Origin of the sequence: Marinomonas sp. MED121 (genome assembly GCF_000153025.1) — a bacterium.
In the GTDB taxonomy this organism is placed as follows: domain Bacteria; phylum Pseudomonadota; class Gammaproteobacteria; order Pseudomonadales; family Marinomonadaceae; genus Marinomonas.
The window spans coordinates 119164-234506 of sequence record NZ_CH672429.1 but is presented as its reverse complement, the minus strand read 5'-3'; the positions used below and the strand labels follow the sequence as shown (position 1 = coordinate 234506).

Genomic DNA, 115343 nt, shown 5'->3' with positions numbered 1-115343 from the left:
GAGAATTCCAAGATTGTGATGTTTTTAAAATAGAAAAATCAGAGTTTGTCTTGAATAATGAGGGAGTCAAAAGTTGTGAATTCGTCTGGCACGACAATGAGAAGCAGTTGATTTGGTTTTTGGAAGCAAAAAGTAGTGTTCCTAATCCACAAAACTCCAAAGAGAAGTTTGACGATTATTTTCAAGAAATATTTGAAAAATTGGAAAATTCAGTAGTTGCAACTTCAATGGGGAAGTTAGGGAAATTAAATCAGGTTAATGAAGAACTTAGCGAGCCTTTGTTGCAGCTTGATTGGTCTACTATTGGATTTAAACTAGTGTTGGTTATACCTACTGCCCCTAATCATGTTTTACCGCCTTTATCGGAAAAATTACGTTCGTTGTTTATTAGACAGGTTAAGTTGTGGGGGATTTCTATATCTGATATAGCGGTTATTAACGAAGGAATGGCGAGAAATTCTGGGTTGCTTGTTTAGAAAATTACCATGGACACCCAACGTAATTTGATCTGCATCTAATCCCCGACAAATATTATTAGATTCACTCAAGGGTGAGGAATCTAATAAGGCTTCTCTTTCAGCTCTCTTTTAGGGATGCATAATTCCTCGATTTTAGATTGGATGTCTTTAGAGATTAAGGAATGTTTAAAAAGACGCGTTTATGGGGTCAATATCCCGTTAACTCCATATAGCCAGTCCCTGAGTGTGTCCCTTCTATTAGGATTGGCCCTTCCCAATATGGAACCGACAGGGGCATTTTTGCCTTTGGATTCAGTGCCGAGACTGTCACTTTAATTTGCTGTGTTGGAATGGATAATTGCCACGTTGTTGGGTAATCGCGTCCGTCGATTTCTGTTTGTTTGACGGCGGTTAAGCTGATGTCCTGCTGTGAAATGGCGATGCCAGAGCCATCTTGTTGCATTAACCTTGCGTGAGAGTAACTGGCTTTGCCTGTTGTTGCGTTTCGAAGTTGGAACACGACTAAGCTGGTTTCATCATTGAGCCTGAGTGCAAACCAATCCCAGCCTTGTTGTGAGTCGAGTAAGAACTGAGAGCTCCATTCTCTGTCTATCCAACCTTTGCCAGAAACCTGATGTGTCACGCCATCAATCGTCACTTTGCCTGAGACATGGATGAATGGCTGGCTGTAGTAAGAAATTACCATGGACACCCTTCGTAATTTGACCTGCTTACTTTATATTTCAGGTAAGCCAGACTAACTTTATTAGATTCACTCAAGGATGAGGAATCTAATAATGCCAAAGCCACGCAAGTCCTTAATAAGTCTTCAGCTCTTTTCTAGATAAGCTCTTACTATCATTGTGTTTCCCGATGCGTTCGTCGTGCTTTTCTATGCGGTGAAGATAAGTTCACAGGCCAAAGTTATGAGCACAGAAGAGGGTGGGTAGAAGATAAAATGCTAGCCCTAGCTAATGTGTTTGCTATCGATGTTTGTGCTTATGCGGTGATAATTACCATGGACACCCTTCGTAATTTAAAATTACCATAGACACCCTTCGTAATTTGACCTGCTTACTTTATATTTCAGGTAAGTCGAACTAACTTTATTGGATTCACTCAAGGATGAGGAATCTAATAATGCCAAAGCCACGCAAGTCCTTAATAAGTCTTCAAGACACGTCTTACTACCATTGTGTTTCCCGATGCGTTCGCCGCGCTTTTCTATGCGGTGAAGATAAGTTCACAGGCCAAAGTTATGAGCACAGAAGAGGGTGGGTAGAAGATAAAATGCTAGCCCTAGCTAAGGTGTTTGCTATCGATGTTTGTGCTTATGCTGTGATGAGCAATCACACTCACTTAGTACTTCATGTTAATGAAGATGAGGCAATAAATTGGGATGTGAAGCAAGTACTTGAGAGGTGGCATCAACTTCATAAAGGGACACAATTCACTGATAAATATCTCCGAGATGAAGCTATGGCTGAGTTTGAGCTAGCCTCTGTCTATGACAGCTGTGAGAAGTATCGTAAACGCCTGTGTGACATTAGCTGGTTTATGCGAGAGCTCAATGAATCTGTAGCGCGTATGGCTAACAATGAAGACAAATGTACAGGGCGATTCTGGGAAGGCAGATTTAAGTCCCAGGCATTGTTAGACGAGGCTGCGCTTGTGTCATGCATGGCATATGTCGATTTGAATCCGGTTCGCGCCAAAATGGAATTAACACCAGAAACGTCCAAGCACACCAGCATCAAAACCCGCATTGAAGTGGCAAAAACAAATCAGACGCAACCCAAAAACTTATTTCCTTTTATTGGCTATGAACGGGAAGATCAGCCTCAAGGCTTACCTTTTAAACTTACTGATTACCTTGAATTAGTTGATTTAACGGGTCGGGTGATTCGATCTGATAAGCGAGGCGCTTTGGATATCTCACTGGCCCCGATTCTTCAGCGGATTAACCTTACAACAGAGCAATGGTTAGAGGTTTCAACAGGGTTTGAAAAGCATTTCACCACAGCGATTGGGTCTGAGAGGAAATTGGCTAAGTACTGTGAACATACTCATATCAAAAGACGACCTAATCTAGCTGCATGTAGAAGGCTTTTGTCTTAGTCATACAGACTTCACTCACCTAATACTTTCTAATCGTTAACGCGAGATATCTGCTCGACCAAAATGCGAAAAGCTTCAATGAATACTTTATAGTTAGCCTCCAGTTTAAGAATTTCTTATTATTTTTAACCATAAATTGATGAATATGAGTGAAGTGAGTGTTGTTCAGGTGTAGTCGTGTTTGATCTCTTTTAGAATGGCTGTCTTTAGAAATTTATAATCTAGCAGCATGTAGAAGGCTTTTGTCTTAGTCATACAGACTTCACTCACCTAATACTTTCTAATCGTTAACGCGAGATACCTGTTCGGCCAAAATACGAAAAGCTTCAATGAATACTTTATAGTTAGCCTCCAATTTAAGAATTTATTTTTATTTTCAACCATAAAATGATGAACATGAGCGAAGTGAGTGTTGTTCAGGTGTAGTCGTGTTTGATCTCTTTTAGAATGGCTGTCTTTAGAAATTTGTTATTTTTAACCATAAAATGATGAACATGAGCGAAGTGAGTGCTGTTCAGGTGATGTTGCCTTTTATTTCTTTTAAAATGGCTGTCTAAATAAGTAAATAAGTATGGTGTTCAGGTGTAGTTGTATTTAATCTCTTTTAGAATGGCTGTCTTGGTGAAACATTTTTACATTTATCGAATTGACAATATTAAATTAATGAACAATATTTTGATTTGCAATAATTTATTTTATCACTATTTTTCAAAAAAGAGGGCTTGTTGAGTTTAAAATACTATTAGAATGTATTTATCAATTATTGATAAAGTTCTCCGTCTTCACAATATTTCGAAGACTTTGACGAGTAATGTTTCCAAGGTTCAATTATGACAATTCAGATTAAGACTGTACAAGTGTGTGCTGATAATACTGCTACATTTAATTTTGATTCAATAGGAGATAATTCAAAAATAATTTCGTATGTAATCGGAATCGGAGGATTTGGGCTTTGGCTGGATGGGTTCGAAAAATTTATTTCTGAAATGAATATTGAGGTAAGTACAGTTAATATCAGTGCGCTAGAAATTACGGTTCAATTAGATATGAATATTTCGGAAAAAAGTGGAGGTGGTGGTCTGTCTAGCAATGCATGTTTTCTAACTTGTGTGGCGGAGGTTAATTATTTAAAAGGTTCACCCATTGAATTGTTCAATATCCAGCAAGGAGAATCAAAAGAGGGCCTATCAAACTTTTCTAGCTTTGGTTCTTTTCTTTCTGGGTTTAATTTTCCTAGTAATGGCGATAGCTATGGAATCCAGAGTTTAACTATACAAAGTGCTTTAGATCCTGTGAGTGATGGTGCACTAAAAGCTGCTGGTATCTGTACTATCTATGGAGGGAAGGAAAGTGAAAAGGGGTCACTATACGAAGGTTTTATCGGGTTGCCAAGCAAGCAAGATACTGATATTACTCTTGAGGTAGTGAACATAGAAAAACCAATTTCAGATAGTAACGAAATTGTGTCGCACGAATTCTCCAGTGAAGTTATAGATGCGGCTTTTTTGCTATCCGGCTTTTCTCTTCCGAACCAAGGTTCTGCCCAACCAATAACCTCTATATGTGCTGGTATTTCGCTTGCTATTCCATATGAATCATCCATAAAGATAGAGGGAAAAAAAGTCAGTGTCCAACAATTAGATGCTTTTGTATTTCACCCAGGAGGTGGTCCCAAAATGAATCTAAATGGTTTATTGATAGCTACCGTACCGAAATCAACATAACCAATAATACATAAAACTAGTCCAGGGACAGGAACAATATATGAATAGCAGTGACATTTTTTACGAAGCAATCGATAGCTTTCCTTTATCGGATACTTCATCGGATAAAACCACGAGTTTTGGTCATTGTATTGCCAAGTACAAAATTCATAAGGTTGAAAATGTTGTGAATTTAGAGACATCCATATCGTATCTCCTTCAAGTCACTCAAAAGTTCGTAATCCCCCCTAAGAATGCTTATGTCCCAGGTTTAGAAAAAGATAGAGAATACAAGGAATACAGCGCAATAGTGAGTAACACGATTTCGGTAGACGTTCCAAAGGGCGCTGTATTAACTACGCTTTCAATGTCACCAAAAACATTAAACTCTTCAGTGAATACTTCCCAAAATTACTCATCTGAATCCTCTAGCAATTATTCAAATCAGTTTAGCTCAGGTTCAAGTCACTCAAACGTAAATAGCTACGGTATAGCTGCATCAATTGGTAACTTTGGGGATCTTCCTGTTTTTAATATTGGTGGGCATTTGGATAATAGTAAAACTAGATCTGCAGATGTATCACAGGCTCAAGGTTATGGGGGTAGCAGTCAACAGTCTACAAGTGATTCAACATCCATGAGCATTAAAGATTGGAGTGCTTATGGAACTTTAGATAAAAACTGCGAATCTCCTACTTGGGTATGGTCACAAACTTACCCATGGAATGTGCTTGATTTTTGCAAGCCTGCTAGCTCGAAAGCTAATTATGTAATACTACCTAAGCAAGTTCAAGATTTGATGCTCGCTGGTGATTTGCTATTGCCTCCCAGCCAGTTATCTCTATTTGGTGTTGAATTTATGGTTGATGTGCAATGGTTGATTACATTCCCAAACGGAATGCCTGAGGATAATTCAATTGCTATTACTCATAAGACTAAAAACTTTACTGCATCCCATTCTAGGAGTAATTCGGATGTAATTGCAACACTACAAAATGAAGATGAAGCAGCTAGCTCTAAATTTAAATCCCAATATCTAAGTTTAAGTCTGTATGGACTAAACCCCATTAATTTAGATTCGGGCTTAAGCGCTGTGAACTTTCAAAAAGGACATTATTTAAATCAGATTATAAATTCTCAAAGTGCGTTTAGAATTATTTCCAAAACAAACAGTTTGCATGTAGATGGGGTAGGATTCTCACAGGGTATGATTACTCGTTTTGATCAACAACAACCAGAGTTAAAGGTGAGTTTCAAAATACCTGACCTAATTAGCGGCTACTCATTATACCTTATGCATTGGGTAGGAGCCGGTAGCGGCCCTTGCGAATTGGAAATATCAATAAATAATTGTCCGATTAACTCCTTATATGTCGATACAGAAAAGGGGGCGGGGGGGCAAAATAATATTTCGAAGGTCATATTAAGAGAGCTCTCGTATTCCAGTATTCACTATCATGATTACATTCGTTTAGGAATGAACCAAATTTCTATTAAATTTATTCCTTCAGATCCAGATAATACGATAAACTCGTATGAACTACTCTCACTGGGAATAAGTGAGTAGGCTCGGCTGATTAAAGTGTAGTAGAGTGTCTCATATGCTGAAAAAAAAGCGTGAAGAATTTTTCAAATATAATAATAATAATAATGAAACCTTATTTGACGGTGATTTAATAAACAAAAAAATAAACGTAAACCCAATTTTTCCTGGTGAATCAGAGTATAAACATGATTCTTTGGCAGAATCTTTTGATAGTAATGAAGTAGAGTATGATACCAATAGCGTTAACGGTGATGATGAACCAATACAGGAAAAGGATCGTAACTATATAAACGATGTATTTGACGAAAATAAGCACAAGAAGAAACATCAATTACTTTTAGCAGCTGTTTCTACTGAGGCTGGCGGTAAGTTTTATAAAGGTTACCAGAAAGCTTCATCTGAGCATGAAATCCCTTTTAAAGGTTATAATTTATCGTCTACCGATATTCAAACTCTAGATAATAAGCAGTTCGTTTCCACTGCAACGGATTTTAAAACCTTCATGAGGGATTTATTCAAATGCAAGAGAATACCTCATGCTATTGTCGTAATTGAGGGTGAGCATGATTGTAAGCAATTTAGCATTGATCGAGCTGGAAATGAGTTCAAGTTTATAAAAAAAGAAACTATTTATGGTCTGAGAAAAAATGGTTCTAAAGATGCTAAGCAAAATTTCACTTTATTTGTCAGAAAAGAATATAATAAAAAATTTAGACTCAAGGAAGAGAATCCAGATGAAATCAATAGATCGGCCGCTTTGCATTATGAGTTTTGTGGTAAAAAATATAAAACTCACTTTGTACATATCACAAATGATAACGCGAAATCCCCTAATAAAGTGATTTCAAAATTCAATGAGAAAAGGGAGCTGGAAACGGAATTATCAACACATATATTTGGAGACACTAACTTTAAAAATGTATTTTCTAATTTTGGCGAGTTAAGCGCTGGTGGTAACAGAGGTAAAGATTATCTTGTATTCAGTTCAAGTGGAGCTAAAATGCACAATCATTTTATTCAAGCCATTCAGCAAACAGATAAATTCGTGCTAGTATCACAGCCATCTATGCTTAATGACGTCTATTATAATTATTCAGCAAAAGACAAAAATTTGGAGAGTAATTCAAATACAGACCATCCATCTGGAATTCAATCACTGTTTCTACCCGATGTGGTCAAAGTTGAAAACTTTAACGATTTATAATGATTGCGACAGAATAAATTACCATAGACACCCAACGTAATCTTACCTGCATCTAATCCCAGACAAGTTTTATTGGATTCACTCAAGGATGAGGAATCTAATAAGGCTCTCTCTTTTAGCTCTCTTTTAGGGAAGCATAATTCCTAGATTTTAGATTGGATGTCTTTAGAGATTATTTAAAAGGCGTGTTTATGGGGTCAGTACCCAGTTAACTCCATATAGCCTGTTCCAGAGTGTGTCCCTTCTATTACGATTGGTCCTTCCCAATAGGGAACCGACAGGGGCATTTTTGCCTTTGGATTCAGTGCCGAGACTATCACTTCAATTTGCTGAGTTGGAATGGATACTTGCCACGTTGTTGGGTAATCGCGTCCGTCGATTTCTGTTTGTTTGACGGCGGTTAAGCTGATGTCCTGTTGTGAAATGGCGATGCCAGAGCCATCTTTTTGCATTAACCTTGCGTGAGAGTAACTGGCTTTGCCTGTTGTTGCGTTTCGAAGTTGGAACACGACTAAGCTGGTTTCATCATTGAGTCTGAGTGCAAACCAATCCCAGCCTTGTTGCGAGTCGAGTAAGAACTGAGAGCTCCATTCTCTGTCTATCCAGCCTTTGCCAGAAACCTGATGCGTCACGCCATCAATCGTCACTTTGCCTGATACATCAATAAATGGTTGGCTGTAGTAATAAGAAGCCACTTTACCGTCGCTGCTTTTAGTGCTGTAGCCTTGCTCACCTTGTTTTTGATAGGGCGCGTCGCTAGTGAGTGTTAATGAGTAGCCAAACTGATCTGAGTGGGCATTCAATGTGGCAGGGAATAGGTCATCGGTGGAAGATGTCCATTGCCAATCATCAAGATAAACACGAAAGGGTGAAGCGCTTATGCCTGCCAGTTCTGCTTGGTCACGGGACCATTTTTCATCGGCGTAGTGTTTGTCCTGGGTGGTGATGGCACTGTGCGCCATGTAGATCTGCTGGCTTTGCCATGCTGTTTGCTTGAGCTGTTTGGTTTGCTGGAGCTGTTTGGTTTGATCGCCAGTTTTTGGTGGAGCTGCGGCGAAACGAAATTGTGTCCATTGCACACCCAGTGCATTGCCATTTTCATCCATGAGGTTGGCGGTTAAATACCACCATTCATGGCGAAAGCTTGAGTGCGCTTGGTGATCTTTAGGGAAAGTGATCTCTACGCCTTTAACGACAGGCGTAAATTGTGAATTCTGCTTTTTTTCACTCTGCTCTTTGTTATTGACAGGGCCGAGTATTGAGCCCATGTTTTGAGCTGATTTTTGTTCGGCTTTCTCACAACCCCATAAAAATAATAGGCTAAGCAAGACGACGGACATTTTGATTCGCTTACTCTTCAAACCAAGCGCCATTACAACACCTCACTTTGCAAGCTAGATACCACGGGCTTACTGACTAAGCGCCATAGGGGGATGAGCGTCGCAATCACAGCCACAAGAATCGTGATGACGCAAATGCTGAGGGCATCGCTCCAATTCCATTGGTAATTTAAGCTCCAGCCAAAGGCGCGCAGGGTGACGATGTCGGTTAGCACATAGCCCACCATAGCCCCAAGAGGAATGGCAATAACCAGAGTGAAAGCCACCAAGACGACAATTTGCCCGAGTACCATCGCCATTAACTTGTTACGGCTCACGCCAAGCGCATACAACCTTGCAATAGCGGCTTTACGCGCATCAAGCAACATGAAACACGCACAGAACAAACCAATGACGGCAACCATTAAGGTGACGCCATTCAGTGCACGAGTGATGGCGAAGGTTTGTGAAAAGATATCCAAAGCGATGGATTTGATCTGGGCTTGATCGTAAAGTTGGCTTGGGTGCAAATTCAGTTGTTGGCGTAGCTGTTCGTAGACTAGTTGTTGGTCGCCAGACACTTTAATCCCTAGGCTGGTGGGTAAATCAGTAAAGCCACTCTCAAGCCATACATTAGGGGCAAGCAGCACTTCGCCATTGGGGGAGCCGTAATCATGGAAAATTGCGCCAACCACCAGTGATTTGTCGGGGATGGAATCGAGCTTAAATTCACTATTCAGTGATAATCCGAGCTTGACCGCGGTCGGTTCACTGATGGCAACCCATTCACCTTGGTAGAAGCGCTGCCAAAAGTTATCAAGCTTTGATTGGAACACCATGGTTTGCTCTAAGCTGTCTTTGTCTTTGGTGCCGAGTAAGGTGGGTAGGCCTTGCACGTTATCGTCGACATAATATTGTTTATAAACAGTTTCAACGCTCTCAAACTGTTCTAATACGCGCTCGACATTAGCGATTTCACCTTGAGCAGGGCTAACGTAAATGTCGGCATGGAGTCGCTGCTCTAACCATTGCTTTAGGGTGGATTCAAAGCTGCCGACTAACGTATTCATTCCCATATTGGCGGTTACCGCAAGCAGCAACGCCATCATCGCAAGGGAGAGGGGGGATATCAGCTCTCGCAGTTCAGCAAAGAGATACTGCATCAACCCTGATTGAGTGCGTTGTTCGCTCCAATTAGCTAACACGCTGAGCGTTTTGGGGAGATACAAAGGAATCGACACCACCAACACACCCAACCACGCCATGGTGAATCTATGATACTCGCTGAGCCATAACCCTGCTAATGCGATACAGGTTAAGGTTAAACCAATAACAAACAACTGGTTTTCATTGGAAGTCTCTGGGGCTTGATAAAATCCGCCATGTGAAGAGAGCGGTTGTCGAACCCTTTGTTTAAAGTGCTGCCAGCAGGCAACAAGCGTGGCTGCTAACGTCAGCAATAGGGCTTGGGCTAACCATGACCACTGCCATGTACCGGGAAGCAGCGTCGCACCATAAAGTTGTTCCAGTGTTATCGCAACGGTGGGGTGGAGCCAGTGGCTTAATTGAATCCCCAAAATGAAACCGAGTGAAGCGCCTAGTGTGACTAAAACAGTAAGCTCGATTAACAGAGCAGAGAACACGATGCCAGGTGAAACGCCGGCTTGCTGAATTTGTACTAACAGCCGATTACGTTTGAGTAAGCTGTACTTCACGCCGTTATAAGCGATGAACAAACCAACCAAGAACGCCAGTAAACTCATGGCAGTCAGGTTGAGGTGAAAGCTATCGGTAATAGAGCCGAGATCGGTACTTTGATTATTGGTGATCCATTGCCCTTGTTTGGCGATGAGAGCTTGCCACTTGTCTTGTGCTTGGTTGTTGGCATCAAAAACAGCGATGTAACTCAGTTGACCTTGTTTGTTGAGTAGTTGTTGGGCGAATCCTATGTCCATCAAGATTCGACTACCCAGCTGCCACTCGTCGGGCAATACGACAACTTGAGTGGCTATTTCATCCAGAGTGAGTGTCTCTACCTCGCCTAAGCCTTGATGTTGCGATTGGCTCATCATGACGATGGGGCTGCCTGCCAAGAGCTGTGACAGGGGCAGTGCGCTATCGAACAGGGATATGCCTTCTGGCGTTTTATCCTTCTCGACTGTCTTGTCAGTAGCATAGCGAGATCTTGAGGTGAGAGCCGCGATTAACTCACTGCCTTGTACCGACCAGCGCCGACCTTGCTCGTCTCTCACTTTCCCTTCAATCACAGGCAGTATTGCGCTGAGTCCATTTTGCCTTAGCTTGAAGTAGAGCGATTCTGCTAAGTAGTTTTGCCCCGCTGCTGGGATGATCAGGTTTTTCGCTTGTGCGCTCAGTTGTTCACTAGATTCAGCGTAGCTTCGTTTGGCATTCAGGTTAATGGCTTGCACGGCAACAAATAAGGTGACCGCCAACACAATACCAATCAGGATCGCCGCGGCTTGCAAAGGCGATTGTTTATAGTGCGCAGCGAATAGCTTTAGAGAGAGCCAGGTGTGATTTAACCTAGAGTGATTTAACTTAGAGTTATTTAACTTAGATTGAGATAGGTTAGCTGGCCGCATGGGACATCTCACCGGCTTGATGTTGGTTTGGGTCTATTTGCTTTAGATCGCCATCATCCAATACCCATTGTGTCTGCATAAACTGGGCGCATTCAGGGCTGTGTGTCACCAGTAACACGGCGGTGTTGCCTTGTGTGGTAATTTCGCTTAGTAGCCTCATGACTTCTAATCCGGCTTTGTGGTCGAGGTTGCCTGTGGGTTCATCGGCAAGCAGGAGTTTGGGTTTATGAGCCAATGCTCGTGCGATCGCGACTCGTTGTTGTTGTCCACCAGAGAGTGCAGATACATGCCTATCCAGTAGTTCACTGATGCCTAACGCTTCCACCAAGTAATCACACCAGTCGTCCCATTTTTGTTGATTCAAGTGCAGCGGGAATGCGATGTTTTGCTTAACGTTAAGCGGGGTTAATAAGTTGAATTGCTGAAAGATAACCCCCAGTTTTTGGTGGCGGAAGCGGCTCCATTGTGGCTCTTTCCAAACCGATGTGTTGTCGCCATCGAGCCAGAGTTCGCCATCAGAAAGTGGTTCAAAACCCGCGATGAGGTTGAGTAGCGTACTTTTTCCGCTGCCACTTGCTCCTGTCAACGCCACGCTTTCCCCTATCCCCAAAGCGAAGTCGACACTGTTCAACACCTTATGGGTGTCTTTGCCGTCAATAAAGCTTTTGCTGGCATGTTTCAATGTGACAACTGGGCTTTCCATTTTCTCTCCCTAGACAATAACTTCTATAAAACTTTAGATAATAATTTGAAAAGTTAACGATTTACATCGCCTCATTAATAACCAGTACTTCAAGCTGGTGGAAATAGATCAGTTTAAACCTAAGATTTTAGTGAGGCATCGGCCCCAAATCGCTTTTCGATCTATGGCTGTTGTCATTGATTAATAGCAATGCATTGATTTTAAGTAATTACCATGTGGCATTACCAAGGACAGCGAGCGTAATCTTTCCTGTATCTAAGCCAAGACTAGTCTTTGTTAAATTCACTCAAGGATGAGGAATTTAATAATGCGCTCTTTTTAGTTCTTTTTTAGCTCTTTTTTATCTTTTTTTTAGGCAAGTACATTCATTTTTTAAAAAAACCTCTGCTCCTTCAATGATAAAATGATGAGTAAGAACGAAGTGAGTGGTGTTCAGGTGTAGTCGTGTTTGATCTCTTTTAGAATGGCTGCCTTTAGTATCGACGATTAGTGAGTTGTAATCGTGCGTGTTTAAAAATGTCAGGGATTTATCAGAATGAACAGAGGTATCACATTTAGGTATTCGATTTTAGTATTAAGTATCATTACTTATTTCATGGCGATTATATTAACTGCGGTGGACCAATGGCCTTTGGATTCTCAATTTGGTAGTGAGCCTGGTTTTTCATTTCTATTGTTTGGTTGGATTAATGTTTGGTTTTTTTTAATGGGAGGGGGATCTGACGGTTTTTTAGATACAATTGCTGCCCTGTCATGGCTTGCAAACCCGATTTATTGGGTATCAATCGTTGCATTCATCAAACATAAATATTATTTAACTCTCATATCTTCTTTGTTATCTTTTTTCGTCGCTCTATCCTACGTTTGGGCTTCTGATTGTTTTTGTAATTCAGATAACATGGTGCCAGATTTTGGGTTGCGAGAAGGGTATTGGGCTTGGCTGATATCATTTGTCATGTTAACAATTGGGGCCATTATCTGTTTAAGATTATCTTATGTAAATGAGAGAGTCCCAAACAAGTAAAGTTTGTAGTACTAACGGGACAGACATTTGAAATGATTGTCTGGTTTGAGAGACTACTGAAATGAGGTATAGCGGTACATACTTTCTTTAGAGACCTCGTCTCTAAGTTCCTCAATTTTTTGCCACAATGCCTCAGCTATATCAGGGTGCTTTTCAACAAAACGATTACTGAGTACTAAAAAATAATCTTTTGTCTTAAGTGGTACTGATGAGCGCCTAATGCCTGAAAATTCAGGTCTATCAAGATAGGGTGTCGCTTTCAGATCTTGTAATGCTGCACCAACTACTTGCTGACGTCTGGTAAGCATGAGTAGCGCTTTATAGGCGGAGTCTGGTTGTTTGACTTTTTGCCCGATCTTTTTAAGGTCACTAACAATTGAGTCCCCATGTTCAGCAACAATAAAGCCTTTTTCCCCTATTAAGTTTGTACCATCCCAGTCTAATTTTGCTTGTGCTAGTGAATAAAGCCAGTAGCTCAAGCTTGCAAGTCTTTTAGTGCTATCTAGTTTACCTTCTGGGGTAAGGGGATAACGCGCTATCTTCGCTCGCTCGGCTTTATAGGAAAACATGAAGGCACCATCAATTTGGTTATTTTCGAGCAAATGCAGCACTCGCACATTCGGATAACGTTTATAAACAATGAGGAGGTTAAGTTCTTTGGCTGCAGCATTAATCACATCCAGCGCAATACCAGGAGGTTCAACGACTGTTACTCCTGTTCCCATTTGATAAGGTGGGGAAGGGTTGATTTGGTATGATAACGTCAGTTCAACGGGTTCAGATGACTGACTGGTGGCAGGAAGCATTAAAATAATAAAGAACCAAAAATAAATCTTGTACCTATTTATCATGTTAACTTTTCCTATGATTAGATGTTTGGCCGTCTCTTGCATTCAAGGATTGCTTCAGCCCAGTGATTGCTTAAATATCTCAACGAGACATTAATCATTTAAAGTGCGCCAAGTGCTCCAAGTGCTCCAAGTGCTCCAAGTGCTCCAAGTGCTCCAAGTGCTCCAAGTGCTCCAAGTGCTCCAAGTGCTCCAAGTGCTCCAAGTGCTCATAAAGCTCTACCTCATCAAACTGAATCAGCCTATACAATCATTATAACGACTTACCAAGTAGACGTTTGTTAATTTAATTTGTCAGAATTAGCCTTAACTTCAACATGGTTAACGCGAGAATTTCTATCAAATCAAATACGACAATTTTCATTGATTACTTTAAAACTAGCTACCGATTTAAAAAGCCTCTTCTCCATAAAGTTAAAATGATGGGCACGAAAGAAGTGAGTAGTGTTCAGGTGACGTTGTCTTTGATCTCTTTTAAAATGGCAGTCTTTAGAATCGGTAGCCTTTCAACAAACGGTTATCAACATGGCTTCGCCAACTGTGTCATCGTTTAATGCTTATGTGTTCATTCAAACTCCATACCTTAATGGGTATTTTTTAGAGATTAATAAGTTGGAAACCATCCAAAAAATCGAAGAATCTTTGATTTTAGAAGAAAATCAAAGATTGGTAAGAAACCGTAGCTTTTCTAATTTAGATTGGTCGCGAGAATACGAGGAAGATTTACACTTCATTAGTTGCATCATATCTTCATCTAATTTCTCTGGGGCGAACTTAGATGGATTGCATCTTGAGAACTGTCAAATCATAGATTGCGATTTCTCTGACGCTAGCTTAAAAAATGCAGTGTTTAGAAAGTGCACTTTTTACGATAAGAATAATCAAAAAGGTTGTGATTTCCAAAAAGCTGATTTACGTCATTCAGAGTTTGATGATTGTGATATTTCTACCTGTAATTTCTATAGATCAGAGCTTTTTGATATAAAAATAAATGAAAGTCAGGCTCAAGGCTGTAACTTTGAACTTGCTGATTTCATAACTATCGTCAGTAAAAATATGCTGTTTAGTTCTGCTCAGCTGACTAAATCAAATTTTAAATATTCAGATTTTGAAGGCGTTCATTTAGAGAAGTGTGATTTATCTGAAAGTAATTTTTCAGCGGTAATTTTTACAAGAGCCAATTTAGAGGGTGCTAATCTCACCAACACCGCTTTTGCTCCAAGTCAATATTATGGCCTTTCAATCTATAAAGCTGATTTACGCAATGCTGAGATAGCTGGCATAGACATTAGGGCATTAGATTTTTCTGGTGTTGAGATATACGAGTGGCAAATGGCTTCTTTATTAGAAAATATTGGCTTCATAGTTCACCCAGACCAATAAAGTCAATGTGAACACTCATAACAAACCTTTCCAAGGGGCCGAATTCTGCCATTAAAATCCCCATCATTTTTAATGGCTTTTGACTATAAATGAAGTTTAGAGTGTTTATCCTTGGGAGCCACTCCCTGGCAAGACATTTAATTTGCTAACTAGTCGCTTTCATTTTTGCTGATAGACTAAATTAAATCTGTCTTTGTCCTTATTTAATTCTTTGCTTTAAGGAAGGCTATGTTTGCAAAGGGGGGGGGCTAAAATTATTTACTACAGCCTTTTAATAGAAAATTAAGTGATCTCATAAACCACTGGGCTATGGTCAAATTGCATTAAAATATCTCTCCACATATTAGGCTCACAACTTTTTAATGCAGTAACGGTTCGCTTTTCACCACTAATGACATAATCAATAATACTGTGCTCTTTAATGCCTTTAAATGTTGGTAGATTAGTTGCATTACGTAGATGAAGTTCGGATTGTCGGTCGTAATCATTTTTCTTAATGGCATTTTCATTTTCTTTATCCCATTGTGTAAATTTGAGATTATCACTATCACAACTAAGCGGGTGAGTCGCATTTTGTACCTCTTCTTTACCAATATCATAGTTAAAATCACCACCTACAATACAGTCTTCTCCGTGGCCAGACGTAGTGTGCTTAAGCACATTTTCAACAGCATTTTTGCCACCTATTTGTGATGCATTAGCGTGAATAACCCAAGCTGAGAAACCATTTAAGTTATTGTGAGGGGCTTTATTTTGTTTATAAGTAACTTTTAGCAAATTTCGGCGTTGTTGAAGCTGTGGAAAACGCATAGAAACGCCATTAAAAGTATCTTTGTCTTTTTCTAAGGCAAATATACGCTTACAGTTATGGTTATTGATATCTTCATTTGCGACATTGTTTATATAATTATATCCAGTGAGAGTTTCTAATTTATCATTTTCAAAATCCCCCACTTCCACCAACATGATAAGGTCGACACCTTGATCTTTTGCCCATGCGCACCAATCTTTTAATGCATTGTGACGGTGTACAGAGGATGCTGGTCCTGTATTGATATTCCAAAATGCAACTTTCATAATAAATTACCTTCTAGTTTAAATTGTTTTTTATGGTTGATTTTCCCTTTATTAGTTAAATAATATGGAAAATAAGTTATCGATATTGTTTATTTTTAAAAGGGTGGTTAAAAAATAAACACTTTTCCGTAATGTGACACGGGATTATCTAGCAATAATTATTCTATAAGTTGGTTAATATAGATTGCAGCAAATCAAATACGCATTGTTAGGATATGTTTAGAGTTAGTTATTGAGAATGCATCAGTTCAAAATTTACTTAGGCAGACATATAGCTAATTACCACGATTTTAAGGGTAATTACTAAGGAGCCCCTTCAGTTTTTTCAAATTATGACTACCCTTTTGTGTCGTATTTTATCTTCCAAAAAAGTTTTATTTGTCAAAATTAGCCTTAACTTAAATATGGTTAATACGAGAACTTCTATCAAATTAAATACGAAAACCTTCAATATGTTTCCTAAAATTTGCAAATTACTTTATGAGTTTTTTTTCTCTCAATTATAAAATAGTGAATGCGAACGAAGTGAGCACTGTTCAGGTGATGTTGTCTTTGATCTCTTTTAAAATGGGGCGCTTTATTAAGATATCTCAATAAAGAAATAATCAAATTTTACAAGGACGCATTATGAACAAACTCATTTCAACTTTAAGTGTATTAGCCGTATTTTCAACACCTACTTTTGCAGCACAACTCACATTTTCAGGTGCAGATCATTGTGCTGAAGATGCACAAAAGCACGCGACAGCTGCAAAAACACTCATCCAATCTCAAGGCGCACTCGCCGCGCTTGAAGTCATGGCAACTGAAGATGTTGGCGCTGTAGAGGAAGGTTACTTTCATTTCAATCCAACATTTGAAAGAACCAAAAGGTACTTTAACTGCAGCATTCCTTTAACTGAAAATATGGGCGATATCGAACTCGGTGTTTACGGTATCGTAAATGGTTTAAACAACGCCTTTGGTGGTTGTTCGATTGCACGTATGCGAAAAGTAAATGATGGCGGAATGGATAAATGGTTTAGATTCGATTCAGGTGAAGGGTTTGATTGGATCTCGTTACAGGACTCAAATATACAAGGTGATCAATTTATTAATTACAAAACTCAAATTAGCAATAATTATGAGGCGGATTCAACTTTAGAATTAAAGTGCAGAACCACTTGGGAAGCAGGTAGTGTCGCATTAGGTCAAATCACCTTAACATACTAACCGCTAATATTTGGCTATTTGCTGAATACAAAAAAGCAAAACGGGACAGCCAAAAAGTTAACCCATGTTCCTTAAAGTATTACCAAAAGAATAAAAGATCAGGCTAGACACTTATTTTACCCTGACCTTTATACAAATTTTTAGCATATCAATGAGTTACATACATGCCTAGGCTAGTAATAGGCATGTATGTAGTGGTGTCCATCCGACCATTTTTAGTCGGTGATATCAATGTTGATGCTCCCTAAGTAGGTGCCAGTGAGTTGAACTTTATCACCCTTTTGAAGGTAGCTCTTGTTCTTAAAACTCTCTTCAATATATTGCTCTAAAATGTAGTCTATAGGGCCTGAATCTAAGAATGAAAAGGTTGCCAACCACTTGATAGACTTAGATATTCTGTAGCCCCACCCCGGGGTGTTATATACGACGCCTGCGGGTGTACCCGTCACAATATTTTGCTGTGGCTTAATCCCTTGCTCGTCGAATAATGGGACATCTTGGCCTTGATATCGCCAGATAGACTGAGCTCCCTTGTCTAAAATCATCTCTATCAGAGAGTTGGGTTCACGTATCATTTCAGACGCGGCTGTTTGCTGGCGCTGTTCCCCGTTGACATAGGTTGCCAGTGAAATATTTTCTAAGAAAGTATTCCAGTCTTTTGGCACAACAATGTAAGGGCCAGTTGGAAAGCGTGCCTGGCCACTTTTAGCGTCACTAAAGCCATGGCCTGATGTGACGTTGTCCACATCGATCTTCCTTAGTAATTCGGCTCTATCGGTAAAGTCGCCACATACAAATAGGCCTGCGTATTCATTGCTTTGTTCTGGTTTTTCTATTGGTTTTACCCATCTCATGCACAGCTCTACTTCATAATCCAAAAGTACCTCTTTCTGGTAGCTGATTTTGCTATAGTTTGGGGTTGGTTTGGAGAATTTAGGGAAGAGGAAAACTTCGTCAATATCCGCTTCAACCCCATGTTCGATGTAATTGGTTCCCGCCGCAATATGATTAGAGCCTTCGCCACCCGCTGCGAGTAACTCGTTATGATTAAGTGACTGTATAGGAAGGTCGCTAGTTACCTGAGATAAGGTATCAAAGCCGTAGCGCTCGATAAAGTTTAGAGGCTCATTTGGATAATATTCAAAATGATTACTCAGATTGATCCCTTTTATACTTTTTCCCGTATTCTGTGTTACTAGATACGTATGAGTTTGACCTGAAGGGTTGAGTGTTTGCGCCAGTGTCAGGGCAATATCAAGGGGCGCGATTTCTGTCGTGTGAGCATAATTGAAGGGCAATAATGTGAATAGTGTCGTGAAGCCGATTACTTTTGGTGATATTTTCATGTTAACTCTCCGGTTTGTTGATGTGCCCAGAGTACGTTGAACAATGTCACAGTTATGTCACCAAGCTGTACGTTGAAACAATAAGCATGAAAAGGATATGACATGAGAATACTTGTCGTGGAAGACAATCACGCAACGGCTGCCAATCTAGGCGATTATTTAGCGCTTTTCGATCACCATGTTGACTTCGCGTATAACGGACAGGCTGCCATTCAATTGTTGGATGAATCACGATTTGATCTAATCATTTTGGACATCATGATGCCAGTGATGAACGGTTTAACGGCTTGTCATGCTATCCGAGCAGGTTATCATGCCGATATCCCCATTATCTTTTTGACTGCGAGAGATACGCTTGAGGACAAATTAGCGGGTTTTAAAGCGGGCGCAGATGACTACTTGGTGAAGCCGTTTGAGTTACAAGAGTTACACGCTAGAGTGCAGGCATTAGAGGCAAGAAATCAACGCCGCTTAAGTCCACAGCTTAGATATGGTGCTTTGGTTTATGATGTTGGAACGGATGCTGTCACGGTAAATGATGAAACGCTTTTGTTGGACCCCACCCAAAAACGTATTGTTCAATTACTTATAAAGAAAGCGCCAAAGCTGGTCGGTAATCAAGACATTGCCTATGAGATCTGGAAAGAGGATGAGCCCGAAGAAACTAGTGCCTTGCGCACCCAAATATATCGCCTGAGAAAAGCATTACCAGAAGGGATGCTTATTACGGAACGTGGAAAAGGATATCGACTTAATGCTGACTAATGTAAAAAAATCATTAGGACAATGGTACTTTCGTCATCTTAGACATCAAGTATTTACCGTGATTTCAGCGTTAATGTTGTTGGTGGTTATTGCGATCGGAGTGATCGCTTGGGCGGCGACAGAGATTTCAGCCGATAGCTTTATTAATCAACGGGTAAAATTGCTACAGCAGCATTTTCTACAAACATCGATAGCAGCAGGGGAGTGGGTGAGACAAAAAGAAAACTTTGTCGTTATTTACGAATTTGAAGACGATGAGAAGCCAGACTTTCTTAAAGGAATTTCAACTCTAGGTATCGAAGAGTTTGAACTCAGTGATGCTCACACGATGACATTTATGTCACCGTTTCAACAAAAATGGATGCACTTTGTCTATTTTCCTGAACAGGACCCCCAAATGGTCGATTACGGTGAAGGTGTGATGGCTTATGTTGGTTACATGATGATCCTGGTGTTTATTTTGGGTTTAGCCGCCGCCCATTTGCTGTCACGTCACTTTAGCGGCCCAATTGACCGTTTGGTATATCAGATTAGACATCCATCTGACAGCTCATCTGACAATGCTATTTCGTCACGTAAAGACGAAATTGGGGACCTGTATCGAGCGTATCATCAGTCCTACTCTAGGATTCAATCGTTTTTGAAACGAGAGCAGCAGTTTACTCGTTTTGCCAGCCATGAATTAAGAACACCGGTCAATGTGATTTTAGGCGCAACCGATCTGCTAAACATCTCAGAAGTTAACGATAAAAAACGGCAAATAATCAATCGTATTCAAGTTGCCAATAAAGACATGGATAATTTGATTAATACCTTTTTGCTGCTTGGTCGAGAAGAGGTGGGTAGTCAGCCTAAAAAGTCGTTACAGGCGGTAATCAAGGAAACGATTGAACAGCATAACTATTTACTCTTTGGTAGAGATATTCAACTAGAGAAGCTTGTGTACGAAGATATTGAAGTAGAAAGTTATTTTGCTAAGGTCATTGTCGCGAATTTGATTCGTAACGCAATGAGTTATACCGATAGCTATGTTTGTGTTCAATTAAAAGGACGTCAGCTCACGATTGAGAATGATGTTCGAGAACATGATGAACAGGGTTTTGGCCATGGTGATGAGATCATTTCAGCGGTGTGTAAAAGTGCCAACTGGCGTTATCACTTATCGGTTAAATCTGATAAAGCGAAGGCGGTGGTTTATTTTTAACAAGGGTCATGGTGAGCTGTGACTTAGTTGTGACATAAGCCTGCGTAGAGTTGTTGCTATCTAAGCACATAAGGATAGTACGATGATTCATACCAAACCGTTAGTTCACAAAAAGTTATTTACGCCATTGTTGAGATCAGCACATGGCAAGCCTACTCAACCATTGCTAATCAAACCTTATCTTAAGTTGTTTAGCCTTGGGTGCCTGTTGGTTAGTCACTTTGCCTATGCTGAGCAACAAAACACTACAGGTTTTCATGGCAGTATCAGTCTTTTTACCGGTGTAGAAGGTACTAATTCGGTAATGGATACTGAGACGCAAGCTAAAATTACTGACTATTCAACATCACCAGAACGCCATAGTGACGCCGTGGTGATTCCTTTTTGGGATCTTAGTTATCGCTTTGATGCTGCAAATGAGGTGTATTTCAAAACCGATATCATTGGTATGGCAAACGACTTTTACCTGCAAGCTGGGTATCGTCATTACTTGTCTGACGGCTCAAGTCTAGCGATTGGTGTCGTGCCTGGGTTTTTAGAGAAAGAAGTATGGAAAAACCCCTATCAATTGCAGACAGAGCGAGAGATAACCGATGCGTCGGTGCAAGGTCTTGTCTTGAGTTATGATCGCGTATTAGGCTCAGACTGGTCAATTGAACTGGCTCGTGGAAAATATTCCATAGACCAAGAAGAGAGTATTTCAGCGTTAGATCGAAACGCGAACCTTAGCTATGGCGAGCTAAACTACGAGACTGATTTGAGTCAGTCATTGGGGCTTTCCTGGTCAATCAATTATCTCGCTGTTGATGCAACAGGTTCGGCACAAAAGAATCAAGGTGTTGGCACAGAAGCTGAATTACAACTTAGAAATGGCCGACATATTACAATGTTAGGGGCGAGTGTTGGCTTTCAAACGTTTGATGATATAAACCCTATCTGGGGGCGAACTCGGGAGGAAACCAAGTATGGTGTGTCAGCGACATACATTTATGCGGCGCCATTTAATTGGAAGGATGCACTTTTCATAGCAAGAGGTGGATGGGACATCACTGACGCTAACATTGATTTTTATGATCATGATGAATATTTGATCACACTGGGTATGCAATATCAGCTCTGAAAAGCAGCTACATTAAGCATAACTAAATGAAAAAAGGTAAATGAAACAAAGGTTAATGAAAAAAAGGTAAATGAAGCTAGTTTTTCGGTTTCATTTACCTCTCGTTATTGAATCTGGTCGATAGACTAGCGAGCGACTCGTGCTCTAACATGCTAATAACAAATTGAATTGAATTGATAAACTGAGTGAGACAATAACAAAAGGGCAGACATATGAAATTAGCCGTACTTTCAAATACACAGCTTGCGCAAAGCTTAGCTGAGCTGAACTTTAATGAGCTGAATATTGATAAACTGAACTTGGACAAAGAGGCTAGCTGGTTTATTGAAGATGATAAACTAACTAAAAATTTTGAGTTTAAAAGTTTTCAAGCCGCATTTGGCTTTATGACTATGTGTGCGCTTTATTGTGACAAGGTGGATCATCACCCAGAGTGGAAGAATTGCTATAACCGTGTTTATGTTCAGCTGACAACGCACTCTGTTAAAGGCATCTCAGTTAAAGATTTTGAACTCGCTGATCATATGGATAAGGTTTTCATGAATTTCAGCGCTTAGATTGACGCTTAGTGTGATGGTGATCTTGCAAAGCACCATGAAAACTACTCTGGACATCCAAGGTGACTTTCCCCATGTCTATCTTTAATCGCAGCTTCCCTAGCTTTGTTGGATTCACTCAGGGTGAGAAATCTAAAACACTTTTTTAGTTATGTAAGACAAAGCTTCTGCGTATTTATCGCTTCAAAAAAAGGCCCTTGTAATGAACAAGGGCCTTTATCTTTTACGCTATTTTTTCTTCTTGGCTTCATCCAATAAGTAGGTAATAAAGTTTTTTATTCCCACCAGATTAAACTCTGCGCTCTTCATGTGCTGATCTAAATCCATTATTTCATGTTCTTGTTGTAAGAGTTCTCGACGAGCGACTTCTTCCTTTAATTCTGACAAGGTCTGTTGAGTTTCATCAATTAACTTGTTTAATCTTTCTGTGGTTAAAACCTGTAAATTACTCATGTCATTTCCCTTTATTAAGCTAAGCTGCTGACGCCGAGGCAAACGGCAGGTACAACAAAAAATACCGCTAAAATATACCCTAGTGCAGCAAACTTATTTTCTGCTGCGGTCTCACCTAAGGACTCTGCCGCTTTAACGGGTAAGTCCCTTAACATAGGAATCCCGAAGATAACGAGAACCCCTAAAATATTATAGGTAAGGTGGATAAAAGCGATCTGCAATGCGGCTTCTGCGTTACCCGTTACTGCGGTAGCGGCCAATACGGCGGTCACGCAAGTACCTATATTTGCGCCTAAGGTAAAAGGGTAGATGTCTTTTAGCTTGAATGCGCCAGAGCCAGCTAGGGGCACCATAAGAGACGTGGTGGTAGAAGAGGATTGAACCAGAATAGTGACCAATGTGCCTGATGCTATCCCTGAAACCGGTCCACGGCCAATGGCGGTATGCATGATGTTTTTAGCCTTACCAACCATGAGCTTTTTCAGTAACTTTCCAACTATGGTGATCGAGATGAAAATGAGCACAATCCCTAGAATAATCAGCGTGATACCACCAATTTGATCCCCTAAAAAGTGAGTCACTTGCTTAAAGGTATTTACCACAGGAGCGGTGGCAGCCTTCACAAAGTTAAGGCTTTTAATTGAGCTATCCCCAGCGCCATAGAACAAGCTTGAGAACCAAGCACCCATTTTCTCTAAAACGCCAAAGGCAATCTCCAAAGGGAGGAAAATAAGCACGGATAAAAGGTTAAAGAAGTCGTGCACTGTGGCAGCAGAAAAGGCTCGTTTAAACTCTTCTTTTGCTCTGACATGGCCTAATGAAACAATGGTATTTGTAATGGATGTGCCGACATTGGCACCCATTACCATAGGAACCGCAAGCTCAACAGGTAAACCGCCCGCCACTAAGCCGACAATAATAGAGGTAACGGTTGAAGATGATTGGATGAGCGCGGTTGCAACGATACCCACAACAAGGCCCGCAAAAGGGTTACTCGCAAAAGCAAAGAGTTCTTTAGCTTGACCGCCCGCCGCCATTTTAAAGCCACCACCTATCATGCCAACGGCACAAATAAGCAGATAAACTAATAGGGCAACCATTGCCCACTGCATATAGTTTTGATACTCGCTTTTGTTAGGAAGTACTGCTTGATTATTTTCCATAATAGCTATTTACCTAAGGATGAATGGTAAATGAATTCTATTCATGGCTATTTACACTTATGTGACACTTAAATGAAGAAATGAAGTTTTTGGTTTGAGTGAAAAAAGTTAGTTGAAATCGCCTCGCTTTATCAGATTCACCCAGGGTGAATCTGATAAAGCGTTATTATTATGTGAAGTTTGCGATTAGGTTGTGGCGTGTTTGAGGCGATATAGGGGCTAAAAAAGCATTAAATAGCACTGAAATGACTCACATAAATGAAAGAGTCACGGATATCAAAGATAAAGGAAAACAGAATCACACCTGTCATGGCTGCTGACCATATACGAAAAGGAATCCCCTGATTCGTGTCTAGGAAAGGGCGTTTCCATAACAATAATAGAAGGGCAGGTGTCCAAAAAATGAGGTGAGCAAGGGCAATGGAGCCAGACAAAAATGGCCACCCAAGTGCATTTATAATCTCTCCCATCACCAGAAATGGCATTAAAAATCCACCGACAGCCCAGCGAGCAATGGGGTGCTTCCAAACAAAGAGTAAGCCTGAGGCAAAGGTTATCATCATTATGCCAATCCAAACTTTAAGCCAAAGCGGCATCGAGCTGATTCCAGCTTGATCGAATACTTGCAAGGCGGTATGCCCAGATTCAAAATTCGCACTGACCTCAGCAAGGGCGCTGGGCGAGGTTGCAACACCAATCAATAGAAAAGATAAATAAAATGATTTACGAAACATAGTCGGTCTCACTGTTGAAGGTTTATTAAACGGGTTATTGCAGTTGCTTCCCTTGTTTATAGGCACGAGAGCCTGCTTTCAGTGATAAGAATGGCATTTTCAATTAGGTCAATAAACGCACCTAATTGAAAATCAGTATTGCTATTCCAACAATAATGTAAGTGTGGTACTGAGAACTTGAGTTGTTTATAAAGCGACTTGTTTATAAAGCGACTTGTTTATAAAGTGGCTTGTTTATAAGGTGACTTGTTGTGTAACACCTGATTCTTTAGCAAAGTCAGCATCGTGACTGATGAGAATAAAGCCACCAGGATACTTAACCAGTGCCTGTGCGAGCATGATTTTAGAATCAATATCTAAATGATTATCTGGCTCATCCAGCAATAGAAAAGGCTGTGTCCCTTGGTGACTGGCGATTAACATGGCTAGCTTCATCATCTCACCGCCACTTAGCTTATTCGCAAGACGAAACACCCCATCTTGACGAAATCCAATGCCCGCCAACAAGGTTCTGGCATCATTCTCTTTCATCTCCTCACAGTGTTGCATCAGGTTATCCAAGATTGATCGCTCAGGACAAATCACACTAAAGTGCTGATCAAGGTAATACAAGGAGGTATTCAGGTTTAGCTCCCCTTGTAAGAAAGTGAGTTCACCTTGTAAGGATTTCAACAGGGTCGATTTACCTGATCCGTTATTTCCTATGAGGTGAACTTTATCATGGGCATATATCTGTAAGTTAATTGGCGCTCTGCTACCAAAAGGTAAAATGGCATCAAGTATTGAAATCACTTTACGTGAGCTGCTTTGGTTACTCCCTAGATAAAGGCTTTGTTTATTAAATTGTTCTTTAAATTGCTCTTTTCTTTTGTTCAAGCTGTTTTCTTTGTCTTGCAAGTGCGTTTGACGGCGCTGTTCGTTTTTATTGCGACTCGCTGTGCCAGCTGTGGCTTTGTCTTTCATACTATCGAGCATTACTTTTGGCTGACTGCCATCTTGACGTAACTTTTTACCTTGAACCGCTCTTTGCTCGGCTTTTTCTCGATTGCGTTGTGCTTGCCGTTTTAAATGCCTCTTCTGCTTATCAATACTGGCGATTTGTCGTACTAGAGCGTCTTTTTCAAGACGTTTGTGTTCGGCGTAAGCAGAATAGTTACCACCAAAAATCTGCAAACCAAGCCCAGAAAGCGCCCAGATTTCATCTTGTTCATTGAGTAGTTCTCTATCATGACTAATCAGCAAAATGGCACCTTTAAAACTGCGCATCGAGTTAATGAGCCACTGTTTTGTTTTTGTATCTAGATGGTTGGAAGGCTCATCGAGAATTAGCAATGCCACTTGGCTTTCGAATAGCTGCCAAAGTTGTAATTGAGTCAATTGTCCGCCACTGAGTTGGGCGCATGGGAAATCAGGGTCTTGCGGTAAACCCATTTCATCAAGTTGCTTGGTTAGCCGCTTTAGTAAATCCCATTGATCGCCAATGACATCAAATAAATGGGCTGAAAACTTACCAGCTTCAACTTGCTTTAGGGCATCAAGTACATGGCTTTTAGATAAAAATTGGGCAATAGACAGATCGCCTGACGGTAATTGAGAACGTTGCTGACGATAGACACCAAATGAGTGTGGTAATGTGACTTTGCCACTTGTTGGCATTATGTCACCACAGAGTATGGCAGCGAACAGGGATTTACCGACGCCATTTCGTCCAATAATCCCAACACGAGGTTTGGTCATTGAGCATGACAGTGATTGGAATAGCATCTCGCCATTATCAAATTGATAACTCATATTATAAGTCTGTAAAACGGGCATAATTTGCCTCCTGTATATCAGGGACAAGCGCCGTAGCTTAAAATATCGAGAGATAAAATTATGCAACACGGACGATCAAAAGAGTGATGCGACAAAAAGTGATTGCAAAGAAGTATCGGAAAGTGAGCTACGCCTACTAACCCTGTAAATCCAAAATAAAATGAAAAATGGATGACAGGTTTAGTTATTCATGATGGCGTAATCCGGGAAAGAAATGATGAATAGATATTAGGCTAATGACGACTTTAGAGTCAAGTAAACAACGAGTTAGGGAAACCTACAAATAAGTCCTCCTGCCTCAGCGAGTGGATAAAAGCATTAGCGTAACTTATTTCTGACTCAATTATTAAGCTCGCCTTTAATAATACACCTGATGAATCTTGTCTAATGTCCCATCCTCTTTTGCTTTTTGAATGATGTCATTTATGGCTTTGAAGTGTTTAGCGCATGGGGAGTTTTTTGACATAATATAGTGGATTGGGTTGGTTACCAAAGGCTGCTTGAGTGTCGTAATCTTATCTTCTAGACCGAGTTTGTAAAGTACTTGATTACTTGTGTAGGTGTCCAAAATGACATAGTCGGTACGGTCTCTTTCTAGCCTTAAAAAGAGTTGTTCGTATGTATCAACAATATTAATCAGATGGGGTTTTAGCTGGCTTTTTGCAAATTCATCAAAGGCTTGTCCATTGCTTGAACGACGTCTGACATCGACTCTTTTATCGATTAAGTCATCGAGGGTTTGAAAAGGAAATTCAAACCCTTTTTTAACATAGATGTTTAAGGTGTCTTGTGAGAAGGCTTGGCTCATTAAGAACTTAGTTTTTCTTTCTTCGGTAGAATAAACCCCTGCTATTAGGTCTATATCACCTTGCTCTAAATCTCTCATGGCTCTGGCCCATGGGGTTTTAGCATCCAGTGTTAGGGGCAAGTTAAGTTGCTCTGCAATATGACGAGACAAGTCGTAGGCAATGCCAGTGGCTTGTTGATTTTCATTTTCTTTATTGAGATAGGCGATGGGAACCCATTTATCTGAGCCTGTGACGTGTAACTCATTGCAGGTTTGGGCCTGGCTAGCTGGGCTAAAACTGTAAAGGAAAAGGAGAATTAAACTGTGATAAAACCGCATGTCCTGAGCCTAAATAAGTATTTAATAGAGTCTAGTTCAGTTTCAATTGGTTTTATACGCAGCTTGTCATAATTTAGAGTGATCTTAATTATCAAAAAGATCATAAGGCCCATTTAAAAGCGTTTAATTAAAGGCGTTTAAGTAGAGGCGTTTAATCTTTTAAATCGCTGCCAGATCTCTTTTTACTTTATCGGGGAGCGTTAATCTAATGCTTACTTCATTTTTCTACTTTTATTCTGAATCGCTTTAAATCCTTAACGACAAGATAACGCCCATTTCTTTTGAATGGTTTTCTGGTTCAATCATGGCAGTACTATAGTCGTAATCAATGGTTGAGTCTTCGATATCCCAATACTTATAAAATAGGTCTAGTTTTAGGGAAACTCTTTTGCCCACTGACTTAGAAAGCCCTAGGCTAAAACGGCTGCCATATCCATCATGCTGAGTGAAAGACAAATCTTCATGGCCTTGGACACTGCTTAGATAGCTGTTATTTCGGCCCAGAATTAAATAGTCAAACTCGATATTGCCATGAAATGTCCATTCAGAGGTAAACTGCTCACCGATAAAGTGAATACCAACAGGGCTGTAGTAATACACTTGATCACGTTCATAACCATGGGCCGAGGTACTTGAAACCATGCCGCTGGAATCATCATTTAAGTGTCGATAGCCCAGGCCAATATAAGAGATGATTTTCCAACCAGAATCGAGCATGTATTCACGACCTAGAATGCCACGAATCTCAAATAATTCGTTCGGGATGTCATCAATCGTACCTGAACCTTGGTAATCCATTTCACCGGTTGAATATAGTACGTCTAACGCACTGATTCCCCCCGCTTTATTGGACATAATCTGTGCTACCACACCCGATAATGATCCTTTTTCTTCCATTACCGAAGGCTCTGTATAGGTGATGTTGGATGTATAAAAACCTAATTCAACATTTGATGTGGAAGCTGCTGCATATAATCCAAGACTCCAACTACTCAACACTAGGGTAAACAACAATTTAATCATGACGAGCCTTATTTATCGTTCAGAGATATTTTGAGAACATTATAAACTAAGTCCCTGATAAATTTGTTAGACGGGCATTAAATTTTTAACGGATGAAAGCTGCCTTATTAGCGTTCTAGCTTTTAAGTTTTGCAGACCCGTGAGTATCTGCAATATTCAATTAAGGGTTAATCTCCACTTAGAAACTGAGGTTATCTTTGTGGATGCGAGCAATATCAAGCAAAAGAAAATCCAAGAAATGTTGGGTTTGAAGGACTAATTATCCTGATCCAATATTTTGGCTCTTCTTCAAGTCACACTCTTTCTGGTTAGTGTTTATTCCTATCTGTTATTTAAGAAAAATATGCTCACTGATGTAATCCAAGAAACAACGCATTCTTGGGTTAACCTCGTTATCAGAGTAAAAAACAGCATATATTGGAATAGATTCAGGTTGAATGTCACTTTCTAAAATAGGGCGTAAGTGCCCCGCCTGAACATCTGCGTTTACCGTAAATCTTGATAAACAGGCAATTCCACAGCTTTGTATTGCTAACTGACGCAGGGTTTCTCCATTGTCCGCATACGTTTTAGGCACTATGTGTATCGCATTTTTGTTTTTATCCTGAAGCGGCCATACATTAAGCCTATCGGGTTTAACAAAGCCTAAACAATTATGCTGTTTTAAGTCGCTTGGGGACTTAGGCAATCCGTATTTATCAAGATAACTAGGAGAGGCATAAAGTTGTCTGCTGGTTTCACCTAGCTTGCGTGCTTTAAGGGTTGAGTCTGTTAAATGGCCAATGCGAATAGCAATATCCACTTTACGTTCAATTAGATCAATATTGGATTCGGTCGAAGTCATGATCACAGTGACATCTGGGTATTCCTGATTAAAACCTGCGATAAGTGGAGCAATGGCATGTAGCGAAAAAGGTGTGGCGGCATCAACCACTAATCGCCCCGCAGGTGCATCTGTACGTTCGCCAAGTTGGGACTCGACTCTCTGACCTTGGGCAATCATGGCACTTGCTTCATTAAACAACCATTGGCCTTCTTGTGTTAATTGAGTCTTGCGAGTTGTTCGGTTGAAGAGGGTCGTATTGAGCTTGTTTTCCAGCTTCTTGATAGTGCGGCTGACTACTGAGGCGGTTACTCCAAGCTCTTCGGCAGCCTTACTGAAGTTGCCGCAATTTACTGTTGCTACCAACATTTCTAATTCTTCAATCTGAATCTTAAGCATTAAGATGTTCCATTCTATTTATGCGATTTACGAATAACTCTTGTTCTTTTGAGGCTATTCTAGCATTAATCGCCTTTGGTTAAAGTGAGCACAAGTTAACAATTTATCCATTCACTTTTGAGGTAACACTATGTCTCGTGTAGATATTCAATCTATTGAACCAAATGCATATAAAGCCATGTTTGAATTAGAGCAGTTTATTGGCCAATCCACACTCCCTAAAGATATTCAAGAGCTGGTAAGGCTTAGAGCCTCTTTGATTAATCAATGTCATTTTTGTATCGGGATGCATACTTCTGCTGCAGAAAAGCTCGGTATTGAAAAGGAGAAACTTGAAGCGCTAAAGGCATGGCCAGAAAGTGTATTGTTTAATGATAAAGAAAAAGCCATTTTAGCCATGACTGATCATGTCACTGAGTTATCGAGTAGACATGTCCCTGATGATATTTATGAACCTTTAAAGCAATACCTTTCAAACTCGGAAATTGCCCAGCTCATTATGCTGATAGTGACGATTAATGCTTGGAATCGCATTGGTGTGGCAACGGCTATGGCCTAAATTAGGAGAAAATCATGGATCTGTTTATTAATGATACGAGAGTTATGAAGGCTTATATAAAAGAAATGAGAGCTATGAAGGTTTGGAGAAAAGTAGTGCGCCTCTTCAGTCTCATTGCGTTGTTAAGCCTGTCTCATTATGGGCAAACGCATCAAGGTGATACGCATGATGTAAAGCGGCAAATGTTTAATATTTTGGCACTGCCTGAGTTTGAGAAAGCCTATCTCACGACCTTAACGGTTGAATTACAGCCAGAGGTGCGTGTTGGCTCACATACACATGAGGGCATGCTCTATGTTTATGTTCTGCAAGGAAGGGTTAGGTCAAAATTAAAAGGCAGTGAAGCCAAGGATTATAAACAAGGAGATGTATGGGTAGAACCTTTAGGTTCTGTTCATGAGTTAACTGAAAACCTTAGTCACAATGAGGTCGCTAAGATACTCGTTCTGTCGATAGGTGAAAAAGGTACATCCTTGAGTACTTCTATCCAATAGCTTTTGTTTATTATTTTTAGCTTGGGGTTGCAGACTCGTTAAGAGCCTGCAACCTTGCTTAAAAAGTAAGGTAACGTGTTTAATAATTCTCCCATGTGATTTTATAGCTAGCATCGTAAATGGTTGCGTTTCGCTGATAGTCATAGTTGTTTATAAGCACTTCCTTGCCATCAATATATTGAATGAAAATTACTGCAAAAATACTGTGAGCAGAGCGGTTATCTGTAGCAAATAAGGCACCCAAATCAAATAAGGCACCCAAATCAAATAAGGCACCCAAATCAAATAAGAGTGCCTGTAAAACAATTAGTTTTTCGACTGAATATAATCCGCCCAGCCACCAAACTCTGTAATCTTGGTGGCATCCAGCACGGCATTCCCTTCACTCATAAAGCCGCAATACCAGTTACCATCTGCAAGTTCTACCTTGCCAATACCTAGCGGTGCGGGAATACCAGCCACAAAAGAGCCAAAGTGTTCCATCGGCATAGACCAAACTTCCACTTGAATGGCTTGACCATTTTCATCGTCACGAATCATGGCGGGGCGTTTACCATCTGGTAGTGCATAAAGCTGATACTTGGCGGCACTGAGTGTTTTGCTGATGAGTGTGGCTTTGCGTTCAGTGAGCTGCCAATTAAGGGGGAAACCTTCTAAATGAGCGCCACACACGACCAACTCGATATTTTTTTGTGGGGCTGCAATGGCGCTAGATTCAAAAGCTTGTAAGGGAAACTCACTCGAACCTTGAGGTAACTCTAATGTTTGGTGCAAGGCGCCAGCATAACTTAAGAGCTCAATATCACGAAAGGCATGGCTGAAGAGGGTCACACCCCAGCTCACTTTATTATTGGTAAAGCCAACCGGGATACTGGTCGCTGTGTAATCCAGTAAATTCATAAAGTTGGTGTAAGTGCCTAAAATCGAGTTGTATTTGATTGGCTCTGCACGTAACTCTGCTCGGGTAAATTGAGTAGGGCAAGTGGGGGTGAGGATAAAATCAACGGCATCGACTTGGGCATCGCAAATCTTTTTAAAATGTTGTAATTCGTATTGAGCGCTAAAAGCATCGGCTGCGGTTTTACCTTCGGCTGATCCTATGATGGTTTGAATCACAGGTAACATGGATTCGCGCTTTACATTTTGTGTTGCTAACCAGCGTTCTGCTACCCAAGGACCTTCGTACAAAAGCTTTGCTGCTGTCGTGAAAGGTTCAAAATCAATGGTGACTTTAGTACCGCCGAGGTTTTCTAAGCCTTTTATGGTTTGCTCAAACAAGGCTTTAGTTTCTGGGTTTTGATAAAAATCACATTCAGCAGGGACACCAAAGCTGAAGCTTTTTGGCAGCTTAGGGTCAAAGTAACGTAAAAGGTTTTCTGGCGTGTTAGGCCTTGCATAGCTGTCGTTTTCATCATATTGCCCAGCAATGCTGGTGATTAGGGCTGCATCTTGTGTATTGAGCGCGAATACCGTGATGCAATCCAAACTTAAACAGGCAGGCACCAAGCCTGAGTTACTGAATAAGCCTTTGGTGGGTTTATGACCAATAAGATTATTTAATGCAGCAGGGACACGGCCACTGCCGGCTGTGTCTGTGCCTAGGGCAAAGCTCACTTGGCCTAAGGCAGTGCTAATGGCAGAGCCTGCGCTTGAACCACCTGACACATAGTCAGTATTAAAGGCGTTAACCCCTTCACCATAGGGGCTTCGCATACCGACTAAGCCTGTGGCAAATTGGTCTAGGTTAGTTTTACCTAATGGAATTGCACCCGCCTTGATTAGTTGTTCAACCACAAAGGCACTCTTGCTTGGCGTATATTCAAAGTCTGGACAGGCTGCTGTGGTGGGTGTGCCAGCTAGATCTATGTTGTCTTTGATGGCGAACGGCACGCCATATAAGGGCAGTTCATCGACCGATTTACCCTCTAAATAGCTGAGGTATTCACTTAGTTTTGTCTCCTCTAATAAGGTAATCCAGGCGTTGTATTCAGCCTGCTCTAGGGCTTGCTGGCGTAATGAAAAAATAAGCTCTTTGGCTGTTATGTCATTATTTTTGTAGGCATTTTTAAGTGCAATAATATTTAAGTTAAACATGAGGAATCTCCTTTAAACGAATAAGTTAGGCAAGTTCAGTTGCTGGCGTGAGCTCTATTAAGGCGAGGGCTTGTCCTGACTGAACCGATTGTCCTTGCTGCTTTAATAAACGTTTTACTTGGCCATCACAGCTGGCATAGATTTCTATTTCCATTTTCATGGATTCTAAAATCATGATTACATCACCTGCTTTTACGGTTTGGTCTTCTTCGACTTTGTACTGCCAAACATTGCCAGACACAGGGCTATCGATAGCCTCGATATTTTCGGCTGAGATAAGCTTTGCTAAGGCGTGCTCATCATCTTGGCAAGTTGCGGGTTCTATCACCTCATAGGTAAGCTGACCGTTCTCTTTCCAACGGGCGAGCTCTTCATCGAAGGCTTCATCTCTAGTTTTAACGAATTGCGTCATTTGAGTGTGATTAGCGTCCAAGAAATTCTGGTAATCATTCAGGCTAAATTGAGTCTCTTCTATCCTGAGTGATACTTGGCCTTTGGGTAGTGCTTCTCGAATATGGGCCAACTCTTCTGGGCTGACTTCATAGAACTTTATTTGATCAAAAAAGCGCAGCAGCCAAGGTTGAGTAAACTCTTTGGTTTGACGATAGCGGTTCCACATTTGTGATGTACGGCCTACAAATTGATAGCCACCTGGGCCTTCCATGCCATAAACACACATGTAAGCACCACCAATACCGACCGAGTTCTCAGCCGTCCAAGTACGAGCGGGGTTATATTTAGTGGTGACTAATCGATGACGAGGGTCTAACGGCGTGGCAACGGGTGCACCTAAATACACATCGCCTAATCCCATCACCAGATAATCTGCATTAAAGACAGTGTCTTTTACCGCTTGTATATCTTTGAGGCCATTTATACGACGGATAAATTCTAGGTTACTTGGGCACCAGGGGGCGTCTTTACGCACGGATTGCATGTATTTTTCTATGGCTAGTTGGCACGCTTCATCATTCCAACTAAGTGGCAAATACACAGTACGAGAGGGTAAGGTGAGGTTTTCGGTGGTGGCCACATAATGACAGGCTTGATCAATTAAATGGGTGAGTTTTTCTAGGCTGATCACTTGGGAATTAAAGTGAATTTGAAGGGATCGAATCCCAGGTGTTAATTCTCTTATGCCAGATGCTTGATGGCTTTTTTTATAGTCTTCTAGCCATAGCATGAGGGCATGTACTTTAAAGCGACGCGGAATATCCAGCGCTAACGGGCCTAATTCAACCAGTAAGAAATGATCTCCAGCTAAGCGGCAAACGACCTCGTCATTGCCTATTTTGCCTTGATGAATTTTAGGCGAAGGCAGTGATGCAAGATCAATCTCATTAGTCAGATTCTTGGTGGCTGCTGAGTCTAGATTGAGTGTTTCTATGCCCTTTATTTGTGCCTTTTCCAGAGCGATCGCTTGGGGGTGAGTCACTGGGATAAATTGAATTTTACTGCCTGCTTTTAATTGGCCCAGTTTCCACAGGTCGGCGCTAATAACAGTAGCAGGGCAAACAAAGCCACCTAGGGATGGGCCATCAGGACCAAGAATAACTGGCATGTCGCCAGTGAAATCTACCGTGCCAAAAGCATAGGCATTATCATGAATATTAGAAGGATGCATGCCTGCTTCACCCCCGCTTTCCCTTGCCCATTCAGGTTTAGGTCCAATGAGGCGAACACCCGTACGAGAGGAGTTATAATGCACCTCCCAAGTATGTTCAAAAAAGGTGTGGATGTCTGTTTCAGTAAAGAAGTCTGGCGCCCCATGAGGTCCGTAAATGACTCTTAACTCTGTCACCTCTGGGCTGAGTTTTTGTTTAGCCTGTTGCTGAAAATTGGCGAATAAACGGGTTTGAGTTGCAAGCTGGTTCTCTTTATTTGTCTCTTTATTTGTCTCTTTATTCGTCTCGTTATCAGCCTCTTTTTTAGCTAGCTCAATCACATCACCTGTTCGCAGGGCTCGGCCCACGTGGCCACCAAATTGACCTAAGGTAAAGGTGGATTTAGAACCTAAATAATCAGGGCATTGAATGCCATTTTTAACGGCAAGATAACAACGAGCGCCTGCTTCTTTTACTTTTCCTATGCTTAAGGTTTGATTGGCTCCAATATGAATAACTTGATTCATTGCAATCGGATCTGTGTCCAAACTTACCTCAAATTCAGCGCCAACAAGTGCCACCTCGCAAGGTGTGTGAAACTGAAGTTTTGGACCATTTAAAGTTATTTCTAAGGCAGCAGCATCAAGAGGATTTCCCAGCATCTCATTGGCTAAACGAAAGCTGAGGGAGTCCATCGGGCCTGAAGGCGGGACGCCAACATGCCAGTGTGCTTGTCTACCTGGGTAATCCTGAATACTGGTTTGTGTGCCACCACTTAACACGGAAAAACTGGCTGTTTGGATTTTAAAATCAGCCAGATCCTTGGTGAATAATTGGCCTCCTTGATGCATAGGGCCATTGAGAATGGCTTGAACATAGGCTTTGTTGGTTTGTATGCCATAAAGAGTGCTGTGATTAAGCGCCTGTTCTAATTCGCTGATGGCGGTTTGCCTATCATCGGCTGTGATGATGACTTTTGCGAGCATAGGGTCAAATAAAGCCGGCACTTGAATACCTGATTCAATCCAGGTATCTATGCGTAAATTTTCTTTTTGTGGCCAGCTTACGGCGGATAATAAACCACTGCTGGGTAAGAAATCTTGCATTGGGTTTTCGGCATAAATGCGGGCTTGAATACTGTGGCCTGAAGGGGTGAGTTGCGTTTTAAATCTTGCTAAATCTGCCATCTCACCTGCTGCTTGTTTGATCATGCAAGCAACCAGATCGACACCCCAAACGGCTTCGGTTACCCCATGTTCTACTTGTAAACGTGTATTCACCTCTAAAAAGTAAAATGCCTTAGCATCATCATCAAAGATAAACTCAACGGTACCGGCATTACGATAATTGACCGACGCCATTAAACGTTCTGCGGTGTGATGGAGTTGTTCACGTACTGCATGGGGTAAATTATGGGCTGGGGTTTCTTCTATCACTTTTTGGTTACGACGCTGCGCCGAGCAATCACGTTCTCCAAGGCTAATGGCTTGGCCTTGGCCATCTCCAAAAATCTGAACTTCGATATGACGGGCATTTTGTATGAGCTTCTCTAAAAAGACCCCATCATTAGAGAAGTAGTTCTCTCCTAATCTTTTTACACTTTCCCATGCACCTACCATCTCATCTTGGTTAAAGCAGGCTTGCATACCAATACCGCCACCGCCAGCGGTACTTTTCAGCATGATAGGATAGCCAATCTCATTGGCCCATTGGATGGCATCTTCTTGCTTTGTTAGCAATGGCGAGCCTGGTACGAGTGGTACACCGGCTTTCTCTGCGGCTTCTCTTGCTAGGTGTTTTAACCCAAACAGGTTCATTTGTGCGCTTGTTGGGCCAATGAAAGCAATGTTTGCTTGCTCGCATTGGCTGACGAATTCAGTATTTTCGCTTAAAAAACCATAGCCTGGATGAATGGCATCCACTTGATGTTGCTTGGCGATGTGAATGAGCTTTTCAATATTAAGGTAGGTATCTGCGACACTGGTATCACCCAGACAAACCGCGATATCGGCTTGTTGAACATGGAGTGAATCTTTATCTGCTTGGTGATAAACAGCAAGCGACTGAATGCCTAATTTTTTAAGGGTGCGAATAATGCGAGTGGCTATGGCACCACGATTTGCAATCATTACCGTGTTAAACATAACGGCTCCAAACTTGCGGGTCGTCCCGAGAATAAATCCTTTAATCAGGTCGTCCTGATTAAAAACTGCAAAAATAGGGGGAGTGCAACTGGGCTATTGAGCTATTGGTTTATTGCACATAAGTAATGTCTTTAGGACCAAACCAAAACCTGTATGGGGGTGGGATCATAGCCATTACAGGGATTGTTTAATTGCGGACAATTAGAAATTAAGACTAAGGTGTCCATTTTTGCTGTTAATTCAACGTACTTACCTGGCGCTGAGATACCGTCTTCAAAGGTTAATGTACCCTCTTTTGTGACAGGTACATTCATGAAAAAGTTAATGTTGTGAGTGATGTCTGCCTTGCTCAATCCATACTGCTCATTTTCTTGAATGGCTAACATCCAGCTATCACGACAGGCATGCATGCAACGTTTTTCCAAGTCGTATCTGACCGTGTTGGATTCGGTTGCACAGGCACCACCGACGGTATCATGACGACCACAGGTATCTGCGACGATTTCGAGCATGTCTCTGTTTAAGTTAGTTTTTAAAACCGAGTGAGTGGTGAGGTACAAAGCGCTTTGCTCACGAACTGTGTCCATGGCACTGTATCGCTCACTGACATCATTGGCATTATAAAAAAGGGTATCAGCCGCTTGGTTACCTTTAAGGTCTACAAGGCGTATGGTTTCGCCTGCCTTGATGCAATGAAAAAAGTAATCACCCGCATCCACAGATTGTGAGAATTTAGCATCTTCTTCGTTTAATAAGCTTTCTTTAATCATGGTGGCTCCTATAAACCAAAGTGGTATAAAGCGTTGTTTTCAAAACCACGGCGGTTTTCTGGGCAGTGGTTTAGACAGGCATCGTCGTCATGCATGGTTTCGGCTTGGCTCAAGCTGATAGCAATAGGTTTGTTTGGGTATTCATTTGCTTGGTTAAGTGGGTGAGGGCAGGTATGCAGTACCACTAGAGTGTCCATTTCAAACCTTAATACGACTTCTTCTCCTGCTTGGCTTTGTCTTGTCAGGGCAAGTTTGCCCGCCTCGTCAGCACTGACTTGGCTAAACCAATTTACATTGGCGCACAGGTCTTGTTTGGTGAGATTGTATTTGGCCAGTTCCACTAAGAAGCTATCAAAGCCATTTTGATGCCAACGATTATGGTTTGTTTGATAGTCACGTTTTCCCCAGTTGTCTGCTATGTGTTTCGCCTGTGAGGTACCGCAAATGGTTTCATGCCAGCCAAAACTATCGGATGTGATAGAGCAAAAAATACGGCCCATTTCACTGTACAAACAATGCCCTTGGGTGAGTTTGAATGTGTGTTGGCATTTGAGTGTGTCTGGGGCGTTGTACTTTTCACTTAAGAGGCTGGGGTTGTAAAACAACATGCCAACATTGGCACCCCCTTCAATATCTTTGAGGTGTAATTCTGTGCCTTTTCGAATGATGTTAGACCAATGGCTCGCACCAGGAATGTGAGTTTGATAAAGCGAGTCTTTTAGCAAACTTTGTAAGGTATCTTTCATCTTATTTTCGCTCCTTTCGTTTTGATTTAAGCCGATAATCGACTGGCTTCTAATGACTGTTCGATTTGCTGGAAACTCGCCTCGTCGGTTTTTCCTATGGGCAAATCAAAGGTAATGGTGCTGCCATAACGATGAGGGGCATGTGGATCATGACGGGTTTTATCAAATACCCATAAGCGAGTGCCTAAATAGAAACCTTCGTTCAGATCATGGGTCACCATAAAGATGGTCAGCTGATATTTCTGCCAAAGCGCTAACACTAATTTATGCATGTCTTTTCGAATACCTGGGTCCAGTGCACCAAAGGGTTCATCAAGTAACAGCACTTTGGGGTGTTTGATGAGTGCTTGGGCAATGGCGAGCCTTTGTTGCATACCACCTGATAGTTCATGTGGGTACTTATCTTTTGCCGCGAGTAAACCAACGGCGTTGAGCCACTCATCTGCTTCTTCGAGGGCGTGCTGGCGTTTTTCGCCAAACAGCCTGCCTAAAATTGGGCTTGCCTCAAACTCTTTTGAAATAGCAACGTTCTCTCGCACACTTAGATGTGGGAAGACAGAGTACTTTTGAAACACTATGCCTCTCTCTGGGCTTGGCTCTGCCACTATGGGATTACCTTCTAATAAGATATCCCCTTTAGTGTGAGCGACTGTGCCTAAGAGCATGTTTAAAAAGGTGCTTTTACCACAGCCTGAGGTGCCGACCATGGTGATGAATTCCCCCCGTTTTACTTCACAATTAATGTTATCCAGTACGAGGTTTTCGCCGTAGGATTTTGTCACATGACGAAACTCAATTTGAGTTTGCCCTAAGAGCTCTGTTTGCTTTTCTGATTGATTGTCTGATTGATTGTCTGGTTGCGCGATCTGTGGTTTTGTCATAATTACCTCTACTTAGCGCTGTGATACCAAGGGAACGCCTTTTTACTGGCATGTACTAATAGCCAATCTAATAAAAAGGCTAAAAACGTAATCCAGATGACGTAGGGGAGGATGATGTCCATCGAGAGGTATCGACGGACTAAAAAGATGCGATAACCTAGACCTTCAGTGGCAGCAATGGCCTCGGCTGCAATCAAAAATAGCCACGCTGTGCCTAAGCTTAAGCGCAGAGCATCCAGCAATCTGGGTAAGACCTGCGGGAGCAGAACACGGTTGATAAGCTGTACTGAGTTAGCCCCTAAGGTTTGTGCTTTGACGAGTTGTTCTTGAGGGATTTCCTTCGTCTTCTGATAAAGGTCACGGATTAAGAATGGGGTAATGCCTACTATGATAAGCATGACTTTCGAGAGCTCTCCTAGGCCAAAAACGATGAAGAGCAAGGGCAGCACTGCCATTGGTGGAATCAGTGAGATCGTGGTGATGATAGGGTTGAAATTGGCAGCCACTAAAGGAATCGCCCCTGTTATTAAACCTAGGATCAAGGCAATTGCCGCAGCACAAGCGACACCCATTAATAAGCGTTTTAAGCTGCTTAAGGTATCTTTCCAGAATAAGTACTCGCCAGTACGCTTACTTGGTGTGAAGGCCAATCTATCAATGGCACTATAGAACTGACTGACACTGGGTAACAGCTTGTCATTAGGGTTCTCTGCTTTACGTAAGTCTGAACCCCACTGGTATAAGGCCATGACTAGAATAAAAGGGATGACACCTAATACAAAAGCCAAGGTTTTAGAGGGGGTTTTATTAATCCAGCGTTTCATATCTTTCTCTCTAATTTAAGGTTGAGAGTAAGCACAATGCTTACTCTACTGGTTTAAAAAAAGATTGGATTAGAGATCGCCTTTGGCTGCCATTTCCATATAGCGTGGATCAAAACGTAATTTAATATTGGCCTTATCGCCGAAGACGCCGCTTGGTGTTTCTATCCCTATGAAACCTGCATCTGCCGCGCCATCCCCAAGTAAGCCATGGTCAAAAGAAAACTCAGCAACATATTGCATTGTGTCCTTTAAGGCTGGGCTTTTTACAAACTCAACCGCATCTTTGGCTTGATAGAACATCTTGGTAGAAGCGAGCTGGCTTTCAAACCCAGATAAATCGGTACCAGAGGCTTTACCCATATGCTCACGTACGGATTCTTCTTGCTTCATTTTGTCCATGATCTCGTACCAAGCGCCTACTAAGGCCTTGCCTAATTTAGGGTGCTTGTTTAAAACCTCGGTATTGACGATCAAGGTGTCTATGATTTCCCCAGGGATCTGCGAGCTATCAAATACCTTGTTGCTATTTGGCATATCAAGAATCTCACTGACCAGTGGATTCCAAGTGGAAACAGCGGTGACATCACTGGTAGTAAACGCCGCGACGAGATCGGCATCTGAAGTGTTGACGACTCTCACATCACGTTCTGATAGCCCGATACTTTCTAACCCTCGTGCGAGCAAATAATGAGAAACACTGAGTTCGACCAAGTTGATGTTTTGTCCTTTCGCATCACTTAGTGAATCGCCATTTTTTAAGATGACAGCATCATTCCCATTGGAGAAATCGCCGACGATAAGGGCAGTAGAATCGACACCTCCGGCAGCAGGGATAGTCAGTGCATCGATGTTAGCCATGGTGCAAGCATCGAATTCACCGGCTGTGTATTGATTCATAGATTCAACATAATCATTAAACTGAACCACATCGATATTGATGTCGTATTTGTCAGCCCACTTTTTGACTATGCCGGATTGATTACCATATTCCCAAGGCATCCAACCCACATAAATAGACCAACAGACTTTAAAATCTTCTTTGGCATGGACAAGGGGAGCATTCAGGGCTCCTATTACAAGAGACGCACTTAATAACAGGCTGGTGGTAAGTTTTTTCATTTGGAACTCCCAAGTGATTAGTGGTTACGTAAGAGCAATCTTGGCTAATGCCAACTGATTCTCCCGGGCTTTTATCCCTCCGTGTAACCTTCACTGAGAATGTCAGGTGAGGTCGATAGCTCTCGGACCAGACACTTTTTTCAAAGTCGGAACCCTAGCTATACCATTGCAAATTGTATGTTCAGGCGTTTGATAGGCTAACTAACTTAGCCCTCGCCAAGATTACCTGCCCTTAGATTAGGCAAGTTGGATGCCAAGTTTGAGAAAACAGAAAATAGGCGCATTTAGCCTGTTTTTAGGATGAAAAAGGGAGGGAAGGAACGTTTTTTGACTTTAATTTGGGCGCTGATGTTTCGCTTTGTACTCAAATGGTGCAGGTTTTATTCAGGCGGTTAATTCGTCTGCTAAAGCAATTTCTTTCCTAGGGTTTGATATAAATCAAGCCGTAATTCAGTGTAATAACGTTTCTAACATCTAGGTTTAGTCTCAATTGAAGCGAGCAAATCAGCAGAGTTAAAAATTGGCTGTTGTTGCGTTAGCACTTCTATTTTCAGTGCGTGTTATCAGCAAGTTTTTCATTAGAAACTGATTTTAATAAGGGACATTATGAAACTTGATAAAGAAGGATTTGGACTTTTAGAGCTACATGCTCATCTTCAATACGCCGTTGATTTGGAATTGTGGACGATTCCATTTTATATGTCGGCAATGTATTCCATTAAAGATAAAAACACCCAGGCTTATCAATTGATTCGCAGCATAGTTAATCAGGAAATGCTGCATTTACAATGTGCTGCGAATATAGCGAATGCTTTTGGCCTATCGCCAAAGATCAATGTGCCTGTCTATGAAGGTACAAAGGTCCCTCATCTCGATTTTTCGTTAGACCCTCAAGAGTTAGTCAAACAATATGAACCTTATACTGCTGAAATTGGCCCTTTGGATGAAGAGCACATTAATGCCATGTGCCTGATAGAGCTACCTGAGTATGATACGCAATTGAAAAGTCACGCACAAAATGCAATGGTATTTTGTGATACGCCAACGGAATACGGCACCATAGGCGCATTTTACCAAGCCCTTTTGCATGGGGTTGCTTTGCATAAAGATCAAATTCGAGGTGGCTTGAAACAGGTCGACTTCTTCGCTCCTTTTTATCGAAACATGCCAAATTTGACCGTCACGGGGTCGAAAGATATTGGTTTGAGCCAAGTGCAGCTCTTGATCAATCTTATTACGGACCAAGGTGAGGGCTTCTCTGCTAAGGAGGAGTGTGTGCCCAAAGTCTTTCAAAATACAGCAGATGATCCCCAACCTGCTCAGGACCACTTCGCTAAATTTAATGAAATAAAAACGTGCAAAGATGATCGACCCGAAACCTTCCAAGGGGGAGGGGCAGACGATTCCGGTTTACAAGGTATTTTAATTGAGCAGTTTGCTGAATTAACCCAAGTTTTTCAGGCCATGTTTAATGGAGAAAACCCAAAACAATTTTTCCCTATTATGGCAAGCGTAGGCGCGTCAATTCGTAACTGCTGGCAAAACGGGGTTACTCCTAGCTTCAGTGAATCAACGACTCAAGAGGAGAAATAATCATGTCAGATAAACTAGTGTTTAGAGTTCATCCAAGTATTAATTTCGCTCGCTTCGGTACTTCTGATGAATATATTCTCTCTCCTGAAACAAGTGCTGGTTTGCCACAAGCAAATGACAATGTAACGGGTGGCTTACCCATTAAAAAAGATACGGAGTCTGATCCTGTTACCAGTAACGATCTTAGAGATGAAGAAGGTTTTCTAAGGAAGCAAGCAGCACGCTTTCGTATTTATGCTTACGAGAATGGTAAGTCAGAATACCCAAGTGGTGAGGGCACAGAGGTAACCATAGGCACCGTATTACCTGATGGTCGAAAAGTAAAAACCATGTTGTGGTCCTGTCACTTAGCGAATAAAAAGTCTGCCGCATATAACGTGGTGAATGATAAAGGAATTAAAGCTTATGATGATGGTGTCCCTCAACGTCGTAATCCAGAAGTGCATGGGGATATTAATGACCCTAATAGATTAAATCAGCTAATGATAGATCCAGGTCCTAGAGTGATTAATGGTCGACGCCAAAGCTCAGTTGGTTTTAACGCCAGCACCCCCGCTGAATTTGTGAATAATAAAGGGGAGGTTACTGAATTACCTGATTATCCAATTCGATTTCCTCAAGATACCAATGAAAAATTATTTGAACCCAGTGGCCCATTAAACACCTTAGGGGAAATGCGTACAGATGGAATGGGCAGGTTGTTGTTATTAGCAAGCTCAGGTAATGCCGTGGGGCAATATGATGAATACGATCAAGTCATTCAAATGAATGGTGATTTAAATAACGCAGGTTGGTTTGACTCTGCAGCAGATGGACCTGTTGATGTTACCTTAGTCTTTGAAGATGACAGTATCGAACAGGTGCATGGTGCTTGGGTGGTGTGCTGTGATCCTGCTTATGCCCCACAAATTAGAAATGTGGTTTCTGTTTGGGACAATCTCTATGACATGTTTGTGCGAAAGTTGTCCCTCCAGCCTGACCTTTATGATCAGGCTTCTGATAAATATAATTGCGAGTATACACCCAGCTTTACACAAGACATTAAGCCAATTTTTATTGCTTGTAATTTACAGCGCTGGACTGCCAACTTGCCCCCTTTCGCACTCAATGCACATACGGCAGTTGACGCTATTGATGCCAAAGATGACCCCAATAAGACCATCATGTCAGGGCTTAATTTCATTCGTAATCCAAATAAAGATGAATCCAATATTGGTGCTCCTCTGATGCCGTTATCCCTAGGAGAAGCGGGAACGTCTTTTCTAACTGTGACTAAAACCCAGTACTTTAACCTTGAGCAATGGAGTAAGAATAGCTTTAGCCAAGATGAAGGCAGTAAATTAGGGAAGGGCGAATTATTGGATATTGCGTCCTTGTCTAACTGTTTAGGTGGGCGTTATGTCCCTGGCATTGAGGTAAGCTACTCCATCATGGATAAGGAAATTTATATTCAGGATTGGCGAAAATCGGGTGCTGGGCCTTTTAGAATTAAACATAAAAGAATGGATTATCAAGGGCTTAATAAAGCTGATCCCTATTTAAATATTGGCTGGATTCCGCGACATGGTATGACAGATGGTTTAGAGCCTGGCGATTTGTCTAAGTTTATGGCGATCCCTTGGCAAACGGATTATAACTCTTGCTCTATTCATGCTACGGCCATTAATACGGACGGTGTGAACATGAGTAACGGGGCGGAGTCCACCTTATATTGGTCTTGGCCATCCCAGCGACCAGATGCTGTATATGTGGCTGAAGAGGTGATTAATAATGTATTGCCGCAACAGAAATGGTCTGTTCGAGGCCCTGGTACTTATGCGATTAATCCCGCATCGGCGGCGACCTTTCAAAACCCTGTTCAGTCTGTGACTGACTGGGACAAGATAGGGTTTATCATTCAAGGAACTAACATTGATGATAAATATAAACAGTACGATGCGAACTTATACCTTGAAGTAGAAGGCCAATTAACAGCCCCCGGTGACGCATCCGACCCTGTTGCCCACTGGCCATTTAATGCGAACCCGAAGAAAAAACTATAAATTTAAGGGCAATAGTTAAAACTCAAAGCGTAAATTCATCATGGTAAGGACATAAAAGGGAGCTAACGATTGCTCCCTTTTATGTATTTAAAGGATTAAAGCTTATGTTAAAAACACAATATGATATTGTGATCATTGGTGCGGGGCCATCAGGGCTTGCGACGGCGATTGCGACGGCGTTAAAGCTGAATTTGACTATCCTAGTGATTGACCAAAACTCTGTAGACCAGCAAAGGGTAGGGGAGAATATCCCCCCAGAAACCTTACTTTTAATTCAACAATTAGGCCTTAAAGATCAGTTTTTACTCGATGGACATGAACCTTGCCCAGGTTTTGCTTCAGTTTGGGGAGGCGAGAATGTGGGTCATAATGATTTCATTGTGAATCCATATGGCCATTCTTGGCGGCTTAATCGCCATGCTTTTGATATGAGTTTAGTGACCAAAGCGAAAAGTTTAAGTGTTGATATTTTATGGGATACTCGTTTTATAAGTGCTAACAAGGTGATGCGAAATAACCAAGTAAGCTACGATTTATCTTTGAAGACACCTGCAAAAGATACTTATTCTGTACAGGCTTTTTTTGTTGTTGATGCCAGTGGCAGCAAGGCAAACTTTGCTAAGGGACAAAAGGTTAAAAAAAGGGTTGATGATAAGTTAATTGCAATCGTACGCTTTGCAACACTTAATCAAGCCCATAAAGGGAAGCAGGTTCGAATTGAAGCCACAGCCAACAATTGGTGTTATCACACATTATTACCGCAACAAAAAGTAGTGAGCATGTTAATCGCTGAACCCAGCGACAGAAAGACACTTGAAAACAAGGCGTATCATGCCTTTAAAACCCATTTAGAAGGCACTGATTGGGTTGGGCGTCAAATAAGAGAGCTGGAACTTAGGGATGAAAGTTATCATACCTACTTGATTACTTCTGGCATGCTAGAACAAGTGGAGGGTGACAACTGGATTGCCGTGGGTGATGCTGCAGCAAGTTTTGATCCCATTGTCGCACAAGGCATTTATAAAGGCCTTCAGCATGGCATTTTAGCGGCAAAGGTCATCATATCGACATTCAAACAAGAAGAAACAGATTTCGCTTACAGTGACATTGTAGAGAAAGGTTATCGCCATTATTTAGATAATAGAGCACATATTTATCAGCTTGAACAACGTTGGCCAACAAATAGATTTTGGCAAAAACGCGCTAGAATTCCCCATGAATTAACAGATTCAATCTCTTGATCTAGTCATTCAATTTACGAGGAAGGGGACACTAATTTGTAAGGGAAGCTGCGAATAAGTCCTCCCGCCTCAGCGTGTGGATAATAGCCCTTAGATTTATGGCGAGGGGCGAAACTTAATAGTGATCCTATTGATAAAATCCTAAATGTAAATATAGGTCTTTTAGACCGCGCCCTTCGGGTCTTTGAAGAATACCTAATATACCTTAAAAGAGTAGACTGAGAAGAAGTGACTTAATCGCAATTTCCTTAGTCTATTGGAAAGTTAATACAATTTATTATCCCCAATAGGGACTTCCATTTCGTTATTGCTTTTAATCGGGCCGCCTATCATTTCATCATAAGCACTGATCTGTCTGATGACGTGCTTGTTAGCTTTTACTTTGCGTAATTGCTTTTGTAGGTTAATCACATTGTGACCTTGTAAGCGAGCACCAGATTCATCGGTTATCATCTGTTCTTTTGCATCATCTTCCCCTGAAATGAGTGCGCTAACAGTATATAAAGCAGGGTCTAGACTGTGGAATATGAGTTTTTCGACTTCTGTATATTGCTCTAATTGACTGAGTTTCATCATGACTCCAAATCTGAAGGGTTCGCTTACTTAGTTAAGGTTTTAGTATAGCCGCGAATCTTTGTTTCTATTATGCTGCTGCTCAATAAAATACTGCTTAACAGTCATAGCGAATAAAACATAAGGAAACGTTTTATATGGGTCGTCCCTTTATAAGAAATACTTTCTCCAGACTTTTAATTTCTTCACTACTTTCTTTTATTACTAGCGCTTCTTATGCCGCTAATTATGTAGAAGGCTCTTTTGGCATTGCTTGGTTGGCGTCGGATAACTCTGAGTTAGATTCAAATACCTATGCGCCATATCGTATTCATTATGGACATCAAATTAGTCGTACTCGCTTTTTAGAAACAGGCTATTTAGGGGGTGATAATTATGAAGATGCGGCAAAAGATGATTTAGAAATGGATATGATTTATATAAAGCTTAAACATTTTTATAAAATCAATGATAGTTATGCTATCTATGCGAAAGTGGGCACAGCCGCTTATCGTTACCATCTAGAAAATGATGATTCAAGTATCTCGAAAAAGAACGGCCTAGGATTGAGTGTGTCAGCAGGGTATGAATTTACTTTGGAGAATAATTTTTCAGTAGGCATCGAGTATGAGCATTTTAATACAGCACGTTTTCGCTCTAACACCCTCAACGCCAATGTAAAATACCATTTTATGTAGAGATGGCTTTGTCTAAAACAAAGTCATGCTAAACACTGGGTTTATTTAAAATTGGTGTATTTAGCCTGCATCAACCCAGTGTTTATCTCTTTCAAAGCTAGAAAGCTAGAAAGCTTAAAGGTTTAAAGAATCATTTCCACCTCTTGGTCGGACGATAATACGGGTTCGTTCTCTTCGTCTATTCCATTGTGAATCTGTGGTCCAGTCAACCCCATAAGTACGCTTGTAGTTGCGGTTGTCTACTTCGTATATACAGAACTTGTCTTTAATACCTAGGTTTTCTTTTGGGCCAAGCTGATCCCCGTTTTGAAAGATAATTTCCTGTTGTAACTGCAAGCCATTTACTGATCCTGCAAAGCCAATCACACGAACCTTGTTAAAACCTGCGATGGCAAGCTTGCTGGCAAAACGTTTGGCGAAGGGCTCTGTTTTACCTCTTTTATAGGTTTTTTTAACTGAGGTGGCTGTCCAACAGGCAAAGAGGTAAATATTGATCGGTGTCGTAGGGTTTCTTGTTAGGTTACTTGCTCTAAACGCTTGTGTGAGTTGGTTCTCGTCAAGATAGTCATCATGTGTACCTATGCCTTTACCTAAGTTGCCATGACCCACTATGTAAAGATTTCCACCATCATCTAGGCTATCTAATTTCCCCGTATGAGAGAGTACGGTTTGATTTTGATTGGCGAATGAAAGTAGATTGTGCCTAATATCATAAAGGCAGGTAGCTAGCGCACTATCTCGGGTGTTTGAGTTGTAGTAGGGGGCATATATCTCACTCACTTTTGCCAGTACTTTTTCTCTAGCATCCTTATGCTGAATTTTCATCATGGCCTTTTTCGCATCATTTTGAATAAAGTGATAATTCTCAGCTTCAAGTTGTTGAATTAATGGCGGGATGAGCTTTTCAAAAGAGCGGCATTTGCGAACAGTACGTTTAAATTGAACGTCTAATTGGCTGTTCTGGATGTTATTAACGCTGGTCATTACATTGCTTAGATCTTCACGCATGATGGCTGCTCGAATCAAAATAATGGCACGCTTATATTGACGTTGCGTTTTACTGCGAAGGAAGCTTTTGCCTAAATGCATTTTAGAAGAGATACGTATGATCTCGTACATGTGGGCTTGTTCACACCATTCAACGGCTTTGGTTGCCACTCTGTCGTCTTCTTGCCTGATGACGTCTATGGTATCGAGAACACGGGAAGTTAACCCTTTCGTATCAAAAATCGGCATAATAATTCCTTATAATTCAAACATATCCTAAATTCATCATACCATTCACTTTTGGTCTGGCTGCTTAGGCTTAAGGATTTTTATAAAGAATCTAAAAGGGCTAACACTTTGAGAAAGGAGTCTCGGGATTTGATGCCAAAGAGACAGATGAAGGTCTGTTTTACCTATCTCTCTGGTTTGTTTAGAGCATTTGATTAGGTGTTTTACCGCATACTTTTGTTAGGCGACTTTATGTTCTGTCGTCACCTCTGTTTCAAGATCAAAAGAAGCCGCAATGAGCTTTTGGGTATAACTACTTTTTGGCTGCTTGAAAATCTCTTCAGCGGTACCTTCTTCCATGACTTCCCCCTTTTGCATCACGATTACTCTATCGGACAAGGCTTTCACCACACTTAAATCATGGCTGATAAATAAGAAACCTATGTTGTGCTGCTTTTGAATATTCTTCAGTAAGTCGATAACCGTTAGTTGGACTGAGCGATCAAGGGCTGAAGTGGGTTCATCTAACAAGATAAAAGAAGGCTCTAGAATCAAAGCGCGGGCAATGGCGATGCGTTGCCTTTGGCCACCCGAAAATTCATGGGGGTAACGGTTGATCGAGTGCGCATCTAGGCGGACTTCTTCTAATGCTTTGCGGGCTTTTGTCATTCGCTCTTTTTTAGTTAACTCAGGACGATGGACAGTCAGGCCTTCCGTGATGATTTCTCCGACCGTCATGCGTGGAGAAAGTGAACCGTAAGGGTCTTGGAAGACGACTTGAATGTCCTTTTTAAGAGCAAAACGTTCTTTTTTGGTCAAAGCGCTAACATCTTGGCCTTTAAAATTTATTTGACCACTTGAGGGTAATAAACCGATTAAGGCGCGGCCTAGGGTGGATTTCCCTGAGCCTGATTCACCCACTATGCCTAAGGTTTCCCCTTGTTTTAAGCTTAATGAAAGACCTTTAACCGCTTCGAAATACTCTTTTTTACGGCTTATAAGCTGGGTGCCTATGTGGTATTTCACCTTAATGTCGTTGGCTTTTAGTAGTTCGGTCGCGTTTTTAGGTGGTTCATCTTTTTGGCCTTTAGGGGTCGAATTGATGAGCATTTTTGTATAAGGAAGCTGCGGGTTTTCAAACACTTCTTGTGTTTCACCTTGCTCAACCAGCTCACCTTTACACATCACCAAGACTCTATCGGCAAGGTGTTTTACTACCCCTAAGTCATGGGTAATAAAGAGCACAGCCATGCCCATTTGGGTTTGAACTTCTTTAATCAGGTTGAGTACTTCTGCCTGTACTGTTACGTCTAACGCAGTGGTAGGCTCGTCTGCTATCAAGATGTCCGGTTCGTTGATGAGCGCCATGGCGATCATGATGCGTTGTAATTGCCCACCTGAAAACTCGTGGGGATATTTGCCATAGGCTTGCTCTGGGAAAGGGAGGTGGACCAGATTAAATAGCTCTAATACTCTCGCTTTCGCGACTTTTTTAGAAACAGAGCGATGGCATAACATGGCCTCGGCGACTTGAGTACCCACCTTTAAATAAGGGTTAAGTGAGGTCATGGGTTCTTGGAAAATCATGCCGATTCTATCACCACGAATCTTGCGCATGTCTTTTTCGGATTTAGCTAAGACCTCTTCGCCTTCAAAAATAATGCTGGATTCTGGTTTGATGCTGGCATTATTAGGTAAAAGTTGCATCAAGGCGTTGCTAGAAACCGATTTACCACTGCCGGATTCGCCAACGATTGCCAAGGTTTCTCCCTTGGATAGCTCAAAGCTTAAATGTTTAACCGCATCCAAAGTGCCTTGGGTTAAGGCAAAACTAATAGAGAGGTTTTTGACCTCAAGAATAGGGGCGTGTGACATGGGATTTCCTTATCAATTAAGCGCTGCTGATTGTGCGCTAACGAATCTATGTTGGGTGAGATTCCTAAAATGATGATGACTTTCTTCTACCTTTTGCAGTTCACCAGCCCAATGGGAATCATGGTGCGCAGCACAAAATGCTGTCATGTGCTTGAGTAAATCATCACTGTGTTTTTCAAGTGTCTGGGTTGAGTGTTTTACTAATACGTTGGGTTCTAGGGCGATAAACTGTAAAAGTACGTAAGACTGATTAAGCAGATCAAAAGCGGCATGGTGCTCACCCATATGGTTTAAAATCTCTGATTGGGAAGTCGTCGCATCTTTTAAACCCCTTAATAGACAAGCAAACTGACAAGGCCGAGTTTCCTCATCATGTAAGGCTGTTTGAATATGTTGGGGGAGGTGTTGAAGCACCTTTTCAAATACCTGATGGGCAGCGGAACAGTGCCCATCTTCAAGTAATTGCTCTGCCGTTAAAAAATTAGTCCAGCAATCTTGTAAGTTCATCTAAACACACCTTTAGTTAAACGTTACGTCTATTTAAATAGAAATAAATCTCAAATGCAAATGATTATTGTTTGTGTATTTTTGTAGGTAAATATTAGTTAAATCAAACTAGATTCTTTATGGCAAAGGTTTGAGTGAGTATTTTATTGAGCTTTACCCCAACCAAATTGCTTTCGATAAGCGCCAGGGGTTAAGCCGACTCTTTGTTTAAACAGCTTTCTAAAGGTATTCGCATCTTGCAATCCGACCCGATAGGTAATTTGTTCGAAGGCTTCTTGACTGCTTTCCAGTAAGTGTTTGGCTTTTTCTAACCTAAGGTTTTGTAAATACTGAATGGGGGTTTGGTCAGTTGCTTCTTTAAAACGACGGATAAAATTTCGCATGCTTAAGTCAAATTCAGTGACGAGGCCTTCCATACTGATACTTGTGTGAAGCCGCTTTTCCATCCAAATTTGAATCTTTAAAATATCAGGGTCTTGGTGCTGTTTTTTAAAGGTGGTGCTTGAATATGGCGCTTGGCTTCGATCACCACTGGAGACCAAGAGTTTTTTGGCGCACTCAGCGGCAAGCTGGGGGGAGCCAAATTTACGTATCAGGTGTATTAATAAATCAGCGCTGCTGGTGGAACCGCCTGAGCAAAGTACCAGTCCATCGTCAGTCACAGTTCGCTCTGTTTGAAGTTTGGTGTTGGGAAAAGCACGTTGAAATTGCTCACTGAAAAGCCAATGTGTCGTGGCTCTTTTATGCTCTAACAAGCCTGCCTGTGCACTGACAAAAGCGCCAGTGCATATGTTGGCAATGTAGTCCCCTTTATCATGTTGTTCTTTAAGCCAGTTGCACATGGGCTCTAGCTTGGGGAGTTCGTTTAAAATATTAAACATGAAGCCCGGCACTATAATTAATCTGGGGGTGTGTGCGGCTAGTCGAGTCTCTAAATCAGTGCCTGAAGGCGTGATATTGGTCACAGAGGACTGAGGTGTCAATATTAATCCACCTGTACTTGTGATGCTTTTGCCTGTCATAGACGCCGTTTCTAATTCAAATAAAGGCGCAGCATCTTTTGTGTTAACCGGCTGGGACTTGAGTAAATATTGGTGAATGACATTCGCTGTTTCAAGAAACTCCATGCTGGCAGCCACACTGGTTGAAGAGCAGCGATCCGCCATTAAAATAATGACCTTCATAGACTTTCTCCTTTCCTCATCTGAAAAAATAACAACACCAGTTTGGCAAAAATAACCCTAAACAAGTCATTTATGCCTATGGTTGCTGATTAGGTCAAGTCTTAGACTGCTTAAAGCGGCTTGGTTATTTAGTTAAATGATCAAGCCAACTTATCTTAAGTGACTGAATAGATTAGGGATGAATGAGGAAAACAATGAAGACATTCTTTTATAAATGGTTAAAAAAACCTTTTTTTGGGCGCTTTAATAAAACTTGGCGTTGGCCCGATGATATTGAACAAGCTGATTGGCGACGACTTTATTTTAAAAGCCAGTCAGGGTCAGAGATTTGTGCGCTTCTCGGGGAATCTCAAGCAAATTTAGACCAGGCTGAAGCGGTTACTAGCAGCATGCAAACAGAGGTAAACACAAGTGTGCAAACGGCTGTTGAATCCCCTAATCAATCTGCAAAAGGTGCCGTGTTACTTTGTCATCCAATGGGAGTATCCGCTAAGGGGTTTTGGCTAAGATATGGTCATGCGTCACTTTTAAGACAAGCGGGCTATCATGTGATGGTATTTGATTTTAATGGCTTTGGAGAATCCCATTCAACCAATATGGAATTTCCCTTAGATGTATTAGCAGCAGGTGATGCATTAGCAACAGAATACCCTGATTTGCCCATTGCTTTGATAGGCGCTTCCTTAGGGGGCGCTATGTCTGTGTGTGCCATGTCAAACCCTCAACATCCCTTTAAAGCGGCAGTGATTGAGTCCGCTTTTCCAACCTTATTACATTTTTGGAAGCAATATCCTATTCCCAAATTAGCCTTACACTTGATCCAATTAATCTACCCCCAAGGAGAGAAACGAGTACGACCTATTCATGCGGCGAAAAACTTAAAAGGTCAGCCAAATATGTTGCTTATCTATGGCGAGGCTGATCAATATACCCCGGTGAAGCATGGCAAAATTTTGTTTGAAGCCCTTAAAAATCAAACTGCCACTGAATTTTGGGCGGTAGAAGGGGCTAAACATACCCATGCTTATGCCGCCAAGCCTAATGAATATAAAGAGCGAGTTTTAAGCTTTTTGGAGACCAGTTTAAAATCGGCTCCCAAAGTAAGGTGAGAATTGATCATTGGCAGTGATTCACTTATCAACCACGGAATCACTCCCTTTAATGGCCCTTACTTTGCTTACTCTGATCTTGTTTAAACGCCTTGAGGGGTAAGCTATTGAGGGTAGTGGTTTGAAAATTATGGTTAATCACTCTTACCCCAATTACTAGCTTCAAATACCTGCCTCAAATACTAGCCTCAAGCATTTGTATAAAACCACTGCTTTAAATAATTGCAGGTCTATTTTCTAAAATAAATAGATAAAGATTCAAATATTATCCTGTTTAAAGCGATTTAATCCGCCATTAATATGGCACTTATCGAAGGGGCAAGCATGCTCACTTAAATTTTGATTAGATTATATAAATGGGAGTTCAGATGAAAAACTTAACACTGTCCGCAAGCTTATTGAGCCTATCTATTATGGGCGCCACTTTTTCTACGGGGGCTATTGCGGCGTCAAATGATCAAACTAATGCAGTCAACAAGCTTAAAATTGGTGCGTTAGAAGCGGTCACTCAGTTTGACGATTATCGTGGTGGCGGTATTACCATTACGCCAGAAGGTCGCATCATTATTAGTATGCACCCACTTGATGGCCCTAAGGTAAAGGTTGTCGAAGTGATGGCAAATGGGGTTAAGCGTCCATTTCCTACGCAGGATTGGGCGGATGGCCCAGAGATAGGCAAGGTGGGTTTGTCTGCGGTGATTGGTGTACATTCAGATAGCAAGGGTGTGGTATGGATGCTAGACATGGGCAGCGAAACTTCTCCTGCTAAGTTAGTCGCTTGGGATACGGTACTGAATAAGCTATCTCATAATATTGAACTGTCAGCTTCTGCTTTAGCGGCAAACTCTTTTTTACAAGACTTTGTAATAGATGAAAAACGCGGAAAGATCATCATTGCCGATATGACATTTGGTAACTTTGCTGGCGCAACTAAACCTGCCTTTGTTGTAGTCGATATCGCCTCTGGTCAAGCGAAGCGTGTCCTTGAAAGTGCGGATACCTTGATGCCGGAAGACAAAGATATTGTGATAGAGGCCTCTTTGTTAGCATCAAAATCAGCAGAAGGTAAAACCACTAAACTACGTTTTGGTTTAAACCCCATTGCCATGGATGAGGAGAGTGAGTGGGTCTATTTTGGAGCCTTCACCGGCACTAAGATTTATCGTGTACCAGCTATGGCACTAGTGAATAATTCATTGTCTGATGCTCAAATTCAAAGCAAGATCGAAGTCTTCGGACCGAAGAATCCAAGTGATGGTATTGCTTATTCTAAGCAGGGCATCATAGTGTCAGATCTTGAAAACAGTGCGGTTGGCTTAACCACCAAAGGCGAGTATCAAGTCTTAGTACAAGATAAGCGTTTGTCTTGGCCTGATAGTTTTGCCCTAAGTAATGGCTATGTTTATGTGACACAAGATCAGTTGCATCAGCATCCTGCATTTAGCCAAGGGTTAGGGAATGCAAAAGCCCCTTACACCTTGTACCGATTCTCTTATCAAGCACACGAGTAATCGCAAAAAGCACAGGGGCTTTTGGCCTCTGTGCTTTAACTTTTTGAACTTTAAGTTCTTACTTGTGCTTCCCCTTGAACCGAGTATTTTTCCTTTCTTAGATAGAAAATAACCAAGGAGGATACGATAAGGGCCATACCCGTTAGTGCGATATTTGTGGTAACAAAAGCGCTGTTATAGATGCTAGACATGGTTTCAAAAATGCCCGCTTGTTCGGCTTGCCCTTGCACTAACATGCTCATAAAGTTGCCTGAGGAGATCGCATTAACCCAGTTATCTGTATCTAAAACAATGTGCTCTTTGAGCTGGATAGGCACCATATTGCTAACAATCGAACTTAATAACGAGCCATAAATAGCAACTCCAATTGCCTCACTACCGAGTCTGAAGGTATTTAGTAAACCTGCTGCCATACCGACGTCGCTTTCCTTGACGCTACTAAGCGCTTGGCCATCCACAAGGCCAGCTGACATTCCCATCCCGATACCAATCAGAATCAAAGCACAGGCAATTGCCATCACAGAAATATGATTTTCTACTACAAAGACAAGCCCTGCTGCACCGATTAGCATGCTGATAATACTGAGATACATAAGTAAATTCGTGCTGACCCCTTTTGCCGATAACTTACCTGCAATAAGAGGGAAAACCAAAACAGGGGCAGTTAAGAACAACATAATCACCCCTGCTTTCGATGCAGACAGTTGCATTGAGCCAGTGAGAAAAGTTGGGAAGTAGGTTAGCAAGGTAACAAAGGTAAAGCTTGCCACCACAGGCACCAAGATTAAACCTAAGAATCTATGGTTTTTAATGAGATCAAGGCTGAGTACAGGGAACTTTGCGGCTCTAATACGTAAGATAAAACCTAAGAAGCAGGCGGCGCTACCGGCGAAACTCAAGATGATGGATTGGCTTTTCCAGCCCCAGTCATAACCTTTTGAGAGTGCTATCATGAGCAAAAACATACTTGAAATAAAGAAGAAGGAGCCAATCAGGTCTATCTGGGCAAAAGAGCCGCCTTGGGTTTGGTCTGCGGGTATTTTTACACTGACAATTAAAACCAAGAAGAGGGCGACAGCATGCATGAAAAAGATTGCCTGCCAACCAATTGAATCAAGTAAAATACCCGAAATAGTGGGGCCTAAGGTAATCCCAAGGCCTGCTGTTGTACCAAATAGGGCAAAGGCTTTGGTTCTTGCATCACCTTCAAACGCGTGAATAAATATGGCGCTACCACAAGCAAAAATGGCGGCACCACCGACACCTGCAAGCGCTCTAAAAATATCAAGCATTAGCGCATTCGTTGATAGGGCAGAGCCTGTAGAGGCTAAGGTATAAATAAAAGCACCAATAAAGAAAGAGCGCTTTTTGCCCCACACATCAGAAATCTTGCCCCAAATAAGCGTAAAACACGCGAATGTTAGGTTAAAGGCATTGACCACCCATTGTAAGCTGGCGAGGTCGGACTGAATGTCGGTACTGATATAAGGTAATGCGATTGCCGTGCCTGAGATTGAGCTTGGCACCACAAAGACGGCCAGTAAAACCGCAAATAAGGTGAATTGAGTGTTGGAACTTTTTGCATCCTGCATAGCTAGCATCTTCCATTAATTTGAGTGTATCGATAATCCATGACAGTCATACCCTTTCTCATTAGGATGGTATGACATACTATGTACGTTAATTTAAAATCAAACGTATCTATATTGTAGTACGTTCGAATTTTATCGAACCTTATAGTGGCAAGTACCCTGTGTCAATAGTTGCGCCTGTATGAAAAGTGGGTGTTTGTTTCGCGCTGGACTAAGTAGAAGCATAAATATCAGGGTTAGGAACTGTCTAAAAAACTGTCTAAAGCGCTGTTTAAAGAAATGTCTAAAGAACGGTTTAAAGAACTGTTTAAAGAACTGTTTAAAGAACTGTTTAAAGAAATGTCTAAATAAGAGCCCAAATAAAGATCACAGAAAATAAAGATCACATAAAATAAAGGAGACGTGATGGTGAACGAAACGGATATCAATACCGATATGAATCAAAGCACCAAACAAGTGGCAATGTTAGCAATACTTAAGGCGCTCGCTCATCCCATGCGCTTAAAAATAATCGTGGATCTCATCAATGATGAAGAGGGAGCAGAAAGGCACTGCACTTCTTTTGGGTTAACTGTGGCGAAGGCCACACGATCGCACCATTTTAAATTATTGAAGGACGTCGGCTTAATTTCTCATATCGACAAAGGCAATCATTCGCTTGCTAAGCTAAGACGAGAAGAACTGGAAGAAGAGTTTCCTGGATTAATACGATTACTTAAAAACGCTTAAGCCATTTTCATGTTTATTCCCCCTTGTGAAGGGGGCTGTTTTAGAGCGTTTTATTTTTGCCGCTAGCTTCTGCTGAAATACTCGCTTATCAGAGGCTTTATAAAAAACTTTCTCAAAATTAACCTGGGTTAATTTCTTCTCTCTCAAACTCCCATATTCTGTCTTCATTGAATGACATTAAAGGAGTAAATCACATGACTTTATCAAACAGTTTACAAAGCTACCTAGACGACTTAGCGCTAACCCATGAGGGTGAACCTTCTTTAGAATTTGTTGCCGCCTTGCAAAATAAGCATATTGCGAAATACAGCTTTAATAGTTTGGCAGTGGTATTGGGTGAAGAACTACCTTTGGACACAGATAGCTTAAGCCACAAAATAGTGACTCAAGGTTTGGGTGGTTATTGCTTTGAGCATAATAAACTTACGTATGAACTATTAAGTGCATTGGGTTACGAGGTGGAGCTAAAGCTCGCTCGTGTGCTTTATAACCAAGAGAAAAAAGCCCCTAGAACGCACAGGGTGAGTCTGGTGAATTTTCACAGAGAATCTTACCTGATTGATACCGGCTTTGGGGCTTATGGTCCTAGTTTGCCACTCAAACTTGCGTTAGATAAAGAGCAAAATATTGGCGGCGAAACCTACCGTATTATTTCACTGTCTGAGCAAAAGCAGCTGGATACGCTAGAGTATGATGTTCAAATTTTTAAAGGGGGCGAGTTCTTTACTCTTTATCGCTTTGATTTAGCTGATTACTCGGATGCAGATTGCCAGCTAAGTCACTTCTTTTCTCATAAATACCCAGAGGCGGGTTTTGTTAATAATTTGGTGGTGAGTTTAAAAAATGATGAGGTGATTATCGCCTTGAAAAACCATGAACTCTTAACCCGCTTTACCGATGAAACAGGTCAACGAACTGAACTTACTGAACAGGTTAACTCGGCTGATGCCTTGCATAACATCTTAACGGATTGCTTTGGATTAGCTCTGGATCAGGCGATTTCAACGCATTTGTTTGAACGTTTTCTTGTGCCTAAACTAGGCCATTAAAAATGATGAAAGGGATTGTTAGTTTGCTTATTTGGGCTTGGTTGATGGCGTCGTCTTTTGTCGTCTCAGGCAATATGGAAGCCTTCGCTAGCCCAATCGCAACGTCGGTATTCCGTTTTGTTTTAGCGTTAGTTTTGATTTTCTGCCTGCTGCTTGTTAACTGGCAGTGGGCGGGTATCAATCAAGCTCAAGCCTTATCTGATTTATTTGCCTCTAAAGTATTGTGCTTGCAATATGTGGTGATAAGCGGCGCTTTAGTGGGCTTCTTTATTGGACTGTTTGTGGCGCTTAAATACACGACGCCCCTTAAAACTTCAGTACTTTATACTCTGGTGCCTTTAATCGGGGTGTGTATTGCAAGGGTATGGCTTAGTGAAAGGCTAAATGGCAGCAAATTATTAGGCTTTATAGTAGGGTCAATCGCGGCTTGTTTGCTCTTGTTTAATAGCCAAAATGGCATAACTACAAATAAAGCAGAGCTTGGTCTACTGAGTTGGAATAGGGGGGATCTCATCTTTCTAGCAGCCTGCGTGTTATTAGCCATACATGTGGTGAGTGTGCAAAAATGGGGACGCAAGCTTGCGCCCTTATCAGGTGCTTTTATGATCATGTTGTTTGGTACGCTTTGGCTGATTCCCATAGCCCTTATCTGGGGAGAACTTGATAAGGTTTATTGGCTAGCAAAAGGTTTCTGGCTTAACGGTCTTTATCTCACTGTGTTTGCGACCTTGTTTACCTTTATCTTGCAGCAGCGTTTGGTAGCCAGTGTGGGGGCAAACCGATTATTGGCCTTCTCTTACAGTATTCCTTTGTGGGTTGCGATTTACACGGCTTACGAAAGTAAAACGTTTGATAGCCTGTTAAATCTCGGTTTTATGCTGGGTTTGGGTTTATTATGGTTGGCGTTTGTCTTGATTGAGGTGAAACCTTCACAGGTTAGCCTCAATAAAGAAGACATGAATAAACAAACTATGGAAAAAGCTTAATAAGTTAAAGTGTCATTAGAAAAGGAAGCCGAATGGATAAGGCATTGTTAGAGGCAAGCTTTAAACACTATTTTGATCGAATGGGGTACGACATAGATTGGCAATACTTCACTCAATCTATGCAAATACAGCCGATACGCAAAGGCGAGTTTTTGTTTCAGCAAGGGGAAAAGGTCGATCGTTTATATTTCTTACACACAGGGCAAGTACGTTATGTCAGTGTGTCTGAAACGGGCAAAGAATATACCCAGTCTTTTGCTAAATCTCCTCGCATCATAGGCTCGACAAGGGCGACCATAAAAGGCACAAAGGCCTTGTTTGGGATTCAAGCCCTTGAAGACTGTATGATCATTTCTTACCCTTGGCATAGCTTCTTTAATGAGATGCGACAAGATAAGGGATTTTTAGAATGTTATTGTCATTTTATGGAACAGATTTTTATTCTCAAAGAAGAGAAAGAAAGCAGTTTTGTGAAAGACTCAGCAGAAAAGCGTTATCTTGATTTTTGTGTCGATTATCCAGAGTTGAAAGACAAGATACCCCAACAACAAATTGCCTCATATTTGAGTATTACTCCTGTGGCCTTAAGCCGCATAAGACAAAGACTTAAGCGAATATAATTGGCACTTAATTCGCTTAATTAAGGTATGTGTTTGTTATTCGTTCTCCCAATAGGGCTCATCACCAAAATAATCACTAAAGTAATCAATAAAGGCCCTGACTTTAGGGGCTAATAAACGCGAACTTGGGTACACCGCCCAGATTGCGGTTTCCGATATAAGAGGAAATTCAGGCATGATGTGCACCAGTTCACCTGATTTTAGGTGTTGATAAACACTCCATTTAGAGCCAATGGTGATACCAATCCCATTGACGCTGGCATCTCTAACTGCCTCCCCATTATCAGTACGAAATTGTCCCTTGGTTTTAATATTAACCGGGCCTTGTGGTGTGTCGAAACACCAGTCTTCTAAGCCAATAAGCGTAATGCAATGATGTTGGTTTAAGGCTGCTGGCGCATTCGGTAAACCGTATTTTTTAATATAACTGGGTGAAGCACACAAGATACGATTGTCATTGGCTAACTTTTTGGCGATCAAGCTTGAGTCTTTAAGGCGTGAGTTTCTAATCGCAATATCAAAGCCTCCTTCTACAAGATCCACTATGGTATCTGAGAGTTTTAGATCAACTTTAATTTCAGGGTAACGGGCCATAAAGTCAGTTAAAGCGGGCAAGACATGCATGCGTCCAAAAGAGGCTGGGGCTGACACTCTAAGGGTGCCACTGGGTGTACTTTTTCCTGCGCCAACGGAGGCTTGAGCGGCTTCAACACTGGCAATCACATCTTCAGCATGGGGGAAAAAGGCAATGCCTTCCTCTGTTAATGAGACCTTTCGCGTGGTTCTGTGAATGAGTCTGACACCAAGGCCAGCTTCAAGTTTATTGATATGGGAACTTGCGACCGCGGGGGATAAGCCGAGCTCTTGCCCTGCTTGGCTTATGTTATGGGTTTGTGCAATACGGACAAAAAGCCTTAAGTGATCAATATTCATGATTATCAATAAAACCTATAAAGTGATTTCTTATTTTGCCTAATTATCAATGTTAATGCTAGCTCATATACTTGGCCTCATTATTTACTTCTGACATCAAACAGAGTCCATCAAGGATTCCTCTAGCTGAGTCATGCGGCTAGAAATCCCTCATTAAAGGTGAATTTATGAAAGCAATGATCTTGAATACCTATGGCGAAAACAGTGTGTTTGAAAGCTATGAGCAAGCAAAACCAGACGTCAGAGCAGGCCATGTGCTGATTAAAGTGGCGGCAAGCAGTGTGAATACGGTGGATACCATGATCAAGTTAATGGGCTCTGATTTACCTTTGTCACCGGCGCTACCTGCAATATTAGGAATGGATTTTGCGGGTGTGGTTGATGCAGTGGGCGAAGGGGTAGAAAACGTTCAAGTAGGGGATGAAGTTTATGGCTGTGCAGGTGGATTAGCGGACTTACAAGGTGCTTTGGCTGAATACATGCTTGCTGATGCAAATCTCGTTGCGCTTAAACCTAAAAACTTATCTATGCGTGAAGCCGCAGCTTTGCCCTTAGTCGGGATTACCGCTTACGAAGGCCTAATGCGTGCTCAAATTCAAGCCGGTCAAAAAGTATTAGTGCACGGTGGTTCTGGTGGTGTTGGTCATGTTGCCTTGCAATTAGCTAACTACTTTGGTGCAGAGGTTTATGCAACGGGTGGCGGTGACAATCAACTTGCTTTGATTGAAAAATTGGGTGCAAAAGCCATTAATTATCAAACTGAATCGGTTGCGGATTATGTTGAGCAATATACCCAAGGGGCAGGTTTTGACCTTGTTTATGACTCAGTCGGCGGTGTGAATATGCTTAACTCTTTTGAAGCTGCCGCGCTTAATGGCCATGTCGCTTCAACCGTTTCTATGGTGGAGTTAGATCTGACTCTGGCTCACTTTAAGGGCTTGTCTTTGCATGTTGTCTTTATGCTGATTCCTATGTTGCACAATTATAAACGTCAAGATCACGCTGATACTCTGACGTCTTTGACAAAAATTGTTGAAGCGGGTGGTTTAACTCCTGTATTAGACGAAAACCGTTACGGCTTTGATCAAGTCAATGAAGCCTATGCTCGTTTAACCAGTGGTAAAGGTATGGGTAAAGTGGTTGTTGAGATTTAACATTAGTGACTCTTGAGTGCTTTTTTAAACGAGCACTTAAAATTGCCTGGCTAGCGTTTTACGAGACATTTTTAAGAATAAATATAAGAAAGGGTAGGCATGTGTTTGTCCACCCTTTCTTTTTTTAGGTTGTCTCTTAAGTATTTCTTTAACAATAAATATGCTCAGATTAAAGAGTCGTTATTGCTTCACAATGAAGATATTTAGATCTTTAAAGCCTTCGTTTCTGTCATTAATGATCTTGAGATAAGCAGGATCATTAAGGGCATCCACAATGTTTTGCGGTTTAGGGAACTCAACATAATTTAAAAACTTAGGTTGGCTATTGCCTTTAATGACACGGCTCACTTTGAATTGTTTTGGCGGTAAGATAACACCATATTTTTTCAAAATAGGACCAGCGGCCTTTTTATACCCTTCTATCTTTGCCTTATCAGCAGGGCTACCAAATATCAATAAGAAGCTTCTCGTTTCATTTGGGGCCGTTGCTTTTGATATTGCTTTTTCTGCTGCGACAATTTGAAAAGAGAATCCGCTTATTAGGGTAAAACAAAGTGCTAATAATAGCGTTTTTGTATTTTTCATTTTGAACTCCAAGATGGCTCATTCGCCTTAAGCAGCAGAGCTACTTGGCTGAGCTTGATTGTTAAGTTTGAATTGACGGTTTTCGCTGTAGGTTTTGAGCTCTTTGAGAATGTCTTTGAAGCTTTTGCCCAACCCAAACTTGAGAAGAGGGCTTAAAATCAGACCAAATCCTTTAAGGAACCTGCGATTAAGTCACCTCTTCTCAGTCTTCTCAGAAAAAGTATCACGCAAGGCGTTACTTTGACGTAATGTAGGCACCTTTCGAGAAGTGACAACACAGGGTGTTACTTTTTCTGAAAGACCCGAAGGGCGTGGTCTAAAAGCTCTGTCTTTACGTTGAGGACCTTATCAATAGAATCACTATTAAGTTGCGTTCCTCGCCATAAATCTAGCGGCTTTTATCCACACGCTGAGGCGGGAGGACTTATTCGCAGGTTCCTTAATCTCTGGCGTCGATGTCCATTGCACTTCACATTTATTCTTATCAAGTGTTTTGACATGAATATTCACCAGATTAGAGCGAATAGGCAAAATGGTAGTCATGTTTTTAGGTGTGACCATAAATTCTATAGTACGAGTGACAGGGTCATAACTCGTGATTTCTTCTTCTTCTGCATAACCACTATTTTCCTTGTCATTAAAGCGACAAACACGACCCGCTACTGGGGCAAATGAAGCAGGAGATAAGGTTGCTTGCTTGTTATCTAAGGCGAATGAGTGGGCGATAATACTCATCCAGATATGGGCATGCTCAAACTCTTCCCCAACAATTTTCCAAACCTGAGATGCGGGTTTATCTATGGTGATCGATTTATAAATTCTCATCGCTTAATCCTCATTCATGTTTTCACTGCTAGGGCGTTTAGCTAACCAAAGCAAATAACATAATCGAAGTGTAAGTGGAATTTATATGATACAAAATAGTGTTATTTGAGACGAAGTGGTGCGTATTTAAGCCAGGAGGAAAGGTCGCTCGCTTATATTTATGCCTTATTTAGGAAAAAATTTTTTGGAAACAAGTGAGATTCTCAAGGAGGAGAATAAGAACAACTAAGGGAAAAGTAGCATCCACACGCCTCAGCGTATGGATAAAAGCAACTAGATTTAAGGCGAGGGGCGCAATTTAATAGCTATTCTATTGATAATATCCTCAACCTAAAGATAGGGCGTTTTGACCACGCCCTTTATGACTTTGAAGAATATCTATTCGGCATTTTAATAATACCTATTCGGCATTTCAGAAAAATGTCACTCTAGGCTGTCCCTTCTTGAAAGGTACCTACAGTGACTTTCTATTGATAAACGTAAAGTGACGCCTTGTTTGCCACTTTTTCCCATACACCTTAAAAGAGCAGACAGATAAGAGGTGACTTAATCGCAGGTGCCTTAGGTAAGCCATTAAATGGAGTTATTAATTAATATAGGGTTTCACGACCGTATGAATTGCATCCATCACAATGTCAACTTTCACCTTATCTAATGCATCTGGATGAGGATCAGAAAAACGGCCGCTGTCATTGTCAAAATATTGGCCATTAGCTTTACTGAATTCATCTGATATAGCGGCTTTAATTAAAATATCTGCCCCTATGCTGAGGTCATTACCTGCTACACCGAATCCTTCTTTAACCATTTTACTTGCTAGTAAAGAACCTGGGTTGACCGAGATAAAGGTTGGGCCAGTATCCGCATAGGTATCTGCTAACGACTTAGACCAAATTGTCAGGGCCAATTTGCTCTGAGCGTAAGCCGCCATGTCATTCGTGTATGCTTTTTGACCTAAAATTCCTTGAATATCAATCGGCGCTTGCGCGGCTGAAGAAAGGCTAACAACTCGGCTTTGTTTGCTAAAAAGAGGCATTAAGTTTTGGCTTAATAGATAAGGCGCTAGGGTGTTTACAGCAAAGCGCACATCTAAGCCTGCTGGGGTTGTGCTTGATGGTGTCTTTAAAATACCTGCATTATTGATCAATACATCGATATGAGTGTGAGACTTAATTAGGTTTTTGGCGAATTGAGTTACCTCTTCGAGATTAGAGAGGTCTGCAATATAGCCTTGTATTTGAGATTCGTAATCGGCTAAGGACGCCATGACCTTTTCCAGCTTAGCTTCATTGCGGCCATGCAAGATTACCTCATGCCCCAATGCTAATAATTTGCTTGCAGTGACTAGGCCAATACCGTCAGTGGCGCCTGTGATTAGTATGGTTTTCTTCATCTTTATTACTCCAAAGCTTGGCTAATCAATTCTATTAAGAGCCTAGTTCATTTTTAATTAGATAGAATGACGTATGCTCAATGTTAATGGGGTGAGGCCAAATGCAGACGGATATGCTTGCTTTAAGCACTCGCTTTCCACTTTTATCTCAAGGTGTTTGATCTCAAATCCATGGAATAGAGTATATTTTTACTTTCTATCTATGATAATAGGCCTTCATGGTGAATGACTTTATAGAAATTATTGATAATAGCGGCACGTTATTCAGCATGAATATTGTCTACTTCTTTCTATAAGCGCTCAGATGCACTGGCCAATAGCAGCTCATAGAGTTGCCTAGCCGCAGGGCCTGTGTCCTCACCTTTTGGCAATGTGAGATGTGTTGGTATCTGGTAACTCATAGAATTATCGAGCCTAAGTCGCATCAACTTATCATCTTGGTTTGCTTGGATAAGGTGTTCAGGCAAACGGCAAAACCCTATCCCAGCTTTTACCGCCGCAAGTGCCTGTTCAAAATTATCTAAAGTCAGCCTTTGTTCTGCTTTAAGCCAACCAACATTGATGTTCTCTTGTTTATTTTCTTGCTCGAAGGCTGTGATATTTGCTTCAAATGGTGCATCACGAATAACAATTTGAGTAATGGTCTTAAGATCAGACAAAGAGTGCTTCTCTTTTTGAGCCAGTGGGTGGTGCGATGCAATTACCGCCAGCATCTTTGTATTTCCAAAAATATCGGCAGGGTAATCTGTGATAGGAATATTAATTATAGCTACATCGGCTTTTTGAGATAAAACGGCTTCTTGGGTGCCAGACAAGGTGGTTTCGACCAACTGAATGGAAGTGGTTGGATTATCTTGATAAAAGCGGGCCAATACGGGGTAGACCCAATTTGGATCACATAAATGATCTAGGGATAAAGTGATTTCTGTTTCTGTGCCTGCTTGTAATTGCTGGCTAATGACTTCTAATTGCTGTGCCTGTTCTATCATGGCATCAGCACGCCTAAGAATAGTCTTACCTTCTAAGGTTAAACGGGTCTTTTTTCCTTTCACTTGGATTAATTTGAGTGCTAACTGATCTTCCAGTTTTTTAATGGTGTAGATAAGGGTTGTGTGGCTTTTGTTAAGCTTTTCTGCTGCGGCTTGAATGCTGCCGCAGCGGTCAATTGCCTGCAATGTAATCCATTGCTCTAGGGTGCTTTTAAGTCTCATAAGTCTATTTTTTCTACATTAAATGGCTAAATTATGAACTTTTAAGTGTATTTTTTAAAGGTATTATCTCCTTATCGGCTTCGAGATGTTTTTTAGACTCAAGTTCTAATATGACTCTGGCTCTTTCATTAAGATCATTTGGAGATACAAACATGAAAAAATTATTACAGGTAGATTTTCCTTTTTTAGGCCCTTTTGGAGAAGGAATGGCTGCGGCGTTAGAAGGCATTGCCCATTCTATTAATGATGAACCTGGCATGATTTGGAAAATCTGGACGGAAAGCAAAGAAGGGCAATTAGGGGGTGGCGTTTACCTTTTTGAAGATGAAGAGAGCGCAAAAAACTATCTAGCTATGCATACCGCACGTTTAAGTGAAATGGGGTTAACGGACATTCGTGGGATGATTTTTGATATAAACGATAATCTGACTCAGATTAATAAGGGACCGGTCGTTTAAATTAGAGAACTTTGCCTAACACAGTGACGCTTTAGGCCTCACAATTTAGTTTTCAGCAATTTAGTTTTCAGCAATTTAGGCCATTAAAAATGGGCAGCACTAATCTTGTTGCCCATTATCATGTTTTCTCCCTAGACGTATCTAAGTGCCTGATCTAGCTTTTATAAGATGACACGCTCAATTCGAATATTAGCTTCTCTAGATAGCAAAGTGAGGAAAACGTATGTTAAAAACTTTTTTGAGTGCCACGTTACTTTTATGGGTAAATAGCGCTTTGGCACAAACGATTATCGGCATCGAGATTCCTGGCCTTCATAATAATGATGGACAAGGGATTTATGATGTCATGATTCATGATGCAACAGGACAAGATGTGCTCATCATGTCCCCTACCAGAGCAGTAAATGCCTATGAATCTTGTACCGATTGTTGTATTTCCCCCGCCAATAAAAACCCTGATTTTTATGATTACGGTGCTGAGCACATTGTGAGTCAGCCCATGTTTACGGCACAAATTTTTATCTTTTCAAAACCAGGTGATAGCGTTATTTCAGATATATCTTTACTAAAAGGAAAGAAAGTCGGTGCCCGCAAAGGCATGCCTTATGGTAATAATGTGGAATCCTCTGGTGCACGATTGATGCGAGTTGACCAGCTAGCTAAAAATATCAGCAAGCTAGAAAGAGGGCGTTTGGATTATATGATTGCCTATACCCCAGATATTTATGATGTGTTTGACGCCCTAGGTAAAGCCCCTTTTCCCCATGCGAAAAGTGAGCCTGTGGCATCCCATGAAGACAGCCTTCTATGTAAGGATACGCCTGAAAATAGAGCGTTAATTGAGAAGCTAAATGCAGGTATTTAACCCCGGATTGCTGGCGTACAATTAACTGACTTGGTTAACGAGAAAGGTACTTTTAAACTTTCTCGTTTTCAACTAGCTTGTGATTTGCCAATTTGACTCTGTTACTTTTGATGCACCATTAATGCACTTGTTTGCATCAACTTGGTGCTTTTAACACTTGTTAAGTCTCTCCTAATATACACTTCGTAACTAAAAATAAGTTTAAATATCTGCATTTTACCGGTTTTATCCAGTGAATAGTTTTAACCAATTGTTAAATAAGAGTTTAATTCTCTATTGGCAAGTCAATTGCTTTGTTTATTTTTGTATATAAAACTAAATGGAGCTCACATGGCACTTAAAAGTTCTCTCATGTCCTTAACCCAAGCAGAAAAAAAATGGCTTCCTTGGCTGGGAGATAATGGCAAATTATCTTTATCCTGGTCCTGCTATTTGAACAAGGGAATCTACCCTGCGGTTGAACAGACATTTGAAGGTATTGCCAATACTCGTGTTAAGTTATTGAATACTTGGGTGAACAGCCAGTGGTCTCATCTTGACGTTTTATTAGAAATTTTTTTAGAAACCTATCCAGTGATTGACCTTGGTGTGCTGGAAGAAAGGTTAAAACTTGCCCGTGATGTCTCAGAATATTTTGTGGTTGATGGGCAAGGTAAGGTTATTAATTCCACTTACAAACCCCATAAAAACCAGCAAGATCTTGATATAAATGCCTTATCAAAAGGTCTTGAAGCGCCATTTCTTCACGGCCCCTATATTGATCCAAATACGTTAAAAATAGGACCTTCAAGCTCTAAATTTCACGATGCTGTGAGCTTGATGTTTTATTTACCTATTAAGCGTGGAGATCAAGTGCTCGGGGCGATTTGTGCTCGAGTGCCTAATGATGTGCTAGGGGATCTGATTCAACGGGAAGCGGGTCATATTTATAAAGAATCTGGTGATAATTACCTGTTTATGGTCAATGCCAATTTTGACTCGAGCATCTTACCTGGTACGGCGTTATCTCGTTCTCGTTTTGAAGATGACACCTTTAGTCATGGTGAAAACCTTAAGTCTGGGGTAACCACAGATTGGGGTGTGGTTAAGGTTAATCAACATACGGAATTTGAAATTCGTTTCACTGACCCTGCTACTAAAGACTTACACCCTGGTATTCGTGAGACGATTAAATACGGGCAAAATTTGTTTGTGACTTATCCAGGTTATTCAGATTACAGGCATATCCCTGTGATTGGAAAAGGGGTGACTTTCCAGCTTAAAGGAAGCCCTGATGTATGGGGCATGATGTGTGAAGGAGACCTTGAAGAGGTGTATCGTCGCCGTTCGCTCAATTTACGCCTGATGAAGGGTTATGCTTTAGCCGCCAGTATTCCGCTTGGTTTGCAAATGGGGTTGACCACATTTACTGATACATCCTCTGCTATCGTTGCTGCTATTACAGGGGCAAGTTTATTGATGGCGGGCTATGTCTTTCATCTTTTTGGGCCAAAAGAGGTCAGTGAGCATTTAACCCAGATGACCAATGTCATACAAACAATCGCAGAAGGAGAGGGTAATTTAAAACAGAGGCTGGAAGAAGAGAGGCTCAAGGCAGATGAAACCGGTGATATGGGACGCTGGATGAATAGCTTTATTGATAACTTAGATAACACCATGGGTCAGGTTATTTCGGCCAGTAGCAATGTTAAGCGCTCCAATGAGTTTATGGTTCACACTAATGAAGAAGCTCGTCAAGCCTCTGAATACCTAGAAGCCACAGTGGAGTCCATGTTGACTGTGTTTGAGAAGCAAATTAATGAAGTGCAAGATGCCTCCCATACCGCCCAAACCTTAAAACAAACAATGGATACGGTTGTGGAAGAGGCTGAATCTCGTATTGAAGCTGTGAAACAAGGGACCCAAGGCATTCGAGATGTGGTGCGTACCACAGCCGCATCCGTCAAATCCTTGGATGAAAGAACCAATGAAGTGGCGAGCATAATCGATACGATTACTGAAATTACTAACCAGACTAATTTGTTAGCGTTAAATGCAGCCATAGAAGCGGCACGTGCAGGTGAACATGGCCGTGGCTTTTCCGTGGTTGCAGATGAGGTCAGAAACCTCGCATCACGGACCGCCAGTGCAGCTGAAGAAATTCAAACCATGCTCGAAGGTATACAGCATGAGACGCAATCTGCAGTGAGCTTTATGGAAAAAGAGGCAGAAAATGTGGATAAGAGTCTGTTAGTGAATGAGCAAGAAAGCGATCATAATAATCGCTTGTATGAACTGGTTGATGATATGTTCCAAGACATTCTTCAGCTCAATGTGAGTAATAAAGAAAATGCCAATACAGCCCAAGAAATGGGAGCGGCAACCGAGCAAATGAAGCGTTCGATTGCTGCCTTGCAAAGACGTTCATCAAGGGTGGGCTTATCCAGTATGAAATTGAACTCGTTAGTGGGTGAGTTTCAAGTCTCTCAAAAATAAGGCCAGCGTGATTAATAAGGTGTTATTTGATGAGTTGATAATGAATGGTTTTTTCAAACAAGGTATTTGCCTGTGTGTTTTGATAAGGAAAATGCGCATGATTAGGGCTATCAGGGTAAAATTGAGGCTCAAGGCAAATACCTGATTGGGCTTCAAACTGACCTGTTAAGTAGTTACCCGTATATACCTGCAGTCCAGGATAATCACTGGAGACGGCTAAGGTGAGTTTATTATCTGGGCTTGTCAGTCTCGCTTGTTGTGAACCTAAGGTCTTATTATGGATAAAGTTATGATCCAGCTGGTCTTTATCAAGTGCCTCGTTTAGTACTCTTGCTTGTCTAAAGTCCAGCTCACTCTCTAGGCTAGAGGCGATTTCGCCTGTGGCAATCCCCATGGAATCTAACTGGGTGTATTGCTCAGAAAATAGCTGCAGTTTATGCCCTTTATGTGGGTTACCAAAACCTGCCAAATTAAAGTAAGGATGGCTTGTGGGACCGATAATGCTGGTTTGATCTGTTTCAGCTTGTACCTGGATACTCAAACAAGATTCATCTGATAAGGTGTAGGTTACCCAAAAAGTACGATGCCCAGGGTAACCACTAAGGCCAGCAGCAAGTTCGCATTTGAGGGTTAGGCTATTAACCTCTTGAGCTACTGGTGTCCAGAGCTGGTTACTTAGGTTCTGGCTACCCCCATGAAGATGGTGAGGGGGCTGGTTTTGATCAAGTTGAACAATCTTACCCTCTAGCTTAACTTGTCCATTGCCGATTCTATTGGCATAGGGACCTACAATGGCGCCATGTAAATAAGGGTCATCAAGGTAGGCTTTTAGGTTTTCATATCCCAAAATAATGTTACGACTTTCTTGCTCAAGACGCGTATACCAGGATACCAAACGAGCACCAAAATTGGTGATTTCTATGTGGTCGCCAGCCTGATTGTTCAATATATGCGCCGTGAGTTTCAATGTATGTCCTAACTAAAGTGGGGGAGGGGAGAGTGTCAATTTTGATCGTTTCTAAAATGAAACCAAGTTTCATATTATGAACTCATGAAGTCAAGTCGTGTTTAAAACATAAATTAGATTTTCTTCATAAATAGTGAGTTTGTATAAAATTTATTCGTATTTTTGCTTGCTGATATAAAACATATTCATAGATAAGGGTATAAGGTGAACAAAGGGGGTATAGGAAAGGAAAAAAGAGGAGAGGGACAACAAAGGATAAATAAGCCTATCAAATCAGCTCTATAAACTGGTTGAGTCTTGGGATAGCATGTTCCAAGATAAGATTTCATTGAGCCGAACAGATGCCTCACATTAAAGAAAACCAAACTTTTGCTATACCCGATGTGCATTTTAATAATGCTGATCAAGTTGGTACCGGGTTAGATATTATTGAGCTAAGTTCGCTGTACCAAAAAGAGAGCTTAGACCATTCTCCCTTTTTACCCCATAGGGTCGATTTTCACTGTTTGATGTTTATTGAAAAAGGCCATTGCCAGCATTTCATCGACTTCAATCATTACTCACTGGATTCGGATACCTGTGTTTTTATCAATCGTCATCAGGTGCATGCCTTTGATTTAAAACACCGCCCTGAAGGTAAACTCTTGCTCATAACGGAAGACTTTATTGAAAAGGCGAGGATGAATATTCGTACTCATTTGTTTGCACCTGCGCATTACTTTCAGGCCTCATCTCCTGTGATAAAGCTAAATGCCGCATTGAAGCAAAGTTTTGCCGCGCTATTGGGAGAGTTATTGAAAGAGCACAAAGAGGAAAAGTGCGACCCTCTCATGTTACAGCTTTTGTTTTCAAGCATCTTATTAAAGCTCGACAAACACAGAGACCATGGGGTTTCGAGTTTACTCAGTGCACGGCAAGTTGACCAGTTTAGTGAGTTTATGGGCTTACTGACTCGCCATTGCCGTACCATTAAAAACGCCGCAGAATACGCCAACATGATGGGCATGAGTTATAAATCGTTAAATTTATTATGTAAGCTGGTGGCCAATAAAACCACTAAACACCTGATTGATGAAGCCGTGATTCTACAAGCAAAAAGAGAGCTTGCCATTAGCCAGTGTCAAATCCAAATATTGGCATTTGAATTAGGTTTTGATGAACTCAGTAACTTTGTGAAGTACTTTAAAAAGCACACAGGGTTTACTCCTGCAAAATTCAGAAATAGCTTAGCAAGCTAAAATGCCTTCACTTTGATCGGATAAAAAAAAGGTACGATATTTACCTTTTTTAAGTCGTCTTTAACCTGCCTCGAACGCTGCCTTAAACCTACCATGACCCAAACTTAACTCAGAGGTCATTATGAACAAACTACTTCCTATCGCAGCGATATCTGCCAGTGTTTTATTAACCGCGTGTGGCGCTAATACTAAAGACAATGCCGATGTGCAGCTTACTAACCAAGAAAAAGCCGTGGCATTAATTACTAGCTTTGAAACAAAAGACAAAGCCGCTTTAGCTTATATTGATTCTGATAAATATGTGCAGCATAACCTAATGGCGGCGGATGGCGTTGAAGGGCTAAAAAGCTTCTTATCTATCTTGCCAAAAAGCGGTGTCAAAGCAGAAGTGGTAAGGGCTTATAGCGATGGTGATTATGTCTTCACGCACACAGTTTACCATCTATTTGAGCCAGAAGTTGGCTTTGATATCTTCCGTTTTGAAGAGGGGAAAATGGTTGAGCATTGGGATAACTTACAAGCAAAAGCAACCTCACCTAACCCAAGTGGCCGCACACAGCTAGATGGTGCAACTAAAGCAGTTGATCTAGATAAAACTGAAGCCAACAAAGCGTTAGTGGCTGATTTTGTTGAGACTATCTTGATGAAGGGTGAGTTTGATAAAGTCGGTAACTTCTTCGAAGGAGATTACTACTTACAGCATAATACTCAGGTTGCGGATGGCCTGTCAGGCTTAAGCAAAGCATTGGCTTATATGGCATCTCAAGGCATTGAAATGGTATATAACAAAAACCACCTAGTATTGGGACAAGGTAACTTTGTATTGTCAGTAAGTGAAGGGACTTTTGCAGGTAAAGAAACCTCATTTTATGACCTTTTCCGTGTTGAAAACGACAAAATTGTTGAGCATTGGGATGTGATTGAAACCATCTTGCCAAACGCTAAAAGACAAAACGCGAACGGTAAATTCTAAGAGAATTTAAGTTGGCTTGATGTCAGTATCAAAGTAACAGCAGAGGGCGGATAGGGTGTATTTTTCGAATCGAAAACCTATCCGCTTTTTGCGTTAACTTATGGTATTTAAACGTCGTCAACTAATGCTCAAAAATTATAGGTATAGCAAGCAAAAAATAGGCATTTAGTGTTTTAAAAACCTACCTCCAGTCAGTTTTCATTAAATACGTTTTCTAAGGCTAATAACGAATCTAGGTTCGAGAGTCTCCCCCTGTGACTAGGGAGCCTGCGAATAAGTCACCTGTTCTCAGTCTTATCAGAAAAAGTGTCAAGCAAGGCGTGACTTTGACGTAATGTAGGTACCTTTCAAAAAGTCACAACACGGGGTGACACTTTTTCTGTAAGACCCGAAGGGCGTGGCCTAAAAGCCCTATCTTTATGTTGAGGCACTGATCAATAGAATGACTATTAAGTTGCGCACCTCGTCTTAAATCTAGGTACTTTTATCCACACGCTGAGGCGGGAGGACTTATTCGCAGGTTCGTTCCCTAGTCTTGTCCGCAAATGATAATAAAAAAGCCATATATGTATGTTTGTGTAACAAAAGAGAGGTTTAGCTAGTCACTAAGGGCTTTTGGTTAAGTTTAATGTCAGTTTTGTCAGGTTTGATGTCTATTTTGTGCCGACTTGTTAACTTATGTTTATAAAAGTCATTGATAATTCATTCATAATCAGTATTCTGATGGCTGATTTGTTTGATTTAGATCAAGTGCTAGCTCCTAGGAAGAGGAAAGAAGCATGGGTCATAATTCAAATAAACACGCCTTTGTGCCAAGTGTTTATCAGATATTTGGCTTCCTTTGAATGTGTTTCGATCTAAACAGGATCAATTGTACGATGAAATTAAAGAACAAGATCATGCTGGCTTTTTTGGCAATTGGACTGCTCCCACTGGCTTTATTTGGCTATTTGTCACTCCATTTGGCAACCGTATCCTTAGAAGAAGAAGCCTTTAAAAAGTTAGAGGCTGTTCGAGAAATCAAAGAAACACAAATACAAGAATACTTTCATCAAAGCGAAGCGGACATTGTCATGCTTGAGCATGTGGTTGAAAGCTTAATTTTTAAAGATACCCACTCAAAGGCTGATGAGATAACAGCGGCAGAAGCGAACCAAGGGTATTTTGATCACTTTATCAAAGCTTATGGCTATGATGACTTATTGCTAATTAAGCCTGATGGCGATGTATTTTACAGTGTTAAAAAACTCAGTGATTATCAAACTAATCTGACTTCGGGGCCTTTTAGTCGTACCGGTCTTGGTCGTATATTTAGTAAAACCTTGCCTGAGACGAAACAGAATGCTTTTCACATTGAAGACTTCTCCCCATACCCTGCCAATAACAACAAGCCTGAAGCCTTTATTTCTGCGCCTATTTTAGTGCATGGCAAGCTGGATAGTGTTTTGGTTCTTAAGCTCTCTATCGATCACATTAATGAGTTAATGCAGCAAAGAGACGGCATGGGTGAGACCGGCGAAACTTACCTAGTGGGTGCCGATCACAAAATGCGCTCTGACTCTTATTTAGACCCGGTAAATCACAGTGTTGAAGCCAGCTTTGCCGGTAGCGTGGCTAAAAACGGCGTTGATTCTGTGGCTGTGAATGCGGCTCTTGCGGGTGAAACTGCTAGCCAAATTGTGATTGATTACAATGGCAACCCGGTTTTATCCGCTTATGCACCGTTAAAACTGGATGATTTAGATTGGGTGCTGTTAGCCGAAATAGATGAGGCCGAAGCGCTTATTCCAGTGGTTGAACTAAGAAATATCATGTTAATTGTGATATCGATTACCATTTTGATTGTTGTCTTTGCCGCACTTAATTTAGCACGCTCCATTACCAGACCCATAGGTGGTGAGCCAGATAAAATCAGTAAAATAGCGCATTTGATTTCTGAGGGTAATTTAACCTCTAAATTTGATCAAAAAGCGCAGCACTCGGGTATTTATGGCTCGATGCAAAAGATGAACAAGCAGCTCAACAAGATGATTGGCAATATAAACCAGATGTCACATTCTTTGGCTTCTGGTGCGAGCCAAAGTAGCGTGGCGTCAGAGCAGGTGAATGTATCTTTGTTAGAACAGCAGGCCAGTATTGAAAGTGTCTCGGCTGCTATGAATGAAATGTCTGTGACGATTCAAGATGTGTCTTCAAATGCTCAGCATGTTGCTGAATCTAGCTTGTCAGCGAAAAATGCCTCTGCCAAAGCTAAGAGCCAAGTAACAAAAACAATCGATACCATAGCCAGTTTATCTAGTGAGCTAGGTAATGCAAAAGCCTCTATTCAGACGGTAGACAGTAAGTCCCAAGAAATCGGTGCCATTTTGGAAGTGATACGTGGTATTGCAGACCAGACTAACTTGCTTGCTCTAAACGCAGCGATTGAAGCGGCACGAGCAGGGGATCAAGGTCGTGGTTTTTCAGTGGTTGCCGATGAAGTAAGGCAGCTGGCGCAAAAAACACAGCTATCGACTTCTGACATTGAAAACATGATTAACCTGTTACAAGAAGATGTGAAGCAGGTGGTTAATGTGATTAATCGCAGTAATGATATTGCTGAAAGGTCGGTGGCTGAAACACAAGAAACAGAAGAATCCATTAACCTTTCTTTTAAAGAAGCTGAAGTGATTAGCCTAGATGCAAGCCAAATTGCAACAGCGGCCATGCAGCAGTCTGCCGCGTCTGAAGAGATTAATCAGGCGCTTGTGACGATTAACGAAGCGGCGAAGCAAAACTCAATGGGCATGGGGGAAATCTCTGAATCTAGCTCTCATATCAGTGAGCAGTCTAAGCAACTCAAAGCCTTGAGTGACGAATTTGAAATGGCATAGTGCCATGTTTTACGACTAAGTTTAGGGGGCTAAATTTTAGCCCTTATTCTATTAAGACGCTTGTTATAAAAAGCCCATCTCTTAAAGAAGAGGTGGGCTTTTTTATCAGTCATTAAGGGGATTAGGCATAGTTCTAAACTTTTAAAATAAGCGATGTTAAGATGCGCTATCAGAAAAACCAAAGGAAAGGTAAAAAATGATTATTTTACACCACTTAGAATATTCTCAATCGTTTCGTATCCTCTGGTTACTTGAAGAGCTTAAGGTCGAATATGGTCTTAAAAAGTATAATAGAGACCCAGTGACCCACCTTGCGCCAGCAGAATATAAAGCCATCTCACCTCTGGGCACAGCGCCTGTGATTACCCATGGGGATAGAGCCATATCAGAAACCGCTGCCATTATGGATTACATTATCGACTTGTATCCTGATGAGTTTTTACGGCCTGAAGTGGGCTCTGCAGATAGAGCAAGACATCTGTTTTGGTTCCATGCGGCGCAAGGCTCCATCATGCCGCTTATGTTGATGGAAAGTATCTTCCATATCATTCAAAAACGTGTGCCAGGTATTTTAAGATTAGTGATAAAACCTGTGCTAGCAAAAGCATCCGCAGGCTTTACTAAAGCCCGTATGGTAAAGTTACTTGAGCAAGCAGAAGTTGACCTTGCGACTGCCCAGTGGTTCGGTGGGAAAGACCTCACCTTAGCCGATATTCTACTAAGTTACCCACTTGAATCTGCCCATAAACGTGGCTTTATCACAGACGAGTATCCGCTTACCCTTGCTTGGTTAAAACGCATTCAAGCAAGACCTGCCTTTATTCGTGCTAAGCGAGAAGATGGACGGGATTCTATGGTGCTGCCTTTATAAACTGCGGCTTTATAACGAGAGAACACCATGGTAATTACTGATTTTCAGGTGTGATAATCTACAAAGAACACAAGGTGGAAAGACTTTATGAAAGATGTAAAAGGTGTGTTCCGCAATCTTGAGAAGATGCTGCAACAGGCAAGCTGGTTCGATGATGAGTGGGAAATTTATAACCGTGGAAACTACCTGCAAGTCTACAAGAGGAATTGGTTTAATCAAAACCAAGGTGGCATTCACTTTGAGACATTTATCGAAGCGCCACAAATCAAACAAAAGTCATTCCCTATATGTATGCATGTGGAGGAAGATTGCCCCTCTCAACCCGAATTTATTCGTGAGTTTATGGCACTAGAAGGGGATCGTATCAAGGGCTGGAAGGGTTATAAAACCTTAGGGAGTAACTATGATATTTGTAGGCGCACAATGCCGTTAAATTTCAAAAATTTAGAGCAAAAAATATATGAAGAATTTAACCGCCTAAGAGTGCTCGAAGCCAGTGTCGAAAAAGTACTGCTTAAGCTTTAAGCCAGTAAAAACTTGAGATCAAAAAAATGAAAATGCAAAAGAGCCCTTGTATTGATGTGTGTGATTTTTCAGGCCCTAAGGGATGGTGTGTAGGCTGTGGTAGAACACGACCTGAATGCCAGAAGTGGAAAGCCATGAAGCCTTATCACATGAATATCCTCCAAAAAGAGCTTAAAAAGAGAATGTCTCAAATTCAGAGTGTCGCAGATATAAAATGACATGAACAAATAAGCGTAAAGGCTAAAACCTTAACCTCTCATCATCCGCCATTCGTTTAAACCAATGGTACATAGGGGTTGTTCCAGCATTATCAATATTTGGGGCAGCTCGACCTTGGTTTATATCCTCTAGACTAAGGGTTCGCATTTCCACACTGTATCGCGCTGCATCTGTTGTATTAGGGACACTGGCATGCAGTTGAGCGCTGGCAAAATTGAGCACATCTCCAGGTTCGATTACCAATTTAATTATCTGGCTTTCATCCACAGCTTCTTTTGCCATTGGCGCAATAGGGTAGCCCACTTCATCTTGTTTTAAGGTTTGCTTGCGCTTAGCGAGATAATCTTCGAAGGACCAAGTATCCGTATTATTTGCCAAAGGCGTCGTCCAATACTCAGGGAAGAAGGCAATAGTGCGCTCTTGGGTGAGAGGGTATAAAGGTGCCCACCAATTTTGTTGGCTATCTAAGTTGCTGCCCCAAGTATCCCTATGATGTGCAATGGACGATCTGTGGGTGCCATTCTTTTCATGATTAGCAGGTACCACTCTTAAAGGGAAATGATCGTAATAGGCGGATCGTGTATCAAGGCCGCATTCTTCAAGTACCTGAAAAAAGAGCTGTCTCACTTTTTTATCTTGCTTGAATTTAGCCTGTACTTGACCTGTTATCCTGATGAATTCAGCTTGCCCTAATTCGTGTTGTGCAAATATAGGATCTAAGCCGGATAGGGCGTGTTCGAGTTGCTGCTGACAAACCTTGATTAACTCAAGCATGGCAGGGCGTTGTTTAAATACCAGCAAATTGCCTGCAAACAAAAGCTCGGCTCTGTCTTTGTCATTGAGTGCTTGATCGAGTCTTATGATTTCCATTTTTCTACCCATGCTTATTCCATTTTCTGTTTCTTATTTCTTTTCTGGCGCTGTTCAGTTTTAAGCTTAATTGCAGGTCAAGATAACATCACTAAGACGAATGTATTTCAAGTTTATAAAACGGGTAATTTAATCGTAACTTCAAGAGGCTAATATGAATAGGGTTTCAATATTGTTGATCATTTAGACAAGTTAATGCATAGTTTTACCGCCTGAAGGGGAAGGGAAATAAAAAGTTCTTTCTATTAAATGAAAGGAGCAATTGATCTTAGAGTAAAAGCACTTACCTATTAAGTGATTGATCCTTAAGGGAATACCTTCATGTTAACACGCTAGCGACTTACTAAAAAATAGAAAGATGATCGAACCGATGACTGTTTTTTTAAATCGGAAATAATACGAATTTATAAACATCAATAATCATAAAGGACATTTCTATGTTTAGAAAAACCTTAGTTACTGCGGCCACCGCATCCCTTTTTCTGACGGGCTGTCAATCAATGTCGACTTCTTCTGAGGCGACACAAGCGCTAGAACTAAAAATAGTTCACGTGAACGACCATCACTCTCACTTAAGTGCTGACAAAGGTGTCGATATGAAATTGGGTGGCGAGAAAACCCGTGTTGCAGTGGGTGGATTCCCTTCAGTTGTCACCAAGATTAATGAGCTAACAAACACCAGTGAGCCTTTTGTAAAAGTGCACGCGGGTGATGCCATCACAGGTGATCTTTTTTATACCTTATTTAAAGGTGAAGCAGACGCAGCATTAATGAACGAAGCCTGCTTTGATGTCTTTACCTTAGGTAACCATGAATTTGATGCGGGCGATGTAGGCTTGGTGAAATTCCTAGACTGGTTAAAGTCTGACCCTGGCTGTAGCACAGATGTCATCTCTGCCAATGTTCAACCAGAAGTGGGTGTTTCTCCGTTAACGCTAAACAGTGCAGAAGACTATTTTACCCCTTATACAATCAAAGAATATAATGGTGAAAAAGTGGGTTTCATTGGTATTGATATTGCCAAGAAAACCAAAAACTCATCGAGTCCAGATGAAACAACCATTTTCTTAGATGAAGCAGAAACAGCCCAGAAGTACATAGATAAACTGCAAGGCATGGGCATCAATAAAATTGTCCTTGTGACCCATTACCAATATCAAAATGACGTAAAACTCGCCGCTAAGTTAAAAGGCGCAGATGTTATTATTGGCGGTGACTCTCATACGCTACTAGGTGACTTTGGCTCAGTGGGTCTTGATTCAGCTGGACCTTACCCAACGAAGTTAACCGATGCAGCAGGTAACCCTGTATGTGTTGCTCAAGCATGGCAATACTCTGCAGTCGTGGGTGAGCTTAACGTTGCATGGGATGAGAACGGCGTTGTGACTAGCTGTTCTGGTACGCCACACTTGTTATTGGCTGATAGCTTTAAACGCAAAAACGCTGACGGCAAGCGTGTTGAGTTAACAGGTGAAGCGCGTCAAGCCGTTTACGTAGATATCCAAGCGAATAGCGCTGTTTCTATTGTCGAAGCCGATGCAACGGCAGCCGCAACTTTGGCGACTTTCTCTTCACAAGTTGATTCAATGAAAAGCGAAGTGATAGGTAAATCGGCTTCAAACCTTTGTTTAGAGCGTATTCCAGGTCAAGGTCGTTCTAAGTTGTGTGATCGTTCTATGACGGCAAGTCATGGTGCGGATATCTCAAACATTGTTGCTAAAGCCTTCCGTGATATGAGTAAAACCTCTGATATCGCGATTCAAAATGGTGGTGGTGTCCGTGTTGATATCGCTGAAGGTGAGTTAACGATTGGCGATGCTTACACTCTGCTTCCTTTTGCCAACACCATTGTTGAACTAGACATGACAGGGTATGAGCTGAAAACTGTGCTTGAAGAAGCCTTGGATTATGCAATCAGCGAAGGCGGCTCATCAGGTGCTTACCCTTATGCCTCTGGTATGCGTTGGAACGTGGATGCGTCTCAGCCTAAAGGCGAGCGTTTCTCTGCATTAGAAGTGATGCGTAAAGGCGAAAGCTGGACGGCGCTTGATATGAATGCATCTTACAAAGTCGCTACCAATGACTATATCGCAGGTGGAAAAGACGGCTACATCACCTTTGGTAAAGTTGTTAAAGAAGGTCGAGTAGTGGATACCTACCTAGATTATGCCCAAAGCTTTGTTGATTACGTTATCAAAGTCGGCACAATCGAAAAACTGCCGTTAGAAGAGTATTCAACCCAAGTTTATATTAATAAAAAGGGTGTACAGCAATAACCACACGATTTAATAAAAACGGATTTTATAAAAGCTAAGCCTATTAGTATTTTATAAAAGCAGAGTACTAAACGGGGGAGTAGAAATACTTCCCCGTTTTTTTGTGTGCGATTCAAAAAAGCCTTAAACCAGACCAACACTTATCAAACTTTCTAAAAGATAAAGAGCCTTTCTCTTTACTAGCTATCTATTCGTTCCAATGGTCCACCGTTGGAATGCATACTTGTCAGCTCTGCTGGCACTGAAATTTAGTTGAATTAAAAAAACGCCTCTAGACGTGTCCCAAAATTGGCTATTAATCCGCTTAATAGCTAAGTGAGCTTCATTCAGGTGATGTAGGGGATTATATCTTTTAGAATGGGTGTCTGGATAAACTCCGGGACCCAACGTAGGAAATAATATGCTGAAAAAATTTATAAATGGTTTACTTTTTGGAACTGGTTTTGCTGTTGCCTTCATTGTTGTCGTAGTCGTTTATTTCAAATTCTTCTTTGAGAGCACGATGAATTCGACTTTTGAAAAAAATGAATCTGTTACTTCTGATGTTCCTACTGTTTCAAAAATAAGTAATAATTTTTTGGGTTCAACTGCAATGTATGCAGGTGGATTTCTAAACAATAAGAGTGGGGTTTTGTCTACAGGGTCTGGAAAAATTACGGGACTAGTTAAATCGAACGGTATTCCCGCTAAAGGTCTAAGGCTTCGTCTAGCTTTAAACGGCAAGGTCATGAGCCAATGGGCGACTACAAATAGTTCCGGCGAATATGAAATCTCAGTTCCTTATGGAGAATACAAAATAGACGGCTACGAACTAGATAGTAAATCCGCAAATAAGGTTTTATCAGGTTTAATTGGCAGCCCAATGAGTCCATATTCCAGTGGCTTATTCACTGTTGCTAAAGGTAAGCAGGGAAATGGAATTAACTTCAGTTTTGTCGATCCTATAATAAAAACGACAAGCCTAATTTCCTACAATTTGAATGACCCCGTTATGATTTCTTGGAAACCATATTTAGGCGCAGTGAATTACAAAATCCAAGTTTACGAAAAATCTAGTCCACATGGATTTTTAGGTAATAATACTTTGTTTTCTTGGTCAGAGCGTCCTCAAACTAGTGAGACCAGTGTTGATTTAAAAGTCTATACGCAGAACCTGAAATCGGGTTATTACTACTCATATGAGATAAGGGCTATGGGAGAAAATGGTCAACAAGTATCCGAGTCAGTAAGAGGTCATCAGAGCTATGACTTTGAAGTTAAGTAAAGATTTAAAAAAGTGAATTTATTAGGAATTTATCCTGATAATTTACCCGGACAGCCACCCTAAAAAATAATCAGGATAGTCACCCTAAAGTTCCCTTATTTTGAAGAGTGTAGGGATAACTATTAAAGAAGAAAATAAGTTATAAGGTGGTTCGTGATATGGTTGAAATATTAGCGTTAATAATCTTTTTTATCTTCTGTAGATGTTTGATTTTATTTCTAGCAAAAATAACTACTCGTAAGAAATATCTTTATGGTTTTTTAATCGTAATTATCATTCTCTCTTCGGCATTACCTGTAATGTATATCGATTATTTTTCAAAAACTTTAATTATTGAATCGTTAGTAAGTTTTAATATGATTTACATGATTTATTTTGGGGCAAAAATGTTGAAGATAAATAATCTATAGTTTTACAAAATAACATAAGTATCAACCTTTTACCTTGAGACTAAAAAACGAAACTGAGTCATGAGGAATACGTTGAATAAATAAGAAAACGTGCTGTTTTAGTGTTAAACAGGCATTATGTTTTAGATAAGGATTATTTTAATGCAAGAGTTAGTCGATGATTTTATTGTTATGAATAGGAAAGAATAATTAACAAGACCGCCACCCTAATCATTTGATTTATTAGAGTGGCTGTTGTGAAAAAGCCACGAAAATCGAGTCTTGTTAAATTAATACACGAAATTTAGAGTATCTGTAATACTGCTTCTCTGGCTAATCTTGATTTGGGCAGTTTAGCATTGATGTCATCAGGGTGGTGGTAACCAACCACTAAAGCGACTTCACATTCAAAGCCATTGAGCTCTTCTTTAAACGCTTCGCCAATGCGTTTACTATTGATACCTTCCATCGGGGTACCGTCTATTTCTAATCGAGCGAGTACATGTAACGCATTACCTAACGCAATATAGACTTGGGCTTTAGTCCAGTTGCCATTGCTGCCAGAAGCATCCGTTTTTGACTCTGCAAAAGAGAATTTTGACAAGGCGCGTTCTTTCTCTGCTTTATTGCCTCTACCATTGGCGATGTCAGTGTCTACCACTTTTTCATAGTCACCACGGGTATAATTTGGATTATGTGCCAGCAGGATGACATGGGAGCCATTGCTAACGTGTTGTCGATTATAGATATTATTATCTGTAAAAGTTGCTTCAAGCCTGCTTTTTGCTTGCTCACTTTCAATCACAATAAACTTCCAAGGCTGGGAGTTGATTGATGAGGCTGTTAGTCTGAGCGCTTCATAGATAATTTCCATATTTTCTTGGGAGACACGCTTTGACGCGTCATAACCCTTAGATGTTTTTCGTGCTGCTAGATCTTTAATAATAGGGTGCTGAATCATTTTTTTGCCTTTAAATTTTGAATCATTTAGTTTGACAGTCGATTGACAAGTTATGGTCTTTAAATAATTTATTTCAAGGTGATTGGGATTGAAAAAAATTAACAAGACAGTCACTCTAATCAGGAACCCTGTTGAAATTTTCAATGATAAAGTTATTGAAATCGAAGAGTATAGAAAAAACTAGCTGAGCCTCAGCTTAAAATAATAAATAGAGCAAATCTAAATGATGAATAGATTCGCTTAGAGATCTTAAGATAAACGATTAAACTGGACAAATCATGGATGTTTTAATTGAGCAGGAAAGAGCGCTGCATAAATACGAAGTTCGTCAAAATCAAGATATCGTCGCTCGCTTGTTACACCCAAGTTTTAAAGAAGTCGGTCGCTCAGGCAATAGTTATAACTATGAATGTATTGAGTTAGAGCCTTCCACAGAGCTGCTTTTATACAAATCAGCTTGGGTTGATGAAAGTGGTGCGATTAGTGCTTTTATTAAATATATCTAAAACTACATTTTAACTAAATGTGATACTTTTTATTATGCCTAAATACTGGACAGAAAAATTAAATATCGAAAAATGGCGTATTCAACATGGCGGTAAAATTCGAGAGCTAGATGGAAAATTAATTGATAATTTAGTGTGTCCTATTATTTATTGCGTAGAGGTATGTAAATTTACTTTCCGGTTTTCAAGTAAAGAAGAAATTATTGAATACATAGATTACTTTTCTTCTAAGAATCATTCGTCTACTCGAATTTTTTTTAATAGAAATGATGATCATTACGATGCGCAAACGAAATTCACAAGATTACCAGCAGGACTAAATTCTAATCACAATAGACCTAAAGTCTTGAAGGCATTAGAGAAAGCCATCGTTGAATTTAGGAAAATATAAACTTCCCAGCTTTTTCCCCCATCCTCATTCTTTTCTTAATTGTTTAGCGCTTTCGCCCTTTTAATCCTAATCGGCCAACACCATATCTTTTCTATTCAAACATTATTCGTTTAGCCTGAGCTAAGATCATGGCTGACATCAAAGAAGGCGCTTATGATTCCTTATTCAGTATTGGATCTTTCTCCTATCGTGGAAGGCTCTAACGCAGCAGTGTCGCTGCAAAATTCATTAAAACTGGCACAACACACAGAGCAATTTGGCTTTGAGCGATTCTGGGTGGCGGAGCATCACAGTATGCCGGGCATTGCCAGTGCGGCCACGTCGATCGTGGTGGGTCATATCGCCTCTGGCACCCAAAAAATACGGGTAGGAGCGGGTGGTGTGATGCTGCCTAACCATTCGCCCCTTGTGATTGCTGAGCAATATGGCACCTTAGAAAGTTTATATCCAAACCGTATTGATTTGGGGGTTGGCCGAGCGCCTGGGTCTGATGGGGTAACGGCAAAAGCCCTAAGACGAGACTTTACCAACCAAGATAGATTCCCAGAAGACCTTGCGGAGTTACAGGCTTATTTAAGCGACTACGACCCTTTGCAAAAGCATGTACGTGCTATTCCCGGTGAAGGGTCGAATGTGCCGATTTGGATATTAGGCTCTAGCCTTTATGGTGCGCATTTAGCGGCAGAACTTGGCTTGCCTTATGTGTTTGCCTCGCATTTTGCCCCTGATGCTTTAGCACAAGCCGCTAAGGTGTATCGTCACAAATTTAAACCCTCTAACGTGCTAGATAAACCGTACTTTATGTTTGCCGTGAATGTCTTTGCAGCAGATTCACAGGCCGAAGCAGATTATCTTATGTCATCTCATCAGCAGGCGTTCGCCAACTTGATTTTGGGTAAGCCAGGTTTATTGCCTAAGCCCGTTGAAAATATCGAGCAGCATGTGGATGGGTTAACCTTAGCGAGAGTGAATTCGGCTTTAAGCTGCACCGCTTCGGGCACTTTAGACAAGGTAAGAGCACAGCTTGCAGGCTTGATTGATCAATACCAGCCGGATGAGATTATGATAAACGGGCCTATTTTTGATCAAGAAGCGCGACTTAAATCCTTTCGTTTAGCGGCAGAAGCCATTCAGGCTATTCGTTAACTTAAATGGTAAATACGACTATTTAGGAGAGTCATACCTATACATTTATCTAGAAAAGAGTGGATGAAGGTGACGCAAATATGGCCACTTATTCGCTGTATGATATGGTGATAAATGGGCTGTAAAATGAGCAAATAGTGGATCAAGAAGGGCGGCTTAAATCCTTTCGTTTAGCGGCAGAAGCCATTCAGGCTATTCGTTAACTTAAATGGCAAATACGATTATTTAGGAGAGTCATATCTATACATTTATCTAGAAAAGAGTGGATGAAGGTGACGCAAATATGGCCACTTATTCGCTCTATGAGATGGTGATAAATGGGTTAAAAATGAACAGATAGTTGATCAAGAAGCGCGGCTTAAATCCTTTAGTTTAGCTTCACAAGCAATCCAAACACAGAACACACAATCTTAACGTTGAAATAGAAAGAAGAGTGGAGTCATATCTATACATTTATCTAGAAAAGAGTGGATGAAGGTAGCGCAAATATGGTCACTTATTCGCTTTATGAGATGGTGATAAATGGGCTGTAAAATGAGCAGATAGTTGATCAAGAAGCGCGGCTTAAATCCTTTAGTTTAGCTTCACAAGCAACCCTAACTCTTAACGTTGAAATAGAAAAAAGAGGAGAGTCATATCTATACATTATACTGGGACAAAGGCGGCGCAAATATGGCCACCCATGCACTCTTTGAAGCGCTAGGAGTGGACTATAAATTGGTGGAAATTGACCTTTCAAAAGGTGAGCAAAAGTCCCCTGAGTATTTGGCCATTAACCCAAATGGCAAGGTGCCTAGCCTTATTCATCATAGACAAGAAGATGATCACCTTGTGTATGAGTCGGCTGCAATTTTGGCCTACGTGTTGGATCAGCATCCTGAATCTAGTTTGGCGCCCAGGTTAAATTCGCCCAAACGAGGGCCTTATTATCAGTACTTATTTTGGATGGCGAGTACCTTACAAGAAGCGGCAAATCGTTGGGCTCACCCTGAACATTATCTTGAGTTTAACTTGTCTGAAGATAGGGCAAAGAGCCTTGATTATCTGGTAGATAAAGCGACTCAAGAACTCGCAAGATGTTGGCAGATTTTAGAAAATGATCTTGCAAAACAAGGGCCTTGGTTATTAGGTAATAGTGTTTCTGGGGTAGATTATCACCTTTTCATGATCGCCTATTGGAGCAGGCGTTATGGCGCTAGAGCACAGGACTTTCCTCATTTAAAACAGCACATGCAGGCTATGTTAGCTTTGCCATCTATTCAAAGCATGATGGCGCAAGAGTCACTGACTTTTGAGTTGGATTAACCGCTCAAAAGCCAGTCAGGCTTAGCGTTTTAATTTCTGCTTATTTATCTAGCTTGTAAGCCACCACTTTATTAGACATAAAGTAAGGCACTATCACCAAATCTTTATCTTCACGGTAATAGAAGTCAGCAGAGCCTGGCTCTAATTTGTAGATGGTTTCAATGTCACCTTGTGAGTTCATGTTAAGTAACTGGCCTTTGAGAAAGTCAGTGGTTAACCAGTTGCTCTCTTGATAGGCATGAAGGCCATCAAGGTTCTGCCAACTTGCTTTATCGCCTAGGCTTTCTACCTTGCTGGTTTGAGGTACTTGAGCGCCTTTGTTAATGGCAACACGCTTTAAATTGCCTGAGGTTAGGGTGGTAAAGTCGGCTTGAATATTCGCTCCCCAAGCGGCGATATATAGGTAATCTTGATTGACGAATAGACCGTTTGGGCTTTCAAGTTTGGCGCTCTCTAGCCAGTTAACCAGCTCGCCATCTTGTAGTTGGTACAAGGCATTACCCGCCCAATCGGAAACAAACACTTGGCCCGAATCGCTAATGGCAATGCCATTTAATACTTTGGCTTTTGGTGCCGGATAGCGAGCAATAATATTGGCGTCATCAAGATTAATCACCACAAGCTCGTGCACGTCTGCCACATACAATTTATTGCCTTTTATCTCTAGCCCTTTTGGTGAGCTAAGGCCTTTTACCCATTCGATCACAGAGGATTTACCCTCTTGTTTGATTAAGCCAATCGAACCATTACCGTCTGCTGACATGGGGTTGTCATTAATGTTTGCCACATAATATTGCTGTCTTTGGCTGTCATACACGACGGACTCTGGCATTTTAAAGCCTGAAACTTCCCACACGGGTTTTAGCTTTGTGCTTTCGATAGATTGACTGGCTATAGATTGGGAAGCAAAAGAATGCGAAACAAGTGTGATAGCAGAAAGTGATAAGACACTTGTTAGTGAGTGGGTAAGTGTTTTCAGTTTTGTGTTTTTCATGAATATCATCCTGTCTTTAATAATCAGTTAATTGAGATTTGAGCAATTGTGTCTGCTCTAAAGCTTGTGATAAGGTGCCTTTAACGACACCAAGCTTCAAGCTTGTAAAAATAAGGGACAATATGTGTCTCTTTTTCTGACTTTAAGGTGACATATGCGAACGGCGGCAAATGCTGAAATTACCAATGCTTTGAAAGGCGCACTGAAATCCAAAGGCATGACATATCGTGAAGTGGCCGAAAAACTTGATCTTTCGGAGAAGACAATAAAGCGCTTATTTCGAGATAAAGATTGTTCTTTAACCAGATTGAACGACATTTGTGATTTGATCGATTTATCTATTTTCGACTTGCTCGATTTTGCCAAAAATTACAATGAGCCTTTGGCTAAGTTAAGCTACCAACAACAGGTGTATTTGGGAGAGAACCCCTATCACTTTAACTTTCTTATTTTGCTGACCACAGAACACCCAATCGAACAAATACAAACCACCTACGACTTAAGTGATGTGAGTGTGTTTCGTTATTTAAGGGATTTGGATCGAGAAGGGTTAATCGAATTAGGCCCAAATAATAGCTATAAACTTCGCACTCAAGGCAAGCTCTTAATGCAGCTACATGGGCCTGTGCATCATAATATTTTGCAAAAAAACGAGCAGTTTCTTAATTATGTGGTGCAACATGATGGTGAGAAGGGGACGCAATTTAACAGTGCCTTTCGCTTTATGAGCGAGCATACCTTGATGGCCCTAAATCAAGATTTAACAAACTTATCGCGCCAATATCGTAAACAGGCTTATCAAGATGAAGTCTTTTTACCCAAGGACAAACTCGTCCCAGTGAAATGGACCACATTAGCTTCGCCTTTTAGTATTTGTGGGGAATGGGAACTCCCCGAATTGGAGCGTTAAGCAGAATAGAAAAGGCTAAAAATCCAAGCTTTGAAACAGCTGCTTCATCCATTTAAAACTGGCTTTATCGGCATTGATTTTGTGCCAGTAAATATTTAAATGGTAATCAGGGATAGAAATAGGAGGCGTGAAGATCTCTATCTCAACCTGTTTGGCGACTTGTTCGGCCACTATGCGCGGCATGGTGAGTATCAGATCTGAGTGAATGATGGAGTGGGGCGCAACCAATACACTAGGCAGTTGCAGACTCACATGGCGCTTCAATTTATGCTGAGCTAACACTTGATCGACTATGCCTTGCTTCTCGCCCCAAGGTGACACTCTCACATGCTTCAATTCTAAGAATGTGTCTAAATCTAACCCTTGGGTTAATGCCGGATGGTTTTTTCTAGCCACAGTGCAATAGCTATCACTCAACCAAGTATGGTGCTCTATCAGGCTTGACGCTTCTATTTCATGGCTAAAACCTAAGGCAAAATCTACCTCGTTATTTTCTAAGTGAGTTAAGGGTTGAGGTGCTTTGGCACCGATGACGGTGAGTTTGATATTGGGTGCTTGGTGACTGACTTGGCCAACCAACTTAGGGAGCAAACTGAACTCGGTATAATCTGTTGCCGAGATTTTAAACTCAGTCTTATCCATGCTGGCATCAAAGTGATCGCTGTCGTTAATCGCATTATGAATAAAAGGCAGGGCTTGATGCAGATGTTGGGCGATTTCTTCGGCTCTTGGAGTGGGCTGCATTTGGTTATTCACCCGTACGAAAAGCTCGTCATTGAAGCGTTTTCTCAACCTTGCTATGCCATGGCTAAAGGCGGATTGGCTGATGCAGACTTCATCTGCGGCGAGGGAGACAGACTGATGGCGATAAAGAGCATCAAATAATATCAGTAGATTTAAATCGATTTGATGAAGGTCCATCGATACCTCTGGAATAAGCAAACTAGCGATATGAATATTATACAGGCGTATCTGATTAGAATGCACTGGTATCATATCGAAAGTCGGATTAATCTGACCTTAAGTTAATGTTAAATCTCTATATGAAAAGGAAAAATGATGAGCAATTTAGTTGTAAGAGAAGCCAGCAGCAAAGATACCAAAACCATTTTGAAATTTATCACTGACCTTGCCAAATATGAAAAAGCAGAGCATGAAGTACTCGCCACAGAAGAGACGATTAACAAGACTTTATTTGCGCCAGATACTCATTCTTATGCTTTGATTTGTGAGCTTGACGGTGTGCCAGTGGGTTCTGCCATTTACTTTTTTAACTATTCAACTTGGTTAGCAAAGTCAGGTCTTTATCTAGAGGACTTGTATGTCTCGCCAGAATTCAGAGGCAAGGGCGCAGGACTTAAACTACTTAAAACCTTGGCTCAAATTGCGTTAGAAAAAGATTGTGCTCGATTTGAATGGAGCTGTTTGGATTGGAATACGCCATCCCGTGAGTTTTACGACGCCATTGGTGCTAAATCTCAAGATGAGTGGATTGGCTATCGTATGACGGGCCAAACCTTGCTGGATTTTGCAAAGGGTTAACCCTTTACTCTAACTTTATGATTCGTAAGGAGGTGGAATGACATTACTTTCTGCAATTGCGCTCTTCTTTGCAATGCTAGTCTCTGCGCTTATTCCAGGGCCAAGTGTCATGACAGTGGTTTCTCGATCTATCACTTCTGGCGTGAAAAGTGGCTTAATGGTGACCTTAGGGGTTCTGCTGGCAGACTATATTTTTATTGCCCTTGCTTTATCTGGGTTGCTAGCAGTTGCCTCACTATTAGGGGAACTTTCTGTTTACTTAAAATACATTGGCGCACTTTATTTGATGGTAATAGCGTATTTTACTTGGCGGGCTGATGTGAGTTTGGATCAACCCGAAGAGCAGAAAAATACGGGGCTGATATCTAATGGAATTATGGGATTGTTAGTGGGCATTTCAAACCCTAAAGCCATCTTATTTTATATGGGCTTTTTTCCTGCTTTTGTTGAGTTATCGAGTATTGGTTTTTACGAAGCGCTAACCATCATGATGATAGCAAGTTTTGCCATAGGTGGCGTATTAGCTATGTACGCTTGTGCAGGGGCTAAGGCACGAAACTTTATAAAAGGTGATAAAGGTATTTTGAATAAAATATCGAGTGGTATTTTAGCTTCTTGCGGCGCGTTACTTGTTTTAAAAGCTTGACGCTTTCCTCAAAGTAACGGAAAAATGGTCGAGCTTACTTTTTAAAAAAGTAAGCTCGGCTTAAGGTTTAGATTTAAGGTTTCGATTTAAGATTTTGATTTATAAAGTCTTCATAAACTCAACCAATTGCCATTTTTCTTTATCGCTAAGGTCGGTGCCATAATCGTGTCCTTGATTTGAATTACCTGAGGCGATTTTGTCATTTTCATCCAATACTTCAAACTTACTCGAAGGACTAGGATAGAGTTTGCTAGCAGGTGCAGCTTCATTCACAAAACCCACTTTGACTGGGTCAAAGTTACGATTACCTACCCAAAAGCTGGTTTGTCTATCTTTTGGTTTTTGTAAGGTCTCCCAAAGGTTTGCCACCGAGCCATTATGCATATAAGGCGCAGTTGCCCAGATGCCATTTAATGGACGCGCTTTGTAAACTAGGCCTGCTAGGTTGAGCTCACCATTCTCTTTCTTCCCTGTATTGTTAACGGTTGGGTCGTGAATTTTCTTTCTCTTCAGTACGTTTAACTCGGCATATTCAACCAAGGATTTAGTGCGAGATTTTGCATTGTCTCCAAGCGGCATTAGGCCTGCTTTTAGCGCGGTTTTAGGGTCTTTTAAAATAATACCAACAACCCCATTTACCGGCACACTGATAGCATCGGTTTCGGCTTTGAATTTATCTCCCGCTAAGATGAACTCCTTAGTCCCTTCAAGTACAAGAGATTTAGCTTGGTGGAACTCTGCGTTCCAAGCTGTGATAGGGTCGGTGCCAATCTCGGCCACGGGGGTTTTAATTGCATCGTAAAGTTTGTATTCATCTTCGCGGGCGATCACTTGGTGACAACCTGCGCATTGAGTTTGATAAAGAATGCTGCCAGATGCGGCTTTTTGCATATCAATGGCAGGCATTTGTTCAGGCCATTGTGGCGATTTTAATGTTTTAACCCAAGTTTCTAATTGCCCTAAACCTAGCATGTCGACAGTGGATGAATAGGTGGTTTTAATGCCAAAGAGTCTTTTCCAAAAAGGGGCTTTTTCGATACTTAAACCACCAAAAACACCAACCACTTCGCCTATGTTTCTGGCAAGTGGGCCAACCACTGGAGTGTTAGGTGCAGAAGCGTTCCATTGCACCACATCGGACTGGTGAGTACCCCATAAGAAGGGATAGGAGACGGGGCCATTTGGTGTATTGCTATTGGATAGGTTATGCAGGGCAAAGGCTGTACCTTGGTTTTGAATATTGCCAAAGGCATCAAGTCTTGCGTAACTGGTGAAGTTTTCAGGGTAACTTGGCGGTAGATCATTGACCGTTTGGCGCTGAGCAATTTTTAGGGCCATAGAGGCAAAGGATGCTTTTAACTTTGCCGCGCTTTCTAGGGAATAATCCTCTGCTAAGACATTTTTGGCAAAGCGTTGAAATTTGATAGGGTCTGCATTTGTGGCATTCATTGCTATTGAGAGTCGATCAAAGAAAAGGACGAAGTTGGCTAATGTCGGTGCCCCTTCAATAAGGTATTTAACCCCTTGATAATCCAGTTGGTTAGTATGGCAGGCCGCACAGGTCATACCGACCCAAGCATCGCCTTTTTTATCTGTATTTAAAGCAAAACCAATGGGCAGCGCCGATGGGTTTATTTTAGAAGACCTCATAGGCAGGTAGCCTAGATAATTCATGTGCTCGTTACTGCGAAATAAGTCTTTAGAATCGGCGACTTCAAGCCAGGTAAACCAAGAGTAAGGGATGATTTGTGAGCCTTGGCTGGTGTACCAAAACCCTTTTCTGATGTCTTTATCCCAGGCTTGTTCTAAGACAACTCTTTTTGGTACTGCTTGTTCTGATTGCAGTGGCGTGATGTTTTCGGCTTCACTGTACCATTCATGGTGAGTATAGAGACTGCTACAGCCAACTAGGCCTAATAACACTGAGGCACCTATTAGCTTGTTGGAGTAAGAGGGCAATGTCATATTACAATTCCTTGTATAAATTAATGGCATAAGTGTTTAAATCAAAAAGTGTCATTTTTTGATACTGCTGAAGGAGCCTGCGATTAAGTCATCTGTTCTCAGTCTTATCAGAAAAAGTGTCAAGCAAGGCGTGACTTTGACGTAATGTAGGTACCTTTCAAAAAGTCACAACACGGGGTGACACTTTTTCTGTAAGACCCGAAGGGCGTGGCCTAAAAGCCCTATCTTTATGTTGAGGCACTGATCAATAGAATGACTATTAAGTTGCGCACCTCGTCTTAAATCTAGGTACTTTTATCCACACGCTGAGGCGGGAGGACTCATTCGCAGGTTCCTTAATCATATTTGCAAGCTAATCCTATATTTTGCATAAGTGATATTACCCTTGATTACAGTGTGGTTATTTAAAGGTGTTTTGGTTAGAAGCGGCTTATGCAAACCTGTGTTTTAATAGAAAATGCTTAATTTTTCGCTATGTTCCAATTACCTACATAAGAAGAAGGGTGCTTATGACTAAGCTAATAGAAAAAAGTGTTTGGGTTGTTTTTGCTCTTTTATTGAGTAGCAGTTTAATTGCCCAAGGTCATTTAACCGCTACCATTGTTGGCTCTGGTTCCCCTGTTTTTAACCAAGATAGGGCCAGTGCCAGTGTGCTGATCTCAAATGGTACTCATAAAATCTTGATCGATATGGGAAATGGCACACAAGCCAATTTAGCAAAACTTAAAGTCAGTGATAAAACGTTAGATGCCTTGCTGTTTACCCACCATCATTTGGATCATAACGAAGAGTTTTTGCCTATTTTGGTCCATTCATTATTATTAGGCAAACAGGATTTCTTTATCTATGGCCCGTCAAATACCAAAAAGATGACACAGTCATTTATTAACCTCTTCAAAGAAGACATTAACTATCGACTCTCCAAATCTAAACGCAGTTTAACGGACAGGGAAAATAGCTATCTTGTGAAGGATCTAAAGGGAGGAGAGGTTTTTAATATTGGTGATATTAAAGTCAGTACCTTAAGTGTTCCCCATACGATTGATGCCATTGCTTATCGGTTTGATTATCAAGGGGAATCTATTTTAGTGACAGGTGATCTTACCTATACGGATCAATTAGCCCCTTTTGCAAAAGGGGTGGATTATTTGATTATTGATTCTGGTGGTATGCAAATGACACTCGTGAATAATCGCAAGGTGAAAAAATCTAAGACGAAGCAAGTTAATCAACGAGTCAGAAAAGCAGGCAAAACTAGCCGAAATGGCAGAGTCATTGCGCATTTAAATTTGGCTGAATCAAGTTTGATTGCAGCAAATGCGGGAGTTAAAAACTTGGTTTACACCCACTTTTCTGTGGGAACGATTGATGAAGTGGCTAGCTTAGCGATTATTCGTCAAAGATATCAAGGCAAGGTGGTTTTTGCAGAAGATTTAATGGTATTAGATTGAGATTAGATTTTGTTGGACTAAGGGCCTGTATTGAGTAAAGAGACCGAATACAGGCCAATAAAAGTGGATAACTTATCTTATTGAATATAAATAGAATCGCTCCAATAGCCAAACGGGGATGCGACTGAATTAGCAGAAACGTTAAAGGTGCCGCTTTCTTGACCGCTTAAATTATAAACATAAAGCCAACCTGTAACCGTCTCTCCTGTTGCACAGTAATGAAGGTCAGAACCGCAACGGTATTGGCTCTGCTCTGGTGTTTTACTCACGCCATTAAAGGATGCAGTGCCGATATTGCCGTAGCCCATTTGCCAAACATAGGCATAAAGCTGTGCACCACCATGATCGTAAGCCGTACTGCTTTGGTAGCTTTGAATCACTTCCCAATCACCATAATTGCTAGAACCTATATGGCCAATCTCGAAAAAGCTAATCCCTGTGGCTGGGGCTAAAGAAGTCGTTGTTTTTGTGCCTGTATCCATGGTGATACTGGCTAGATCAAGTGCTGAAATACCTTTAGGTGCCATGTTTTCTAGATCGGCAAGGCGCTTTACGACACCTGCTTCTACGTCAGCAGCGATTGCATTTCCTGTGAAACCTGTTGCAATTAGAGCAAGGCTAATAAGTTGCTTTTTCATGTCTTTGAATCCTTTTAAAAGAGAATGTTGCCACTAAGCCCATTACAAAAAATTTAACTCTTCTGCTTAGTGATGGCGGCTAGCCTAATGGATTCGGTGCTTTAGCTCTTTAATCTTTTTTAAAGGGGCGGTTTTATCTAAAATGATGGGGAGCGTTTTATCCTCTTTAAAAAATGCTTGATTCATTTAGGATTTTTAGTCGTGAAACTGAATCATCTTGGTAGTCTGTTTTCGTATTGCTTGTATTAGCGGGCTTGTTAAACTGGGCTTGGTCTTTTAAAGCGTTATGTTAGACTCCAGCCATGCTTATAAAACCCATCACAAATCGTATGCAATCAGCTAGAACACCTGCATTTTTTTACATGCTCTTGGTGTTTTCCTCCTTGCCCGAATTAAATCTGTCTCAGCTCAAATGATTTCATGGCTTCCTTAGCCTTCTAACAATTTGATGAGACAATATTATGACTCAAGTACTAGACCTACTTACCATTGCAAGACAACTCGAAATAGACACGGACCATTTGGTGCGCCAGACAGATAAGGTTACGCAATTATTATTGCGCTTAGGAGATGGCGAATATTATCCGGATGAATTACATGCGAATGCATCGGAAACCATCTTGGTGCTGGAAGGCGATTGTCATCTACAAGTTAACGAAGATGTATTGCGGCTAACGGCGGGTCAACAAATTACCATCGAGGCCAATAAACAGCATAAGTTTTTAACCGCAAGTGAATGTTGCTTATTTGTTGTGTTTGAAAAAAATCGTGAAAAGCAGGATTGATCAAGTTTTTCACTTTATCAGACCTTAATCTTAAAGGGCGAGAAAATAGATTAGTTAAAATAGAAGGATGGGATTGATGGGTGAAAAGTTAAAAGCGGCTTTGAATTATATTGAGTCAAATTTAGATAAATCCTTATCAATTGAGAGTATTTCAACGCAAGTTGGCATGTCTCAATCCCATCTTCATCGAAAATTTAAGGCAGAATTGGGTTTGAGTTTGTATGAGTTAATTATACTTTTACGACTCAAACGTGCTGCTTATCAGCTGGCATATCGTCAAACTAAGGTGATTGATATTGCTTTTGAAGCACATTATAAAAGTCATCAAGCCTTTACTCGTGCCTTTCAAAAAGTGTTTAAGCAAGCACCAAGCGCCTTTCGAAAAAGAGCTAACTGGTTTTTCTGGCAACAAAAATATGACCCATTTTTGGCTTTAAGGAAAATCAATATGAATGATAACACCTGTTTCAATGTGGAACTTATTGAGTTTCATACGCTTTCCATTGCTTATTTGACTCACAAAGGTCATCCCAATCAGCTGCACCGATCAATTCAAACATTTATTGATTGGCGCAGAGCCCGAGCTTTACCACCCCATAAAAGCCGTACTTTTAACCTGCTATACCATGACCCAAAAAGGGTTGAGCCTGAGGATTATCGTTTTGATATTGCATGTGAATTTAAAGCATCAGCACTGTCTAAACTGGATAGGGATGCGAATATCGCCATGCTTGATATTCCACAGGGAAGGTACGCAAAAATCCGCTACCAAGGGGATGACGATCAGCTAGATCAAGCCATTTATTATCTTTTTAATCTCTGGCTTGAGCAAAGTGGCGAAAAACTAAGAGACTTCCCACTTTTTATCGAAAGAGTTAGCTTCTTTCCTGATGTGGCTGCTAACAAGGCAATCAGTGATATTTATCTGGCACTTGAATCGCCTTGAAAAAGTGAATGACTTTATTAAAAAAACCACCCACAAAGCTATTCACCCATTAGAAAGTAGAAAGTAGAAAGTACTCGAGGAAAAAGCTATCCCACAAAAATGAGGGGTAAACTCGCTAATAAGAGCCCGCCCATGATGAGGTTGAAGCGACGATGAAAACCTGGGTCATTGAGTTTATGGGCGACTAACTTTCCTATGCTGATCCACATAAAGGTACCTGGTAAGGTGGCGATTTGGTGCAATATGATTCCCATCAATGCGGATGGCCAAAAGAGCTCTCCGCTTAAGGTAAAGGCCGTCCCTAGGGTGATAAGGGTTGCCCAAGATTTAGGGTTGATCCATTGAAAACTTGCCGCTTGAAATAGCCCCATAGGTTCGCCTTTATTCGTTTCATTTGCTTGCTTGCTAGTGGCTATCTTAATTGCCATGTAAACAATATAACTGGCCGCTAAGACAGTGAAAACTTGATGAAGTACTGGCCAAATTTCAAACACTTTGCCAAGCCCCAATAAAATACTCAAATGCAAGATGACCATGCCACAGCGAATGCCAAGCACGTGCGGCAGTGTCTTTCGCATACCAAAATGCGCACCAGAATGCGCCAATAACAGGTTGTTTGGACCGGGCGTGATGGTACTAATAAAGCTAAAAACAATGATAGCGGGAGCAAGGCTTAATAGGGCGCTTTCCAAAATGTTCTCCTTAGATAAACTTAAACAAACACATTAAATTGTATCGATACAATTTGTGATTTGTCTTTGTTTTTATAGCTTCTCATGCTTGTTTTTGAGGGGCAATGATTTTATTGTATGGGTACAAAAGTGATTTTATTTAACCCCTATGAGTGCAAAGCGATGAAAAATAACTGGCAAGTGGATAAGGATGCTTTTTGGCTTGGGTGTGAGAATGAACCTAAATATAAGGCCTTGGCGGCTTGTATCGAGCAAGCAATCCGCTCTGGTGAACTAAAAGCAAGTGAAAAGCTCCCCGCCCAACGTTGGCTAGCTGACGAACTTGCCGTCACTCATGGCACAGTGACCAGAGCTTATGATCTAGCTGAGAAACGTGGCTGGGTGACGGCAAAACTGGGCGCGGGTACTTATGTGAGAGACAGTGCTGTGCCTATGATGCAGGAGACCGGCCCTAAGTTATATGACTTTGCTTCGAGTATGCAACCAATGTTGGGGCAACAGGATGTCCTTGCTAAAGCGATGCAAGAGCTAGCCCAAGACCCAGTCGGTTTAGTGGATGTGATGACCTATGCTCATCAAGGTTTACTAAAACATAAACAACTCTTTTCAAAGTGGTTAGGGACTAAAGGGATTCAAGTAAGGCCAGAAGGCATCATTTTCACCCAAGGGGCGCAACAGGGCATCTTTACTTGTTTACAAATACTCTGTGAGCAAGGGGATGCTGTGATGCATGAAGCCCTCGCATACCCAGGTTTTTTCAAAGCAGCCAAAGCCAACAAGGTGAAAACCTTAGCATTAGACTTGACAGAAGAGGGGGTGGATTTAGCTCAGCTTGAAACCTATTGCCAAGCCCATAACCCTAAGCTCTTGTACCTGACTGCGAATATACAAAATCCTACCAATATTCAGTACACCAAAGCCCAGAGAGAACAGATTATTCAGCTTTCAAAGCGTTATGATTTTTATATTGTCGAAGACGATGTGAATTATGTGTTACCTGAAAACTGGTGTGCACCTTTGCAGCAAATGGCGAATGATAGGGTCTTTTATCTATCCAGTTTATCCAAATATGTTGCTGGTGGTTTACGTCTCGCTTATGCCTTGGTACCTGAAATCTGGCAGGCGAAATTTAACCAAAGCTTGCATAGTCAGTGTTGGATGAATGCCAGTATGGGAGTGGAAATCGCTTCTCGTTTTATTCTCACCTCGGCTTTTTCTCAAAATCAAAACCGCTTGGCCCAGGAGATGCGCTATCGTCAAGCTGCCATGCGGAAACGGTTAGAAAATTTAGGGTTTTCACCCCGTTCGGGTGGCCTCAATATATGGTTACCTTTGCCGCTTAATATCAATATGCATGCGTTAAGTAGCGCCCTGTTACAGCAAAATATTAAAGTAAGGACAGCGGACCTATTTACCGATCAAGATCAACTGCAATTGGTTAAAAATGGCTTGCGTATATCCTTAGGTGGCTTTGACTCAAGGCAAGATTTTGATCAAGGTCTTGAGGTGCTAGAGCAGGCCATATTAACCTTTAAGCAAGTGCAGGATGTGGTGATTTAGTTAGTAAATCATTGTTTCTACTTGCATTAAAAATATATAGCTAAATATCACTTATGCAATTTACATTATGCGTTTTAGTAATTTGATGTAATATTTTTAATGCAATTCATTTATTACTCTGAGCTTGATTTGTTTCTTGAATGACCGTTTAAGTTTGGATTGAAGCTGGCTTTTTCTCTTTGCTTAATGACACTGGGAGGACGCTGAAAGGGTAATAACACAAAGCAAACTTTGCGATTGATTCAAGGCGATGACGAGAACTAATTCGATTTTAGTTTTCTGAAAATAAAAATAACAAGGAATCTTGAATGAATAACAATATCTTTAAAAAAGCGTCCAAATTTGCGGCTGTCAGTCTTTCCATTATTGGCTCTAGTTTTGTTATGACTACGCCTGGTTATGCTGATTCAATTGATGATTTTAATGCTTCTTGGTTAGGTCAAACCATGGATTATCAAAGGGCGTTGGATAACTATGCCCCTATTATTGACAACAATATCTTAGGCACTCACAACACTTATAACTCCGAAGTCTACACCAGCTGTAATTTCTCGGTCGGGTGTCGTTATCTTGACCCACAACAAAAGTATTCGATTAAAGATCAATTACGAATGGGTGCACGCTTTATTGAGTTGGATGTGCATTGGACCACCAAGATGGAAAGTCTCTTTTCATACCCTAAACGTCTTTTATTATGTCACGGCTTTTGCAGCATTAATGATAAATATGCCACCGAAGGCTTCAATGAAATCAAAAGCTGGCTAGCTAGCAGTGAAAGCCAGGGTGAAGTGATTATTCTCTATATTGAGGATGATAGCGAAGGCCATCATAGTGATCTTTATAGTCAGCTGAATGACAGATTTGGTGACAAAATTTACCCTAGTCAAGGTTGTGGCAACATCCCTGACACGTTAACCAAGGCACAGGTGCTTGCTCAAGGTAAGCAAATTATTCTTTGGAAAGATGGGGGCTGTTCAAGTAATGCGAATATGGCAAACCTTGCCTTTACGGGTTTAGGTAATGTGGGTCGCATTTGGGAAGATGCGACCACCTTGGGCACCATAGCTGAATTTTTTGATGGCGGAATCAAAAGTTTAACGGCGAATGATGTAAGTACGGCATTTGCCACTGGAGCCAATATAGTCAACCTTGATGACATGGTCATGAATGATGGTCGCATTGAGGCCGCTGCTTGGAGTTGGGATAATAATGAGCCGAATAACTCAGGTGGTAATCAAGACTGTGCTGTGCAATGGGAAAATGGTCGCTGGGATGATAATAACTGTGCAGCAAGTTTTGCCTTTGCTTGTGAAGACAGTTCAGGGAACTGGTTTGTGCCAGACAATCTCACGGGTACTTGGTCACAGGGTCCAAGTGTTTGCGCTAACTTAGGCGGGACATTTAGTATGCCGACAAACAGCCAATCGAATCAAAAATTAAAATTGGCGAAAGAATCTGTGGGTTATACCCATGTTTGGTTAAATCACTCGGATGCTGAGACAGAAGGGGATTGGCTTGTTTCTGGACAGTCCACTCAGTTTTAGCCTGAATAAATGAGTGAATTATGATGCCAAGAGGCCTGTGAGATGGGCCTCTGTTACTAATTCACTCGATGCACTAAAGAGATGATAGTCTGACTATCTACTCTAGTGCTGGTCACGCTTATTAAGCTGATGTGTGCTAACTAGGTGCTACCCTTCATTGGGTCTAGATAACTTGGAATGAATGAGCCAAGTTATCTAACTTCCTCCCTTTTTAAGGCCCCTTAGGATATTTCCTAAGGGGTATTTTTTTGCTTGCGCTTCTTAGGTTTGATCTTCTTCCACTTGTTCTTTCTTGTCCGATTTTTTCAGATATGGCGTTTTGTGTGAGTCTTTCAAGCGGCATCAGCATTGTTTATAAATTTATGTAAGGCGTTTCACTATGTGGCGCGTTATAGACTTTCCAGAAAAAGCGAATTAACCTGCAAAAACTTGATTTTGTATAAAAGAGGATTGAACTCGATGATTAGGGAGGGACTGATCAATCTAAAACGGTAATTTGTATTCGCTTTGTCCATTACTCGCCACTGGCACTAGGCCAGAACATAACAGTTTGCCTCTATAGGAGATTTCCATTTTTTTATTGTGATTAGGAAATGTGGAATGGACATTAAGACCCTGAATATCAGCGTGTCTTTTAGCTTGGATTTACCTTGTTGGCAAGGTAAACAGCCTGTTAAATCCTGTACCACGAGGTTTAGCAGGTTAGCTTTCCAGTCTTGGAAAGCCAGTTAAATGTAGACAACACGGTGCATCCGGTTGTTTAGATTTAACGCAGATTTTCGTGGTGACCTTATCAGGTTTTAACACGGTGCATCCGGTTAATGACTTGATTAACAATAATATAAAAATAAAAGGAGGGTTCTATGGAACTCTTATATAAAGTGGAAGATAAGCCACCTATGGCAACCTCAATTCTGTTGGCTGCGCAACATTTGCTTGCTGCGCTAGGTGCGATTATCGCCGTGCCACTTGTCGTTGGGGGAGTGTTAGGGCTTTCAACTCAAGACATGGTGGTATTAGTGAACGCGGCAATGTTGGTGTCAGGTGTTGTTACCATCATACAGTGTCGAGGCGTTGGGCCGGTGGGGATACGCCTACCTTGTGTCATGGGAACGAGTTTTACCTTTGTGGGGGTTGCGATAGCAATCGGGTTTGAGCATGGGGTGGCAGGGATATTAGGCTCTGCCTTAGTGGTCTCGTTAGTGATGATAATAGGTAGTTTTTTCATGCCAGTCATCAGAAAGCTTTTTCCCCCAGTCGTAACAGGGACAGTGGTTACCTTGATCGGCCTTACCTTGATACCCGTTGCGGTTGATTGGATTGCAGGGGGTCAAGTAGGACAAGAAGGCTATGCTTCGATCAGCAACCTTATGATAGGCTTTTTCGTACTTTTCCTCGTTATTATTCTGTCCCAATTTGCCCGTGGTATTTTTGCCGCCTCAGCGGTTGTAATTGGTATTCTCTCAGGCTTTATTCTTTGTGCCTTACTAGGCTTGGTTGATTTTACCCCTGTCAGAGAAGCGGCTTTGGTGGCGCTGCCTAGTCCATTACATTTTGGTTTAACCTTTCCTATTAGTGGCATTATTGGTATGTCTATCGCTTACTTGGTAACCATTATTGAGTCAACGGGTGACTTTTTAGCCTTATCAGATGTGACTAAAACAAAATTGACTGGTAAGAAACTATCCCGTGGCATTTTATGTGATGGTTTAGGTTCCGCTTTAGCATCTGTGTTCTCCACGACGCCTTTCTCTTCTTTTTCTCAAAATGTTGGGATTGTTGGTATGACAGGAATCGCGAGCCGCTATGTGGTTGCAATTACAGGCTTGATGCTGGTGTTAGCTGGGTTATTCCCTGTATTGGCTGCTCTGATTGTGATTATTCCATTATCTGTATTGGGTGGGGCGGGGTTGGTCATGTTTGCCATGATTATTACCGCGGGTGTTAATATTCTGGCTAAAACTCAGCACAATAAACGCAACGGTATCATTATTGCAGTTGGTATCGGAGCGGGTATGGCGGTAACCGTTCGACCTGAGCTATTGGCGAATTTGCCTGACTTTATGCAGGTCATCTTTGCTTCAGGTATTACCACTGGCTCTTTAGTGGCATTAGGTTTGAACCTTTTGCTACCTGGGCGTGAAGTCGAAGCAACAGAAGATGAAGAGTCTGCTGATTTGGCGCAAGCTTAATAGCGAGTTAAAACGTCTTAGTTACTGTGTTAAAAAAACACCTTGTTGGCTTAGCTGACAAGGTGTTTTTCATTGTGTGATCAGACACTTAGTTTTGCTAAACTGCTTGATTCTAGTTTAAAGAAAGTTATCTGGGCTATGCCCCTGTTTAAACCCTGCTTTTGAACCCTGATAAGGTAAATGAATGTCTCTTTTTTATAAGGTGGAAGAAAAGCCGCCCCTAATGACGTCCCTCATTTTAGCCGCACAACATCTGTTAGCGGCATTAGGCGCGATTATTGCCGTGCCATTAGTGGTGGGTGGCGTACTGGAATTGTCCACTCAAGATAAAGTGGTCTTGGTTAATGCTGCCATGTTGATTTCTGGGGTGGTGACCTTTATTCAATGTAAGGGAATCGGCTCATTAGGTATACGTTTACCTAATGTGATGGGGACCAGTTTTACCTTTGTCGGTGTGTCGATTGCAATAGGGCTTGAGCATGGGGTGGGGGGAATACTTGGTTCAGCGTTAGTCTCTTCTCTGGTTGTGATCGTTGGCAGCTATTATATGGCCAGTATTCGCAAACTTTTTCCGCCTATAGTCACGGGTACTGTGGTGACCTTAATTGGCTTGTCTTTAATCCCTGTTGCGGTGGATTGGTTTGCTGGTGGGCAAGTGGGACAAGCAAATTATGCTGCCGTTGATAACCTTATTATTGGCTTTTTAGTGCTGGTAGTTGTGATGTTCTTGTCCCAATGGGGTCGAGGTATTATTTCGGCGTCAGCGGCATTACTTGGCATGATGATAGGCTTCATTGCCTGTACTTTAATGGGGCTAGTTGATTTTAAACCGGTACAAGACGCCGCTTGGGTGGCTTTACCTAGTCCGATGCACTTTGGTATGAGTTTCCCTGTGAGTGGTATTATCGGCATGTCGATAGCCTATCTGGTAACCATCATAGAATCTACTGGCGACTTTCTTGCTTTGTCTGAGGCGACGAATACCAAGTTGACCGGAAAGAAGCTTTCTCGTGGTGTTTTATGTGAGGGGCTCGGTTCGGCTTTAGCGTCAGTTTTCTCAACCACACCCTTGTCTTCTTTCTCGCAAAATGTGGGCATTGTTAGTATGACTGGGGTGGCCAGTCGTCATGTGGTGGCGATCACAGGCGCAATGCTGGTATTAGCGGGTTTATTTCCTGTCTTAGCTGCCTTAGTGGTGATTATTCCCTTGCCTGTGTTGGGCGGGGCTGGCTTGGTTATTTTTGCCATGATAGTGTCAGGTGGCGTCAAAATTTTGGCTAAGACGGAGCACAATAAGCGTAACAGTGCCATTGTGGCGATGGGGGTTGGCGCTGGAATGGCGGTGACTGTCAGGCCTGAATTACTAGCGAATTTGCCTGAAATGATGCAGGTGGTATTGGGGTCAGGTATTACACTAGGTTCATTGGTCGCGCTCATGATGAACCTGATTCTTCCGGGTAAGCCTTAAATGAGAGGTTTTTTGATAGGTCTCACTCTGTTGTTAATGGGTAAAGAATACTCGCGTTACGAAAAATAAAAGAGTGTCAGAATCTCAAGTCTATTAAAAAAGCCAGACTCAAAGAGTCTGGCTTTTATGTGCTCGGTGACTTTTACATTTTACCGATAGTAAAGAAAAGTGTTTCACCAGAGCTGTCATCCACACCGTCATTATCGGTTAGTGCAAAACCTACGCCTTTGCTATCAATCGCAAAGCCTTCGATCTTGTCAGTAACATAGCCTTTACCTGCTTTGAGGTTAGGGATGAAGTCGTGGGCTAACTCTTTTTTAACCAAAGGCAGCTCAGAACCTAGTTTGGCTGGTTTTAGCTGAGATACGGCAACCTTGTATAAACGTTTGATTTTTGCCTTGTCATCTATTTGGTTGTCACGCTCTATAATGTACACCCAATCACCGTGTGCAGTGATTTCAGATAAACCAACCCAACCTTGGTTGCTTTCTTGAGTAGGGTAACGCACAGCGCCCCATTCTTTGGTTTTAGTATTGTAAGATACTAACTTGGTGGTATTTTTTGGATCATCTTTCCATTGACGTTGGATAGCTATCCATAGGGTATCGCCAATGCGAGTAATGCCTTCAGCGCCAAAACGTTTTTCAACCGCTAACAGCTCAGCTGGAAAAGGAATCTCTTTTTTGATTTCGCCTTTTTTATTGATATTGTAAATAGCGTGCGGTGTTAAGCGGTCAGTACGCCCTTCAGAGGCTACCCAGAAGCCACCTTTACCGTCATTTGTGATGCCTTCAAGATCAAGTTTTTGAGCCGGTAAACCGTCCCTTAACACAGGTAGCGCGCTAATGATTTTAGCCGGCGTTGAGCTTGCATCTATGGTGAAAATACTCGCTTGATTGCGATAAAAACTGTCATTCACTGCATAGAAGGTATTGCTTTGCTTGGTATCGCTAACTAGGCCAGATAAAGCGCCCCAGCCAAGAGGTCGATCACCCTTCATGACTGATTCGATTTGAGGGTAAGCTGGTGCTGCATTACTTTGTTGGAAAATCATCACATGGGAGCGAGGACCATTATCTTCAATTAGGTCTGCTTCATTTGCTGTGACAAATAAATTACGGCTTGGGATGGCAATTGCGCCTTCTGGCGCAATACCTGATGGCAATAGTTGAATAAACTCTGGTTTGTCCCCTGTGTCTTTATAGACGCCGACTAAACCTGCACGTTCTGCTAGCACAAAAATATAGGTTTCACCGTTAAATTGAGCAACTTCAAGGCCTTCAGGTTCAACCCCCTTGTTACCTGAACGCTTATCCGGATAGTGACCTGCCATCGCCATGCGATACTCAAGCTCTAAACCAGATTCAAATAGCACATCACCTTGTTTATTAAAGATAGTAAAACCACGTGAACCACCTTCAAAGTCACCTTCGTTGGCTGTCACAAAGCGGTCATTATCTAGCCATTGAACCGCATCTGGTTCACGCTTTCTTTGTACTTGTTGGCCATCAAATGTCAGGGCTCTTTCTTCTTTAAGGTCAACATTGTTTAAGTTAACACTACCTGCTGGGAAGTGAGATAAGATTTTTCCGCTCTCTGCTTCCACTATTACAAGGTGGTTGTTTTCTTGTAGGGTGACAACAATTTCATTGGCATCATTAAAGTCAACAAATTCTGGTTCAGGGTCGGTTGGAGCGACAGCGGCTAGCCCTCTAAGGTCCACCATTTTCTTTTGCTCACACACAGGTAAACCTTGTGCAAGAGGGAGGATAACTAAGTTACCCGCTGGATATTGAGGCATAGCCCCATCGTTTAGATCTTCATCGCGTTCATTTTCAATGGCGATGGCTACAAACGTCTCATCTTTAGAAACCGCCACTGAATCTGGCTGACCACCTAGATCACAAGATCTTACTTCTTGGTGTGTTTTTAAATCAATGACGCTGAGTTTACCACTTGGTTTTAAGTAATTTTCTGAGGTGTTAACACCAGTCAGAGCATACTTTTGAGTGGTCGAAACCGATGTTGGTTCCCCATCTAATGCTAAAAAGCCCGCTGCTTTTGGCGTGTTAGGGTTTTTGATATCAATAAAGCCAAGGCCGCCCAATGGGCTATCAGAATAAATTAGCGTGTTTCCGTCTTTGCTGGCGGTGATGATCTCTGCTGATGTTTCAGTTGTCACTGAAACCTTGCTTGGCAAGTTGTTTTTTACAGACCAGGTTGCAATTCGATTAAAGGCGTCAGCTTGTACACTGCCTATCGCTGAGGCTAACGCTAAGCCTATTAAGGTTTTAGGTAAGTGTTTAATCTTATTATTCGACGAAAACTGAATTTTCATTCTAACCTCTTAGTGGAGTTGTGGCGCATTGGGAGCTTAGATAATGACCTTTTTTTATGACTGATTCAGGACATTAAGATGACGCTTTTGTTGCAATTTAGTGTCTGATAAGTATTAGGTTTGATGCTGTTTTATCTTGGAAAGGGTTAATCACAGGTTTGCTTGTGCTTAAGGTTCGTGTGAAAGCGATTTATTCATAGACAGGTTTAGCGTGGGAGGGAATGTTTAAAAAGGACATGATTTTTTCTTTTTCCCAGTTGGCATCTTTTTGGCCAAGTTCAATCAGGCTTCGACAATAATCTTGGGTAAAGAGCAAATAACTTGCAGCCGAGCTACCGCCTGCTTTTGGTGTCGCGCCGATTGCTCCCATCACACATTTTAACCCCGTGGGTAAGTCGGAAAAATGTTGGGCAGCAAGCTGATCTAACTCCACAGAGGGTGAAATAATCATGGTCTCAATTGGCTGATATTGAGATTGAGGCTGGTTGGCACTTAATTTATTAATGCGTTCAAGCTGCTCAATATCATCTTCTAAATTATCAATAAATGCACTGTTGAGGAGTTGCCCTGTAATCTGTGCGATGGAAGGTGGGTGTGGTCTTGAGACCTCACTATGCCAGTGTTTGGGCGCGCGATTACCACTGACACCAATAATCATGACTTTTTTGGCACCAAGGTGCAGGGCTGGGCTGATAGGGGATTGTTGGCGCATGGCCCCATCCGCAAAATAGTGTTCGCCAATTTTTTGTGCTGGAAAGATGGTAGGAATGGCACTAGAGGCGAGTAAGTGGTTATAAGTCAGCCTACTTCTTAAGCCCAAGCTACGATTGCTTTCCCAATTGGATAAGGAGGATTTGCCTTGGTAAAAGCTGGTGGTTTTGCCTGAGCTATAACTCATGGCGGTAATGCTAATGGCTTCTAATTGTTTGTGATGAATGCAGGTATTAATTTTATCTAGGTCTAAAAAACGCTGTAGTAGCTGCCTTAATGGTTGATTATTTAGCAGGGATAATTGCTGGGTCGGATGTCCATTTTGAAATAAAGATAATAAAATTCGACCAATTGAAGACACCATAGACATGGAATCTACCTGGTAAATCTGGTCTGGTGTTAAGTGTCGCCATAGGTAAGATAATTTACTAATGGCTCGGGTAAAGTTATCTGCATTTGCCGCAAGCATCGCCGCATTTAAGGCACCTGCTGAGGTACCACAGATAATGGGAAAGGGGATGCTTGAGTGCTTAGGCATCATTTTACCAATGGCAGATAATACCCCCACTTGATAGGCTGCTCTGGCACCACCGCCAGAGAGAATTAAAGCCGTATGATCTTTTTTAACCACAAGCGCCTCCTTCTCTTTTGTCTTTTAAGCATAAGCTAGAGTCAGGTAAGCCTCAATAAAGATTTTTGTAATTCTGATATGAATTTTGTTTATGAATCAATTAAATGACAGGAAACCTGCGAATAAGTCCTCCCGCCTCAGCGTGTGAATAAAAGTAACTAGATTTATGGCGAGGGACGCAACTTAATAGTTATTCTATTGATAAGGTCCTCAACCTAAAGATAGGTCTTTTAGACCACGCCCTTTGGGTCTTTCAGAAAAAATGTCACTCTACGTTGTCCCTTCTCGAAAGGTGCCTACATTACGTCAAAGTGACGCCTTGTTTGACACTTTTTCTGACAAGACTGAGAAGAGGTGACTTAATCGCAGGTTCCCTAGGAAATATTTCATTTTGACTATTCGCGAGCTAGTTTTAGATAAGGTGAAATTTAAGTTAATAAGGCCTGCTTATAGTAAGCAGTTTAACCTAACGTTTTATTTAAATTATTGATATTACTTATAGTTATTATTACTAATAACGACATAATCTAAATGGACTAATTGTTTCAGTTACGAGACAATGAATGAAAATGATTGACAAAAAATGAGTAGAACCCATGGAAAACCAAGTCAGTAATAAAAATAATGTTGTCATCAGTGGCGTTGGCCTATGGACACCTGAAAATACGATTACAAATGAAGAACTCGTTGAAAGTTATAATGCATGGGCAACTAAATTTAATCATGAGCATGAAGTTCAAATAGCCGCCGAAGAAATAGCCGCTAAACCTTTATCAAGTGCTGCCTTTATTGAAAAAGCCTCAGGTATTAAAAGTCGTTATGTTTATGCCAAAGAAGGGGTGTTGGATATTGATCGAATGCGTCCTAAACTGGAACCGCGAAGTGATGATGAGCTCTCTCATCAAGCACAAATGGCGGTTTCAGCGGCCGAAAAAGCCCTGTTAGCGGCGAATAAGACGCCAGCTGATGTTGATATGGTGATAGTCGCCTGTGCCTATACTGAGCGATCATATCCTGCCATTGCGATTGAAGTGCAAGCCAAACTGGGTATTCAAGGATTTGGCTTTGATATGTTAGTGGCGTGCTCTGCCGCGACTTTTGGTTTGCAGCGGGCACATGACTCAGTGGCAGCAGGCAGTGCTAAGTGTGTATTGGTGATTAACCCTGAACTGACCTCGCCACAAGTAAATTATACCGATAGAGATTCACACTTTATTTTTGGTGACGTCGCTACCGCTGTGGTTGTTGAAACCTCTGCTACTTGCCAGTCAGAGTATAGTTTTGATGTTATGGGGACTCGCTGTGTCACGTCATACTCAAATAATATTCGCTCTAACTTTGGTTATGTTGCCAGAGTCACCGACGAAGATCCTTTTGCGACAGATAAGCTTTTTCATCAAAATGGCCGCAAAGTTTTTAAAGAAGTGTGCCCTATGGCAGCGGAACATATTGAAAACCACTTGTCAGATTTAGGGGTCAAGGTGTCTGATTTGAGACGTTGGTGGCTACATCAAGCGAATATTAATATGAACTTATTGATTAGTAAGCGTTTGCTGGGCAGAGATGCCACACCTGATGAAGCACCAGTGGTGCTGGATACCTTTGCTAATACAGCATCAGCAGGCTCTATTATTGCTTTTGCTAAAAACCATACGGACTTGCTAAAAGGGGATATCGGGGTAATTTGTTCCTTCGGTGCTGGCTATTCTATTGGTAGCTTGGTATTGAAAAAGCGTTAACGCACAAGCTTTTATTAGAAAGCCGTCTAGGAGATTTCCTAGGCGGCTTTTTTTTGTTTTAAAAACAGGAATAAATGCAAAAATCAATAATGTTAATCTAAATGAGAATGATTCTTGAATTCATTTTTGGTTTGACGTATATTCCAAATATGGCACAGGAAGAGGCGATCTTTGTTCTCCCTGCTGCAACTAGAAATTAGACGGTTTGGAGGTGTGTCGATGGGAGCTTCAACTAACAAGCAAGAGGATATTGGCTTTGTGGTGCTAAGTAATTTGCATGAGCAATATAGTTTATGGCCAAAGTTACAGGATATTCCTATGGGATGGTATTTGGAATATGGGCCTGGTGATAGGGATACCTGTATTGATTATATCGATCGCCATTGGGCGCATCCCAAAAAGAATGCTTAATGAAAAGGGAGAGGCTATTCGCTGCAACACTGCTGCTCAGTATCAAGTAGGTCTGTTTACTTGTGTTGACATGTTTGAAGCGACTAGCCCAGAAGCAAACGGGTTAGAAATATCAATAGGATTGGCCACTATGGTGAGTACATTTGGCTTTGAAAGGTTAGCAATCAAGCAAGGAGATGAGTTATGAGCCAATTTGAAAGTCAGGTGGAGCAGGGGTTTGAAGAGGCTTATCGTAAAGCGGGTTTTTGGCGAGATGAGCCGTTAACCCAAATCCTGTTCGAGCAAGCAGAGGCAAATGCTCATAAGGTGGCTATTATAGAGGGCGATAGACAAATTACCTATTTAGCATTAGAGCAAATGGCAAATAATTTGGCCCTTTATTTACAGCAGCAAGGGGTTAAGCGTTTTGATACGGCCTTGGTGCAATTGCCTAATTGCGCAGAGTTTTACGTGGTTTACTTTGCCTTGTTAAAGCTGGGCGTCGCATCGGTGAATGCGCACTTTCATTACCAAGAAAGTGAGTTAAGTCACTGTCTTGAGCAATTAAAACCCAATGTTCTCATTGTTTCTCAAACCCATGAATTATTTTCAAATGATGCTTTTGTACAGGGAATTAACCCATCTCAGTATGATTTTAAGGCTGTTTTGTCCTTAGGTGACTGTGAGTATGCAAACTCTTTGGCATCCATTTTATCCGAAACCAAGCAAGGCCAACCAAAAACCATAGATCAAGCGTCTGATGCTGATCAACTTGCTTTCTATCAGCTTTCTGCTGGATCTAATACTAGGCCAAAGCTAATTGCTCGTACCCATAATGATTATCTCTATAGTGTGCAAAAAAGCATTGAGTCTTGTGGTTTAAATAATGAGACACGCTACTTGTGTGCTTTGCCGTTACATCATAACTTCTCTATGAGTGCGCCAGGTGCAATTGGGGTGTTTTATGTTGGAGCTTGTTTGGTGATTGCAAACTCACCAGACCCTGTCGAATGTTTTGATTTAGTGCGCAAACACCAGGTTAATATGACGGCCTTAACGCCTGTCTGGTTAAATTTGTGGTTAGAGTACGCAACAAAATCTCAAGACTCTTTGCCAAGCCTGAAATTGCTACAGCTAGGTTGTGCTGGGTTAACACCTGGGCAGGCTAAAAGAGTGCATGACCTGCTTGCTTGCCAGTTGCAGCAAGTCATTGTGATGGAAGAGGGTTTGGCAAGTAAAAAAGTTATTTTAGATACAGGCAATTCACAAGAAGCATTAAATAATAAGGTTGTTAGAGGCCCCTATGTTTTTCAAGGTTTTTTTAATGGTCCTTCTTTTCACCAAGTACAACTTGATGAGACTGAAATTAATGGGGTGGAGCAATATCAAAGTATGGCCCGTCGTCAAATAGACGTGCTGCGAAGAGATAACCAAAATAAGAAACGCCTACCTCTCAGGGTTTTGACCTTGACAGAGAAAACAGGGTTTCTTGCCAGAAAGTTTGCACTGCCATTGGGTTCAAGGTTAAGTCCTGTCATTTCGAATTCTCCTTTTAGCAAAGGGTAAGTTTGAGCAGCAGGTGAGCTTTTTCGCTGCTAGCTTCTGTGCAAATCAGTGCTTGTTGCCAGATAAGCCTCATTTTGTTTTTAATAAGTTTAAGTGATTGAATCTGCAATAAATTTAAGCGACCATAAGTTTAAGTTAATCACTTTAGAGGCTAATATGGCAATTCATGCTCAAGCAGGACAGCTTGCTTCCCACACTGAACTGGTGAATATTCCCGCATTAATGACGGCGTATTTTTGTAAAAAGCCAGATGTATTGGCAGATGCAAGTCAAAAAGTTGTCTTTGGTACATCTGGCCATAGGGGCTCAGCCCTTAATACCAGTTTCAATGAAAACCATATTTTAGCGATTTGTCAGGCTATTGCAGAGTATCGAGCTGCGCAGAATATTAATGGGCCCTTATATCTTGGTAAGGATACTCATGCTTTGTCTGAGGCGGCTTTTCAAACCGCATTGGAAGTCTTGGTTGCTAACGGTGTTAGGGTGCGAGTGCAAACTGATAGCTATACACCCACTCCCGTTATTTCCCATGCGATTTTAACTCATAATCAAGTCCAGAATGATATTGCAGATGGTATTGTCATTACCCCATCCCATAATCCTCCAGAAGATGGCGGCATCAAATACAATCCGCCTAAAGGTGGGCCTGCCGATACTGACATTACCAATCAGATTGCTGAACGTGCGAATGTACTTTTAAGTCAAAATTTAATGGATGTTAAGCGCCTTCAAGGGCGCGCTTTATTTGCCTCTGCTTTAATTGAAGAGTTTGATTATATTGAGCATTATGTTGCTGACCTTGAAAATGTGATTGATATGAAGGCTATCGCAAAAGCAGGTGTTAGGATTGGCGTGGACCCCATGGGGGGTTCTGGTATTCAATTTTGGCAGCCGATTGCAGAAAAATATGGCCTTAATATAGAAATCGTCAATACCAAGGTAGATGCTTGTTTTGCTTTTATGCCATTGGATAAAGATGGGCGAATTCGGATGGATTGCTCTTCTCCTTATGCGATGAATAACTTGCTTAATATGAAGGATAAATTTGATATCTCAGTGGGAAATGATCCAGACTTTGATCGTCATGGTATTGTCTGCCCCTCTTCGGGTTTGATGAACCCTAATGCTTATCTAGCCGTCGCCATCGAATACCTAGCAAAACACAGACCCCAATGGCCTAGCAGTACTCTATTTGGTAAGACCTTGGTGTCAAGCGGTATGATTGATCGTGTTGTTACTGGTTTAGGACGTGAATTGTGTGAAGTGCCTGTTGGGTTTAAGTGGTATGTGGATGGGCTATATTCTGGTGAGATGGGGTTTGGTGGCGAAGAAAGCGCTGGTGCCTCTTTTTTACGTCATGATGCGAGTGTTTGGACAACCGATAAAGATGGTTTTATTTTAGCCCTTTTAGCGGCAGAAATTATTGCCGTGACAGGCAAAGACCCTCATCAAATTAGCCAAGAGCAAGTGGCGAAATATGGCCAACCATATTATAAGCGCATTGATGTGCCTTGCTCTGGTGAAGCGAAAGCGATTTTAGCGAACCTTAATGAAAGTGCTGTAAAAGGGGATAGCTTAGCAGGAGATAAGATTAGTCGCGTTTTGACTAAAGCGCCGGGTAACCAGGCTGCGATAGGAGGACTAAAAGTCGAAACCAGCAATGGTTGGTTTGCTGCTAGACCTTCAGGCACAGAAAATATTTATAAAATCTATTTGGAGAGCTTTGTCTCAGAAGCACATTTAGCGCAATTAGAAATTGATGCTAAAGCATTGGTTGATCAAGCGCTTGCTTAGGTTTTCTGTTTAGAGATAAAAAAAGGAGCCTAGGCTCCTTTTTTTATCTCTTGATTTGATTATTGTGTTTTAAACCAGCCAGATAACCCTTTAAAGTCATCAACCACATTTAAGATTTGATTACTCGCTTGAGTGGCTTGAGTGACTTGCCCAGCATTAGCTTTTACCTTGTCATTAATATCTTCAATTTGTTGCTCAATGTGCTTAGAGGAGGTTTGTTGCTCTGTGATGGCAGAGCTGACAAGTTTGTTTAGCTGGTGGATTTCTGCAATGGAATCAACCGCGATACTTAGTTTGTCGTTAGCTTGGTTGATACTGGTTTGTATATGGTTACTTTGATCTTTGCCGCCTTGTATTGCTTTAACGGCTTCATTTGTCCCTGTTGTGACATTTAGTAGCACTTTTTGTATTTCTTCCGTTGATACATGGGTCTTTTGTGCTAGGTTTCTCACTTCATCTGCCACCACGGCAAAGCCACGGCCTTGTTCTCCTGCACGCGCAGCCTCAATGGCTGCGTTTAAAGCAAGTAAGTTAGTTTGTTCTGCAATGCCTTGAATGACCTCTAACACTGAGTTTACTTGCTCTGTTTGACTAGCAAGTGATTCTATTGCCTTTGATGCTGAGTCTATATCGCCTACCAGTTTATCTATACCGCTTAAGGTTAGCTGCATTGCGTCCTTACTTTCTGTCGCAACTTCCTTACTGTGATGGCTTGCTTGTGCAGTTTGTTCGACCCTTTCAACAGAGTCATCAGATAGCTCACTCATGGTATTGATTGCTGTTTTCGCTTCTAGGCTTTGTTGCTCTTGAGCGTTAGAATTTTCGGTCAAATTTTCGGCAATATCATGTAAGTTCTGAGAACTAGTTGTTAGTGATACGGTTGAGTTTTTAAGTTGCCCGGATAGGGTTGATAAGAAGTCTTTTAATGCTTGGGTAGCCTGGCCTAATTCACCCAACTCGTCACTGCGTTTGACTGAAATATCCGTACTAATTTTACCTTGTGCAAGTTGAGAGACATTATTTATAAGGATGAGTAGAGGCGAAATAATGGTCTTGTTAATAACGGTAGATGCACCAAATGTAATCGCAATAAGCACTAGAATTAAGGCTATTAAAGAGCCGATGATACTTTTATTGACTGAGTCAGACACTGAAGTTCGCTTTGCAATGCTAATTTCAGCCAGGGTATTTGATAGCTGCTCAACTTGGGCAGAGGGTTCTCTATCAATGCCAGAAACAGCCTTATCTCCTACTTTGATGTCAAAGTTTGCGGCGACAAAGGCGTTATAACCTTGTTGGTATTTTTCGCCCATTTGTAAGTGGTTATTTTTAAACGCTTTGGCAATATTGAGTTGTTCAGGATAGTTATCAAGATAGGAAATCAGCTGGCTTGAAATACCTTGTACTTTCTCTTCTTGGTCTTTGAATTTACCCCAGTATTTCTTTAATTGCTTAGGGTCTTTGCCGCGAATGAGAACATTTTTCCATTCTTGAACCTGACGTTTAAACTCTATATTTAAGGTTAAGGCTGTTCTTTCTGCCGTTAATTCGGTTGAAAAAATTTCATCGTAATTATTAAAGCCTTGATTGATATTGTTAATGGCGACTAAGGCAACTAATAAAGCAGCTGCAATAGCAATCGAAATGATACTAAGTAGCTTTTTGGATAAGGACATGTGTGCTTCTCTTTTTATTTAAAGGTAATTAGCCACTAGGAGAATGAAAATGACATGTCCATATTTTCAAAAAGCAAAATCTTAGTATGTGTTGGCTTGTTATAATGAATCCATTTTAATTTTACTTGAATACAGCTAACACAATGTAAATATATGTATGAGTCAAGTATGCTTGTTTCGTGTAAAAACAAGATTTCTTCATTATAGCCTTTAAATTACAACCTGCTTTGAGCCTCATAAATGAATCTATTGTTAGGGAACCTGCGATTAAGTCACCTCTTCTCAGTCTGCTCTCTTAAGGTATAGGGGAAAAAGTGTCAAACAAGGCGTCACTTTGCGTTTATTAATAGAAAGTCACTGTAGGTACCTTTCGAGAAGTAACAACACAGGGTGTTACTTTTTCTGAAATGCCGTATAGGTATTATTTAAAGACGCCGAAGGGCGTGGTCTAAAAGCCCTATTTTTACGTTGAGGACCTTATCAATAGAATAACGATTAAGTTGCGCTCCTCGCCATAAATCTAGCGGCTTTTATCCACACGCTGAGGCGGGAGGACTTATTCGCAGGTTCCTTAGCTTAGGTGCTTATTTAGGTTGTTTTTTATACTTGGGCAAGCCGATTGAGCCATTTAGTGAGTTGAAAATCCAGTTGAGAGGAGAGTTTGGTCGCTTCTTGTTTAAGTGCTTTTGCTGTTTGATAATCAATTCGTTTCCCTGCAAAAATAACCCAATTACCACTGCTTGTGTTGACGCTCCTTATATCAACAAAATATTCTCTTAATACCTCTATGAGGTTCGTGTAGTTGTGTTCTTCTTCCCAGCAGTTAATGACGAGCCAGCCTTCACTTTTAAGCTGAGCATCGCAGTTTTCAATGAATTTACTGGCAATGACAGATTTATCCATACCTTGCTCTAAATACAAGTCAGTAAAAAGTAGATCGACTTTTTTGTCTTGTTTTTGAGCGATATACTTTTTTGCGTCCTGCTCAATGACTTGTAATCGCTTTGACCTGGGTAAGTGAAAGTACT

The 115343-nt window shown here is 41.3% G+C and carries 99 protein-coding genes, 1 pseudogene and 1 riboswitch (2 of these 101 only partly in view); of the genes and pseudogenes, 56 read left to right on the top strand and 44 right to left on the bottom strand.

The features are described from left to right. A protein-coding gene (locus MED121_RS01100) for a hypothetical protein (RefSeq protein WP_009831732.1) crosses the window boundary here: on the top strand, positions 1–476 show its 3' portion. 34 nt of this gene lie to the left of the window's left edge; the window shows 476 of its 510 coding nt (coding positions 35–510); the start codon falls outside the window, past its left edge; it ends in the stop codon at positions 474–476. 190 nt (positions 477–666) lie between these two features. Here the strand turns inward: MED121_RS01100 and MED121_RS01095 are convergent, their stop codons facing one another. Next, positions 667–1164 carry a lipocalin family protein gene (locus tag MED121_RS01095; RefSeq protein WP_009831731.1) on the bottom strand — a complete coding sequence of 166 codons (498 nt, stop codon included), beginning with the start codon at positions 1162–1164 and terminating at the stop codon, positions 667–669. A 91-nt stretch (positions 1165–1255) separates the two neighbouring features. Between MED121_RS01095 and MED121_RS24580 the strand changes: the two are divergent. The 5 genes and pseudogenes from MED121_RS24580 to MED121_RS01075 all read left to right on the top strand — a co-directional run. Then, positions 1256–1470 (top strand): annotated as a pseudogene (locus MED121_RS24580) (transposase); the annotation flags it as partial. A 128-nt stretch (positions 1471–1598) separates the two neighbouring features. Then, positions 1599–2576, top strand: coding sequence for a transposase (locus tag MED121_RS01090; protein WP_009831729.1), 978 nt, complete (start codon positions 1599–1601; stop codon positions 2574–2576). A gap of 830 nt (positions 2577–3406) precedes the next feature. Beyond that, the gene (locus MED121_RS01085) at positions 3407–4300 is read left to right on the top strand and encodes a hypothetical protein (protein ID WP_009831728.1); all 894 of its coding nucleotides are present in this window, start codon (positions 3407–3409) and stop codon (positions 4298–4300) included. A gap of 40 nt (positions 4301–4340) precedes the next feature. Further along, positions 4341–5846 (top strand): hypothetical protein, encoded by a 1506-nt coding sequence (locus MED121_RS01080; protein ID WP_009831727.1) that lies wholly within the window; start codon positions 4341–4343, stop codon positions 5844–5846. A 25-nt stretch (positions 5847–5871) separates the two neighbouring features. Then, positions 5872–7029: a hypothetical protein gene (locus MED121_RS01075; protein ID WP_131470966.1), complete on the top strand. Its 1158-nt coding sequence runs from the start codon at positions 5872–5874 to the stop codon at positions 7027–7029. A 197-nt stretch (positions 7030–7226) separates the two neighbouring features. On the opposite strand, the gene MED121_RS01070 is transcribed toward MED121_RS01075, so the two are convergent. Genes MED121_RS01070 through MED121_RS01060 form a run of 3 tightly spaced genes read right to left on the bottom strand, consistent with a single transcriptional unit; the run spans position 7227 to position 11654 of the window. After that, a complete protein-coding gene (locus tag MED121_RS01070; RefSeq protein ID WP_009831725.1) occupies positions 7227–8402 on the bottom strand; it encodes a lipocalin-like domain-containing protein in 1176 nt (391 codons plus the stop codon). Continuing rightward, positions 8402–10951, bottom strand: coding sequence for an ABC transporter permease (locus MED121_RS01065; RefSeq protein WP_009831724.1), 2550 nt, complete (start codon positions 10949–10951; stop codon positions 8402–8404). Before MED121_RS01065 ends, MED121_RS01070 begins: the two co-directional genes overlap by 1 nt. Next, on the bottom strand, positions 10938–11654 hold the full coding sequence (locus MED121_RS01060) for an ABC transporter ATP-binding protein (RefSeq protein WP_009831723.1): 717 nt from the start codon (positions 11652–11654) through the stop codon (positions 10938–10940). The genes MED121_RS01065 and MED121_RS01060 overlap by 14 nt, the downstream gene beginning before the upstream one ends. A gap of 535 nt (positions 11655–12189) precedes the next feature. On the opposite strand from MED121_RS01060, the gene MED121_RS01055 reads away from it, so the two are divergent. Next, positions 12190–12678 carry a hypothetical protein gene (locus MED121_RS01055; RefSeq protein ID WP_131470965.1) on the top strand — a complete coding sequence of 163 codons (489 nt, stop codon included), beginning with the start codon at positions 12190–12192 and terminating at the stop codon, positions 12676–12678. A 53-nt stretch (positions 12679–12731) separates the two neighbouring features. On the opposite strand, the gene MED121_RS01050 is transcribed toward MED121_RS01055, so the two are convergent. Beyond that, the gene (locus tag MED121_RS01050) at positions 12732–13529 is read right to left on the bottom strand and encodes a hypothetical protein (protein ID WP_036178452.1); all 798 of its coding nucleotides are present in this window, start codon (positions 13527–13529) and stop codon (positions 12732–12734) included. A gap of 522 nt (positions 13530–14051) precedes the next feature. On the opposite strand from MED121_RS01050, the gene MED121_RS01045 reads away from it, so the two are divergent. Further along, the gene (locus MED121_RS01045; protein WP_009831720.1) at positions 14052–14909 is read left to right on the top strand and encodes a pentapeptide repeat-containing protein; all 858 of its coding nucleotides are present in this window, start codon (positions 14052–14054) and stop codon (positions 14907–14909) included. 282 nt (positions 14910–15191) lie between these two features. Here MED121_RS01045 and MED121_RS01040 read toward each other — a convergent pair whose 3' ends face one another. Then, a complete protein-coding gene (locus MED121_RS01040) occupies positions 15192–15986 on the bottom strand; it encodes an endonuclease/exonuclease/phosphatase family protein (RefSeq protein WP_009831719.1) in 795 nt (264 codons plus the stop codon). Between the two features lie 627 nt (positions 15987–16613). Here MED121_RS01040 and MED121_RS01035 point away from each other — a divergent pair. After that, on the top strand, positions 16614–17198 hold the full coding sequence (locus tag MED121_RS01035; protein WP_009831717.1) for a hypothetical protein: 585 nt from the start codon (positions 16614–16616) through the stop codon (positions 17196–17198). A gap of 215 nt (positions 17199–17413) precedes the next feature. Here the strand turns inward: MED121_RS01035 and MED121_RS01030 are convergent, their stop codons facing one another. After that, positions 17414–18544, bottom strand: a complete 1131-nt coding sequence (locus MED121_RS01030; RefSeq protein ID WP_009831716.1) for a fumarylacetoacetate hydrolase family protein — start codon at positions 18542–18544, stop codon at positions 17414–17416. A gap of 102 nt (positions 18545–18646) precedes the next feature. Here MED121_RS01030 and MED121_RS01025 point away from each other — a divergent pair, with 102 nt between their 5' ends. The 4 genes from MED121_RS01025 (at position 18647) to MED121_RS01010 (ending at position 22190) form a co-directional block, all read left to right on the top strand. Then, positions 18647–19309, top strand: coding sequence for a response regulator transcription factor (locus tag MED121_RS01025; protein WP_009831715.1), 663 nt, complete (start codon positions 18647–18649; stop codon positions 19307–19309). Next, on the top strand, positions 19299–20513 hold the full coding sequence (locus tag MED121_RS01020) for a HAMP domain-containing sensor histidine kinase (RefSeq protein ID WP_009831714.1): 1215 nt from the start codon (positions 19299–19301) through the stop codon (positions 20511–20513). Before MED121_RS01025 ends, MED121_RS01020 begins: the two co-directional genes overlap by 11 nt. 82 nt (positions 20514–20595) lie before the next feature. Beyond that, positions 20596–21633, top strand: coding sequence for a DUF2860 family protein (locus tag MED121_RS01015; protein WP_009831713.1), 1038 nt, complete (start codon positions 20596–20598; stop codon positions 21631–21633). A 212-nt stretch (positions 21634–21845) separates the two neighbouring features. Continuing rightward, positions 21846–22190 carry a 4a-hydroxytetrahydrobiopterin dehydratase gene (locus MED121_RS01010; RefSeq protein WP_009831712.1) on the top strand — a complete coding sequence of 115 codons (345 nt, stop codon included), beginning with the start codon at positions 21846–21848 and terminating at the stop codon, positions 22188–22190. 228 nt (positions 22191–22418) lie between these two features. Here MED121_RS01010 and MED121_RS01005 read toward each other — a convergent pair whose 3' ends face one another. From MED121_RS01005 to MED121_RS00975, 7 genes are all read right to left on the bottom strand, one after another. After that, on the bottom strand, positions 22419–22643 hold the full coding sequence (locus tag MED121_RS01005) for a hypothetical protein (RefSeq protein ID WP_009831711.1): 225 nt from the start codon (positions 22641–22643) through the stop codon (positions 22419–22421). A gap of 14 nt (positions 22644–22657) precedes the next feature. Then, the gene (locus tag MED121_RS01000; protein ID WP_009831710.1) at positions 22658–23806 is read right to left on the bottom strand and encodes a Na/Pi symporter; all 1149 of its coding nucleotides are present in this window, start codon (positions 23804–23806) and stop codon (positions 22658–22660) included. Positions 23807–24036: 230 nt separating this feature from the next. Next, positions 24037–24540: a hypothetical protein gene (locus MED121_RS00995; protein ID WP_009831709.1), complete on the bottom strand. Its 504-nt coding sequence runs from the start codon at positions 24538–24540 to the stop codon at positions 24037–24039. A 234-nt stretch (positions 24541–24774) separates the two neighbouring features. Continuing rightward, positions 24775–26355 carry an ATP-binding cassette domain-containing protein gene (locus tag MED121_RS00990; RefSeq protein WP_036178447.1) on the bottom strand — a complete coding sequence of 527 codons (1581 nt, stop codon included), beginning with the start codon at positions 26353–26355 and terminating at the stop codon, positions 24775–24777. 358 nt (positions 26356–26713) lie between these two features. Beyond that, entirely contained in the window at positions 26714–27481 is a 768-nt protein-coding gene (locus tag MED121_RS00985) for a transporter substrate-binding domain-containing protein (protein ID WP_009831707.1), read from the bottom strand. Positions 27482–27727: 246 nt separating this feature from the next. Beyond that, positions 27728–28504, bottom strand: coding sequence for a hypothetical protein (locus MED121_RS00980; RefSeq protein WP_009831706.1), 777 nt, complete (start codon positions 28502–28504; stop codon positions 27728–27730). Positions 28505–28832: 328 nt separating this feature from the next. Continuing rightward, a complete protein-coding gene (locus MED121_RS00975) occupies positions 28833–29726 on the bottom strand; it encodes a LysR family transcriptional regulator (protein WP_009831705.1) in 894 nt (297 codons plus the stop codon). 130 nt (positions 29727–29856) lie between these two features. Between MED121_RS00975 and MED121_RS00970 the strand changes: the two genes are divergently transcribed. Together MED121_RS00970 and MED121_RS23500 are read left to right on the top strand one after the other, a co-directional pair. Continuing rightward, the gene (locus MED121_RS00970; RefSeq protein ID WP_009831704.1) at positions 29857–30285 is read left to right on the top strand and encodes a carboxymuconolactone decarboxylase family protein; all 429 of its coding nucleotides are present in this window, start codon (positions 29857–29859) and stop codon (positions 30283–30285) included. Positions 30286–30299: 14 nt separating this feature from the next. Further along, complete coding sequence (locus MED121_RS23500; protein WP_009831703.1) at positions 30300–30779, top strand: cupin domain-containing protein; 480 nt, start codon at positions 30300–30302, stop codon at positions 30777–30779. 306 nt (positions 30780–31085) lie between these two features. On the opposite strand, the gene atzF is transcribed toward MED121_RS23500, so the two are convergent. The 7 genes from atzF to MED121_RS00925 form a co-directional block, all read right to left on the bottom strand. After that, positions 31086–32873 carry an allophanate hydrolase gene (gene atzF / locus MED121_RS00955; protein WP_009831701.1) on the bottom strand — a complete coding sequence of 596 codons (1788 nt, stop codon included), beginning with the start codon at positions 32871–32873 and terminating at the stop codon, positions 31086–31088. 25 nt (positions 32874–32898) lie between these two features. Then, positions 32899–36621 (bottom strand): urea carboxylase, encoded by a 3723-nt coding sequence (gene uca / locus MED121_RS00950; protein WP_009831700.1) that lies wholly within the window; start codon positions 36619–36621, stop codon positions 32899–32901. Between the two features lie 131 nt (positions 36622–36752). After that, complete coding sequence (locus MED121_RS00945) at positions 36753–37391, bottom strand: urea amidolyase associated protein UAAP2 (RefSeq protein ID WP_009831699.1); 639 nt, start codon at positions 37389–37391, stop codon at positions 36753–36755. Positions 37392–37399: 8 nt separating this feature from the next. After that, the gene (locus MED121_RS00940) at positions 37400–38137 is read right to left on the bottom strand and encodes an urea amidolyase associated protein UAAP1 (RefSeq protein ID WP_009831698.1); all 738 of its coding nucleotides are present in this window, start codon (positions 38135–38137) and stop codon (positions 37400–37402) included. Between the two features lie 26 nt (positions 38138–38163). Then, the gene (locus MED121_RS00935; protein WP_009831697.1) at positions 38164–39018 is read right to left on the bottom strand and encodes an ABC transporter ATP-binding protein; all 855 of its coding nucleotides are present in this window, start codon (positions 39016–39018) and stop codon (positions 38164–38166) included. 8 nt (positions 39019–39026) lie between these two features. After that, positions 39027–39842 carry an ABC transporter permease subunit gene (locus MED121_RS00930; protein WP_009831696.1) on the bottom strand — a complete coding sequence of 272 codons (816 nt, stop codon included), beginning with the start codon at positions 39840–39842 and terminating at the stop codon, positions 39027–39029. Positions 39843–39911: 69 nt separating this feature from the next. Further along, positions 39912–40961 (bottom strand): putative urea ABC transporter substrate-binding protein, encoded by a 1050-nt coding sequence (locus MED121_RS00925; protein ID WP_009831695.1) that lies wholly within the window; start codon positions 40959–40961, stop codon positions 39912–39914. A gap of 58 nt (positions 40962–41019) precedes the next feature. Then, positions 41020–41130: riboswitch (guanidine-I (ykkC/yxkD leader) on the bottom strand. Positions 41131–41567: 437 nt separating this feature from the next. On the opposite strand from MED121_RS00925, the gene MED121_RS00920 reads away from it, so the two are divergent. From MED121_RS00920 to MED121_RS00910, 3 genes are all read left to right on the top strand, one after another. Next, a complete protein-coding gene (locus MED121_RS00920; protein WP_009831694.1) occupies positions 41568–42554 on the top strand; it encodes a ferritin-like domain-containing protein in 987 nt (328 codons plus the stop codon). Between the two features lie 2 nt (positions 42555–42556). After that, positions 42557–44596 carry a LodA/GoxA family CTQ-dependent oxidase gene (locus MED121_RS00915; protein WP_009831693.1) on the top strand — a complete coding sequence of 680 codons (2040 nt, stop codon included), beginning with the start codon at positions 42557–42559 and terminating at the stop codon, positions 44594–44596. A 104-nt stretch (positions 44597–44700) separates the two neighbouring features. Next, positions 44701–45837, top strand: a complete 1137-nt coding sequence (locus MED121_RS00910) for an FAD-dependent monooxygenase (protein WP_009831692.1) — start codon at positions 44701–44703, stop codon at positions 45835–45837. A 264-nt stretch (positions 45838–46101) separates the two neighbouring features. On the opposite strand, the gene MED121_RS00905 is transcribed toward MED121_RS00910, so the two are convergent. Further along, positions 46102–46410, bottom strand: a complete 309-nt coding sequence (locus MED121_RS00905) for a DUF6482 family protein (protein ID WP_009831691.1) — start codon at positions 46408–46410, stop codon at positions 46102–46104. 137 nt (positions 46411–46547) lie between these two features. Between MED121_RS00905 and MED121_RS00900 the strand changes: the two genes are divergently transcribed. Further along, positions 46548–47087: a porin family protein gene (locus MED121_RS00900; protein WP_009831690.1), complete on the top strand. Its 540-nt coding sequence runs from the start codon at positions 46548–46550 to the stop codon at positions 47085–47087. A 114-nt stretch (positions 47088–47201) separates the two neighbouring features. Here the strand turns inward: MED121_RS00900 and MED121_RS00895 are convergent, their stop codons facing one another. The 4 genes from MED121_RS00895 to MED121_RS00880 form a co-directional block, all read right to left on the bottom strand. Further along, entirely contained in the window at positions 47202–48323 is a 1122-nt protein-coding gene (locus MED121_RS00895) for a hypothetical protein (RefSeq protein WP_009831689.1), read from the bottom strand. Between the two features lie 219 nt (positions 48324–48542). After that, on the bottom strand, positions 48543–50177 hold the full coding sequence (locus MED121_RS00890) for an ABC transporter ATP-binding protein (protein WP_009831688.1): 1635 nt from the start codon (positions 50175–50177) through the stop codon (positions 48543–48545). Between the two features lie 12 nt (positions 50178–50189). Beyond that, a complete protein-coding gene (locus MED121_RS00885; protein ID WP_009831687.1) occupies positions 50190–50684 on the bottom strand; it encodes a hypothetical protein in 495 nt (164 codons plus the stop codon). A gap of 143 nt (positions 50685–50827) precedes the next feature. Beyond that, on the bottom strand, positions 50828–51868 hold the full coding sequence (locus MED121_RS00880; protein ID WP_009831686.1) for a helix-turn-helix domain-containing protein: 1041 nt from the start codon (positions 51866–51868) through the stop codon (positions 50828–50830). Positions 51869–52062: 194 nt separating this feature from the next. Here MED121_RS00880 and MED121_RS00875 point away from each other — a divergent pair, with 194 nt between their 5' ends. Further along, positions 52063–52977: an alpha/beta fold hydrolase gene (locus MED121_RS00875; RefSeq protein WP_009831685.1), complete on the top strand. Its 915-nt coding sequence runs from the start codon at positions 52063–52065 to the stop codon at positions 52975–52977. Between the two features lie 368 nt (positions 52978–53345). After that, positions 53346–54488 carry an L-dopachrome tautomerase-related protein gene (locus MED121_RS00870; protein ID WP_009831684.1) on the top strand — a complete coding sequence of 381 codons (1143 nt, stop codon included), beginning with the start codon at positions 53346–53348 and terminating at the stop codon, positions 54486–54488. A gap of 50 nt (positions 54489–54538) precedes the next feature. On the opposite strand, the gene MED121_RS00865 is transcribed toward MED121_RS00870, so the two are convergent. Beyond that, the gene (locus tag MED121_RS00865; protein WP_050764511.1) at positions 54539–56080 is read right to left on the bottom strand and encodes an MFS transporter; all 1542 of its coding nucleotides are present in this window, start codon (positions 56078–56080) and stop codon (positions 54539–54541) included. 405 nt (positions 56081–56485) lie between these two features. On the opposite strand from MED121_RS00865, the gene MED121_RS00860 reads away from it, so the two are divergent. From MED121_RS00860 to MED121_RS00840, 4 genes are all read left to right on the top strand, one after another. Continuing rightward, complete coding sequence (locus MED121_RS00860; protein WP_009831681.1) at positions 56486–56809, top strand: helix-turn-helix transcriptional regulator; 324 nt, start codon at positions 56486–56488, stop codon at positions 56807–56809. A 194-nt stretch (positions 56810–57003) separates the two neighbouring features. Beyond that, entirely contained in the window at positions 57004–57858 is an 855-nt protein-coding gene (locus tag MED121_RS00850; protein WP_009831679.1) for an arylamine N-acetyltransferase, read from the top strand. 2 nt (positions 57859–57860) lie between these two features. Further along, entirely contained in the window at positions 57861–58844 is a 984-nt protein-coding gene (locus MED121_RS00845) for a DMT family transporter (protein ID WP_009831678.1), read from the top strand. A 32-nt stretch (positions 58845–58876) separates the two neighbouring features. Continuing rightward, positions 58877–59464 carry a Crp/Fnr family transcriptional regulator gene (locus tag MED121_RS00840; RefSeq protein WP_009831677.1) on the top strand — a complete coding sequence of 196 codons (588 nt, stop codon included), beginning with the start codon at positions 58877–58879 and terminating at the stop codon, positions 59462–59464. Positions 59465–59500: 36 nt separating this feature from the next. On the opposite strand, the gene MED121_RS00835 is transcribed toward MED121_RS00840, so the two are convergent. Beyond that, on the bottom strand, positions 59501–60397 hold the full coding sequence (locus MED121_RS00835) for a LysR family transcriptional regulator (protein WP_009831676.1): 897 nt from the start codon (positions 60395–60397) through the stop codon (positions 59501–59503). Positions 60398–60564: 167 nt separating this feature from the next. Between MED121_RS00835 and MED121_RS00830 the strand changes: the two genes are divergently transcribed. Then, positions 60565–61551 (top strand): zinc-dependent alcohol dehydrogenase family protein, encoded by a 987-nt coding sequence (locus tag MED121_RS00830; protein ID WP_009831675.1) that lies wholly within the window; start codon positions 60565–60567, stop codon positions 61549–61551. A 180-nt stretch (positions 61552–61731) separates the two neighbouring features. Here MED121_RS00830 and MED121_RS00825 read toward each other — a convergent pair whose 3' ends face one another. The 4 genes from MED121_RS00825 to MED121_RS00810 all read right to left on the bottom strand — a co-directional run bounded on the left by MED121_RS00825 (position 61732) and on the right by MED121_RS00810 (position 65565). Continuing rightward, positions 61732–62136 (bottom strand): DUF1330 domain-containing protein, encoded by a 405-nt coding sequence (locus MED121_RS00825; RefSeq protein WP_009831674.1) that lies wholly within the window; start codon positions 62134–62136, stop codon positions 61732–61734. A gap of 363 nt (positions 62137–62499) precedes the next feature. Next, positions 62500–62961, bottom strand: coding sequence for an SRPBCC family protein (locus tag MED121_RS00820; RefSeq protein ID WP_009831673.1), 462 nt, complete (start codon positions 62959–62961; stop codon positions 62500–62502). Positions 62962–63547: 586 nt separating this feature from the next. Beyond that, a complete protein-coding gene (locus MED121_RS00815; protein ID WP_009831672.1) occupies positions 63548–64354 on the bottom strand; it encodes an SDR family NAD(P)-dependent oxidoreductase in 807 nt (268 codons plus the stop codon). Positions 64355–64644: 290 nt separating this feature from the next. Continuing rightward, positions 64645–65565, bottom strand: coding sequence for a LysR family transcriptional regulator (locus MED121_RS00810; RefSeq protein ID WP_009831671.1), 921 nt, complete (start codon positions 65563–65565; stop codon positions 64645–64647). A 152-nt stretch (positions 65566–65717) separates the two neighbouring features. Between MED121_RS00810 and MED121_RS00805 the strand changes: the two genes are divergently transcribed. The 3 genes from MED121_RS00805 (at position 65718) to MED121_RS00795 (ending at position 69363) form a co-directional block, all read left to right on the top strand. Beyond that, positions 65718–66023, top strand: coding sequence for a monooxygenase (locus MED121_RS00805; protein WP_009831669.1), 306 nt, complete (start codon positions 65718–65720; stop codon positions 66021–66023). A gap of 223 nt (positions 66024–66246) precedes the next feature. Beyond that, positions 66247–66888, top strand: a complete 642-nt coding sequence (locus tag MED121_RS00800; protein WP_009831668.1) for a transporter substrate-binding domain-containing protein — start codon at positions 66247–66249, stop codon at positions 66886–66888. A gap of 330 nt (positions 66889–67218) precedes the next feature. Further along, positions 67219–69363, top strand: a complete 2145-nt coding sequence (locus MED121_RS00795) for a methyl-accepting chemotaxis protein (RefSeq protein WP_009831667.1) — start codon at positions 67219–67221, stop codon at positions 69361–69363. Between the two features lie 22 nt (positions 69364–69385). Here MED121_RS00795 and MED121_RS00790 read toward each other — a convergent pair whose 3' ends face one another. Next, on the bottom strand, positions 69386–70330 hold the full coding sequence (locus tag MED121_RS00790; RefSeq protein WP_050764510.1) for an aldose epimerase family protein: 945 nt from the start codon (positions 70328–70330) through the stop codon (positions 69386–69388). A 341-nt stretch (positions 70331–70671) separates the two neighbouring features. Between MED121_RS00790 and MED121_RS00785 the strand changes: the two genes are divergently transcribed. The 6 genes from MED121_RS00785 (at position 70672) to MED121_RS00760 (ending at position 77028) form a co-directional block, all read left to right on the top strand. Then, positions 70672–71568, top strand: a complete 897-nt coding sequence (locus tag MED121_RS00785; protein ID WP_009831665.1) for a helix-turn-helix transcriptional regulator — start codon at positions 70672–70674, stop codon at positions 71566–71568. Between the two features lie 121 nt (positions 71569–71689). Continuing rightward, positions 71690–72541 (top strand): nuclear transport factor 2 family protein, encoded by an 852-nt coding sequence (locus tag MED121_RS00780; protein WP_009831664.1) that lies wholly within the window; start codon positions 71690–71692, stop codon positions 72539–72541. An 878-nt stretch (positions 72542–73419) separates the two neighbouring features. Continuing rightward, entirely contained in the window at positions 73420–75414 is a 1995-nt protein-coding gene (locus MED121_RS00775) for a methyl-accepting chemotaxis protein (RefSeq protein WP_009831662.1), read from the top strand. A 196-nt stretch (positions 75415–75610) separates the two neighbouring features. Continuing rightward, the gene (locus tag MED121_RS00770; protein WP_009831661.1) at positions 75611–76285 is read left to right on the top strand and encodes a glutathione S-transferase family protein; all 675 of its coding nucleotides are present in this window, start codon (positions 75611–75613) and stop codon (positions 76283–76285) included. A gap of 87 nt (positions 76286–76372) precedes the next feature. Continuing rightward, on the top strand, positions 76373–76810 hold the full coding sequence (locus MED121_RS00765; RefSeq protein ID WP_009831660.1) for a hypothetical protein: 438 nt from the start codon (positions 76373–76375) through the stop codon (positions 76808–76810). A gap of 26 nt (positions 76811–76836) precedes the next feature. Then, positions 76837–77028, top strand: coding sequence for a DUF1289 domain-containing protein (locus MED121_RS00760; protein ID WP_009831659.1), 192 nt, complete (start codon positions 76837–76839; stop codon positions 77026–77028). Between the two features lie 22 nt (positions 77029–77050). Here the strand turns inward: MED121_RS00760 and MED121_RS00755 are convergent, their stop codons facing one another. Beyond that, complete coding sequence (locus MED121_RS00755; RefSeq protein WP_009831658.1) at positions 77051–77911, bottom strand: hypothetical protein; 861 nt, start codon at positions 77909–77911, stop codon at positions 77051–77053. Between the two features lie 425 nt (positions 77912–78336). On the opposite strand from MED121_RS00755, the gene nadN reads away from it, so the two are divergent. Together nadN and MED121_RS00745 are read left to right on the top strand one after the other, a co-directional pair. Then, a complete protein-coding gene (gene nadN / locus MED121_RS00750; protein ID WP_009831657.1) occupies positions 78337–80175 on the top strand; it encodes an NAD nucleotidase in 1839 nt (612 codons plus the stop codon). Between the two features lie 400 nt (positions 80176–80575). Further along, the gene (locus MED121_RS00745) at positions 80576–81439 is read left to right on the top strand and encodes a carboxypeptidase-like regulatory domain-containing protein (RefSeq protein ID WP_009831656.1); all 864 of its coding nucleotides are present in this window, start codon (positions 80576–80578) and stop codon (positions 81437–81439) included. A gap of 693 nt (positions 81440–82132) precedes the next feature. On the opposite strand, the gene MED121_RS00735 is transcribed toward MED121_RS00745, so the two are convergent. Then, positions 82133–82789 (bottom strand): nitroreductase family protein, encoded by a 657-nt coding sequence (locus MED121_RS00735; protein WP_242603161.1) that lies wholly within the window; start codon positions 82787–82789, stop codon positions 82133–82135. Between the two features lie 278 nt (positions 82790–83067). Between MED121_RS00735 and MED121_RS00730 the strand changes: the two genes are divergently transcribed. The 4 genes from MED121_RS00730 to MED121_RS00715 all read left to right on the top strand — a co-directional run bounded on the left by MED121_RS00730 (position 83068) and on the right by MED121_RS00715 (position 86137). Beyond that, on the top strand, positions 83068–83295 hold the full coding sequence (locus tag MED121_RS00730) for a nuclear transport factor 2 family protein (RefSeq protein WP_009831654.1): 228 nt from the start codon (positions 83068–83070) through the stop codon (positions 83293–83295). A gap of 34 nt (positions 83296–83329) precedes the next feature. Further along, positions 83330–83686: a hypothetical protein gene (locus tag MED121_RS00725; protein ID WP_009831653.1), complete on the top strand. Its 357-nt coding sequence runs from the start codon at positions 83330–83332 to the stop codon at positions 83684–83686. A 153-nt stretch (positions 83687–83839) separates the two neighbouring features. Then, complete coding sequence (locus MED121_RS00720) at positions 83840–84832, top strand: LLM class flavin-dependent oxidoreductase (RefSeq protein ID WP_009831652.1); 993 nt, start codon at positions 83840–83842, stop codon at positions 84830–84832. Between the two features lie 636 nt (positions 84833–85468). Continuing rightward, on the top strand, positions 85469–86137 hold the full coding sequence (locus tag MED121_RS00715) for a glutathione S-transferase family protein (protein ID WP_083789342.1): 669 nt from the start codon (positions 85469–85471) through the stop codon (positions 86135–86137). Between the two features lie 40 nt (positions 86138–86177). On the opposite strand, the gene MED121_RS00710 is transcribed toward MED121_RS00715, so the two are convergent. Beyond that, a complete protein-coding gene (locus MED121_RS00710; protein WP_009831650.1) occupies positions 86178–87131 on the bottom strand; it encodes a periplasmic ATP/GTP-binding protein in 954 nt (317 codons plus the stop codon). Between the two features lie 154 nt (positions 87132–87285). Between MED121_RS00710 and MED121_RS00705 the strand changes: the two genes are divergently transcribed. Then, on the top strand, positions 87286–88041 hold the full coding sequence (locus tag MED121_RS00705; protein ID WP_009831648.1) for an XRE family transcriptional regulator: 756 nt from the start codon (positions 87286–87288) through the stop codon (positions 88039–88041). 15 nt (positions 88042–88056) lie between these two features. Here MED121_RS00705 and MED121_RS00700 read toward each other — a convergent pair whose 3' ends face one another. After that, positions 88057–89037, bottom strand: coding sequence for a LysR family transcriptional regulator (locus tag MED121_RS00700; RefSeq protein WP_242603160.1), 981 nt, complete (start codon positions 89035–89037; stop codon positions 88057–88059). A gap of 63 nt (positions 89038–89100) precedes the next feature. Here MED121_RS00700 and MED121_RS00695 point away from each other — a divergent pair, with 63 nt between their 5' ends. Continuing rightward, complete coding sequence (locus MED121_RS00695; RefSeq protein WP_036178431.1) at positions 89101–89583, top strand: GNAT family N-acetyltransferase; 483 nt, start codon at positions 89101–89103, stop codon at positions 89581–89583. 37 nt (positions 89584–89620) lie between these two features. Next, complete coding sequence (locus tag MED121_RS00690) at positions 89621–90229, top strand: LysE family translocator (RefSeq protein WP_009831645.1); 609 nt, start codon at positions 89621–89623, stop codon at positions 90227–90229. A gap of 99 nt (positions 90230–90328) precedes the next feature. Here the strand turns inward: MED121_RS00690 and MED121_RS00685 are convergent, their stop codons facing one another. Continuing rightward, a complete protein-coding gene (locus MED121_RS00685; RefSeq protein ID WP_009831644.1) occupies positions 90329–92194 on the bottom strand; it encodes a di-heme-cytochrome C peroxidase in 1866 nt (621 codons plus the stop codon). A gap of 509 nt (positions 92195–92703) precedes the next feature. Here MED121_RS00685 and MED121_RS00680 point away from each other — a divergent pair. Beyond that, the gene (locus MED121_RS00680) at positions 92704–93645 is read left to right on the top strand and encodes an MBL fold metallo-hydrolase (RefSeq protein WP_009831643.1); all 942 of its coding nucleotides are present in this window, start codon (positions 92704–92706) and stop codon (positions 93643–93645) included. Between the two features lie 77 nt (positions 93646–93722). On the opposite strand, the gene MED121_RS00675 is transcribed toward MED121_RS00680, so the two are convergent. Further along, positions 93723–94283: a DUF4879 domain-containing protein gene (locus MED121_RS00675; protein ID WP_009831642.1), complete on the bottom strand. Its 561-nt coding sequence runs from the start codon at positions 94281–94283 to the stop codon at positions 93723–93725. A 461-nt stretch (positions 94284–94744) separates the two neighbouring features. Between MED121_RS00675 and MED121_RS00670 the strand changes: the two genes are divergently transcribed. After that, positions 94745–95068, top strand: coding sequence for a cupin domain-containing protein (locus MED121_RS00670; RefSeq protein ID WP_009831640.1), 324 nt, complete (start codon positions 94745–94747; stop codon positions 95066–95068). 76 nt (positions 95069–95144) lie between these two features. Continuing rightward, entirely contained in the window at positions 95145–96014 is an 870-nt protein-coding gene (locus MED121_RS00665; RefSeq protein ID WP_009831639.1) for a GyrI-like domain-containing protein, read from the top strand. A gap of 86 nt (positions 96015–96100) precedes the next feature. Here MED121_RS00665 and MED121_RS00660 read toward each other — a convergent pair whose 3' ends face one another. Next, complete coding sequence (locus MED121_RS00660) at positions 96101–96706, bottom strand: LysE family translocator (RefSeq protein ID WP_009831638.1); 606 nt, start codon at positions 96704–96706, stop codon at positions 96101–96103. 117 nt (positions 96707–96823) lie between these two features. On the opposite strand from MED121_RS00660, the gene MED121_RS00655 reads away from it, so the two are divergent. The 4 genes from MED121_RS00655 to MED121_RS00640 all read left to right on the top strand — a co-directional run bounded on the left by MED121_RS00655 (position 96824) and on the right by MED121_RS00640 (position 103470). Continuing rightward, positions 96824–98266, top strand: a complete 1443-nt coding sequence (locus tag MED121_RS00655) for a PLP-dependent aminotransferase family protein (RefSeq protein ID WP_009831637.1) — start codon at positions 96824–96826, stop codon at positions 98264–98266. 308 nt (positions 98267–98574) lie between these two features. Continuing rightward, on the top strand, positions 98575–99810 hold the full coding sequence (locus MED121_RS00650; protein ID WP_009831636.1) for a lectin-like protein: 1236 nt from the start codon (positions 98575–98577) through the stop codon (positions 99808–99810). Between the two features lie 863 nt (positions 99811–100673). Next, positions 100674–102002, top strand: coding sequence for a nucleobase:cation symporter-2 family protein (locus MED121_RS00645; protein ID WP_009831635.1), 1329 nt, complete (start codon positions 100674–100676; stop codon positions 102000–102002). A gap of 184 nt (positions 102003–102186) precedes the next feature. Then, positions 102187–103470, top strand: a complete 1284-nt coding sequence (locus MED121_RS00640; protein WP_009831634.1) for a nucleobase:cation symporter-2 family protein — start codon at positions 102187–102189, stop codon at positions 103468–103470. Positions 103471–103612: 142 nt separating this feature from the next. On the opposite strand, the gene MED121_RS00635 is transcribed toward MED121_RS00640, so the two are convergent. Beyond that, positions 103613–105808, bottom strand: coding sequence for an esterase-like activity of phytase family protein (locus MED121_RS00635; protein ID WP_009831633.1), 2196 nt, complete (start codon positions 105806–105808; stop codon positions 103613–103615). A 190-nt stretch (positions 105809–105998) separates the two neighbouring features. After that, positions 105999–107150: a patatin-like phospholipase family protein gene (locus MED121_RS00630; RefSeq protein WP_009831632.1), complete on the bottom strand. Its 1152-nt coding sequence runs from the start codon at positions 107148–107150 to the stop codon at positions 105999–106001. 596 nt (positions 107151–107746) lie between these two features. Here MED121_RS00630 and MED121_RS00625 point away from each other — a divergent pair. The 5 genes from MED121_RS00625 to pgm all read left to right on the top strand — a co-directional run bounded on the left by MED121_RS00625 (position 107747) and on the right by pgm (position 112639). Continuing rightward, positions 107747–108889 (top strand): beta-ketoacyl-ACP synthase III, encoded by a 1143-nt coding sequence (locus MED121_RS00625; RefSeq protein WP_009831631.1) that lies wholly within the window; start codon positions 107747–107749, stop codon positions 108887–108889. A gap of 219 nt (positions 108890–109108) precedes the next feature. Further along, positions 109109–109300 carry an MbtH family NRPS accessory protein gene (locus MED121_RS00620; RefSeq protein WP_009831630.1) on the top strand — a complete coding sequence of 64 codons (192 nt, stop codon included), beginning with the start codon at positions 109109–109111 and terminating at the stop codon, positions 109298–109300. After that, positions 109293–109487 (top strand): hypothetical protein, encoded by a 195-nt coding sequence (locus tag MED121_RS00615; protein ID WP_009831629.1) that lies wholly within the window; start codon positions 109293–109295, stop codon positions 109485–109487. The genes MED121_RS00620 and MED121_RS00615 overlap by 8 nt, the downstream gene beginning before the upstream one ends. Then, a complete protein-coding gene (locus tag MED121_RS00610) occupies positions 109484–110845 on the top strand; it encodes an AMP-binding protein (protein ID WP_009831628.1) in 1362 nt (453 codons plus the stop codon). The genes MED121_RS00615 and MED121_RS00610 overlap by 4 nt, the downstream gene beginning before the upstream one ends. Positions 110846–111001: 156 nt before the next feature. Continuing rightward, the gene (gene pgm, locus MED121_RS00605) at positions 111002–112639 is read left to right on the top strand and encodes a phosphoglucomutase (alpha-D-glucose-1,6-bisphosphate-dependent) (RefSeq protein ID WP_036178423.1); all 1638 of its coding nucleotides are present in this window, start codon (positions 111002–111004) and stop codon (positions 112637–112639) included. A 59-nt stretch (positions 112640–112698) separates the two neighbouring features. Here the strand turns inward: pgm and MED121_RS00600 are convergent, their stop codons facing one another. Both MED121_RS00600 and MED121_RS00595 read right to left on the bottom strand, forming a co-directional pair. Next, positions 112699–114315 (bottom strand): HAMP domain-containing methyl-accepting chemotaxis protein, encoded by a 1617-nt coding sequence (locus MED121_RS00600; RefSeq protein WP_009831626.1) that lies wholly within the window; start codon positions 114313–114315, stop codon positions 112699–112701. A 600-nt stretch (positions 114316–114915) separates the two neighbouring features. Next, positions 114916–115343 carry the 3' portion of a fused MFS/spermidine synthase gene (locus MED121_RS00595; protein WP_009831625.1) on the bottom strand. The gene runs 313 nt beyond the window's last position, so 428 of the gene's 741 nt are visible here — the last part of the coding sequence; its start codon lies off the right edge, out of view — the gene reads right to left on this strand; its stop codon occupies positions 114916–114918.

Coding starts and splice junctions, on each gene's coding strand:
- MED121_RS01095 (WP_009831731.1), bottom strand. CDS start 1,164: ATGGTAATTTCTTACTACAGCCAGCCATTCATCCATGTCTCAGGCAAA.
- MED121_RS01090 (WP_009831729.1), top strand. CDS start 1,599: ATGCCAAAGCCACGCAAGTCCTTAATAAGTCTTCAAGACACGTCTTAC.
- MED121_RS01085 (WP_009831728.1), top strand. CDS start 3,407: ATGACAATTCAGATTAAGACTGTACAAGTGTGTGCTGATAATACTGCT.
- MED121_RS01080 (WP_009831727.1), top strand. CDS start 4,341: ATGAATAGCAGTGACATTTTTTACGAAGCAATCGATAGCTTTCCTTTA.
- MED121_RS01070 (WP_009831725.1), bottom strand. CDS start 8,402: ATGGCGCTTGGTTTGAAGAGTAAGCGAATCAAAATGTCCGTCGTCTTG.
- MED121_RS01065 (WP_009831724.1), bottom strand. CDS start 10,951: ATGCGGCCAGCTAACCTATCTCAATCTAAGTTAAATAACTCTAAGTTA.
- MED121_RS01060 (WP_009831723.1), bottom strand. CDS start 11,654: ATGGAAAGCCCAGTTGTCACATTGAAACATGCCAGCAAAAGCTTTATT.
- MED121_RS01055 (WP_131470965.1), top strand. CDS start 12,190: ATGAACAGAGGTATCACATTTAGGTATTCGATTTTAGTATTAAGTATC.
- MED121_RS01050 (WP_036178452.1), bottom strand. CDS start 13,529: ATGATAAATAGGTACAAGATTTATTTTTGGTTCTTTATTATTTTAATG.
- MED121_RS01045 (WP_009831720.1), top strand. CDS start 14,052: ATGGCTTCGCCAACTGTGTCATCGTTTAATGCTTATGTGTTCATTCAA.
- MED121_RS01040 (WP_009831719.1), bottom strand. CDS start 15,986: ATGAAAGTTGCATTTTGGAATATCAATACAGGACCAGCATCCTCTGTA.
- MED121_RS01035 (WP_009831717.1), top strand. CDS start 16,614: ATGAACAAACTCATTTCAACTTTAAGTGTATTAGCCGTATTTTCAACA.
- MED121_RS01030 (WP_009831716.1), bottom strand. CDS start 18,544: ATGAAAATATCACCAAAAGTAATCGGCTTCACGACACTATTCACATTA.
- MED121_RS01025 (WP_009831715.1), top strand. CDS start 18,647: ATGAGAATACTTGTCGTGGAAGACAATCACGCAACGGCTGCCAATCTA.
- MED121_RS01020 (WP_009831714.1), top strand. CDS start 19,299: ATGCTGACTAATGTAAAAAAATCATTAGGACAATGGTACTTTCGTCAT.
- MED121_RS01015 (WP_009831713.1), top strand. CDS start 20,596: ATGATTCATACCAAACCGTTAGTTCACAAAAAGTTATTTACGCCATTG.
- MED121_RS01010 (WP_009831712.1), top strand. CDS start 21,846: ATGAAATTAGCCGTACTTTCAAATACACAGCTTGCGCAAAGCTTAGCT.
- MED121_RS01005 (WP_009831711.1), bottom strand. CDS start 22,643: ATGAGTAATTTACAGGTTTTAACCACAGAAAGATTAAACAAGTTAATT.
- MED121_RS01000 (WP_009831710.1), bottom strand. CDS start 23,806: ATGGAAAATAATCAAGCAGTACTTCCTAACAAAAGCGAGTATCAAAAC.
- MED121_RS00995 (WP_009831709.1), bottom strand. CDS start 24,540: ATGTTTCGTAAATCATTTTATTTATCTTTTCTATTGATTGGTGTTGCA.
- MED121_RS00990 (WP_036178447.1), bottom strand. CDS start 26,355: ATGCCCGTTTTACAGACTTATAATATGAGTTATCAATTTGATAATGGC.
- MED121_RS00985 (WP_009831707.1), bottom strand. CDS start 27,481: ATGCGGTTTTATCACAGTTTAATTCTCCTTTTCCTTTACAGTTTTAGC.
- MED121_RS00980 (WP_009831706.1), bottom strand. CDS start 28,504: ATGATTAAATTGTTGTTTACCCTAGTGTTGAGTAGTTGGAGTCTTGGA.
- MED121_RS00975 (WP_009831705.1), bottom strand. CDS start 29,726: ATGCTTAAGATTCAGATTGAAGAATTAGAAATGTTGGTAGCAACAGTA.
- MED121_RS00970 (WP_009831704.1), top strand. CDS start 29,857: ATGTCTCGTGTAGATATTCAATCTATTGAACCAAATGCATATAAAGCC.
- MED121_RS23500 (WP_009831703.1), top strand. CDS start 30,300: ATGGATCTGTTTATTAATGATACGAGAGTTATGAAGGCTTATATAAAA.
- atzF (WP_009831701.1), bottom strand. CDS start 32,873: ATGTTTAACTTAAATATTATTGCACTTAAAAATGCCTACAAAAATAAT.
- uca (WP_009831700.1), bottom strand. CDS start 36,621: ATGTTTAACACGGTAATGATTGCAAATCGTGGTGCCATAGCCACTCGC.
- MED121_RS00945 (WP_009831699.1), bottom strand. CDS start 37,391: ATGATTAAAGAAAGCTTATTAAACGAAGAAGATGCTAAATTCTCACAA.
- MED121_RS00940 (WP_009831698.1), bottom strand. CDS start 38,137: ATGAAAGATACCTTACAAAGTTTGCTAAAAGACTCGCTTTATCAAACT.
- MED121_RS00935 (WP_009831697.1), bottom strand. CDS start 39,018: ATGACAAAACCACAGATCGCGCAACCAGACAATCAATCAGACAATCAA.
- MED121_RS00930 (WP_009831696.1), bottom strand. CDS start 39,842: ATGAAACGCTGGATTAATAAAACCCCCTCTAAAACCTTGGCTTTTGTA.
- MED121_RS00925 (WP_009831695.1), bottom strand. CDS start 40,961: ATGAAAAAACTTACCACCAGCCTGTTATTAAGTGCGTCTCTTGTAATA.
- MED121_RS00920 (WP_009831694.1), top strand. CDS start 41,568: ATGAAACTTGATAAAGAAGGATTTGGACTTTTAGAGCTACATGCTCAT.
- MED121_RS00915 (WP_009831693.1), top strand. CDS start 42,557: ATGTCAGATAAACTAGTGTTTAGAGTTCATCCAAGTATTAATTTCGCT.
- MED121_RS00910 (WP_009831692.1), top strand. CDS start 44,701: ATGTTAAAAACACAATATGATATTGTGATCATTGGTGCGGGGCCATCA.
- MED121_RS00905 (WP_009831691.1), bottom strand. CDS start 46,410: ATGAAACTCAGTCAATTAGAGCAATATACAGAAGTCGAAAAACTCATA.
- MED121_RS00900 (WP_009831690.1), top strand. CDS start 46,548: ATGGGTCGTCCCTTTATAAGAAATACTTTCTCCAGACTTTTAATTTCT.
- MED121_RS00895 (WP_009831689.1), bottom strand. CDS start 48,323: ATGCCGATTTTTGATACGAAAGGGTTAACTTCCCGTGTTCTCGATACC.
- MED121_RS00890 (WP_009831688.1), bottom strand. CDS start 50,177: ATGTCACACGCCCCTATTCTTGAGGTCAAAAACCTCTCTATTAGTTTT.
- MED121_RS00885 (WP_009831687.1), bottom strand. CDS start 50,684: ATGAACTTACAAGATTGCTGGACTAATTTTTTAACGGCAGAGCAATTA.
- MED121_RS00880 (WP_009831686.1), bottom strand. CDS start 51,868: ATGAAGGTCATTATTTTAATGGCGGATCGCTGCTCTTCAACCAGTGTG.
- MED121_RS00875 (WP_009831685.1), top strand. CDS start 52,063: ATGAAGACATTCTTTTATAAATGGTTAAAAAAACCTTTTTTTGGGCGC.
- MED121_RS00870 (WP_009831684.1), top strand. CDS start 53,346: ATGAAAAACTTAACACTGTCCGCAAGCTTATTGAGCCTATCTATTATG.
- MED121_RS00865 (WP_050764511.1), bottom strand. CDS start 56,080: ATGCAGGATGCAAAAAGTTCCAACACTCAATTCACCTTATTTGCGGTT.
- MED121_RS00860 (WP_009831681.1), top strand. CDS start 56,486: ATGGTGAACGAAACGGATATCAATACCGATATGAATCAAAGCACCAAA.
- MED121_RS00850 (WP_009831679.1), top strand. CDS start 57,004: ATGACTTTATCAAACAGTTTACAAAGCTACCTAGACGACTTAGCGCTA.
- MED121_RS00845 (WP_009831678.1), top strand. CDS start 57,861: ATGATGAAAGGGATTGTTAGTTTGCTTATTTGGGCTTGGTTGATGGCG.
- MED121_RS00840 (WP_009831677.1), top strand. CDS start 58,877: ATGGATAAGGCATTGTTAGAGGCAAGCTTTAAACACTATTTTGATCGA.
- MED121_RS00835 (WP_009831676.1), bottom strand. CDS start 60,397: ATGAATATTGATCACTTAAGGCTTTTTGTCCGTATTGCACAAACCCAT.
- MED121_RS00830 (WP_009831675.1), top strand. CDS start 60,565: ATGAAAGCAATGATCTTGAATACCTATGGCGAAAACAGTGTGTTTGAA.
- MED121_RS00825 (WP_009831674.1), bottom strand. CDS start 62,136: ATGAAAAATACAAAAACGCTATTATTAGCACTTTGTTTTACCCTAATA.
- MED121_RS00820 (WP_009831673.1), bottom strand. CDS start 62,961: ATGAGAATTTATAAATCGATCACCATAGATAAACCCGCATCTCAGGTT.
- MED121_RS00815 (WP_009831672.1), bottom strand. CDS start 64,354: ATGAAGAAAACCATACTAATCACAGGCGCCACTGACGGTATTGGCCTA.
- MED121_RS00810 (WP_009831671.1), bottom strand. CDS start 65,565: ATGAGACTTAAAAGCACCCTAGAGCAATGGATTACATTGCAGGCAATT.
- MED121_RS00805 (WP_009831669.1), top strand. CDS start 65,718: ATGAAAAAATTATTACAGGTAGATTTTCCTTTTTTAGGCCCTTTTGGA.
- MED121_RS00800 (WP_009831668.1), top strand. CDS start 66,247: ATGTTAAAAACTTTTTTGAGTGCCACGTTACTTTTATGGGTAAATAGC.
- MED121_RS00795 (WP_009831667.1), top strand. CDS start 67,219: ATGGCACTTAAAAGTTCTCTCATGTCCTTAACCCAAGCAGAAAAAAAA.
- MED121_RS00785 (WP_009831665.1), top strand. CDS start 70,672: ATGCCTCACATTAAAGAAAACCAAACTTTTGCTATACCCGATGTGCAT.
- MED121_RS00780 (WP_009831664.1), top strand. CDS start 71,690: ATGAACAAACTACTTCCTATCGCAGCGATATCTGCCAGTGTTTTATTA.
- MED121_RS00775 (WP_009831662.1), top strand. CDS start 73,420: ATGAAATTAAAGAACAAGATCATGCTGGCTTTTTTGGCAATTGGACTG.
- MED121_RS00770 (WP_009831661.1), top strand. CDS start 75,611: ATGATTATTTTACACCACTTAGAATATTCTCAATCGTTTCGTATCCTC.
- MED121_RS00765 (WP_009831660.1), top strand. CDS start 76,373: ATGAAAGATGTAAAAGGTGTGTTCCGCAATCTTGAGAAGATGCTGCAA.
- MED121_RS00760 (WP_009831659.1), top strand. CDS start 76,837: ATGAAAATGCAAAAGAGCCCTTGTATTGATGTGTGTGATTTTTCAGGC.
- MED121_RS00755 (WP_009831658.1), bottom strand. CDS start 77,911: ATGGGTAGAAAAATGGAAATCATAAGACTCGATCAAGCACTCAATGAC.
- nadN (WP_009831657.1), top strand. CDS start 78,337: ATGTTTAGAAAAACCTTAGTTACTGCGGCCACCGCATCCCTTTTTCTG.
- MED121_RS00745 (WP_009831656.1), top strand. CDS start 80,576: ATGCTGAAAAAATTTATAAATGGTTTACTTTTTGGAACTGGTTTTGCT.
- MED121_RS00735 (WP_242603161.1), bottom strand. CDS start 82,789: ATGATTCAGCACCCTATTATTAAAGATCTAGCAGCACGAAAAACATCT.
- MED121_RS00730 (WP_009831654.1), top strand. CDS start 83,068: ATGGATGTTTTAATTGAGCAGGAAAGAGCGCTGCATAAATACGAAGTT.
- MED121_RS00725 (WP_009831653.1), top strand. CDS start 83,330: ATGCCTAAATACTGGACAGAAAAATTAAATATCGAAAAATGGCGTATT.
- MED121_RS00720 (WP_009831652.1), top strand. CDS start 83,840: ATGATTCCTTATTCAGTATTGGATCTTTCTCCTATCGTGGAAGGCTCT.
- MED121_RS00710 (WP_009831650.1), bottom strand. CDS start 87,131: ATGAAAAACACAAAACTGAAAACACTTACCCACTCACTAACAAGTGTC.
- MED121_RS00705 (WP_009831648.1), top strand. CDS start 87,286: ATGCGAACGGCGGCAAATGCTGAAATTACCAATGCTTTGAAAGGCGCA.
- MED121_RS00700 (WP_242603160.1), bottom strand. CDS start 89,037: ATGATACCAGTGCATTCTAATCAGATACGCCTGTATAATATTCATATC.
- MED121_RS00695 (WP_036178431.1), top strand. CDS start 89,101: ATGAGCAATTTAGTTGTAAGAGAAGCCAGCAGCAAAGATACCAAAACC.
- MED121_RS00690 (WP_009831645.1), top strand. CDS start 89,621: ATGACATTACTTTCTGCAATTGCGCTCTTCTTTGCAATGCTAGTCTCT.
- MED121_RS00685 (WP_009831644.1), bottom strand. CDS start 92,194: ATGACATTGCCCTCTTACTCCAACAAGCTAATAGGTGCCTCAGTGTTA.
- MED121_RS00680 (WP_009831643.1), top strand. CDS start 92,704: ATGACTAAGCTAATAGAAAAAAGTGTTTGGGTTGTTTTTGCTCTTTTA.
- MED121_RS00675 (WP_009831642.1), bottom strand. CDS start 94,283: ATGAAAAAGCAACTTATTAGCCTTGCTCTAATTGCAACAGGTTTCACA.
- MED121_RS00670 (WP_009831640.1), top strand. CDS start 94,745: ATGACTCAAGTACTAGACCTACTTACCATTGCAAGACAACTCGAAATA.
- MED121_RS00665 (WP_009831639.1), top strand. CDS start 95,145: ATGGGTGAAAAGTTAAAAGCGGCTTTGAATTATATTGAGTCAAATTTA.
- MED121_RS00655 (WP_009831637.1), top strand. CDS start 96,824: ATGGGTACAAAAGTGATTTTATTTAACCCCTATGAGTGCAAAGCGATG.
- MED121_RS00650 (WP_009831636.1), top strand. CDS start 98,575: ATGAATAACAATATCTTTAAAAAAGCGTCCAAATTTGCGGCTGTCAGT.
- MED121_RS00645 (WP_009831635.1), top strand. CDS start 100,674: ATGGAACTCTTATATAAAGTGGAAGATAAGCCACCTATGGCAACCTCA.
- MED121_RS00640 (WP_009831634.1), top strand. CDS start 102,187: ATGTCTCTTTTTTATAAGGTGGAAGAAAAGCCGCCCCTAATGACGTCC.
- MED121_RS00635 (WP_009831633.1), bottom strand. CDS start 105,808: ATGAAAATTCAGTTTTCGTCGAATAATAAGATTAAACACTTACCTAAA.
- MED121_RS00625 (WP_009831631.1), top strand. CDS start 107,747: ATGGAAAACCAAGTCAGTAATAAAAATAATGTTGTCATCAGTGGCGTT.
- MED121_RS00620 (WP_009831630.1), top strand. CDS start 109,109: ATGGGAGCTTCAACTAACAAGCAAGAGGATATTGGCTTTGTGGTGCTA.
- MED121_RS00615 (WP_009831629.1), top strand. CDS start 109,293: ATGCTTAATGAAAAGGGAGAGGCTATTCGCTGCAACACTGCTGCTCAG.
- MED121_RS00610 (WP_009831628.1), top strand. CDS start 109,484: ATGAGCCAATTTGAAAGTCAGGTGGAGCAGGGGTTTGAAGAGGCTTAT.
- pgm (WP_036178423.1), top strand. CDS start 111,002: ATGGCAATTCATGCTCAAGCAGGACAGCTTGCTTCCCACACTGAACTG.
- MED121_RS00600 (WP_009831626.1), bottom strand. CDS start 114,315: ATGTCCTTATCCAAAAAGCTACTTAGTATCATTTCGATTGCTATTGCA.